Below are 115,343 nucleotides of genomic sequence, written 5' to 3' on the forward strand. Positions count from 1 at the left end.
GATCTGTGAGGGGTAAGGGGCACAATCCTCGAAGGAAAGGCCCCGCCTACTCGACCTCGTCTTTGCGACGTCCTTACCTACCCGGACGCGAAGAGTGGCTTTCCCTTGCTCGTCTTTACGACGTCCTCCTACCCGGACGCGAAGAGTGGCTTTCCCTTGCTCGTCTTTGCGACGTCCTTATCTACCCGGACGCGAAAAGTGGCTTTCCCTTGCTCATCATTTGCTTCCCGCAAAGTATCGTAGCAAATTCATGAAGAGCGACCGCGATTAGAGGAAGGTTTAGACGCCGACTCCGTTGGTGTGCGGACGGAATACGCTTCGAAGGCAACGCGTCACTATGCGGGAATTTTACAGGGCTCCGTTAGGAGCTTTTTTATTGAATGGATTGGCAAACACTCTGCATCACACTGCCTTTTAATCGCCCAGCCCGAACGCTTCGGCAAGCAATTGGTACGAGCGCACGCGTGCCGCGAAATCGTGGGTAGGGGTAATCACGACCACTTCATCGGTCCGATATTGTTCGCTGACCGCGAGCAAGCGTTTCTTGACCTGCTCCGGGGACCCGACAATCCGGCGCTCGCGCCCATGGCGGATTCTCTCCCTGTCGAATTCCGTGTACGGGTAACTAAGGGCGGTCTCTACCGACGGAAAAAAGGACAGCTCCATGCCGAGCTCGAGACGCAGGAAAAACAAATCGGTGCTGGAGGCCAGCCGGTCCGCTTCCTCTTCCGTATCGGCACATATAACCAGCACGGCTACGATCGATCTCGGCTTCTCGTTCAGAAAGGAAGGGCGAAACTGCTCCTGATAAATCCGCATCGCATTCTCTCCGCCCGGCACGCCGAAAAACTGCGCATAGGCATAGGCCGTTCCCAGTTGAGCGGCTATCCGCGCGCTTTCACTGCTGGAGCCCAGCAGCCATATTTCGGGTGCCGTAGAGATCAGAGGAGCAGCCTGCAGTGCCGCAAAAGGATGCTCCTCGGGCAAATTTTGGTGCAAATAGCCGGTCAGATCGGCCACCTGCTGAGGGTAGCGGTCTATGCCGGTATATTTCCCCTCCTGAAGAGCCCTTGTCGCCAGGGGCAAGCCTCCCGGGGCGCGTCCCAGCCCGAGATCGATCCTTCCGGGATGAAGCGCTTCGAGCAGGCGGAAGTTCTCCGCAACTTTATACGGGCTGTAATGAGGCAGCATAATTCCTCCCGAGCCGACACGGATGCGGGAGGTCGCCGCCGCCAGATGCGCGATCAGCACTTCAGGGCTAGAGGAGGCCAGCGCCTTAGAGGCATGATGCTCGGATACCCAATAGCGGGTGTAGCCAAGTTTCTCCGTTTCTTGCGCTAGTCGTGTCGTTTCCTTCAACGCATCTGCGGCCGTTCGGTTTTCGCCTATATGAGATTGGTCAAGAACGCCCAATTTTAACATTAAGATCACCTCTATACCGACTGTACCAAATAGTCCTGCGCGGGTCAAAAGTCTGTAGATTCTTATCATTCCGCTCCATCGCGAAGGAAATGCATGGGAGCTGAAACAGGCGACGGCTCCCTTTCTATTTGTAAAGCTCCTTCCCGGGAAGCATCGTTGCTGTAATACATAGCAGGCAATCAGGCCCTTGATCGGACATCCTCCGCGTTTAATGAGGAAAGTTTAATGGCTTGAAGAATAGAATGGGGGATAGGCGGCGAGTTTATACTGAATCCTGGAAGGGGGGAGCGATGTCGGGAAGACGGCCCGGAGGCGCGGTACGGATTTGCTTTGGTATGCCTATTCCAGGGCCTGTAAAGACTACGAAGGACTTTAGCTATGCCGCTGAGCAGGGAAGATCTGCTTCTTCTAACCAATTGTGTAAAGGAGATGTTCGATGAACCGGGTCAGAATTCTGTTAGCTTTCATGTTGATCGGCCTGCTGAGTGCCAGCACCGTCTTTGCAAGTCAGGGAGTTATTCCCGTATCCGAATTGAAGCCGGCTGTGCCTCTGGAGAAGCCTCAGCTTACCGGAGTTGGAGGCAAGCTGATTCTCAGCGATTCCCCGGAATCATTCACCAATCAGGGAGCGTTCTACAGGGATTCGGTTAGCGATTCCTTCCGCGTGTTCTGGCACCATCAGAATGCAGGGAATGAGACGGTGACGGTGGCGGTGGCCGTCACGAATGAGTCGGAGGAAGCGGTGCAGCTGTTTACGGAAGGCAGCGGGGTCGGAACGAGCTATTATGTCGACGTTGCCGGACAGGATGCCCTGGCCGATTTCATGGCAAGTAACTTCAACAAACAGTTTCTTACGACGCTTGCCCCCGGAGAAAGCTATTATATCGAATCTCCTACGGCGCCCACATACACGAACAGCGGAATCGCCCAATTCCTGGCCAAAACCAAGAAGGGTAACCGGCCTGCAGCAGTGACGGTAACCGTGCTGAATTATAAAGACCGTCCGGATAATCCGGTCACCGTTCCCGTGCTGCCTGGCGATTCGCATACGCGGGGAACCTTCCCGCATTATGACCGCGTAGGGACTCTGAAATACAACACCGCCATGGGAAATGCGCTGATCCGCATCTCCAGCGCCGAATCCGGTCAATGGAGCGATAAAATGCCCGGGGAATACGAGACAGGATATAACGCGGTAGATGGCGGCAGCGTGGTTAATAACGGAAACTACGGAGTCATGTACCGGCTTCAAGTGGTCATCGAGAACGGTCACCATCATCCCCGCGCGGTAACGCTCTATCACAATCCTTCGGGAGGATTTGGGCATTATGTGGTGAAGTGGGGGAACCGGTTGAAGCTGTCTGATTTTATTACTTATGAGCAAGCCTGGCCGTTTGCCGACTTCATACTGGGGGCCAACGGAAATACTTATAAATCCGAGATCAGCCTGACCGGCGGAGCGCCCGGTCCGCATGTCATTTATTTCACCAACCGGGATAAATAGAAAAAACTCCACCGCTGTCGTTCAAGGAAGAGCGGCAGCGGCTTGAGATATTTTTTATCGGCAATAGTAAAACCGCTGCGGCTTTATAGGCTGCAGCGGTTTTCATCTTGGCAATGGCTCCGTCAGGAGCTTTTTTCACGATAGCTGGTAGCGGGTAGCGGCTGGGGCGGCAAAAATCTGCAAAAGTATATCATTTTGATCACTATCGATAGCTGTCGAGTTAAAGCCCGCAATCCAGTTCGAATAAAGATTTGGCTGATTTTCATAAAAATTCATGTATTGTTGTTGCAGGCTTTTCTTTCGAACATCTCCATTCGCTTCATAATTGATGTATTATCGCAGGAATTTATGTTGGCCCACGGAATGAATTCGCGGCAAGGATGTTTTCCTTCACTGCCCCGGGAGTTAGCCCCCCTCCGAATCCATTTCAGCATGCGCCGGTCACTGATTCTTTGTTGTATGAAGCTTCAGGGCGTGTACCTTCGGAACGGAATGGACGCTTATCTTAGTTACTGGGAAAGTCAGGAACTCTTTTCCATAGAATAAACTCCTACGCCTGCTCGGTGACCGTCCGCACCAGGGTCCGGTCCGTGGCCTGCACCAGACGGACTAACAGCTCCTTGGCCGCCGCATAATCGTCGATATGCAGGATGGAAGCGGAAGTGTGGATATACCGGGCGCATACCCCCAGAGCTGCGGTAGGTACGCCCTTGCCGTACAGATGGACCTTCCCCGCATCGGTTGCTCCAGGAGAAACAAAGAATTGATAAGGAATATCATGGGTTTCCGCCGTATCGAGAATAAACTCGATCAATGCCTGGTTCGGGACGATGGAGCTGTCCAGAATTCGGACAAGCGTTCCTTTGCCCAAATGGCCGAAGGCTTGGCGGTCGCCTGTCGTATCGTTGGCCGGGCCCGCATCGAGCGTGTAACAAATGTCGGGTTCAATAAGCGCCGCCGCCGTTTGTGCGCCGCGAAGCCCGACCTCCTCCTGAACCGTTGCGCCGGTATAGAGGACGTTGGGGAAGTGCTGCCCCTTCAGCTCTTTGGCCAGCTCCAGTGCAAGGCCGACGCCGAAGCGATTGTCCCAGGCTTTCGCCATAATTTTCTTGCCGTCCGCCAGCGGGGTGAAAGGACAGACGGGAACGGCAGGCAGGCCCGGACGAACGCCCAGCTCCATTGCGTGCTCCTGGCTGTCGGCCCCGATGTCGATGAACATGGTGCCGATGTCCGCCGGCTTACTGCGCTGCGATTCATCCAACAGATGGGGAGGGGTCGAGCCGATGACTCCGAATAACGTTCCCTGCTTGGTCAAGATCTGAACGCGCTGGGCGAGCAGCACCTGACTCCACCAGCCGCCCAAGGGCTTGAACTTAAGCATGCCATTGTCCTTAATGCCTGTGATCATAAACCCGACCTCGTCCATATGGCCGTTGACCATCACTTTGGGTCCGCTATCGTCGCCCCGCAGGACGCCGAAGATGCTGCCCAAGTGGTCGCTGATCACTTCCGTAGTCACCTTCTCCAATTCAGCGCGGACAAATCGGCGCACCTCATGCTCAAAACCGGGAGGCCCCGGCAGCTCTGTCAAAGTGCGAAACAATTCCAGCGTATCGCGATTCATCTGGTACCTCCTTCCGGACCGCTGCAATGACGGACCGTTCTTTTAATTTTATCTCTTCCTAAGTATAAGATGGTTTCTGCTGGAAAAACAATACAGGATTATAGAGCGAAGGTTGACAGGAAGTTAACGGAAGCTTGCCGCGAAGTGATGCCGCCGCCGTCCCGTCCGGCCGGACTGCTGACAAGCGCGGACAAGCATGGAGGATAATTTATTTGCGGGACAGGGGTTAATTTTCGGCAAAATCTTGTTAGAATGAAGGGGAATAAAAAGAGCTCAGGAGGGCTGTCAATGACAAATTATTCGGAAGCGCCTTCATCCGCCGTTAAGCCGGTCATCCGGTTTCAGGTAATTAGCGACATCCACGTAACAACGGACGAGAACCACGATTTCAATCGGAACTTCGACCGGGTGTTGAAGGATATCCGGGAGCACTGTCCGGACAGCGTAGGGATCATGCTGGTCGGAGATATTACGGATTCAGGAACGGAGCCGGAATATGATGAAATGCTGAGAATATGGAAGGAGAACGGTCGGCCCAAGATGCTGTTTACGATGGGAAACCACGATGTGCGCTGGGCCGATTGGGACGACCGCAGGGAACGTTTTTTGCGCAAGACGGGGATGAGAGGCCTTTATCACGACCACTGGCTGGAAGGGTATCATTTTATTTTCTTGGGAACGGAGCAGGGGTTGAAGGACGATGCTTATTTATCAGACGTTCAATTGAACTGGTTCGAGGAGAAGCTGGCGGAAGGATCGGATTCCCGCAAACCCATATTCGTATTTCTTCATCAACCGCTGAAGGACGGGGTGGCCGGTTCGCGGGATTGGCATGGAGTCGTGCAGGATTCGCAGATGAAGAGCATTCTGGCCAAATACCCGCAAACGATCTTGTTCACCGGGCATTCTCATTGGGAGCTAGGTTCCGCTCGCACCATGTACCTGTCGCGATACGGGACCATGCTGAATACGGCTTCCGTGGCCTACCTGTCGACGGATACGGAGGATTTCAAGAAGGGAAGCCAAGGCTATTATGTAGATGTGTATGTTGACGAAGTGGTGGTTAGAGGCAGGGATTTTGCCTCCGGCTCCTGGCTCGCATCCGCCGAGTATTCGGTTAAGTATCCGGTTGACAGTCCGGATGAGGGGGGGAATCCCTCTGAGCTCCCATAAAAGAAATTACGGCAGGCCGACTTGGGCCTGTCTTTTGTTTTAAACATATTTCTCTAGCTGCCTTCATACTATTCTATAGCGGATCTTGTCCAACATACGACATGCCTGCCAGGAATGGATGAGAGCTTTCTTGCGTCACAACGGTCTTATGGATCGTTTTAAAGCGATAGAGAAAGGAAGAAGCAGATGAAAAGCAACGGGCCGGACATAGCTATATTGGGCATAGGCACTGCCGTGCCTCCATATCGGCTGGAACAAGAGGAAGCCTCAAGCAAGCTCACCGATGCTCTGGTCGAGTCGGGGCATCGGCAGGCGGCTCGCTGGGCGGGTAAAATATTCCGCAACTGCGGCGTAGAAACGCGCTATACCTGTGAGCCCGAGCTGTTAAACCAGGGCGACCGCTGCCGTTATGTAGCCTATTCGCGCCCCCAGGAGGTGCCCTCCACCGAGGAGCGGATGGAGAAATTCCGAATAGAGGCGGCGCGGCTTGGCTACGAGGCGGGAAGCCTGGCATTGAAGGACAGCCGGATAAGTCCGGGCGACATTACCCATTTGATTACGGTCAGCTGTACGGGTTTGTTCCTGCCCGGGCTGGATGCCGTCCTTGTTCGGCAGCTTGGCCTGCCCGCCGACGTCGAGCGGATCCCGCTGACTTTCCTCGGCTGTGCTGCCGGGATGACGGCGCTTCGGCTGTCCCGCCGCATGGTCGAGCACCGCCCGCAGGCGAAGGTGCTGATCGTCTGCGTCGAATTGTGCACGCTGCATATCCAGCCCGCAGCAGACCGGGAAGCGCTGTTCGGCGCAGCGTTCTTCGGCGACGGGGCCTCGGCCTGCGTGGTCGGCAGCGCGTATTCCTCTGAGCGGGGAATGCTGGCCTTGGGCCGCAGCCGAACGGTGCTCTTCCCTGAATCGGCTGACGAGATGATATGGAAGGTCGGAAACTACGGCTTTAACTTGTATTTGTCGCCGCGCATTCCGCAGCGGATCGGTGAGTATGTGCCTCCCGAAGTGGAACGCCTTCTGGAAGGCGGCCCCGCCCCCGAATTTTGGGCGATTCACCCCGGCGGCCGCGGCATTATCGATACGCTGCAAACGATATATGGCTTAAGCGAAGAACAGACGGCCGCCAGCCGAACGATTCTCCGGCGATATGGAAATCTGTCGTCGGCGACGATTCTGTTCGTGTTGGAAGCCATAAGAAGTTCTATGGAAACGGCCGAATCCGCCCGGAAAGAAGGAATCGCCTTGGCCTTCGGCCCCGGCCTTGCAGCGGAAATTATGCAAATGGCTTATATACCGCCTGCAATCCGCAGATAAGCGGAAGGGCGGAGTGAAGGAGGGACTCCATTGATTCCATCGTTGAAGCGGAGAGCGGCGGAGCCGGAGCTGATGGATGATTTGGCTGCCGGAGGCCCGGATTTGAGTGAAGCGCTGCGCCATTTGCGCCGGTTGAACCGGATTTTTGCCGCTGCCGGGCCGACGCTCTATGGAGTCCGTCAGATCTGGTCGGCGGCGGGACAGCCGGAGCGGTTCTCGATTTTGGACATCGGTGCGGGCTCGGGGGATGTCAATCGGCGGCTTCTGCGCTGGGCGGATCGTGAGCGGATCGATCTGACCATCACGATCTCCGATATTACGGAGGAGGCGTGTGCGGAAGCACGGCAATTATTCAGCCGGGAACCGAGGGTGAGTGTCGTCCGCCAGGATTTGTTCCAGCTGCCGGAAGGCTGCGCGGATATTGTGACCGCTACCCAGTTTGTCCACCATTTCGCATCCGAACAATTGCCGGGGGTTGTCCGGCAGATGCTGAAGGCTTCAAGAATGGGCATTGTCATTCAGGATATTCACCGGCATTGGCTCGCCTGGCTGGCTGTCTGGTTGGTCACCCGGTCGATTTCACGCAACCGCTATATCCGCAACGACGGCCCGCTATCCGTGGCCAAAGGGTTCCGGGCCGAAGAGTGGCAGCGTCTGAGGGACACCTTGCCGGTCCCCAGCCTGTCCATAACCTGGCGGCCGTTATTCCGATACGTGGTGACCGCTCTAAAGCCGGTCAACTAAGCAATGGCCGGCTCCGGCCGTCGGGAAGGAGGGGGGACGATGCGAAGGTACGATGCGGCTGTAATCGGCGGAGGAGTCGCCGGGAGCAGCATGGCGGCGGCACTGGCCGGAATGGGTTGGAGCACCGTCTTAATTGATCAGGATACCTGTCCCCGGCATAAGGTGTGCGGGGAATTTCTATCTCCGGAATCGCTGGACAGCTTGTCCGCCCTTGGTCTGCTGCCGCTGCTCCAGCCGCTGCAGCCCAGCGCGATGAGAACGGTCAGGCTGACTGCGGCCAACGAATGGATACTGGACATTCCGTTGCCGGGGACGGCGCTCGGGATCAGCCGTTTCGCTCTGGATCATGTGCTGCAGCAAGCTGCACAGGAGCGGGGGGCGGAGCTCATAAGCGGCACCGCTGTTATTTCGATAGGTAGGAACGGGGAGGGGCACCGGTTAGAGCTTCGCGGCCGGAGCGTGCGGCAAATCGTCGAAGCCCGTGCGGTGATTGGTGCCTGGGGGCGCCGCCCCCGTTCCGGACTGGCTCCGGCCGCATCCGTTCTTCACCGATCGTATGTCGGGGTGAAAGCCCACTATTCCGGCATGGAGCGAGGAGACCGGGTCGAGCTGTATCTGTTTCCGGGGGGCTATTTGGGCATAGCCCCGATTGAAGGAAATCGTCATAACGTGGCCGCGCTGATGACCAGGGAAGCCTTCCATCACGCGGGAAAATCCGTGCAAAACGCTATAAAATGGGCGTCCGCACGCAATCCCGCCTTGCAGCGAAGGCTCGCTGGCGGAATGCCGCTTGCAGAGACACAAGCGGCCGTATACCCTGTAGCCATCAGCCGAAAGCCAACCGCCTGGGGGCAGGTGCCCCTCATCGGAGACGCTGCTGTGATGATTCCTCCCCTATGCGGGGACGGAATGGCGGTAGCTCTGCGCACGGTCGTATTATGTTCGCGGTGGGTGGACGAATTTCTGCGGGGGAGCCTCGGGCTGGAAGATTGGAAGCAGCAGTATACCCGGGCCTTGCGGCAGGAATGCATGCCTCTGCTGCGATGGGGCAGATGGCTGCAAAGGATGCTTGACAGCCGGGTAACGTCTCCTCTGTTGTTCCGCTTAGGAAATCGGCTTCCCGGTTTGGCCGGCCGGATGGTCGAGAGGACCCGGCTAACCTGTGCGAACCCGAGGAAACGGTAGATGAGGCGGCATGCGCGGCTGTGCGGTTAAAATACGGGGCTTGTGAGATTAACTTTTTTGCGTCTGGGGGAGAAGGTTGTGCTGCAATGGTTTGCCACACTGGCGGTCCGATATTCTCGTGCGATTGTAGCCGCGTGGCTTGTCTTTCTTGCGGTTTGCGGAAGCTCCGCCGTCAAGCTCCCTGCCGTACTGCAGGATCACGGGCTAAGGGTAGGAGGGGACTATGCCCGGACGCAGCAAATATTAGCTGCGGATTTTCATCTACCGGACGAGCCGGTGATCCTGCTCTTTGAGAACAAGAATCCGTTCTCTTCGCAGCGATTTCATCTGGAAATCGCCAGTATGCTTCGGCGGGTGGAGCAGGTGAACGGCATCCGGGAGGTGATCTCCCCGTGGGCCAGGGAAGGAATGCTGCAGGAAAAGGCCGCCTATGCTTTGCTGGTGCTGGATACCCCTGCCCGCGAGACTCAAAAGGTTCTAGACGACATTAGAAGTCTCTTCCCCGATAACGATCGGTTGGCGGTTTCAATGACCGGGAAGCCGGTCGTTCAGGAGGATGTCAACCGGACCAGCCATGCCGATTTGACCCAGGCGGAGATGATAGGGGTACCGCTGGCGTTCATCATCCTCTGGATCGCTTTCGGAGGCTTCATCAGCGCCATGATCCCCGTTGTTGTAGGATTGATCGGGGTGATAGGGACCATGGGCATTATGTATGGGCTGGGAACCCGATTGGAGCTGTCCATCTTCGTATTGAACGTCATTCCTATGGTGGGGCTGGCGTTAAGCATCGATTTCGCCCTGATGCTGGTCAGCCGCTTTCGCGAGGAGCTGCGAATGCATCCGCTCCCGAAGGCGGTGAGCATCGCCATGTCCACAGCCGGCCGGGCTGTATTTTTTTCCGCTTTATGCGTATACCTGGGACTGGCGGGCACTTTGTTCATCCGGATGCCCATTTTTAACTCGGTCGCGATCGGCGCCATGATCGTGCTTACCATTTCGCTAATGCTGACGTTCACTTTGGTCCCGGCTCTGCTGGTGCTGGCAGGAGGACGGCTGCGGGCGGAAGGCCGAGGGCGCCGGAATGTCCGGAGCAGCTTATGGGCCGCTCTATCCGCTTATGTCATGCGGCGGCCGGTTCTAATGGGCACGCTGGCCTCTGTGGCTCTTCTTGTCTGTCTCCTGCCCCTCGCTCGAATGGAAATGACCGTTCCCGACGCCGCCTCTTTGCCCCGTCATTACGAATCCCGTCAAACTGCGGAGCGGTTCGCGGCATATTTTTCCCCTCCCGCTGTCTCGCAAGTGTATGTGGTTGCGGAGGCCGGACAAATTCACCCGGACCGAAACGCTTGGCTGGCCGTCTATGATCTGGCGGAGCGATTGCGGCGCAGCCACGGTGTATTAAGAGTCGAAACGGTCTTCGACCGGCTTTCCTTGACCCCTGGGCAGCTTCATATGATTACTCAGAACGCCGATTTGAAGAAAAGGTTTGACCCCCTATTAGAGCCCTTCGTTCAAGGAAACCGCATGCTCATTGCCGTGACGTTGAATGGCGGCCCTTCCTCTAAGACGGCCATCGATTGGGTCCGGAAATGGGGGGCTGAGGAGGATGTGTCATCCCGTCTCTCCATCCGGGTTGGCGGGGAGCCGAAATATCAGCAGGAGGTCTATGATGAAATCAGGACCAAGCTAAAATATGTTTTCTTATTTGTATTCGGGTCCAACTTTCTTGTTCTGTTTCTCGCTTTCCGCTCCTTGTGGATACCGGTCAAAACGATTCTGATGAATCTGTTAAGCCTCGGAGCTTCCTTCGGCATTCTTGTATGGATATTCCAAGACGGCAGATTCGGGATGGAGCCGACCAGCATCGCTATCATGATACCGGTGTTTATTTTCGGCTTGACGTTCGGTATCAGCATGGATTACGGGGTGTTTCTGCTGTCGAGAATTTATGAAATCTATCTCCGGACTAAAGACAATGAACGTTCCGTACTGGAAGGATTGACAATCACCAGTAAAATCATTACCTCCGCGGCGGCGATTATGATCGCAGTGACCGCTCCTTTCGCTTGGGGAGGGGTAGCGGGGGTTAAGCAGCTTGGCATAGGAATCGCTGCGGCCATCCTAATCGATGCCACTATTGTTCGCATGATGCTCGTCCCGTCTTTGATGAAGCTGCTCGGAAGATGGAACTGGTGGGCTCCCTAACGATAATTTTCGTGTATATTTGAATAAGAATCCGTAATTGGGCAGGTATAAATAGTTGACTTATATAGTTAAGTTTAATAAACTAAACTGCATAAACCTCTGGGAGGTGACAGGGTGGACGAGTATTTGAAAGTAATGGATCAAATTAATCAGTCCTTCGAACAGTTTCAGTCCTTGGTTTGGCAGAATACGAAGCAAGCGGAGCGTCTGAAGAGCTATCACTTGACGCCGCAGCAGGAGCTGTTCATGTATTATATTATCCGCAATCAGCCGGTTACGGCGAATCAGATTGCCGCACATTTTCAAATTTCCAAAAGCGCGGTCAGTCAGGTGCTGCCGAAGCTGGAGGAAGGGCGGATGATTACGCGCCGGACGAATCCCGACAACCGGAGGGAGTCGTTCATCCGGCTGGGGGAGCGTGGAGAGGAATATGCCGAGCTGCTTCAATCGATTGACGAATGGCTCGTGCGCCGGTTTTATTCCAAGGTCCCGCTCGAGGATCTCCGGCAGGTGCTGGACGTTCTGCAGCGTCTGGTGGCAGCGTCCGGAGAGGACGAGGGAACGACGAAATCCGGCAATGAAGCGGATAGCTAGCGATTAAGTCTAAGAGAGGGGAACTATTCTAATGAAGGAAAAGAAGCTCGAGCGCCTAACGGATGCCGTCTATTTTATGCCGCCGGAGGAGGAAACCGACCGGCCTATCCTAGCCGCAATTTGCGGCCATGAGCGGACATTGATTATGGATGCGGGAAATTCTGCGTCGCATGCCTCGCTTTTTTTGGAGGTGCTGGCGGAGCGGCAAATCACGAAGCTTCACGCGGTTGTGCTGACCCATTGCCATTGGGATCATGTTTTCGGTGCGGATCGGCTTAATCTGCCGGTCATTGCCCATCTGCAGACGAAGCAGGCACTGGAGAATATGGCGAAGCTTTCATGGACGGACGAAGCTCTGGATGAGAGGGTGCGGGAAGGAAGTGAATTTCTCTTCTGCGCGGACATGATTAAGAAGGAATTCGCCCACAACCGCGATATCCTTATCCGGCTGCCGGATCAAACCTTCACCGATAAGCTGGACATCGATCTGGGCGGCGTCCGCTGTACCGTTGAACATGTGGGGGGAGATCACTCATCGGATTCCACCGTTATATATGTGGCGGAGGAAGGCCGGGCAGGAGGAGTTCTTCTTGGGAGACTGTATGTACCCCGATCTTGGCGGAAAATATACGGTCCAGGCTGTTCTTGATCTATTGGAAAAGCTGGATCGGTATGACGCCGATTATTATGTGCTGTCGCATGAAATGCCCTTATCCCGCAACGAGTACCTGGAATATAACGGTTTGTTAAAGCTGCTGTGTTCTATTACGGTGGAAGCGGAAGGGGAGCTTCATCGAATCCTCCAAGAGAATATACCCGTCGGGTGGGGAAAGAGCCCGGGGAAATCGAGCTTGAAGCGATTCACTGCTTTGTTAACGGCTGGACTGCAAAATAATTGAAACTAAAAAGGGTTTAAGTATTGCATTGGCCACAAATATATGCTATTTTAGTAAAAACATATATAACCAATCAACTTAGTATGAATTAGTTTTTCTTTTGTTATGATGTGAAGCAAAATTTACCACGTTTTACTGCGTATGGATGAATCATGGCGATTTAGGAAAGAGGATTGACGAACGAAACCGGGATGGGGTATACTGAGGCTTGTATTTCTCAGGAACAACTAAACTGAATACGGCATTTTCTTATCCAGAGAGGCGGAGGGACAGGCCCTATGAAGCCCGGCAACCGATCGTGCGCGAGCAGCGTGCGGTGACAATGGTGCCAATTCCTTCAGAATCGAATGATTCTGGCAGATGAGAAAGGACGGTTTCGATTAGATCGGAAAGCCCTTTTTGCTCTGCATAAGGGCTTTTTCTTATATTGAGGTGAATCCATGATTGACTTGCGCCATGTGCAAAAACAATACCAAAGCGGTTCCCATACGACGTACGCTTTGCATGACATCGATTTGAGCATTGAGCAAGGGGAAATTTTCGGAATCATCGGGCATTCCGGTGCCGGGAAGAGCACCCTTCTCAGAAGTATAAATTTGCTGGAGCGTCCGACAGCCGGCTCCGTTGTCGTCGACGGAGTGGAGCTTACGGCACTTTCCACGAAGCAGCTGCAGGAGCAGCGGAGGCGGATCGGAATGATATTCCAGCATTTCAATCTCCTGTCCTCGGCGACCGTAGAGGAGAATGTCGCTTTCCCGCTTAGGCTGATCAAGACGCCCAAGGCGGAAGTGAACCAACGCGTGCGGGAGCTGTTGGAGCTGGTCGGCCTGACGGAGCAGAGCCGGAAATATCCGGCCCAATTGTCCGGAGGACAGAAGCAGAGAGTCGGCATCGCCCGGGCTCTGGCCACTAACCCGCATGTTCTGCTTTGCGATGAGGCAACTTCCGCCCTGGACCCGCAGACGACGAATTCGATCCTCAGCCTGCTGCTGGATATCAATCGTAAGCTAAGGATCACGATTGTCTTGATTACCCATGAGATGCATGTTATCCGTTCGATCTGCGACCGGGTGGCGGTCATCCATCAGGGCCGGATCATCGAACAGGGCCCTGTGGCAGAGGTCTTCCTGAAGCCTCGGCATGAAGTGACCAAACAGTTCATTGAGCAAGTAGCGGATAGCGTTGATTTCCGGGACGAGAATCTCTCTCCGGACTCCACGATTTTAAAGATCAATTTTCTTGGCGAATCTACTTACGAGCCAATTTTATCCCGCGTAGTGCAGGAAACGGGCGTAACTTTCTCGATCCTGCAGGGAACGATTTCCCGGATAAAAAGTACCCCGTACGGGCAATTGGTTGTTAAGATTGAGGGGCCACGGCAGGCCGCGGATGATACCGTAAGCTTGCTTATAGAACGCGGGCTGGATGTGGAGGTGTACGAGCATGGATTGGGCTAGTATCGATTGGGCCGAAATTGCCCGGGAGACGAAGCAGACGCTGATCATGCTGGGTCTCTCCACTCTGTTCACGTTTATCATCGGCTTGCCGATGGGTATTCTGCTCTATTTGACAACCAAGGGAAATTTGCTGCAGAACCGGGCTGTCAATCTGATCATTTCCTTCATCGTTAACGTGCTGCGTTCCGTGCCATTTGTTGTCCTGATGGTTGCACTTATTCCGTTAACGAAACTGATGGTCGGGACCTCTATGGGTGTCAAGGGAACGATACCTCCGCTTGTCATTGCGGCCGCTCCGTTCTTCGCCCGCCTCGTAGAGACCGCTCTGCGGGAAGTGGACCGCGGCGTTATAGAAGCCGCCCAATCCATGGGGGCGGGACGCGCCCAGATCGTCTTGCGGGTGCTGCTGCCGGAGTCGCTCCCGGGCCTGATTGCAGGGATCACCATCACCACCGTCACGCTGGTCTCTTATACCGCCATGTCGGGCATGATCGGCGGTGGGGGGCTGGGGGATCTTGCCATCCGATATGGATATCAGCGCTTCCAGACGGAAGTCATGATCGCCACCGTACTTATATTAATTATTTTGGTGCAAGTTTTGCAGATGGTCGGGGATCGTCTCGTTCTCCGATTCATCCGCAAATAATGCAATAGATAAATTAAAGAAAAGGGGAGAAACCTAATGAAAAAACAGGTAGTACTTGCATTTCTTCTTATTATCGCTTTAGTCGCCCTTGCAGGCTGCGGACAGAAGAACGCGGCTCCTACGCCGTCGTCTTCTCCTTCGGCTTCGCCATCCGGCTCCCAAGGCTCCGATGGTGCCGCCAAGGAGGTTACCTTGAAGGTGGGAGCATCTGCCGTGCCGCATGCCGAGCTTCTGAAGCTGGTTCAGGATAAGTTGAAAGAAGAAGGCGTCATTCTGGAAATTAAAGAGTTTACCGATTACGTTCAACCGAACGTGCAGGTAGATGAGAAACAGTTGGATGTAAACTTTTTCCAACACCTTCCCTATATGGAGCAGTTCAATAAAGATAAAGGAACGAAGCTGGTGAGTGTAGGAAGCATTCATGTGGAGCCGTTCGGCGCCTACTCTCACAAGATTAAGTCCATTGACGAATTGCAGGATGGGGCCACGGTCGCCATTCCTAACGACCCTTCCAATGGAGGACGCGCTCTTGTCCTTCTCGAGGAGAACGGCTTGATCAAGCTGAAGGATGGGGTAGGCATCGCAGCAACCGCCAAGGATATCGTGGAGAACCCCAAGGGGCTGAAAATTAATGAACTTGAAGCTGCCATGCTCCCTCGTGTATTGGATGAAGTGGATTTGGCGCTGATTAATACGAATTACGCTTTGGAAGCGAAGCTTGTTCCGACCAAGGATGCTCTCTTCATGGAAGATAAGGATTCCCCGTTTCCTAACATCATTGCCGCAAGGGAAGACAATAAAGATTCCGAAGCCGTTCAGAAGCTGGTGAAAGCTCTGCAATCACCGGAGGTCAAAGCATTTATCGAGGAAAAATACGAAGGATCGATCATTCCGGCTTTCTAAGTCTCGATGAATAGAAATAAAGCAATTGGAAACTGTCTGTATTTGCAGGCAGTTTTCGTTTTTATATACGAGAATAATTCTTCCTTGGAATGGGTATTTAAACCAGGTGAGAATGACACGCACGGCTGCAACGCAGCAAATGAACCGGAGCGTAACTCTTCTCGCTTGATTTGTATATTTGATGGTTTTTTCATTTTCTGCGCTAATATTCACTGTCATTGATAGTAACGCACCCGGCGGGTGCTTTTTTACCACATAGGAATCTTTAAGTTCTTTACAGCGTTAATACGAAGAAAATCTAGATTCCTATTGGCATAAAAAAGCTACCTTTAAAACCGGGTTATTCTTCTTTGAAAAGGCTTCGCATAGAAGCTTTTTTATATAAACTCAAACTTTGCAGCTTGAAATAGACAAGTAAGCCTTGTTATAGCTGGGGAAACCGGCAATCCAATCAGAGAAGTAGACGAATAACTTCTGGTTTGTTCCGCTTGGTTTTGGCCGCGGCAATCTCCATGAAAAATGCCATCAGTTGGCGCAGTGCTGTAACTAAATCGAGATCACGTACTTCATCGGAAAAGAGGAAGAACAGACCGTCAAGTGATTACTCATAGTTATCTTGAGTCGCTCCCACTCCATGACCAAATAACGACTACCTTGAAATCCGTCTGTTTCACCGTCTGCTGGTGCCTGTCGGCACCGTTGCAAGCGAAATAGCGCGTCTAACTGTATTTTGTACAGTTAAATTCAAGCGAATGAGCGAAAATAATCAAGCTAACTGGAACTACAGTTAAAATGGGCAACTTTGGGCGAAACGACCGTTTTGGCGCAAACTAACTGTAGTTTTCCATTTAATATTACTATTTCTCCCGAATGTAGAAATCTAACTGGATGAAATCCATTTAGACCCCATGCCGCTGACTGCGACACCATCAGATGATGAAAAATAGACGGATTTTCAAGGTAGGATGTGGCGGGGTAATATTACAAAACCTGAAAACGTTATTCGGGCAAAACATAACTAATCCATTTTCTTATGAAACTGTATATCGCTAATTCATCAAAATTGAAGATCACAGAGCCGGATTTCAGCCATATAACGATCGAGAGTTTCGTTATATTTGTTAATGGCATCGTTTTTAAGGCAATAACGTTACCCAGATTCGTTAGCGAGATTAAAACCGGAGGGGAGCCGGGCAGATGACCATCCATGCGTCTCGCCGCGGCACCATCAGATGATGAAAATAGATGGTTTTTTCAAGGTATGCGTGCCATTCCGCTTGTAACGATGCCAGCAGACGGTGAATTTGACGGATTCTCAAGGTAGTTATTCCGGAGGTAGAAAATCTGGTATTGATTTCTAGGTTGAGCCTGATTTTTAATTTATTATTGATAGTATAAGTTGTTTTTGCGCTCCTCCATAATTTCATTTATGGCATCTAAGTGACGTTTTTGGAGTTCTTTCTTCAAATGCAAGAAAAATAGATGGCTTGAAATGATAATAAAGACGGTTAGTCCTGACCATAAAATGACATTAGAAGTTGCAGCAACTTTTGTCATAACATTCACGATACCGACTAAATGTTCCGCTGGGTTAAAATTTGAGTCTACAATAATTTTATCGCTGTTATTCAAAAAATCTAAAATAGAAGCCGCCGAAGTAGCCAAGACTGAAATCGCAGCGAGCCCAACTGTAAAAGAAAGTTTTATCAATAAATCAGCTATTTGTAGTATAGGGGTGTCGAAGTAATGTGAATTTACTTCTCTTCTAGCGTACATTAATTCTTCGGGCTTCATTAATTTGTAGGCTCTGTAAAGTTTTTCATGAGTTTTGTGCTTTGATAAATTGAACCTTATAACTCTTTTCTTAACCAATTTGTCGATATTTCTTTTGAAAGTTAGATATGAACTAAAGAGATACAGAAATAGGGCAGCAACCAATATGACAAGCCCCCAGTGATAAAATTCCAAATTCCCATCCTCCAATATTTACTCTAGGATTAGTTTATCGGATAAATCACAAGGTTTATTTATATATTTTCAAATTGATATTCGAGAGGTGGTGTTATGTAGTGGCGAGAAAGAAGCCTGCAGCGGGAAGAAGCCAAGAAGATGTGGATGGACAGCGGCGGAAGAATGAAGTTAAAGGTGGCAGTTAAGGACCGTCGGACCATATTTTCAGTGTGCAAACTTATGAAAAGAAGAATAACTAACCTAAGCAATTTAACAAGACTTCTCAAAAGCCGGCAAATAGTGGATAATGGATAACGACTCATTTTATGAAGGATAAGAGAATGCCGGCGGGCGGGCTGATTTCGAATAAGTGCAGTTAATGGAAGGAGTTGGATAGAATATGCAGCTTGTTGATTTGGAGCCGAAGCTCGGTGAGGAAGAAATCCGCGAGCTTCTGGAGGCCTGCGTTCAATATGACCCTGAGTTATTGGACAGAGCAGTAGAGGAATACCGGTCAGACCCGGAATTGTCGATCCTGGGCCTGGAAGTGGAAGATGAAATCGTGGGGCTGTTGGGAATTAGAAGCCGTCAGGATAATACGGTTCTCATCCGGCATTTATATGTTAAGCCCGAAGTACGCGGGAATGGACTTGGACGGGCGCAGCTGCTTGAATTGATTTCCTTGCGGAATCCGGACCACATTATAGCGGAAGTGGAGGAAGAGTCGGTGGACTTCTTCCGGAATGTAGGATTCACGATTGTCAGCTTCAAGGAAGAAGACGGGCAGGAAAAATTTCGCTGCACCTATTCGGTTCATGAGCAAGCGGAGGACGAAGGATGAAGACAGTCTATAATTTTGTGACCGGCGGGCTTATCGTGTTCTTTGTATTTATTTCATTGGCTACCGTGGGCAAGCTGTCCGGTTATGACGTTGACTTCATTCCAATAGCGGAGTGGGCTACCAAGTATATTCTGCCGTGGATCGCTCTTTATTGGCTGATTCGATTGGTCCGGGCGGTAGAGGCCAAGCAGGGCCCGGATAAAACCGATTCCAAGGTTAGTTCTGAATAGCTACTATAGATACTTGGGGTACGCTTCCCTTATTTCACCCTACAAGGACGCCGAAAGGCGTCTTTTTACAGCTTAGAGTTCTTTATTATGTTAATGCGGTGCAGAAGTGAAGGCGCCTATGGCATAAAAATCTTCGCTAATACCGGTTTTCCTATCCAGTTCCAAGGCTACTCGCAAAGTACTGCATAAACCTTTATCGAAGTAAAGCCATGCAGAGAGACCGCGAATAGCGGAAGGGTTTAGCCGTAAAGCCGTACAAATTCCTGCGATTCTGCAGTTTTTATGAAGTGATTCTGAACACTCGGGTGGAAAGCCTGCGATAATGCAGCCGTGCCTATCTTTACCAATTTTCATTTTTCTTTTTATCGATAAAACTAAGCTTGTCCCTCCCAAAAATATATTTAAAAAATATTGACACAAAGAATGAGTGCCTTTATTATATAGTAATGTAATTTATTTTAATTAGTAAACTATTTAGTTTGCATAATACTTTATCGTTAAAGGAGTGATCCAATGCCTACGAACGATGAGTTGTCTAGATCGGTGGAATTATTCTGGCGGGTATCTAGAGGCTTGTCATCCATTTGGAAAAAAAAGTTTGAACAGCAGTTATCCAATACCCAGGCCTATATTTTAATTCACCTGGATTCGAAAGGTCCGCAGAAGATTACAAACCTGGCGGAAGTATTGGATATCACTCCCGGAGCGATTTCCAGCATCTCGGACAAATTAATAGCCGCCGGCTTAATTGTCCGATGCCGGGATGAAGTTGACCGGCGTGTCGTATACTTGGATATAACTCCAAAAGGTAAGAAAATGCTGAAAGAAATCAAAGAGGAAGCCAGGATTGTAGTTAATAAATGCTTTAACGGATTGCCTGAAGAAGACATACACCATTTAATTCGAATTTACGAAACCATTTTAATTAATATAGATAAATATCGAAGGGAGTAGGAGTATGGAGCATCTTTCAAACAAGAGAAAAGTTTCGATTATGATCGCGATCATGGCGGCCATGTTCTTCTCGGCTATCAACCAGACGATTATCGGAGTAGCCATGCCGCGGATCATTGCCAAGCTTGGAGGAATGGATTACTACACCTGGGCGATAACCATTTACTTATTGACCTCGACCGTAGCCACTGTTCTGGTCGGCAAGCTGTCCGATATTTATGGAAGAAAGCCGTTTGTGCTGGTCGGTATCGGGGTATTCATGCTGGGAGCTTTCTTATCCGGCTTCTCGAAGGATATTATCCAATTGATCATATACCGCGGAATCCAGGGAGTCGGCGCTGGGATCATCATGTCAACCGCGTTTACCGCAGTCGGGGATCTGTACGCTCCTCGTGAGAGGGCCCGCTGGACCGGCTTAATGAGCGGGGTATTCGGTTTATCCAGTGTGCTGGGGCCGCCGCTCGGAGGCTATATTGTAGACCATCTGGATTGGCACTGGGTGTTCTGGCTCTTCCTGCCGCTTGGGATCGTTGCATTTATTATGATCATGACCCTTTTTCCAAAAGTGGAACGCAGACCCGGCGAATCCATCGACTATTTAGGTTCCTTGTTCCTGACGACAACCATCGTTCCGCTGCTGCTGGCTTTCTCGTGGGCAGGGGAAGGTGAAGGCAAATATGCTTGGGGCTCCTGGCAAATTATCGGGTTGTTTGCCGTTACCGCCGTCTCCTTGATCATTTTCCTTCTGGTGGAGATGAAGGCCAAGTCGCCTGTTCTGCCGTTATCCTTGTTCAAGAACAGTGTTGTTACGGTTTCCAATCTGTCCGGCTTCGTGCTGAATGCCGGAATGATGGGCGCGATCATCTACGTTCCCTTCTTCGTTCAAGGGGTTAAAGGAATTTCTCCCACCTATTCGGGGTATGTCACGATGCCGATGTCCATAGCGATGATCGTTACTATGGGCGTGGTCGGGCAAATGATTGCCAGGACGGGAAAATATAAAGCCAAGGCGATTGTAGGATTAATTATTATGGCTGCCGGAATGGTGCTGCTTCATTTCATGGGTGTAGACACGCCAATTTACATCACGATCATCTATATGTGTATTCTGGGCTTCGGCCTCGGGATCAGCATGCCGGTCTTCTCCTTGACGGTTCAGAATGCCGTGGAGCCGAAACAGCTTGGCGTCGCTACCGCTTCTTCGCAGTTGTTCCGGTCTTTGGGAGGAACTATCGGGATTGCTGTAATGGGTACGATAATGGGGCAGAGGATGACTTCCAAAATGACGGAGCTCTTCGCACCCGCAGTCGGAACTGCTCAGCAAGTTCCTATGGACCCGGCGCTGGCCGAGCAAATGCAGGAATTCCTGAACCCGCAGGCTCTGCTGGATCAGCCGAAGCTGGAGGAATTTATGAGCGGATTGCCGGTCGAGATGCAAGCATTGTTCAATGAATTCCTGGAGAAGGTTCGCGAAGCCTTGAGCTACGCCGTAACCAGTACTTTCCTGGCTGGTGCCATCGTCACCGTAGCTGCGGTGGTGCTGACGTTCTTCCTGAAGGAAATTCCGCTCCGTTCGGAGAAAGATGCCAAGCCGGCTGCCAAAGAAGCGGCAGAGGGCAAGAGAGCAGGGTTCAGCAAGCCAAGAACTGATTCTTGATCCGAATATCTGATCTCATTGGCGGATATCGTTAAGCACGTAGAAAAGGACACCACTTTGGTGTCCTTTTTCTCTTGGCGGATTGACCAAGCTATTCTTTTTACGAGCTTCCGGCTTATTGGTTGGTCTGCCATGCCCGGGTTTGGAGAGAGAAGAGAGGAATTTGCTGTTGCTCTTCCGGCCAGATGAATTATAATGGACTTTATCCAGTTTTATGCCATTGACTCGTTAAAGAGATGCAGATAAAAGTAACGAATAGTAAGGGGAGGAATGGAGTTGGAACGTCTAGAAGGTTGGATAGAGGATGTATCCATAGTCACTCCGGAGGAGGTTGTGCAGGGAAGCCTGCGAATGGAAGATGGCAGAATCGCAGAAATCAAGCCGCACGGCGGCCAGGGGGCGGCAAGAGAATCATTTGAAGTGCACGACGGATTGTATCTGCTCCCGGGCATGATCGATCTGCATTGCGATGCGATTGAGAAAGAAGTCCAGCCGAGGCCGAATACTTTGTTTCCCATGGAAATGGCTTTACTCGAGCTGGAGAAGAAGCTGGCGGGCAACGGAATTACAACCATGTACCACTCTTTGTCGTTAGGAACCGGGCTTAGCCTGCGAGGGGATCATCTGATGACGGAGATGATCCGGCTAATCCGGAAGTATAGGGAAGAGCGGGCGATGATCCGCCACCGCATTCATCTGCGCTACGAAGTCATTCATCTGGAAGGGCTGCCTCTGGCTGAAGAGCTGCTTCGCTCCGGCGCGGTAGAGTATCTGTCCTATATGAATCATGCCCCGGGCCAAGGGCAGTACCGGGCTCCCGGATCATTCGAGGCTTATGTGATGAAAAATCAGGGGGTATCCAAAGAGGAGGTCCGCCTCATTGCCCAGAACGCGCTGCAGAAGCAAGCACAAATAAATTGGCCCAGACTGCGGCAACTGTCTGAAGAGGCCAGAGAGCGCGGAATAGCGGTTGCATCCCATGACGACGATACCGAAGAAACGGTCAATACAGCATTAAGCTTCGGGGCTTCAGTCTCTGAGTTTCCGCTCAATTTGCCTACGGCCGAATATGCCAAACGCCAGGGATTGCAAATATGTGTCGGCGCCCCCAATATTGTCCGCGGAGGGTCTCACGATAAAAATATGAAGGCCATGGATGGCATCCAGGCCGGTGTGGTGGATATTCTCTGTTCCGATTATTATCCTTCATCCCTGTTGTCGGCTGTGTTCCTGATTGCGCATGAGGCGGGAATCGGTTTACCCCGAGCAGCGGCCATGGCCAGTCTGCATCCTGCAAGGGCGGTAGGGATTGATGATCGGCTCGGTTCGATTGAGGCCGGCAAACAGGCAGACCTGCTATTGGTCCAGGTTAAGGACGGATACCCGCTCGTTCGCAAAACATGGGTCAACGGAAGCCTGGTTTATGAAGCCAATTATTATCGCGAAAGAGAAAACAGATTTTAGGCGAATGAGTGGCCGGCCCGTTCACTTTGATGGGGAAAGGCGTCCATTCGTAGAAAGGGTTGATAAAACCTGTATCTGGTTCTTCATTAACCGGATCAGGTTTTTTGTTTTCTGCAGAAGGCCCGGGCGTTATGGTCCAAGAAATGCTAACAGATTCGATTTCCTTAGTTATTAACGAAGAAGAATATGAATAATAGCATTCCAAAAAGTTCAGCATAAGTTTAAATTAGGCGTTGAAATTTGACGAAGAGTCGACTACAATAATGATAATGATTATCATTGTTACTTATTGACCATGATTAAGAGGAGCGTTTAGATATGAGTTTATTACTTCCGATCACTACCATCATCCTGGTCCTGCTTGGGAGCGCCTGTTTGTTTATGGCAATAGAGCATGATCGCCGGGTAAGCGCGCAATTCAGCAAGAAGAAGGCAAGTACCGTCAGAGCATACGGATCAGGCCCGGTGGAGGGGCTTCGCAGGCTTTTCCTTAAGGTTCGTAACGCTGAATAAGCTCAAGATGGAGAATGCCGAATGTGACAATGCGAAGCTTGGGCTGCATATGAGCCCGGTCGGACAGAAGCTTCAGTGAGGATCGAATAACGGATCTACGAAATGAACAGCCGGAGGACTGCGCAGAGACGCAGGTTCTTCGGCTGTTTGTCATTTGAGGAGTTGTTCGACAGGTAAATCTCCTCCCCCTGCACTTGTTCCCTGGCTTACAATCCCGGTTGATTTCGGCCTTGTCAAAAATGTGATCATTTAGATGAATAATGGGAAGATTATATAAAGAGTATTGCAGAAGTGAGGTGATACGATGCCGACAACAATGGAGACCGACGTCAATCATGAAGCGGTGGATAAGGTCAAGGAGATGATTAAAGATATCGAAACGGCGATGTTATCCACCATATCGGAGGGGGGCATCAACTCCAGGCCGATGCAGACGCAGGATATTGAATTTGACGGGGACTTGTGGTTTTTGACGAAGAAGGATACGACCAAGTTCCGTGAAATTATGGAGAATCCTAGCGTCAATATCGCGTACGTAGGCCAATCTTATGTGTCTATTCGCGGTACAGCAGAAATTGTGGACGATCTTGAGCGGAAGAAAGAACTGTGGAAAAAAGGATACGAGAAGTTTCTGGATACGACATATGAAGACCCCAATATCGTATTGATCAAAGTTCGGTCGGAAACGGCGGAATATTGGGAAACGGGAAATAAAATGAAAACCGTAAAAGCTTTTTTTAGAAAAATGGCGGGCAAGCCGCCGGAGGATGACGAGGAGATCAATAAAACTATTCATTTGAACCATTAGCCCAAATCATTTGACAGCAATGAGAGAACGCAGGACCTCCCTGGAGATCCTGCGTTTTTGATATTCTTCCAGGGGCTGACCTTAACAGATAAAATCTGCCGGGGATAACCCCTTTTAACGTGTAAATTATACCTTGCCGGACTCGCGATTCATGGCAGAGAGGGCTCACGGCTCCGTCCGGAACCCGCCGATGGAGGGGGAGGTGCGGTGAGCGGCTATTTCATCGTTAGTTGTCCGGATATGCTCTGGATACCCATAGCTTCCGTGCTCGCTGAGATCCAGGCCTTCCATCTCTTCCTGGGGAGTTACCCGCAGCCCGAACGATTTCTTGATAGCATACAGACAGAGGAAGGAGAGGGCGAAGGCATAGCCTCCTGCTGCCACGACCCCGTAAAATTGCACCCATAGCTGCTCCAGGCTCCCGGTGTACAACCATCCTCCTTGGCCGACTCCAACCTTGGAGGCGAGCTCGGGAGAAGCCAGGAAGCCGGTGGACAGCGTTCCCCAGATGCCGGCCGCTCCGTGAACGGATAGCGCGGAGATCGGGTCATCGATCCGTCTTCTTTCGAGCCATCGGGCGCTGACGAAGACGAGCCCTCCGGCAATCCCTCCAATCAAAATTGCGGCCCAAGGCTCCACGAAGGCGCAGGAGGCGGTAATGGCGACAAGCCCGGCCAGATAGCCGTTTAATATGACGGGAATGTCGGCCCTCTTGTGCCGTATCCAGGATACCGCCATAGCGGACAGGGCACTGGCTCCTGCGGCGAGCTGCGTATTCATAGCGACGAAAGCGAAGAACCCGTCTCCGACCGACAGCGTGCTGCCGGCATTAAATCCGAACCAGCCTATCCATAGAAAACATACACCAAGTGTAGTGTAGACCTGGTTATGGCCGGGGATTTCGTTGGCAGACCCGTCGAGGTTATATTTGCCCAGCCGCGGTTTAAGTAAAATGGTGGCGGCCAAAGCGGCCATAGCTCCGGTGAGATGGACAACAGTCGAACCGGCGAAATCCTGCTTGCCGTGCTCGCCTAGCCAACCCCCTCCCCAAATCCAGTGGGCCACTACCGGGTAAACCAAAATCGAGAACAGCAGGGTGAACAGGACGTAAACCGACAGCTTCGCGCGTTCGGCAAAACCTCCCCAGGCGATGGAGAGGGAGACGGCGGCGAAGGCCAGCTGGAACAGGAAGAACACGGCGGGTGGAAGGGAGTCGGAGGCGGCAGGAGCAAACATGAATTGGCCCCAGCCGATGAAGGAATTTCCCGATTCCCCGAAGATCAAGCCGTAGCCGGCAAACCAGAAGACGAGCGAGCACAAGCCTACGGTTATAACGGTTTTGCCCGCGATATGTCCGGCGTTCTTCATTCGGGTCGAGCCCGTCTCCAGCAGGACGAAGCCCGCTTGCATCAACAGAACCAGAACGGCCGCCACCATCACCCATAATGTGTCCAAGCCGACGGCCAATGAGGAAACGCCCTCTGCTTCCTCCGCAGCCATGGCCTTTAACGGAAGCAGCGATCCGAAGCAAACGGTGGACGCTCCCGCTATCGTTTTTCTGACAAGAGAATGACATTGTTTCATCAAGCTTCAGCTCCTTTTGTCACTTTTTCTTACTTCATCCCACTTGTACGCCTAATGATAAAAGGAGATTAGACCATGGTGCAACAAACCTGTAAGGTAATGTGACGAGCTTTTTTAAGTTAGGGGTGATTAAGCGGAGGGCGTTCTATAAAAAGAGGCTGAAAATAAAAAAGGATGAAACCTGACGCCGGTTGACCGGCTAGGGTTCCTCCCCGTTTGGATCTGCAGATGGTCATGGACTGAACAAAGGTCAGCTTGGCGGCCGATGGCGATTAAATTGGACGTTGAGCTGTCCTTTAAGCATTTCCTCGCGCATTTTTTCTTTGCTGATCTGCTTTTTCTCCCGCTCCCGCATTTTATGGATCTCATACGTTTGCATGCCGTCCTCCATTTTATTGGCCACTTCCACCAGCATATCGACATCCTCGAAGGAAAATTTGCGGGTTCCGCCTTTGGAGCGTTCGGGAACGACCAGTTTTCGTTCTTCATAATAGCGGATTTGCCTGACGGACAATCCCGTAAGCTCGCTGACCGTGCCGATCGGGATGACCTTCTTTTCTCTGTACGATACCATGGTTATTCCCTCCTTCTTATACGATCATCACCTTTCATATTCCACTCATGACAGCTTTTGAAGATTTTGTTTATTTGCCGCATTGGACAGTTTGTATTGGGATACAAGCTGCCTTCAAAACCGGCTTATTCATCTTGAGACGGCTCCGGTAAGGAGTTTTTTTCAATTTATCACATGCATTCCCGTGAAAGGAATGAGTTTGTTATATTATTTGACATCAAATGTATGAATAAGGTCTATAACTTATATTAATTGTCGGCAAATCCAGGGTTACATATATAAAAAGGCCGCTGTTTTTTCGTACACTGTCTCGAACCTCAAATTTTATGTCATATAATCTAACACAATTGTGGACCGGACCCCCGAACCTGTGAAAAAATGCCCTTGTAACTAACAACGATGGAGGGTTCGATGATGAAAACCAATCGATTTAGCGCAGAACAGATTCTTCGGATGGCCAAGGAAGAAAATGTCCGGTTCGTCCGCCTGCAATTCACGGATATGCTCGGAACGATCAAGAACGTGGAAATTCCGGTCAGCCAACTGCCGAAGGCGCTGGACAACAAAATGATGTTCGACGGATCCTCGATCGAAGGGTTTGTGAGGATAGAAGAATCCGATATGTACCTGTATCCCGAGCTGGATACGTGGATGATATTCCCATGGACGACAGGGGACGGCAAGGTGGCCCGCTTAATCTGTGACGTCTATAACCCGGATGGCACCCCGTTCGCGGGCGATCCGCGGAGCGTGCTGAAGAAAGTGCTCAAAGAGGCCGAGCAGCTTGGTTTTACCGCGATGAACGTCGGTCCGGAACCGGAATTTTTCCTCTTCAAAACAGATTCCAACGGCGAGCCGACGATGGAAGTGAACGATAAGGGAGGGTACTTTGACTTGGCGCCCAGCGATTTGGGAGAGAACTGCCGCCGGGATATCGTCATTACCCTCGAAAGCATGGGCTTTGAAATCGAAGCCTCCCACCATGAAGTGGCGCCGGGACAGCATGAGATCGATTTTAAATATTCCAACGCGGTAGAGGCGGCGGATAGCATCCAAACGTTCAAGCTGGTGGTCAAGACGATTGCGAGAAATCACGGTCTTCACGCTACCTTTATGCCTAAGCCGCTATATGGGATCAACGGATCCGGCATGCACTGCCATCAATCTCTGTTCCGCGGCAAGGAGAACGCCTTCTATGACGCCAACGACGACTTGGGCTTGAGCCTGACGGCGAAGCAGTATTTGGCGGGGCTGTTAAAGCACGCCAGAGGATTCGCGGCCATTACGAATCCGACTGTCAACTCTTACAAAAGACTGGTACCGGGCTATGAAGCGCCTTGTTATGTCGCCTGGTCGGCCAAGAACCGGAGTCCGTTAGTCCGCATTCCGGCCAGCAGAGGCTTGAGCACCCGGATCGAATTAAGAAACCCGGATCCGGCGGCTAATCCGTACCTGGCTCTCGCTGTCATGCTGGCTGCGGGATTGGACGGCATAAAGAACAACTATACCTTGTGTGCCCCTACGAACCAAAATATATACACAATGGATGACCTGGAGAGAAAGCGCCACAAAATCGACAGCCTTCCTTCTTCGTTAAAGGAAGCGATCGAGGAGCTGCGCGCCAACGAAGTGATCGTGTCCGCTCTGGGTGATCATATCGTCTCTCACTTTATCGAGGCGAAGGAAATCGAATGGAATCTGTTCCGGCTGCAGGTACATCCTTGGGAGCGGGAGCAGTATATGACTGCCTATTAAGCTCAGTCCCTCCTTCCATTATGGTAGGAGGGGCTTATTTTGTCACAAGCCGTGATTCCGGTTGGTCGGAAGCGGCTTTTTTATATGTGTCTCGTTTTGTTCGGGTGTTCCAAAATGTGGGAAAGATGCCGATTGAAGAATGAAACCAATTCATTATTTTAATCATCTCATGATGGATAGATCATTTTTATTTATCTCAATTAAAAATTTGCTTATGGCAAATTATCTGACAAACCAATGGATGCATAACGGCATCCCGTTTACGATTAGTACCATCGTTACAGTAGACAGGAGGAGGATAAAGATGACAGACAGCGCATTTCCAAACAAACAGGGACTATACGATCCTGCATTCGAGCATGATGCGTGCGGGATCGGTGTAATAGCAAATATCAAAGGGGTCCCATCCCACGACATTGTCACACAGGCGCTGGAAACTTTATGCCGCCTCACTCATCGCGGGGGACAGGGGGCAGACCCTGCCAGTGGAGACGGAGCGGGCATCTTGACCCAGATCCCCCACAAGCTGCTGCTAAGAGAGAGCAGCCGGGCCGGATGGAAGCTTCCCGAAGCGGGCAGGTACGGGGCAGGCATGATATTCCTGCCGTCCGAGGACAAGGCCCGCCGCGAATGCGAGCAAGGACTCGAGCGGATTGCAGAGGAGGAAGGCTATCAGGTGCTCGGCTGGAGGACGGTGCCGACGAAGGATGCTGTACTCGGGCCGACAGCGGCGAATTCCAAGCCGTACATCCGGCAGTGGCTCATCACCCCGGAACAGGGGATGGAGATAGGGGAAGGTGCCCTGGAGCGAGGGCTATACGTCATCCGTAAGCGGGCGGAACGGGAAATCGGCCTTGCGCAGGCCAAGGCGGGCCGGACCTTCTACTTCGCCAGCCTGTCCAGCCGGACCATGGTTTACAAGGGCCTGCTGCTTCCGGAGCAATTGCCTGCCTTCTACACGGATTTGCAGGATGCGGACTATGAATCGGCCCTCGCTTTGGTCCATTCCCGCTTCAGCACCAATACGTTTCCAAGCTGGGAGAGGGCCCATCCGAACCGTTACATGATCCACAATGGGGAAATCAATACCATCAAGGGCAACGTCAACTGGATGCTGGCCCGCGAGGCGGCCTGCAGCGGCGGACCTTTCGCGGATCTGTCCCAAATCCGTCCGGTCATCGACCTGTCCGGAAGCGATTCTTCGATGCTGGATAATGCTTTGGAGTTTCTCCACTTATCCGGGCGGTCATTGGTCCACTCGGTCATGATGATGGTTCCGGAACCCTGGTCCAAGGACGCGGGGATGGAGGAAGGCAAGAGGGCGTTCTACGAGTATCATAGCTGCCTGATGGAGCCCTGGGACGGCCCCGCCGCTTTGGCCTTCACCGACGGTAAGCAGATAGGCGCCTGTCTGGACCGCAACGGTTTGCGTCCGACCCGCTATTATGTGACCCGGGACGACCGGATCATTCTATCCTCCGAGGTGGGAGTCGTCGATGTGCCGCCGGATAACATCCTGTACAAGGAAAGGCTCCATCCCGGACAAATGCTGCTGGTCGACCTGGAGCAGGGACGCATTGTACCCGATGAGGAAATCAAGCGCAGCGTCAGCTCCGAACAGCCTTATCGCCAATGGCTGGATGAGCATTTGCTTGATCTGGGGCAGCTTCCGGATGCAGAGGGCGAGCCGTCGGGGGAATCCGGCCCGGCATCCGATCCAGCCAGGCTGCAGCATGCGTTCGGCTATACCTTCGAGGAAATTGCCAAGGGGCTGCGTCCGCTGCTTCTCAAGGGCGAAGACCCTGTAGGCTCAATGGGCTATGATGCGCCCCTGGCGGCTCTGTCTACGAAACCGCAGCTTCTGTACAGCTATTTCAAGCAAATGTTCGCCCAGGTTACGAATCCGCCGATCGATGCTTTTCTTGAAGAGATGATTACCTCGGTAGAGGTCACTATAGGGGCCGAGGGAGATTTGCTTCAGCCGGGCCCGGATAGCTGCCGGCGCATCCGGCTGAAGGCTCCGGTATTGTCCAATGAAGAGCTTGGACGCATTCGGAGCAGCAAGCTTCCGGGCTTGCGGGCCGATACTCTGTCCATGACATTCGTTGTCGGGGAAGGGGAACGCGGCCTGGAGGAAGCGCTGAAGACCTTGTTCCAATCTGCAGAAGCGGCGATAGACGAAGGGGCATCGCTGCTTATCCTGTCCGATCGGGGAATTGGCCGCGGACAGGCACCGATCCCGGCGCTGCTGGCCGTCTCCGGGTTGCATCATCACCTGATTCGCAGCGGTAAACGGACGAAAGCCAGCCTGCTGGTGGAATCCGGGGAGCCGCGGGATGTGCACCATATCGCCTTGCTGTTGGGCTATGGAGCCAGCGCGGTTAATCCCTATCTGGTATTTGACACCGCAGCGCAGCTGATCTCGCGGGGACAACTGGAGGAGCTTTCGTTAGAGCAGGCGGTTCGGAATTATATTGCCGGGATCAAGAAGGGGCTCCTGAAGGTGATGGCCAAGATGGGCATTTCCACCGTTCAGAGCTACATTGGGGCGCAAATATTTGAAGCGCTCGGTATTCACGGAGACGTGATCGATACCTACTTCCCGCGGACACCGTCGCGAATCGGCGGTATCGGCCTGGCAGAGATTGTGGAAGAAGCGCTGATGCGGCACCGCCGGGCCTATCGTTCGGAGCGTCCTGAGCCGCTTCAGCCAGGAGATGAATTCCAATGGAGGCCGGGCGGCGAGGAGCATCTCTTCTCTCCGCAGACCATTCACGCTCTGCAGCAGGCCTGCCGCAGCAACGATTACGACCTGTTCAGAAAATATAGCGCCGGAATCGATCAACATGCCAAAGCTCACTGCACTTTGCGCGGTCTGCTTGAGCTTGTTCCCGGGCGGAAGCCGGTTCCGATCGAGGAGGTCGAACCGGTCGAAGCGATCGTTGCCCGCTTCAAGACCGGAGCGATGTCGCTCGGCTCCATCAGCAAGGAAGCCCATGAGGCGATGGCCATTGCGATGAACCGGATAGGCGGCCGGAGTAATTCCGGTGAAGGCGGCGAGGATCCGGGACGGTATGTAACGGATGAGAATGGCGACCATCGCGTCAGCGCAATCAAGCAGGTAGCCTCCGGACGGTTCGGGGTCACCAGCCATTACCTGATTCACGCGGACGAAATTCAGATCAAGATGGCTCAGGGAGCCAAGCCGGGAGAGGGAGGGCAGCTTCCTGCCCATAAAGTGTACCCGTGGATCGCCGAAGCCCGGGGCTCGACGCCCGGAGTGGAGCTGATCTCGCCGCCGCCGCATCATGACATATACTCCATTGAGGATTTGGCCGAGCTGATTCACGATCTGAAGGAAGCCAATCCGCGCGCGAGGATCAATGTGAAGCTCGTGTCCGAAGCGGGAGTGGGTACGATAGCTGCGGGAGTGGCCAAGGCCGGTGCCGATGTGATTCTGATCAGCGGATATGACGGGGGGACCGGTGCCGCCTCGCGCAACAGCATCAAGCATGCGGGTATGCCGTGGGAAATCGGCTTGGCCGAGGCGCATCAGACGCTGCAGCTGAACGGGCTGCGCAGTCGCGTCAGGCTGGAGACGGACGGCAAGATGATGAACGGCCGCGATGTGGTCATCGCCTCGCTTCTTGGGGCGCAGGAATTCGGCTTTGCCACAGTACCGCTCGTCGTGATGGGCTGCGTAATGATGCGAGTCTGCCACCTGGACACCTGTCCGGTTGGCATTGCTACGCAAAATCCGGAGCTGCGCCGCACCTTCGCGGGCGATCCCGGCCATCTGGTCAACTTCATGTATTTTGTCGCCCGTGAAGTGAGGGAATGGATGGCCCGGCTCGGTTTCCGGACGATGGAAGAGATGGTCGGTCGGACGGATTGCCTGCGGATCAACCTGCCGCAGGATCATTGGAAAGTCTCCGGCCTCGACCTGTCCCCGCTTCTGTACAGAGTTCCGGGAGAACCGGAGGATCAGCACCGGCCAGATGGAGGAGAAACGCAACCGGCGGAGGAAACGGCGGTGAAAGGGGACTCGCCCTCGCAGCTTCTCCAATCGGATGACGCTGCCGATCCGATGCGGCTTTTGTCCTTGTGTGCAGCCGCCCTGGATCGTCGGGAACGAATACAGGCGATCCTTCCCATCCGCAATACCGACCGCGCGGCCGGAACCCGGCTGGGCAGCGAAGTGACCCGCAGATATGGGGCGGAGGGGCTGCCGGACGGCACGATCCAGCTGCACTTTCACGGTAGTGCCGGACAAAGCTTCGGCGCCTTTATCCCACGGGGAATCACGCTTACACTCGAAGGCGATGCCAACGATTATGTCGGCAAAGGGCTGTCCGGCGGCAAGCTGGCGGTCTATCCGCCGGTGCAGTCCGGATTCGCGGCGGAAGACAATATCATTATCGGCAACGTGGCCCTGTACGGTGCGACATCCGGCGAGGCATATATTCGGGGAATCGCCGGCGAGCGCTTCTGTGTCCGCAACAGCGGAGCCGAGGTTGTTGTGGAAGGAGTCGGCAACCACGGCTGCGAGTATATGACCGGCGGGCGGGTCGTTGTTCTCGGAAGGGTCGGGCACAATTTCGCCGCCGGCATGTCGGGAGGCGTCGCTTATGTATGGAGCCGGCAAATGGCGGAAGTCGAGGCGAGGTGCAACCTGAAGCTGGTTGAGCTGGAGATGCTCGCGGATACGGAGGATGAAGGCCGAGTCAGGGCAATGCTGGAGAAGCATCTTCGCTATACGGACAGTGCTGTTGCACGGCGTATTCTGGAGGATTGGGAGAGGGAGGCGAAGCGGTTCGTGCGCATCATTCCGAAGGAATACAGGCGGATGATCCGGACGATTGAGCGCTTCCGGGCTTCCGGGGTTTCCCATGAGGAGGCGGCCTTGGCGGCGTTTCAGGAAAGAAGGAAGGCTCAATAAGGAGGAGCCCGCTGAACCAAGCTGAACTTGGATCAACCCGGCGAGCATCTGCTCCAATCTATTCGGAGCTCGCTTACAGACGGAAATTATAGAACGTTAAGCCATAACGGTTTAATAGAGGCTGTCGATTCGTTGCGGGAAAGGCGTTAAACAGGATGTTGTACAAGTGAAAAGTCCAACAGCGAAAACGTAACGGACCTGGGAGACTCTATTTCGTCAAAACAGGCGGTTTTTTTAGACTAACGGACACCGTTGCTCTTATTGCTTGGAATTCTCCTGCTTTCGCATGCATTTCTTGAGAATAAGGTCATCCAAGTCCGTTAAAATGACCGAAAGGCCCTTCTGGAGTGAATAAGGTCTCTGAGGTCCGTTAAAACCAAACCGTGCACCATTTTCGCATGATCTTTGGTTGTATACCATTAATCGACAGTCTCCAATAGAAGGATAGGAGGGGCAATGGATGGGTAAGCCGACAGGATTTATGGACTACCGCCGGGCGAAGCAGCCAGAACGCGAGCCGGCGGCAAGATTGCAGGACTGGAACGATCTGTACCGGTCTCTGCCTGAAACAGCGCTGCGGGAGCAAGGAGCCCGCTGTATGGACTGCGCCGTCCCTTTCTGTCAGACGGGGGGAGCGATAGAAGGGATGGTCACGGGATGTCCCGTCCATAATCTCATTCCCGAATGGAATGATCTGGTGTTCCGGGGGCATTGGCGGGAGGCCTTGGAACGGCTGCATATGACGAATAACTTTCCGGAATTTACGGGAAGGGCCTGCCCCGCCCCCTGCGAAGGCTCATGCGTCGCCGCCTTGTACGATTCCCCGGTGGCCATCAAATCGATAGAAAGGGCCATTATCGACAGAGGCTTCGAGGAAGGATGGGTCGTCCCCCGTCCCCCCGGAACGCGAACCGGGAAGAAGGTGGCTGTCGTCGGTTCGGGCCCGGCGGGACTCGCTTGCGCGGATCAACTGAATCAGGCGGGACACGACGTTACCGTATTCGAACGCCATGACCGGATCGGCGGGCTGCTGACGTATGGAATTCCCAAGATGAAAATAGAGCAATCCGTCATTGACCGGCGGGTGAAGCTGTTGATGGAGGAAGGAATCCGTTTTGTCACAGACTTTGAGGTAGGCAAGGATCATCCGCTGGAGGAATTGAGACGGGGGTTTGACGCGGTGGTGCTTTGTATCGGAGCGACCGCCCCGAGAGATTTGCCGGTCGAAGGCCGGGAGCTTGCGGGCATTCACTTCGCCATGGATTTCCTGCACGCGAATACGAAGAGCCTGCTGGATTCCGGGCATCGGGATAATCAATATATTTCTGCCAAAGGGAAGGATGTGCTCGTGATCGGCGGAGGGGATACCGCTACGGACTGCATCTCGACCGCCATGAGGCACGGCTGCAGAAGCATAACGCAATTTGATATCTATCCCCGCAAGTCATCGGCAAGGGAAGCGGACAATCCTTGGCCGCAGTGGCCGCTTGTGCACAGACGCGATTCCGGCCAAGTGGAGGCCGAAGCGGTATTTGGCGACGATCCTCGCGAATTTGCGGTTCTGACGAAGGAGTTCATCGGCGATTCGGAGGGCCGGGTATCCGGAGTGAGAAGCGTCCGTCTGCGTACGGTGGAAGGAACGTCGGGGAGCCGGGTTCGGGAGGAAGTACCGGGAAGCGATCAGATTTGGCCGGCACAGCTCGTTCTGCTTGCTATCGGCTTCAGCGGACCGGAGCAGGATGTTCTGCAGCGAATGGGCATCCGTACGAATGAGCGTTCCTGCATTGACGCTAAGTTCGGAGAATACGCGACGAACCTGGATGGAGTCTTTGCTGCAGGGGATGCGCGCCGGGGGCAGAGCTTGATCGTCTGGGCCATTCGTGAAGGCCGGGAGGCCGCAGCCGCCTGTGACCGGTATTTGCAGGCTCGTTGAGTAAGATGGCGGAGTGAGCCGGCTTAACTCGAAGATTCTCTGTCATTTTCTGGAACTGAAACGCCTGAAGCTTTATATTATCGAAACTTATCTTTGTCAGGAGGGGAGCGCATGGAGTCATCAGGAGGGTTCATTCCCAAATTATTAGCCGACAGGATTGGCGGCAAGAGGTTCGGCCAGGAGACTGAAATTTATAAATTCGAAAAAATAAAACGCGCCAAGCAATGGGCGCTGCGGCAGCATCCCGGGAAAGAATTGATCGATCTGGGAGTTGGAGAGCCGGACGAGATGGCCGATCTGCGGGTCGTCCGCCTGCTCGCCGAGGAAGCCGCCAAGCCGGAAAACCGGTTCTATGCCGATAACGGCGTCTTCGAATTCAAGCAGGCAGCCAGCGACTATATGGAGCAGGTATTCGGCGTGGCCGGAATCGATCCGCACAGCGAGATCAACCACGTGATTGGTTCCAAGCCGGCCTTGGCGATGCTCCCGTACGCTTTTATCAATCCGGGGGATGTCGCTCTTATGCCCTCGCCATGTTATCCGGTTCTCGGCACACATACCGAATATTTGGGCGGGCACGTCGTATCTTTGCCCTTGACGGAGGACAACCGGTTCTTACCGGACTTGGATGCCCTGCCGGACGATCTATTGCGCAAGGCCAAGCTGTTATATTTGAACTATCCGAACAATCCAACGGGTGCTTCCGCCACACCGGAATTTTTCGAGAAGGTCGTGCGCTTCGCGAAGCATAACGGGATTGCTGTCGTACACGACGCTGCTTATTCGGCTCTGGTGTTCGACGGGGAGAAGCCCCTCAGCTTTCTGTCCTTACCGGGTGCCAAGGAGGTGGGGGTGGAGCTTCATTCCTTGTCGAAGTCGTACAATATGACGGGCTGGAGAATCGGATTTATCGCCGGCAACCCGTTAATGGTGAAGGCTTTCGCCACCATCAAGGACAACTGCGATTCGGGCCAGTTCATCCCGATTCAGAAAGCGGCCGCTTTCGCTCTCAACAACCCGGATATCACGCGCAGAATCAGCGAGAAGTATTCGCGGCGGCATGATATGCTGGTGCAGGTTTTGCGCGAAGCGGGGTTTCGGGCGCACAAGCCGAAAGGCTCCTTCTTCCTGTATACCGAAGCACCCAAAGCGGTCAAAGGCGGACCGGAATTTGGCAGTGCCGAGCAATTCAGTGATTATTTAATCCGTCATCACTTGATCTCTACCGTTCCCTGGGACAATAACGGAGAATGCTATGTCCGCTTTTCCGTTACTTTCCAGGCCGGCAGCGAGCAGGAGGAACGGCGGATTATAGATGAAATCAGACGAAGATTGGCTGAGGCCGACTTCCTATTTTGACGGGGGAGGGAGAACAGCTATGAAGTTTGCCAAGATGCATGGTCTGGGAAACTGTTACGTTTACGTAAATCAATGGCAGGAGCTCATTCCGGAGGAGAGGCTGGAGCTGCTGGCAAGGGTTGTATCCGATGTTCATACCGGAGTCGGTTCGGACGGGCTGATTCTCATAGGCCCTTCGGAATGCGCCGATTTTCGCATGCGAATCTTCAATGCTGACGGCTCGGAAGCGAAAAATTGCGGCAATGGGCTAAGATGCGTGGCTAAATACGTGTATGAACGCCGCATGATCGACCGGCGCGAGTTTACGATCGAAACGCTGGGGGGAACAGTATCGGTAGAGGTCGATGCGGACTTCGGCCGCAAGGTGAGGCAGGTTACAGTCGATATGGGAGCGCCCCGCTTAACGAAAGCGGAGGTCCCCATGCTCGGGGACCCAGCAAGCACTACAATCGATGAGGAAGTGGCGATCGTCTCCGAAACTTACCGGCTAACCGCCTTGTCCATGGGAAATCCTCATGCCATTCTGTTCGTCCCCGATGTGAATGAAGTGCCTATTCATGAAATCGGTCCCTCGATTGAGTTTGCCCCCATATTCCCGGAACGGGTTAACGTCGGATTCGTTCAGGTAAGGGGGCCCCGGGAGATCGATTACCGGGTATGGGAGCGGGGCTCGGGAATCACGCAAGCTTGCGGCACCGGAGCCTGTGCGGCGGTTGCTGCCGGAATTTTGAACGGGCTGCTGGAGCGGAACACCCCGATCACTGTCCACCTGCTTGGTGGCGATCTGGAAATTGTGTGGTCTGAAAATTCACATATTTATATGAAGGGACCGGCGGAGTTTATTCTGGACGGCGAATTCTTTCCCGCGCAGAAGACTTGACTGGTTGCAATATGCATGATAGTTTTAATTATTGGGGGAAATTATTTGTTCTGTGCATATCCCTACTTTTACTATTAGAATTCAATGAATTGGGGACGGGATATTCGTTTTCCCGTTTTCCCGTTCTTGCAGATAGCTATGAAAATGACCAACAGGAGGTACGCTAATGAGATCAACCGCCACAGTCAGCTTCCGCAGTTACTTTTTGATCTTAGCATTCGTCCTGTTGACTACTTTTATTTCCTCCTCTTTGTTTGTGGATACCAGCCATCCTTTGGTTGAAGAATCTCCGACACTCGTCTCTTCCATTAAAGAGCATTCGATTATAACCACCCGAAATACCGCCAAGATCGGCCTCATATGGCTTCATAAATGGCTGTCCTGGATTCCGCTATTCCCTCTATTGCTGCTGGTTTTGGCTTTGCCGCCTATAATTTATTTGTTTCGTTTCATTCCCCTTGCTATAAAGGGCATATTTCTAATGCCTATTAAATTTACCTCGACTTACGTTGTTTAATCACGTTAACTATCTACCTCGTTAATTATTTTAACCAAACAAACTTCAGTCAAGCTTTCTTTACCTCCGATTCCGCCTGTAGACGGATATAAGGGGAGGGCTAATTAAGTGCGCCTATTTTCAAAACTAGTTAAGAAATTTGTGAATAATTTATGCAGTTTGGCCTTTATATAAATGAAATAATGAATCTAATTCATATTTTGTCGGACAGACCCATTTTGTGAAATCCGATGGAATCGTGCTGTAAAGTTCGATCGTTATAAAAAATCACCTTACGAAGCCGGGAAACCCGACTTATATTGTGAATAAAGAAAGCGGAGGGACTATCATTTTGAATATCCGTGAATCTGATTTGCCTGGAATTGGCCGCAAGTTTCAACTGGACACGCGCTCCGGTGACAAGTTGGTTGTCATTATTCATGACGATGGGAGAAGAGAACTGTTTCACTTCGACTATAAGGATCCCGAGGAAAGTATCTCTATGGTTACATTGGATGATGAGGAGTCCAGAATGATTGCAGGGATCATAGGAGGAATGACTTATCGCCCCCGTGCGTTGGAAACGATCGATGTCGCACTCGACGATCTGGTCATCGAGTGGTACAAGATCGAGCAAGATGCCCGTTGCGTAGGGTCCAGCATAGGAGACCTCGATGTGCGCAAGAGGACGGGCGCATCCATCCTGGCGGTCGTAGAGAAGAATCATAATAAATATATTAATCCGGGACCAGACTATCCACTAAAGGCAGATTCCACTCTAATTGTCGCGGGAGAAAGACAACATATCAAGAAGCTGAAGAGGTTTTTGCTAAACGGAGACGAATAACAGGGGGGAATTATGGATACGATCATTTTTGAAGTAGGATTGGCTATTTTATTGGTGGCAACAGTAGGTTTGATCGCAACGAAGCTTCGCTTTTCGGTCATTCCCTTCTATATATTGGTCGGGATGGCTGTCGGCCCGCATGCCCCCCACGTATGGATTTTTGATTTCCGGTTTATTGAAAGCTCCGAATTTATTGATTTTATGGGCCGGCTTGGCGTCCTGTTCCTGCTTTTCTATCTGGGGCTGGAGTTTTCGGTGGGGCGGCTGATGAAATCCGGAAAATCGATTGTCATTGGCGGGCTGTTCTATATTATTATTAACTTCCTGTTCGGACTCCTTCTCGGTTGGATGATGGGTATGCCGCTCAAGGAAACCTTGGTCATCGCGGGAATCATGACCAGCTCGTCCACGGCCATTGTAGCCAAAGTATTGGTGGACCTTAAACGGACGGCCAACCGGGAAACGGAAATCATCATGGGAATGATCATGTTCGATGACTTGTTTATTGCCGTTCATATTTCGATTCTGTCGGGGCTGGTGTTAAGCGGAGCGACCTCCTTCCTGGGGGTACTGCTGACATCGTTATCGGCTCTTATCTTCATTCTCTTGTTCCTTATTGTAGGACGCAGAGTCATCAAGTATGTGGATAAAGGGCTGAATATATCATCGCCCGAGTTATTCCTATTGGTTATTCTGGCCGCACTGTTTCTCATTGCGGGATTTTCGGAAACGTTCCATGTGGCCGAAGCTATCGGTGCTCTGATGGTCGGGCTCGTATTGGCTGAATCGGTTCACGTCAAGCGGATCGAGCAGCTCATCTTGCCCTTCCGTGATTTCTTCGGGGCGATGTTCTTCTTCAGCTTCGGATTAACAATCGCCCCTGCGTCCCTGGGCGGAGCGGTCGGCATGGCAATATTGGCGGTGGTGCTGACGATTATCGGGAATCTGGTTGCCGGCATGCTGGCGGGCAAAATCGCCGGAATCTCGCCGCGAGCTTCCGTCAATATCGGTCTGACCCTATCCTCACGCGGAGAGTTCTCCATCATTATGGCCAATATTGGCAAAGCGGGCGGACTGCTTCCGGTTGTCCAATCGTTCGCGGTGCTGTATGTGCTGCTTCTGGCCATACTTGGACCGCTCTTGACGAAGGAATCCAAACGGATTTACAACCTGGCGGTTAAGCTGTTCGGCAGAGGCAATAAAACAGAGCAGCCGGGGCAATAGCAACCCGTTGAATAACACAACTAATAACAAAGGCCATGCGGTCCCCGGGAATGGATAGGGGCATCACATGGCCTTTTGGCGTGGGACAGGGCTATTGCTGCTTCTTGAGCTGCAGCAGGGCTCTAAGTTTCTTTAATTGCTCTCTTTCGCCGGTAGCGACGAGGGTGCAATGAGCGGTTAGCACATGCTCGGGTCCGGGATTGATTACCTTGGTATGTCGTGTCTTATCGATAACCGCTATGATGACGGCACCGGAAGCTTGTCTGATCGTCAGCTCGCCGATCGTTTGGCCGACGCAGGCGGCATCCGGTTCGATTTTAAACCATTCAATAACAAGGTCCTCCAGGGACATCTCGATTTCTTCCAAAGCCTTGGGCTTATAGCTCATGCCGCCGATAATTGCGGCCATTTGCCTCGCTTCGTCGTCTTCTAGGGAGATGTTGGACAAGCATTCTTCCTGCTCATCTTCGCCAAAGTGATATATTTCGCGCAGTCCGTTGTCATGAATGACGACGACCACGGAATCTCCGGTACGGGTTTGCAGTTGAAATTTACGGCCGATTCCCGGCAAATCGACTTCTTTGATATTCAATGGTTGGACCTCCTTTTCTTCCTATTGCTTTACAAATGTGGTTTCTATTATACATGAGCTTGCCGATTCGAGCGATAGCCAGTTGCAAGGCCCGGCAAAATCGATTAGCATAAATCGCGAGAGGGTTAAGGGGGAGAGGCGGAAGAATGAAATTATTGATTATTTATTTGCTGCTGGTCAACGGGCTCGGCTATTGGTCAATGGGACGGGACAAGGCTCTGGCCGGCAAGGGAAAGAGAAGAATTCCCGAAAGAAGGCTGTTCGGTCTGGCTCTGGCGGGAGGTGCGGTCGGGTCGTGGTTGGGGATGAGAAGGTTTCGTCATAAGACGAAGCATTCTTCCTTCGTGATCGGGATTCCTCTGCTGATTGCGGTGAACGCTGTTTGCGTTTATGGAGTCTGGAGGCTAATATTAAGCGTTTGATTAGGCCGGAGCTCCGGTCTCTTCATACACATCAAAACTCCCCTTGCCGCCGAAGCGAGAAGGGGAGTTTTTTTCACCGCTAATCCGTTACCGTCACGATAATTTTCGTCCGTTTGCCTGCGAATTTCACTGTGATCGTCGCTTTGCCCGGCCCGTTCGCCCGAATGATTCCGTCTTTAACATCCGCTACTATTAATTTTGAAGATTGCCATAAAGCTTCGACGGACACATCCTCATCCGTGCCGTCCGCATAAGTAGCGGTGGCCTTGGCAGAGTATGTTTGGCCTTTTTTCAATTCCAGCTGCACTACGTCTGTTTTTAAATATTTCAAAGTATCTACGTCGACTTGAACGGAGATAGATTTGCCGCCGTATGAGGCCGTAATTTTCGCTTTCCCGTATCCGGCAGCGGTGACCTGCCCCGCATGGTCGACGTCAGCAACTTTATAAGAGGAGGTTTTCCAGTCTGCCTCTGCCGTTACGTCTCTTTCGGATCCGTTGGAGAATGTAGCCGTCACGGCGATCTGCTTCTGATCGCCGGATTTCAGAGACAAGGCCCGGGTATCGGCGGTCAGCTTCGTGATGATATCGACATCTACCGCAATGGTGACGGACTGGCCTCCGTACTTGGCGGTTATGATCGTTTTGCCTCTTTCGAAGGCCGTAACCGCACCTTTGCTAACATCGGCATATTTCGGAGAGCTGGATAACCATTCCGCATCGCGGGTAACATCCCGGACATTGCCGGCCTTATCGGTGGACGTCAATTTAATATAACCGGTTTGCCCCTGATTCAGCATCAAGGTTTTCCGGTCTGCGCTCAACTCCTGAACGACGTCCACAAAGACGGGAATGGTAACCGTCCTGCCGCTGTATGTGGCGGTTACTTTGGCTTCTCCGCTGTCCGTCGCGGTGATCAGCCCTCTGCGGACTTCCACGGAGGAGTCGGAGCCGGCCGACCATTCAGCCTGATGGGTAACCTCTTCCATCCGGCCGTCTGCATAAACAGCATGTACCGTAACTTGATGGGTATCTCCTTTTTGCAGGGCGAGGGAATCGATGTCTGTCGTCAGTTTTCTAGGAATATCTACGTCTACGACGATGGATGCCGTTTTATTACCATACTTCGCGGTTATCGTAGCTTCTCCGGAGCGTTTACCGGTAACCACGCCTTTTGCAGCAAATGCGGTTGCTTCCTTATCCGACTTCCATTCCGCTTTGTTCGTTACGTCTTCCCGGGTTCCGTCCTGATAGGTGGCGAACAGCTTTAACGGTTCGGATTGGCCCTTCTGCAAGGAAAGAAACTCCCGGTCTATCTCCAGAAGACGCGGAACTTCCACATCAATCGCGATATCAATCGACTTTGCTTCGAAATGGGCGGTGATGATAACCTCGCCCGGAGCAGAGGCATGGACTTTCCCTTTGCTGACAAAGGCAATCTTTTCGTCGCTGGAGGTCCATTTCGCCGCATTCGTGATATCTTCGACTCGACCGTCGGCATAAGTGGCTTTTAAAGTAAGCTGCTCGGTATTGTTTACCCTCATAAATAAGCTTTGCCGATCCACCTCGAGCTTCTTGGCCGAGTCGACATCGACTTTGACCGATGCCGATTTGCTTCCGTATTTCGCCGTAATAACGGTTTCGCCGGGAGCGTAAGCCGTAATCTCGCCGCGGATGGCGTCGGCCACCGTTTCGTTGCTGCTGGACCATTCCGCCTGTTCGGTCACATCCTCGACCGTGCCGTCGGGGAAGGTGGCCTGCAACGTTATTCTCTCCGTGCCGTCGACAAGCAGGGAGACCTGGGGTTTGTCCGCATCCAGCCGGCGGACCAGCTCAACGCTGACGGGAATCGAGACCGAACGGCTCCCGAACTTGGCTACAACGGTGGCCGTCCCCGAGCCCAGTCCTTCCACCGTACCGTTGACGACTGTCGCGACCTCGTAATTGTCGACGCTCCATTCGGCTTTCTCGGTCACGACCTCCTTCGTCCCGTCACTGTAAAAAGCAGTTAACTCCACCTGCTCTTTAACGCCGGTACGAAGCTGCAGGGAATGACGATCCTTCGTCAAAGCCTTGACCTTCTTGTGAATCGTTACCTTGACGACGACTGTCTTCCCCTGATAGGTCGCCGTCAGGACAGCGGTTCCTTCGCCCTTTGCCGTAATGGTACCGGCGTAGACCGACGCCACTTCCGGATTTTCGCTCTCCCAATCCGTCTTGATCGTCACTTCTTCCGTTTTGCCGTTGACATAGACTGCGGTAGCCGTTAACGATTGGGTGTCGCCGATCTCCATTGTCAGCTCGTTCTTGGACAGAACGAGCCGGGAGATTTCCTCCGCTGCCATTACGCTGCCTGCTCCCATGCAATAGAAAAGCATGGTCATACATAATACAACCTGAACGATTTTTTGCAATCTTCCTTGCCTCAACGTCATTGTCCTCCTTGATAATTAATATGCAGCCGGGATAAGGATTCGGAATTATGGAGCGGGCGGGGGAGCTGAAATCCGAATCATGGTTTATATCGGCAAATGAGAAGGAACAAATTGGGGTTTCCAGATGGGAAATGCATGTAAAAACTGTGTAAAACGCTCCCATATGATTCCGCGGTGACGCTGTGCTCTTTCAGGAAAAAAACATCCGCCTATTTATTTTGCAGGGGGAAGGAGAGACGGAACAAGGCTCCTCCTTCCGGTCGGTTCTCGGCGGTGATGCTTCCCGAGCACCGTTCGACAATGGCGCGGGCAATCGCGAGCCCCAGCCCGTTCTCCCCGTCATGTCCTTTGACAAAACGGTAAAAAAGCTTCGGAACGATATCTTCCGGAATTCCTTCCCCATCGTCGGTCACTTCAATGACGATGCTGCCATCCTTGCAGAAGGAACGGATGACGACAGACGAACGGGCGTGCCGGATCGCATTGGCGATTACGTTCAGCAACGCTTGAATTAGCTTGTCCGGATCGGCATAGATGATAGCATCAAGCGATGTATCATCCTCTCTGTATTCAACCGCAATCCGGTTTTGGATGATAAGAGGATCGAGCTTTTCTATCGTTCGGGCAACGACCTGATGGATCGCTACTTCCGTATGGGCGAAGATTCCGTCCTCGATATCGAGCTTGGCCAGCAGCATGATTTCCGTCACGATTTTCTTAAGTCGTTCGCACTCTTCCGCGATGACGTTCAATCCGTGCTTCGCCTGCTCCTCTTTAAAGACGCCGTCCCGGATTCCTTCCGCATAACCTTGAATATTCATCAATGGAGTTTTCAGTTCATGTGAAGCATTCTGGAAAAATTCCTTCTGCGTCCGATGATACCCGTCCAGCTCGGCAGCCAGCTTATGGACGCTTGCGGCGACCTCCCCGATTTCTCCGCCCGCCTTCACCATCTGAACCTCGGAGAAGCGGCGATTCTGCACTTTGTGCAGTTCATCCCGCAGAGTGGACAGGGGAGTGACCAGCCGCCTTGTAATGAATATGCTGAGCAGCAGCGCGAACAAGGCACCCAACCCGAAGATGAGGACCATTCGTTGGATGAAGCTGAATTGGATCGATTTCAACCGGTCCATTGGAGCAGCGACGACCAGCTTGTCCGAATAATCGTTCGCCTGGATCGTCTCAATCAGGTATGTGTTCTGCTGGCCCTTCCATACATTGCCTTCTCCTAGAGCCAGCTCCCGGGCATTCTGAATAATCTCCGTGTACTCTTCGTTGGAGACGGGCAGGGAAATGGCATTATTGTTGGAATAGAGGAAGGCCATATGGGCATTCGGCGAAACGATCTGCGTGACCAAATCGACGGTTCTATTCGTACCGCTGCTGTGGGAGGACCCGGTCCCCATATACTGCAGCATGACAGCCCGGCCTTGTTCCCTCATTTCTTTCCGTTGGCTGTCGATCAGGATATCCAACAATAACGTGCTCATTAACCAAGCGGTCACGATAAGGAGAAAAAGAAGGAGTAAACCGAATGCTAGATTCAGGCGAGTCAGCAGCCTCATGACGGCTCCTCCTCTGTGGAACGCAGCCTGTATCCGTAACCCCACACGGTATCCAGCGGGAGATTATCCATTTTTTTGCGTATCCGTTTCACCAAATCGTCGACCGCCCGGTCGCTGCCGTAATAATCTGCACCCCAGACTTCATTTAACAGCTCGCTTCGGGAATAAGCATGGTTCGGTCTTTCCGCCAATATGTACAACAGGGTAAACTCCTTCGCTGTCATCTCGAGCTCGGAGCCGTGCCAATATACTCTTCTTTCTTCTGGAATGATTTGCAGAGCCCCAACCACCAGAGTTGTCGGGGAAGCCGCGCATCCCGTGCCGGGATTCGCCTGCTGCATGGACCACCTGAACAGCAGTCGGTTGACCTTGGCCACCAGCTCGCGCGGGCTGAACGGCTTCGTTAAATAATCGTCGCTTCCCAGCTCCAGTCCCATAATTTTGTCCACTTCCTCATCCTTGGCGGAAATCATGATGATGGGCACCTCGTCGTCGTTCCGGATCTGCCGGCAGAATTCATAGCCATCCATGCCGGGCAGCATAATGTCCAGCACCCACAGATCGGGGGGCATTACTTTACGCAGCTGGAGCGCTTCTTCCGCGGATGAAACACCGATCGTGCGATACCCTTCCCGCTGCAAATAGGCTTCAACAATTTGCCGAATATGAAGCTCGTCGTCAACAATTGCAATAAACTGAGACATTCCTATTCAGTCCTCCGTAGTCAGTAAAATCATGTTTATTGTAACAGATGGAAGAATGGGCGGGAGGGATTGGAGGCGAATTCTACACTTTTTCTACATCTGATCGTTCTTCTGCGATTGGGGAGCTTTTCAAAGCCAGGTCACCGTGCCGGAAAAAACAACAGCCACCGGTAGGTTTCTGCCGGTGGCTGCGTATAATATTAACTGCAATCGGATCCGGATTGAAGTTCGACGGGAACTTCCGGAATAATGGTGGACAGGGCCGATTTATACAAGGTTTGCTGCTTGCCGAAGGAGTCGTGGATAACGATGACATATTTGTCAAAAGCGGTGATCGTTCCCTTTAGCTGTACCCCATTCACGGTGATGATGGTGCATTTCGTATTCTTTTTGCGCAAGGTGTTCAGATAAAGATTCTGGTCAAACAGAGGCCTGGTTCTTTGATCAAGTTCCTGCATTGGTTTAATCCCTCTTTCTCTTTAAGGATTTTAATCTAATCATACCATAGAACGGAGGCTGCGGAACAAGAGTCTAACGCCTTATATACAACCTTGGATTGGGACAGGAAGTCCTGTTGTGGTATGATGATAAAAATTATGAACAGCAGGTGATTGACATGAAAAAACGGACATGGTTAATATGCGCGGCCTCCTTAATAATGATCTTGCTCCTGTCGGGATGTGCCCAAGCCGGCCAGGCCCCTTCCGGACCGCCGACACCGTCCTACGAACCATCCTCCGAACCATCCTCGTCCCCGGTACCCGAGCCCAGCTCCGAACCCGTACCCGGCCCTTCTGCTGAGGCAGAAGAGGAGGAGGGGCTTGCCGGCATTGTGAACCGGATGACACTGGACGAAAAAATCGGACAGATGATCATTGCCGGTGTCGATGGGACGGTCCCTTCGGCCCGGGACGAAAGAATGATCAAGCAGCAGCATGTCGGGGGCATTATTTTTTATAAAAACAATTTATCCGACCCGGCTTCAGTCGTTAGCTTCGGCAACCGGCTCAAGCAATGGAATGAGGGCCATCCGGTTCCGCTGCTTCTGTCCGTTGATCAGGAAGGGGGGCGGGTAAGCCGGCTTCCAGGCTTCGATCAACTGCCGACCGCTCAGGAGGTGGGACGATGGGGCCGCCCGGAAGCGGCCGGAGAGCTCGGAAGGATTCTGGGCGAAGAGGTCGGAGCAATGGGGTTGAATATGAATTTTGCCCCGGTGCTGGATATTAACAATAACCCGAAGAATCCGGTTATTGGAGACCGCTCCTTCGGTTCTGACGCTGAGACCGTAACCGGCATGGGGCTCGAGGTAATGAAGAAGATGGCGGAGACCGGGATCATCCCGGTAGTCAAGCACTTTCCGGGGCATGGAGATACAGAGACCGATTCCCATCTCGACCTGCCGGTCATCAGGAAGAGCGAGCAGGATTTGGCCGGTCTGGAATGGAAGCCGTTCGCGGAGGCCATCCGGGAAGGAGCGGACGCCGTCATGGTGGCGCATATTCTGTTTCCCGAGATTGACGGGCAGAATCCGTCTTCTTTGTCAGAGAAGGTAGTGACGGGACAATTGCGCGATAAGCTGGGCTTCGATGGGGTAATTCTGACGGATGACCTCACTATGGGGGCAATCGTCAATCGGTATGGCATCGGGGAAGCCGCCGTTCTCTCTGTCCAGGCAGGGACGGATATATTGCTGGTTGCCCACGAGTATGCCAATGTCGATGCCGTGATCGCCGCCATAAAGCAAAGTGTCGCCGACGGCAAGCTGACCGAGGATCGGATCAACGAGAGCGTGCTGAGAATTGTTCGGTTGAAGGCTAAATACAATCTGGAGGACAAGCCTGCAGAAACGCCGGATGTTAGTGTCCTTAACGGTCAGATCCGGACGATGACCAATCAATTCAGCACGAAGACGGCTAAAGAATAGTGCTTGCTTGCGGCGTATAATTCGACGACACAGATAGAAAAAGACAGTCCGGCGCTAATACTATCGGGTAATCCGTAGAAAGCGTGGACTGTCTTTTCCGTTTACTCTTTCTTCTCCTTATCCGTAGATGCTTGCAGCCGTGCGGGGGACGGGGTGGAGGCGGATCCATCGGACTCCACATAATGCTGCAGCACGGACAGCTTGTTATCCCAAAACCGATCAAAATAAGCAAGCCAGCGCTTCAATTCGAGAAGCGGCTCCGGCTCAAAACGGTATCGTGTCTCCCGCCCGACTTTCCTCTCCTTGACGAGCCCTGCATCGGCCAAAATGCGCAAATGCTTGGAAACGGCCGTCCGGCTTATCGGAAAGTGTCCGCTAATCGCCGTCACGGCCATCTCCCGGTCATCGATCAGTCTGAGGAGCTTGCGCCGGGTGGGATCGGCAATGGCTTGGAAAACATCCACTTTCGGAGAGGTCATGTCAAGCCTCGACATACTCGCCCAGCTTCTTAACCAATCCGGTCCAGCCTCCGCTCATCTGGTCGTGGACCAAGGCGTGGGATTCGCCGAATTCGGTAACGGTTTCGGTATCCCACCCGGAATGGATCAGAGTGAACTCTGTCTTGCCGTCCAGCTCTTTCAGTTCGAAGGTTAGGGTCCAATCCTTGCCCCAGCGGAAGGAAAGGCGATGGGGCGGCTCCGCTTCCGTTACTTTGCAGGGCGACATGCCGAACGGACCCGCGTTGATTTGAAATTTATGGCCGACGACGGGCTGCATATCATTCGGCATAAACCAGGAGGCCATGCCTTCTGCAGTCGCAACGGCCTCCCATACTTTCTGAATAGGCGCGTTAAAAATCTGTGTTTTACGGATATCGGGCAGGGCATTAGAATTTTTGGTCATGTTTAAGTCCTCGCATCATCAAATAAGTATCTTACTTTCTGGTGTTTACCTTGCTCTGCGGGCGAAAACGCAAGGCCGACCAAGTTTCGTCCACCGATACATTGCTGACCGCTCTGTACTCGGAGCTATTCTGTACGATAGCGTTTAATGTATCCCGGTTAATATCGGTCTTGATCTTAGAGCTTTGCTTGGGATAGGCGATCCAGAACAGGGCGTCCTCGTTCAATATCGGAAGAACCCGCGGCAGCCATTCCTCCGTATCCCGGGCGTTGTTCACGAACAGCAGCACGAAATCACAGATGCCGTCCGTGCTGTCGCTCGCTTCATTTCCAAGACTGAATCCTGGCGGGGAATTAAGAACAGCGGCAGCTTGTCCGCTTTTATAACGTAATTTCTTCAGCAGCTCTTCATTCATTTAGCTCAACTCCTGTATTGGCTTAAAAATCATTATATGAAACCTTTTGGTTTCATGTCAAAGGAAAATTCAGGCCCTTACCCTAATGGGCAGGGCACCAATCCATTCAAGCGGGGGAACGCGTATTTCAAAAAAAAGCGTTTATTTTACTGCAATTTGCCAGCGGACTCCGAACGGATCCTCGACGCGGCCCAGCATCGAGCCCCAAGGCATTAACTTCAGAGGGAAAATGACCCTTCCATCCCGGGATAGCCGCTCGAATACGGTTCTCGCTTCGGCTTCCGACTGCAGTTCGAGTGCCAGATCAATCTGATTTCCGGAGCGGATAGGGGAAGAGTCGGCCATAAAAATCTGCAGCTCGCCGACCTTGAGCACGAGGTGCATCACTCTGCTTCTCTCTTCCGGGGAAGCGTCGGGCCAATTTTCGAAGGTTTGTACGCTCACAATTTCCCCGCCCAGTGCTTTTGCATAAAAATCGGCTTGTTTTCTGGCATCCTCGCAATAGATATACGGACTCAATCTGCTCATAGCCAATCCCCTTTTCTCATATAGGCTGCAGCTATTCCTAAGTTTATCATAGCGTTATAATGAAACCAAAGGGAGAAGGCTGAAGGCTTATCTCTGCTTCGGGTGTTAAAGTCTGGCTGCGGCTGTGGCTAGCCGGATGATATCCGGTTAGCCATCCAAGCCCCTGTCGGGAAGGGAGAGTAAATGATGTACAAAATTATGATTGTGGAGGATGATCCCAAAATTTCCGAGCTTCTGCAGTCCTATATTCAAAAATATGGGGACGAGGGGATCGTCGTTAAAGATTTTCAGCGCGTTCTGGAGCAATTTCAAGAGACGGAGCCCCATGTGGTGCTGCTGGACATTAATTTGCCGAGCTTCGACGGGTATTATTGGTGCCGCCAGATCCGAACCGTCTCGACCTGCCCGATCATCTTTATTTCTGCGCGAAACGGGGAGATGGATCAGGTCAGAGCGATAGAGAACGGCGCGGATGATTATATTACCAAACCGTTCCATTATGAGGTCGTCATGGCCAAAATCCGCAGCCAGCTTCGGCGTGTATACGGCGATTATGCGGTCAAGATGAGCGAAAGGACCGTGGACAGGGACGGCCTAGTGCTTTATCCGGAGAGGATGGAGCTGCATCTGAAGGGGCGCATGGTTCCGCTGACGAGAAAGGAGACGGTTCTGGTCGAAACACTGCTGGAGCGCTGTCCGCGTGTCGTTAGCCGGGAAATGATCCTGGACAAGCTCTGGGACGACTATACCTATGTGGACGATAATACGCTCAGCGTCAATATAACGCGCATACGCAAAAAGCTGACGGAGCTCGGCATCGAGGAAGCTCTGGAAACCGTCCGCGGAGTAGGTTATCGTCTGAACAAGACGTGGGAGGCTCAAGAACGGACATGAGATTGTTTTTGCGGGAGCACCTACCTCTGATCGGCTTCACGATCGTTCAATTGTTCGTTGTCCTTCTTGTCTACTGGTTTGACGGTTACGACCATCTGTCCACCGCCTTGTATGCCGTTTTTCTGGGATTGTTTCTGTTAACGGGCTACTTGGTGTTCCGGTACTACAGCCATCGCAGGTTTTATGAACGGTTATCGAGTCCCGAAACATCGCTGAGCGAATCTATTCAAGAACTGGATTCTGCCCCAGTGCCGGAGGCGCTGGGGCAGCTGCTGAATTCCTTGTACCGCAACTACCAGCAGCAATTAAAAACGTGGGAAAGAAAGCAGCAAAACCACCTAACCTTTATGAATCAATGGGTTCACCAGATGAAAACCCCTTTGTCCGTCATTGAGTTGATCATTCAGAATGAGGAGGACCCGCGGCTCGAAAGTATTTCGGAGGAAACGGACCGGATGCGGGCGGGACTGGAGATGGTGCTGTACATGGCCAGGCTTGAAACATTCGAGCAGGATTTTCACGTTGACAAGGTGTCGCTGCGCGAGATCGTCAATGACGTGATCGGCGAAAATAAACGTTTGTTCATCCGCAGCTATGTGTATCCGGAAATCCAGGTCGATTCCCGATTTATCGTGGAAACGGATGCCAAGTGGCTTCGCTTTATTCTGCAGCAGCTGCTGTCCAACGCCATCAAATATTCGGCCGGCAGCCGGGAGAAGATCACCGTCGCCGCTTCCTCCGAGGGGCGGGCGGTCCATCTCGAAATCAGGGATCGCGGAGTCGGCATCCCGGCATCGGATCTGTCGCGCGTGTTCTATCCGTTCTACACCGGAGAGAATGGCCGGCTCTTTAAAGAATCGACCGGTATGGGACTTTATCTCGTGAAGCAGGTGGTAGACAAGCTGAACCATGAGATTGACATCCGGTCCGAGACGGGCCGCGGAACTACGGTCCGAATCACTTTCCCCCATGCTTCCCATTAGGGAGGCCCGGGGTACTGGAGGACAGCCGATCCGTCGGAGAGAATCCCAGTCCATTTTGGAGCCGGGGTTCTTTTTTTGCCGGAGAGAATGGTGCGGATTTGGCCTTCACTGCGCGTAATCTTACAAAGTTGTTAGATTAATGAAAGACAATGCGATAGGAAAGACGGCAAGGCTGGAGTAAACTGTAAGCAGAACGGTAAAAGGTAAGGAGATCTAACAGCTATGGAAATATTAAAAGTGCATGATCTGAGCAAAATTTATCCGGGCAAGGTGCCTTATGAGGCCCTCTCCAACATTAATTTAACGATTGATAAAGGGGAGTTTGTCGGAATTATGGGACCGTCGGGGAGCGGAAAGACGACTTTGCTGAACCTGGTCTCCACGATCGACTTTCCTACGTCGGGGGAGGTGCGGATTGAAGGCAAGAACCCTCACCAATTATCCAAAGAGAAGCTGGCGTATTTCCGCCGCCGTGAACTGGGATTTATTTTCCAATCGTTCAATCTTCTGCACACCTTGACGGTTAAAGAAAATATCGTGCTGCCCCTGACCCTTGACGGGGTAGATGTGAAGGAAATGAACCGGCGAGTGGCCGTGATGGCGGCAAAGCTGGGAATTGAATCCATCTTGGACAAACGAACCTATGAAATCTCGGGAGGACAAGCCCAGCGGACGGCGATTGCCCGGGCCCTCATCCATTCCCCCAAGCTGGTGCTGGCCGACGAACCGACCGGAAATCTCGATTCCAAGGCCGCCCGCGACGTTATGGAGCTGATGGCCAAATTAAACCGGGAGGAGGAAGCGACGATGATGCTGGTGACTCATGATCCGATTGCCGCCAGCTACTGCCATCGCGTCGTCTTCATTAAAGACGGACAGTTCTTCAACGAGATCCATTGCGGGGACAACCGTTCCTCCTTCTATCAGAAAATAATTAACGTTTTATCGCTGCTGGGAGGGGATGCGCATGACTTTTCGCCAATTCGCGTTTAATAACATCATGCGCAACAAGCGCACCTATCTGGCCCATTTTTTGAGCAGCGCCTTTTCGGTCATGATTTTTTTTACGTATGCCCTGCTTCTGTTCCATCCGAATCTGCAGGGTGAGCTGGCTTCCACAAGTAAAACGATGAGCCAATTGGCGACGATGGGAATGAGAGTGTCCCAATACCTGATTTTCATTTTCTCTTTTTTCTTCCTATTGTATTCGGTCAGTGCATTTCTGAAGATCCGCAAGAAGGAATTCGGCATTCTGATGACGCTCGGAATGTCTCCCAAGCAGTTGAACAAGCTTGTTTTCATAGAAAATATGATGATCGGGATGGCCGCGATCATTACGGGAATACTTATTGGTCTCGTCTTTTCCAAGCTTATTTTGTTAATCAGCGCGAGCATTCTGTATATTGAGAAAGGGCTGGCCTTCTATATTCCAATTCAAGCCGTATGGACGACAGCCGGGGCGTTCTTCCTTCTGTTCGTTCTGATTTCGCTGTTCACTTCGCGAACGGGAACGCGGGTGCAACTGACGGAGCTGATTCGATCCGATGAGAAGCCCAAGCCGGAGCCCAAAGCTTCTCTGATCTTGTCGCTGCTCGCTGTTTTACTGATTGGCGCAGGGTATGCAATGGTCTTTTTGTTCGCGGTGCAAAGATTGTTTTCCCTGATCCTATTGGCGGCAGGGGTAGGTTTTGTCGTGCTGGGGACATATTTTCTGTTCACTCAATTGAGTGTTTATGTGATCCGGGCGTTGAAGAAGAAGGAACGGTTGTTCTTTAATAAAATCAATCTGCTGACTCTCTCGGAATTAAGCTATCGGATGAAAGACAATGCGGTCATGTTCTTCATCGTAGCGGTTATTTCAGCTTCCGCATTTACCGGCATCGGCACCAGCCTGGCGATCGCCGATCCGGGGCTGGCCGAGATGACGAACCCGTTCGCCTACAGCTATTCCAGCAGTCCGGATAACCGCTTGAAAGAGAAGCATCTTCAGGAAATCAAGGACCAACTGGAGGGCGCTAATTTGTCCTATCGGGAAGCTAAGGTCGTTCCGGATTATACCGAAAATGGAAAGACCATCTTGAAGCTGAGCGAGTACAATCAGCTGGCGGTCGCTCTCGGTTATCCCGCCGAATCGTTGAATGAAGAGGAAGCCATATTGGTTCCGGGCACGATAGCGGAGAAGGACCGATTCAAGAAAAATGACAGGTTGCCGGTTTCCGCGACATTAATGCAGGGAAAACTGGATATTTCCTTGACCGTCAAGAAAGCAGCGCCCTACATGGTCCTGCCTTCCTTCAGAAATATCGTGGTCGTTGCGGATTCCTTGTATGACCGAATATCCGAATCATCCGGCCTTCAGGAGTATTACTATTTCGCAGTGGATCAGTGGCAGAAGTCCAGAGGGGTTGCCCTAGCTTTGGCAGAACGGATCCCGCCGGACCCGGAAGCGGATTACTATTTATCCTCTCTGGTATTCGAATGGCTGAGCTCCAAGCAATCCAACGGCATTTTGCTCATTGTCAGTGTGCTGGTGGGAGTCGTGTTCTTCACTTTTGCCGCAAGCTTCATCTACTTCCGGCTGTATGCCGATTTGGAAAGAGACGAGCGTCAGTACCAGATGATTTCGAAAATTGGGCTGAGCAAATCCGAGTTAAGAAGAATGGTCACAAGGCAGCTTCTTCTGCTCTTCTTCCTGCCGATTGTGCTGGCTGTGATTCACAGCGGGGTGGCCTTCATGGCTCTGCAGTTTCTGGTCGATTATTCCATTGCTTACAATTCTTTGATCGTTTTTTCCTCCTTCGTCCTGGTTCAGTTGGTTTATTTCTTTGTCATCCGCTGGCGGTATTTGGGGCACTTGTACCAGAAGCTGGTGTGAACGGAAATCTTGTGGTAGGTTGTCGGCAGCTACAGCATCCTGGTAAGGTGTAGAAGGAGCGAAGAAGAACGTTTTGGAACTGGAGAAGGTCCGAGGATAACAGCGATTGGGAGCCCAAACGGTCTCGAGTAACTGGACATTCGCTATGGACCAAAAGTCCAGCAGCGAAAAGTCCACTCTTGTCTTCCAGAAGTCGGGCTTAGAAGAAAAATGGATGAAAAAGGGTTATAATAAGGAAAAGGATGGAAGGAGGACCCGCTATGATAAAAATGGTACTTATTCGTCACGGCCAAAGCATATGGAACCTGGAAAACCGGTTTACCGGTTGGACTGATGTCGATCTATCCGAACAAGGGCTGAGGGAAGCGAGGCAGGCGGGCAGAATCCTGGCGAAGAACGGATTTGTATTCGACAGGGCCTATACATCCGTGCTTAAGAGAGCGATTAGAACCTTATGGATCATCCTGGATGAGATGAATCTCATGTGGATTCCGGTTGCCAAGTCGTGGATGCTGAATGAGCGACATTACGGCGCCCTGCAAGGTCTCAATAAGGCGGAGACGGCTGCTCAATACGGGGAGGAGCAGGTGCAGTTGTGGAGAAGATCGGTCTCCGTCAGACCTCCTCAGTTGGATATGAAGGACGATAGATATGAAGCGGCCGATCCCCGATATAAGGATTTGAAGGAAGGGGAATTCCCCTTGACCGAGAATCTGGAGGATACGGAAGAGCGGGTGCTGAAGTATTGGCACGAAACGATAGTCCCCGTGCTTAGGGAAGGACAGAGAGTCATTATCTCCGCCCATGGGAACACTTTGAGGGCGCTGGTCAAATATCTGGACAATATCCCGGCCGATGGAATTGTCGGGTTGAATATTCCGACAGGGGTTCCGTTAGTGTATGAGCTGGATGAGGACCTTAGGCCGATCAGGCACTATTATCTGGGGATCGACGGGGAGCTCCCGGAAGGGACGGTTTCGGCAAGTCTTTAAAACAATTTCCTATTTACAAAGGTATAGGTTTTAACAGAGAGGGAGAGGCGCGAGCCATCTTCCTCTCTTATTTTGTTGGGAAGGGAGAGCAGGATTTGCTCTGACACCACCTATGCCCCTTTATATTAGACAAATGTAGAAAATATTCGCCAAACGTATTGACTATTATTTTTGACAAGTGTAAAATATGAAAAAAAGACAATTGTCAAAAAAGGAGTTGGAAGACATGAAAAATATAAAGAGGCTGCCCGATGCGGAATTTGAAATTATGAGGGTCGTCTGGGCTAACGAACCGCCTATCACTACCGCGATGATTATGGAACAGCTCGGGAACGAGCGGAAATGGAAAGCCCCCACGGTTATTTCACTTATGATGCGTTTGGTGGAACGGGGGTTTCTGCAAACCGAAAAGGAGGGGAAAGAGCGCACTTATTATCCGCTGATCCGTAAAGAGGAATACCTTGCCTTGGAAACGGAAAATTTTATGAAGCAATACCACGAGAATTCATTCCTGAGCTTTGTCAATACGCTGTACAACGGGAAACAGCTCTCGGACAAAGAGCTGGATGATTTGCTGAAATGGGCCAAGGAACGGAGGGAGTAATTCTTGCAAAATTTATTGATTTCATTACTTGAGAGTTCGCTGGCCATGTCGGCTATTGCTCTTGTGTATATGGCTATTGCGCCTCTGCTCTCCAAGAAATTTACGGCTAAAGGACTCTACTATGCGTGGCTAGTCATTGTTGTCGGACTGATTATTCCATTCCGGTTCCACCCGCAAGCATCGGCTATTAATATAAATACGCTGATCCCCGGGCTGAAGGCGGCGAGCGGTTCCTTCGGGGAACATGCGGTTTCTGCCGCGACGGTTACCTCGCTCGTCATTCCGTGGTCTGTCCTTGCCGGTAGCCTATGGCTTGTAGGAGCGATCGTATTTATCGCCTATCATGCCGTTCGACACAGACGTTTTCTGAGAATGGTCAAGCGCTGGAGCGACGAGATCACTGCTCCGCAAGTCCTGAGCACACTGCAGGATGTTCGAACGAAGCTGGGAATCCGGCGGCAGATTGGGCTGAAGGTCTGTCCCGGCATTTCCAGTCCGATGCTGATGGGCTTTGCCCGTCCGGTCATCTTGCTTCCGGCGGTAAATCTCCCGGCAGATGAGCTTGAGCTCATTTTGCAGCACGAGCTGGTTCATTTCAAACGCGGAGATATTTGGTACAAAACGATTGTGTTTCTGGCGACCGCCCTGCACTGGTTCAATCCGTTCGTCTATATGATGGCAAGAGAAATCTCCGTCCAATGTGAAATCTCCTGCGACGAAGAAGTGGTCAAAAATACGGACAGGAACGGCCGGCAGCGGTATGTCGAAACCATTATCGGGCTGATTAGAAAGCAGTCCCGGATGCAAACCGTGTTCTCAACTAATTTCTACGGAGGTAAACAGGGTATGAAGAACAGAATTTTGTCTATCATGGATTCCCGAAGCAAGAAATGGGGGATATCCATTGTGGCCGTCATCGTTATAGCAACGCTAAGCACGGGGATTGTGCTGAAGCTGAACACGGAGAATTCCGACAACGTGACCCCCCTGACAGCATCCGATGCGGAGGTAGGGGTGGAAAAGGAACGTCCGGATCCTCCGCTTACAGGTTCCACTTCACCGACGGGTTTGGATGGAGAAGTAGAAGGGGAAGGATCGGAGCCCGATCCGTCAGTGAACGGCAGCTTGTCAGGTGCTCCAAAGGAAAGCTTGGAGGAAGGAAGGGCTTCCGGGGATGGCGCATCGGTTCAAGGACCGAAGATGTTTCAATCCACACAGGATAATCTGGTAGCAGGGCCAAGCGGAGCGGCACCTGGACCTGAAGCTTCCATGAATGGCGCCTCGACGCGTTTAATTGAGGGCAAAGGGGAGCCCGCTCCTGTGCGTGACACTTCTGCCGATGATTCAGCGAGTATAGTCGAGGTTAACCCGAATACGGTTAAGCAAGACCCGTCTTCCGAGCCCGGTGTCTTTAATTTAGTAAAGGATTGAGAAAGACTGCGTAGAAGGAAATTCGAAAGGGTTGACAATGTGCAAAAGACATGGATATTTAGGCTGGTAGTAGCTTTAGTCGCCGTTGTCATGCTGGCAGCCGGCTGTTCAACTAAAAATGCCGGGAAGGATGGATCAAGCGACATCAGCAATACCGATCCCAATCCATTTGAACTGGATGACAAGGATACCGTTGTTTTGGGCCATATTGGTCATGGACTGGCCAATCCGGAATTAGATGAAACGGGCGCGAGACTTCCCTTGCGCTATAGCGGCGGCGAATTAAAGATAGATTATACTGTAAATGCAGCCGGAAAGGCGAAAAATGTAGGCTTTCTTGTCTTCGTAGACGGAATCCCGCAGCCTTATAAAATTAATACTGCCGATGCTCCTTATGAGTATATGCACATCTTTGAGCTGGAGGGGGATGACGTGCAGACGCCTTTCTCCTTTATCTTCACCCCGATCATCGGCAAGCAGGGGGAGACCTTGAGCGTCAGCATTGCCAGCGTATATAATCCGGCATTTATACCGGACATGAAAGAAACGAGTTCTTATGGAAGCTATCACGATACGTTGGAATCGATGTTTTCCCTTGTTTTTGACAAAGACGCGGAGGCTCTCGATGTTTCCTCTATCCCGCATAACGAATATTTAAGTGATGTTCGCCTGTCGGCCGAACTGATCACGAAAGAGATGATGGAAACCCAGGGCGGTTTTGTAACGATAGATTCGGAGACTCTGGAGAAAAATGTATTCAGCCGTTTGTATTTTGACGGGGCGGTTCTGTCGAAGGTCGACAATCTCCAGGTGAAGGACAGCGGCACCCTTCATGTCACCTTTCAAATATTCGGCCATCCCGGAGTGAGGTATAGAAATACGTTCTACATCAATCATAAACCTTTAATCGGCAAGGAAGGAAGCACTTTTGAAACGGTACTCGCCAAGGGCGAGGCGGCAGTGATCGACGCGGATATCGATTTAGGGAAACTGGAGGAACTCAATACGTTTTATGTCGTTTCGGTTCCGGTGAATGCCGCCGATTTCCCAGATGATGTCGTTGTCTTGGAAAAAACAGCGTCCATCTTATTATATAAATGAATGGAGACCAAGCGGCCTATGAATAAGAAGCTGTTGATCGTCACATTACTTCTATCCGTATTTTTAGCTGCGGGATGCGCACAAAACAATGCGAATTCAGAACGTTCGATAGATCCGTCTCCCCGTACGGAAAGCCAGGCTAACAATAAAACAGACGCACCCGATATGGCGGCGACTCCCGTCGTTTCCAAATTGAAATTGGAGAAGATCCAAGGCGACATCAAGAGCATTCATTACGCAGATGGCAATAAGGTGCTCATATCGGCCGACAAGCTGTATTTATATGACCTGGGCACGGGGAATGTTGTGGCGGAAGCCCCGCGAGAAGCATTCGAGGGAGAAAATTACTGGGTGATTGACAGCGGGTACGTTGCGGTCGGGGTAAAAATCAATACAGGCAAAAGCAACGGGAGTATGTTGACGACAAACGAAGGGATGGCCTACAGCGCCGTCTTCTATGACCGGGAGCTGAATAAACAATCCGAATTCCATTTCAGTTCATTGCTTGATGGCGATGACGTATTGTCTACCGACTCGTTTTCGTTTTCTTCCGATGGAAACCAGGTAGCTTATGCAACATTATCCGGCCTATATCTATATGATTTCAGCAAGGATAAGAGGACAACGGTCATCGATTTGCTCTCTGAAGATTATAAGGGGCGCTCCGGCCTTGCCACGATTGAGCAAATCGGGTTCACGAACGAGGACAAGACTATTGCTTTCAAGGCGCAGAGCTTGGATGTCCCCGCTATCCCCGGCAAGCCTTCTTTCGATACATGCGGTACAGTCAACACGGATGGCTCCGCACTATCCAATCGGACCTTCGACAATTACATATGCAAGGAACTGACGGCTTACAACAAGGTGCTATTCTTGGCAGAGGATTTTACGGTTCCGTCAGGAAAAATTCTGGTTATGGAGACTCCCGGCGGGACAACGAAGCTTCATACGTTGACGGAGAAGGGCGAAAGCGGATTTGTAACGGGCTCCGATTCGGGACGCTATTTCGCCACTTCGCTTGCAGACAAGAACGGCACCGGATGGAAAATTCGGGTATATCATACGGAAACCGGTAAGCTGGAAGCGGAGCAGCTCGTCTCGAGTGACGGGAAGGAGCTCTATATGGCCAGAGATCCGAAAATCAAGGTGATCGACGATATAAGGACTTGCATTGTGCTATTGGGATCAACAAAGGCGGATATTGAAACCAAAGTGGTGATCAGTCAGTTTTAATTTTGAAAACCGGGCGCTTTCTTCCTTTAAGTCCCAATTGTTCTTAGAAGAAGAAAGCTGCTTTGTTTCATAGGAGGAACGGATGGGTGAAAGTAACCTTCAAAGGAATTTCCAAGCAGTATAAAGGCAAGTATGCGCTGAAAAACTTTACGTCCGAGCTGGAGAACGGGATTTATGGTTTGCTGGGGGCGAACGGTGCGGGAAAAACGACGCTGATTAACATCTTTGTCGGCATTTTGAAAAGCGATGAGGGGCAAATATTGATCAATGGCGAGGATGTGCGGGGCTTGGGAATAGACTTTCTGTCCCATATCGGTTATTTGCCGCAGTATCCGCAGTTTTACAAAAACTTTGAAGTGATGGATTTCTTGCGGTATATGTGTGTGCTTAAAGATATTCCCATGGAAAAGGGCGAGAAGAGGGCCAGGGAATTGCTGGAGATCGTCAATTTGAGCAGTGCCCATAATAAAAAGATCGGAGCGCTGTCCGGCGGAATGCGCCAGCGTGTCGGAATTGCACAGGCAATGCTCGGCGCCCCGGATATTCTGATACTGGACGAGCCGACAGCCGGACTTGACCCACAGGAAAGGATCCGGTTCCGCAACCTGATTGCCAAATTTGCCGAGAACCGAATCGTATTATTGGCTACGCATATTGTCTCCGACATTGAATTTATCGCCAATCAAGTCATCCTGCTCAAGGACGGTCAGCTCGTGAAACAGGATACGCCGCAGGCCCTAATGAGGGGAATGGAGGGGAAGGTTTGGAATGTAACGGCGACGGATGCGACGGTCGATGACAAGCTGAAACGCCTTAAAATCAGCAATATGATGCGGGACCAGGAGAAAATTCTGTTAAGGGTGATTGCCGACGAGCAGCCGGATCCCCATGCTGTCCATGTGCAGGCGAATTTGGAGGATGTTTTCTTATACTATTTCGGTGAGGGCGAGCAATGGTAAAACTAATCGTTTATGAATGCCGCAAGCATTTCCTGAAAACGTCCGTTCTTCTGGCCGTGCTGCTTTTCTCCATCCTGAGCGTTGCCAAAATTTACAGCATCTACAATGGGAACTCGCTGCTTTCCAAAAACTATTCCGGCCCCGAGTGGAAGGGACTCTATTGGGAGATGTACGAGGACTTCGGAGGAAAAATAACGGATGAAAAAATCAGACGGCTCATGGCCATATATGGACCTCTTGAGAAACAAACGGCCGATCGTACGGCAAGCACGCGAACGGATAACCCCGATACCTACACCGGAAATGTCTACAACGACCGCCTTTTCTTCGATTGGTGCTTTGTGAAGCCCATGAAGTATGCCTATATGTACAGAAATCATGCTAACGATATTGTGACTGCGGCCAAGGATAATATGGATTTTTATGAATCGGTCGGCAATGGGTACGAATACCGAAAGAATGCCGCCATTGCGGAGCTTTTTAAAGAACGGGCTATATCCCACTTTTCCTATACGGAAATGTACCAATATTACTTGCATTATGATTTTTCCGCGTTTCTAGTTTTGCTGATTTGTCTGTACGGCTTAATGAGCGTATTTGTAACCGAGAAGGAAACGGAGATGGATACCCTCTTATTGACTACGAAGGCAGGGGGAAGACGAACGGTTATCGCCAAGCTTGCCGCTTCTGCCATCTTCATATGCATCGTCTGCTCCTGGTTCTGGCTGATTGATTTCGCGGCATTTTCCGGGATCTTCGGTTCTCTGGAAGCCGCTTCCTCTCCTCTGTACGCCGTCGAGAATTTCGCAAACTCATCGATTGCTGTGAGCCTGGGCCAATACGCCCTGCTGTCCGGCTTGGTGAAAACGGTGGGAATTCTCGTGCTCGGCCTGACGTTTCTGCTCGTTTCCTGCCTGTTTAAAAATGCCCTGCTGCCTTTTATCATCAGCCTGTTCTCCGCCTTCGGACTGATCTATATGGAGGAAGCGTACATGGGCTCCGGACACGTGCTGTTCAAAGTGATCAACCCGTTTGTGCTGGTCGTCAATCGGGAGCTGTTTCGCAAGACGGAATTTGTCAATCTGTTTGGTTATCCTGTGTACAGCTATCTGTCGGCCCTCTTGTTTGCGGCCGTCTGGGGGACGGTATGTATTGTGGCCATTGCGATGCTGGTCCGCAAGAATGCTCAATCCGGAAAAGGGGGGAAGAAGCGTGTCCTTGTGGATTTATGAGATGAAAAAAATGTTTTTCTATCAGAAGGGCCTGCTGTTCATCGGATTGTATTTCGTTATCAGCACGGCGGCCCTGATTGCTTTCGACACGCCCGTCAACCCGGATGTGGAATTGAATGCTCCGCAGTATTTTTATTACCTGGATCAAGTCCGCGGTCCATCCTCGGAGGAAAGCGAACGGTTCTTGACGGATGAATCCCGTCGAATTTCCGACGCAAACGTCGCCTTGCGAAAAGCATACGACGATCATTATGACAGGAACCTTGCGGAGGATGAACTGGTGGCCATAACCCGTCCGCTGGAGGACATCGTCCGGAATGAAAGAGGCTTTAACCTTGTTTTTGACCAATATTCGTATATTCGCGAGCAGCCGGACAACCGGTATTTTCTGTATACGAACGGCTGGGACGGGCTTCTGTCGCATGACAGCCTGGATTTGTTCTTTCTTTTATTGCTGCTCGTACTCGTGGCTCCGGTGTTTTGCTACGAGTTTGAAAGCAAGATGGATCCGCTCATCCTTACCGTCAAGAAAGGAACAAGGGTTCAGGCTGTCACTAAGATAGGTCTTGTGCTGGCAACCGTTGCCGTGCTCTGTCTATTCACCGAGGGCTTAAGATACGGTTTCTTTCATTTCAAATACGGCTTGGATAATGGAAGTTATACGCTGCAAAGCTTGTCCTATTTTGGAACGTCTTCCAAGGATGTCACGCTGTTCGACACATTTGTATGGTTGGCGGTGTGTAAGCTGTTCGGCTATCTAAGCTTTGCCATGCTCATTATGTTTGCTGCGGTATATATAAAGAAATACGCGCTGACCCTATTCGCCAGCACTGCCGTGGTCCTGCTCCCCTATTTCGGATTCCGCCTGGAATCCTCGAAATACTGGTTGCCGGGGCCGCTCGGGTTTATGATTTCCACGGGATTCTTCCGAGGGAACGAGTATGAGTACAACATCTATACGGAGCAGAAGGACGTCGTATTTCAGGAAGTTTCCGGCGCGGCGTGGATCCTGTTGTTTGCCGTTACGTTGTGCATCGGTATTGGCATGTTTATTGGAATCATGTTTCGGCATAGGAATGTATGGGGAGCCGGCCAACGAAGTCACCGGCTGAGGCCGGTCGGTCTTACGCTCATCCTTAGTTTGGCCGCATCCGCGTTATCCGGCTGCGCCTCTAATGGAGAAGAGGGGAACTATGATATTTATAACTCCTCTTCCAAAAGGTCGTTTGAGAATGAGCGCTATCGGTTTTATGCAGATGAAACGATTATGTTCGAGGATAAGGAAACCGGGGAGCAAGAAAACTTGATCCGAAACCCGCTGCAATCATCCACCAAGGTCAGAGATGTTATTTACGGCAACGGTTCGCTTGTTTACTACATGAAGTATGATTTTGACAAGTCAAAGCTTCGGGAAACGGTTGACCGATTTTCGGTTATAGAAGTAGATACGGCGACCTTTGAGGAGAGAATTGTTTTCGAAAAAAACTTGAACGCAGATAGAGACCATTTTTTGGGGCTGAATAAAACCTCCGTGTCCGATGAAGTTTTCTTCATGACAGTAGACTCTTTTTTTATGGACGAGCGCAGCATCTACCTAATCGGCGAGGGGGAGATCAGGCGGGTAAGTAAACTAACGGGCAACGTGAGTGTTATCGTCCAATCGCGGGTGATGAGAAGTGTCGCTTTTGACGGCCGGAATATTTATTATGTCAATGACAAATCCGAGGTGGCCAAGTACGATACGAAGACCGATTCGGAAACGGTTATTCCTGATCTTATAACGGAATATTTTGTGTTGACCGATACGGAACTGCTTTATATCAATCGCAAAGATAAGCAAAAAATCTATGCCATGAATTTGGGTGATTTTTCAACTCGCAAAATTACGGATAAATCCGTCCTAACCTTCACTTTCGACGGGAACTATATTTACTATGAAAGTAAGGCAGACCTTAAGAAATATCGAATCGACCGGGACGGACAAGAGGAGACGCTTATCCCAACCGATAAAGGAATACGGAACTAAACCAAAATAAGCACCAGGAACGGCAAAATCACGGGAGGAAATAAAGGTCCCGGTTTATTAAACCATCTCAAAACGCTGCAAAGCGTTTTTTTCATATTTAAATTCGGACGTTTTAGCTGATAGTGCCTCTTTTAATCAGAAGGCTTTCCTAATATCCAGTTTGCGATTTTCAGCACCGGAGACTCTCGTATGATGTGAACTCTTTCGGGATAGCCCGGTCATCCGCCGGATCGGGTAAAAGACAAACAAAACTGCAGGTCTTTTAGGGGGAAAAGCCGCGCGATACCTAATTCTAAAGCGATAGTGCAGGTCTTTTTTGGAAAAAGTCGCGAAATGCTTAATTCTAGAGCGATAGTGCAGGTCTTTGGAGCGATTTTTGCGAAATGGCCACATTTGGTCAAAAAGACCTGCACATTTGAGCGTCTTTGGCCCTCTTTTTAGAAAATGGCAGGATTTTAATGCACTTTTGCTCGTCTTTACGACGATCTTACCGACCGGGGATGTAGCGTGTGGTTTCCCTGCTCATCACGCTCCATTGGGCAGAAGTCTAGGGGGGGCCGAAAAATGACTAGAACGGGCTTCGATTTCTTGTAAGCCGGAGATGTCATTTTCATTGACATTGATGGTTGTTCGGTATATAGTTGTTTAGACAACTAATATAAGGGAGCGGCAAAAACATGACTGTGCAAGAAATTGCCCTGGATCATTCCATAGGCTTTATTATGGGCATTACACATCGGAAACTCGCGCTCGTATTGCAGAATCGGCTGAAGAATTTCGATATCACCCCCGAACAATGGTCGGTTCTATACTTGATTAGCCGGGTAGACGGCCTGATTCAGAAAGAGATTGCTCAGCGCTCGGGCAAGGATAAGCCTACCACTACCCGCATTCTCGATCATCTGGAGACGAAGGGTCTGATTTATAAAAAGACGGGCACGGAAGACCGCCGCTCGTTTGTGGTCCACATTACCGATAAAGGAAGAAGCCTGATTCAGGAGACGGAACCGATTGAGAGGCAACTTGTTAATGACATTAAAGAATGTATGTCCGAAGAGGAGTATGAAATTCTTATGAAGCTTATTCTCCGTATACTCAGCTATGCGAATAATGAACTAACCTCCAAAGATCAGGAGAGAGATGGACAATGAATACTGACCAACCTACGAAGCTATGGACGAAATCATTTATATCATTAACTATTTGTTCGTTTCTTGTATTTTTAAACTTGCAAATGCTGCTTTCCTCATTCCCGGCTTATGCAAAGAATGAGTTTCAAGCGGGGGATTTGGCTGTCAGTCTGGTTACCAGTCTGTTTGCCGCTTCGGCGATAGCCACCCGGTTTATGACAGCGGCTCTTATGCGAGTCGTACCCCGCAATGTGATCCTGTATGTCGGGCTGGCTGTAGCCGCCATCACCACCGGAATATACGTCCTGGCCGACTCCATAGGCTCGCTGCTTGTAATGAGGATGGCCTACGGAATCGGATTCGGGATGGCGAGTACAATTATTCCGACGCTGGTTTCGCAAATTATCCCCATCCAAAGAATGGGGGAAGGGATTGGTTATTTCGGACTGTCCACCAGTCTGGCGATGTCTGTTGGGCCGATGATCGGCTTGAACATAATGAATTATTTGGGATTCCCTGCGCTGGCAATGGCCGGTACGGCTGCTGTGCTCCTGATTTTTCCGCTCCTGCTAATTACCCGTTCTCTGCCGCCGGACAAGAAACAGCCTGCCCCCAAATCCGCAGGCAAGAAAGCGGGGAACAAACCGGCCTTCAACCGCAAATTATTGTTTCCGGCAATGCTCAATATCATCCTGGCAGTGACCTATAGCGGGCTGCTAAGCTTTATCGCTTTATATGGGGAATCGGTGCATCTCGAACAGGTCGGGCTGTTTTTTTTGTTTAACGCGATTACCATCATTATTATTCGGCCGGTATCCGGAAGAGTGTTCGATACGAAAGGGCATGCCGCCGTTTTGATCCCAGCGGCATTATGTGTCGTTGCAAGCTTGACGGTTCTGTCCTTTGCCGCATCCTTGCCTCTTTTGATCGTATCCGCGCTGCTGTATGGGCTCGGTTTCGGAGCAATCCAACCGACCATCCAAGCCTGGATGATTCGCGTTTCTCCCCAGGAGCAGCATGGCATGGCCAACAGCATGTTTTATAATGCGACCGATCTGGGGGTGGCCGCGGGAGCATTGATTCTGGGAGCCATTTCGTCAGTGACCGGGTATGCCATGATGTATCGATATTCGGCGGGCTTCATGATTCTGTTCCTTATCGTTTATGTATGGGTTCAAGCAGTGGAAGCGAGGAAGAAAAACCGGGCGCAAGCGGATATTTCCATACCGGGCTGATCCTGACAAGATAGCATTGTCTAAACCGTTCGAGATACAAGGATAAACGGCTATCGCCGTCTTTAGGACGGGCGCGTTTACCGATGAAATATAAGAACAGGTATAGATGAAAACTTATACTTTCTTACATTTAAATAAAGACGGGATATAATCCTGTAACTATAGCGGGCCATGGTTTGATATAATTCAACGTATAACCATTGCTTTCGGCAGGGAAATAGCAGCGCTGCTGCCGTAAAAACCGAAACTCGGCACGGAGGAAGGGAGGGCGCTTATGGGGCAATGGTGGATAGGCTTGGCCGGAAGTCTGCTCATCGCCGGGGCGGCATATTGGAAAAAATCGTTGTCCGCTTCCGGACTGATTGCCGCGGTCTTGCTCGGCACGGCTCTATATTCTGTCGGCAGCTTGCCTTGGTACGGCGCCTTGATCGCTTTCTTCGTCTCCTCCTCACTATTGTCCAAGTGGAAGAGCCGCAGGAAAGAAAACGCTGAAAGCGGATATGCAAAGACGGGGAGAAGAGATGCCGGTCAGGTGATCGCCAACGGAGGGCTCGGCTTGCTGCTTTGCGTCGCTCACGCGATATGGCCCCACCCGGCTTGGTGGGGAGTATACATAGGAGTTATCGCTTCTGTAACCGCCGATACGTGGGCGACGGAGGTAGGAGGATTAAGCAGGAGCCGGCCCCGTTCCATCGTGAATGGGCGCAGGGTTGAGGCAGGGACTTCCGGCGGCGTGACCTTGCTGGGACTCGGAGCTTCGGCAGCCGGCGGTTTGTTCATCGGCGGGATCGCCTGGCTGCTGTTTCAAGTTCAGCCGGCGGCGGGCGGCGTTTTCTTGGCAGATCCATATGGGCTGTATTCGCTGCTTATAGGTTTACTGGGAGGTTTGGCCGGTTCCCTGGCCGATTCCTGGCTGGGAGCCATCGTACAGGTCATGTACCGCTGCCGTATATGCGGCAAGGAGTTGGAGAAGAGCGAGCATTGTCAAGCTGCGGCAGAGCCAATCCGGGGATGGACATTCATGACGAACGATGCGGTCAATGCTCTCAGCTCGGCCATAGGCGGGCTTGTCGGCTTTCTGCTTGTTTGGTTTATTTTCTGAAAAACCGGTAGAGAAGGGGCGAGCGGAAGTGGATGAAAGAAAACAATTTAGCTTTATCCGTCTGGGCCAGTGCACCTTTGAACAAGCATTAAGGCTGCGAAATCGCGGTTTTGAAGGGTATTATTTTGATGTAACCGTAACGATGGATCAATTGCTCCGCTCGTTTGCGGTTAACGGTATACGCCCGGAGCTTTCTCTGGTCGCATGCGCGGACGGCCATCCGGTCGGTTTTGTCTTCCTGGCGGTTAAAATGTTAAATGGGCTGAAAGCCGCCTGGAACGGCGGAACGGGAGTGATTCCCGAGTATCGCGGATACGGGCTTTCTACAGCGTTGATGCAGGAAGTCAAAACTCTTCTCACGGAGCAGGAAGTCGATCGCGCCTATTTGGAAGTGCTCGTTCAGAATTCCCGCGCCCTCTCGGCTTATGAAAAGGGAGGATTCCATATAGCGGACCGGCTGATCGGATTGACCAGGGACGGAGCTTTGGAGCCTGAGGCCTTCAAGGCCGGCGAATGTTCCGGCTTCAAGCTGCAATATGGGGCTCCCCGTACCGTGAAAGATATTCCCTATTACCGGGAAATAGCAGCATGGGAATGCCAGTGGCAGAATATGGCGGAAGGGGAGTCGCTGATCATCAGAGCCGCCGATGGAGAACCTGCGGCCTATGCCCTGTTCAAAAGAAATTACAGCGATGAGGGCATGATCAAGTCGATCGTTCTCTATCAATGTGAGGCCGCCCCCGGCCGCGTGGATCGCACGGAGCTTTTTCGCATGGCGCTAAAGGCGGTGTTTGGACCGAAGGAGCTTGACTGCAGCCGGACCACGGCCAATTTGTCGGGTTCTAATCCGGATTTAATCGATATGCTCAAGGAGGCCGGATTTAAGGAACGGTACCAACAGCATTTAATGGTCATGGACTTGTGAAGGCTTACATGACTTGCTTGCGGACATCATCTCCGTTTCCGGGGTGGCGCAGCAAATATCTGCTTTCGTCCAGGACAAAGCGAGTTCGGTAAGCATCATTGACAGAACAAATGATGGCAAATATGGCTTGTGTTCAGTAAGTACTTAATTAAAAGAAGTGGCCGCAATAAAGGACAGACAAAGGAGAGACCTATGGAAACACGCACTAACCGGCAGCAGAAGGCGCTGGAGACGAAGAATAAATTGATCGATGCCGCCCTTCGGACATTTTCCCGCAAAGGATTCAAGGAGAGCACAACGAAGGACATAGCGAAAGAAGCGGGAGTGACCGACGGATTGATCTATCATTATTTTCAATCCAAGGAAGATTTGCTGTGGGCTATTTTTGACAAATATACGCTTCTTCATTCCCTGGAGGAAACCGTCAGCCGATTGGATTCAAACCAGCCCTTAGAGCATAATCTGACGATTTACTTCCAATCGCTGTTTCGCAGTCTCGACGAATCGCAGGATTTGATTGTCATGTGCTTCGGGGAGGCACAACGGAATGACGATATCCGCCGGAAGATACAGGAGATTATCGGCAGAGGGGCGGAGCTGCTTGTAACGTTTCTGGAGCCGAAGGTTCGGATCGGGCGCCGGGAGCTATCGATCGCTGTCCGCAATCTGCAAACAGCGATGGTTTTTCATTTTCTTACGGTAGACCGATTTATGGAAGGCGGGAAGGCCAGACAAGAGTATATAGAAATCTCCGTCCGGCAGCTTCTGAAGATCATTGCTGAATGAACATATTCAACCGCTTGATTTCAAGCGCGGACATAGAGCTTACATCCCCTGATTTGCCAAACGAAGGGCACTCAGCACATTAATGCTTCGCCCGCTGCGGTCGTCATAGAGGGAGTTTCCTTCTACATGGTCAATGAACAGCACTCCGTCCAGATGATCTGTCTCGTGCTGAATGCATCGGGCAAGATAGCCTTCTCCTTCGAGTACGAACCATTCTCCCTGCCTGTTCTGGCTTCTCACCTTTACATAATTTGCCCTTTTGACGATGCCGGTATAACCCGGATAGGACAAGCAGGCTTCCGGGCCTGTTTGCTCTCCCTCGGCTGCAATAATTTCCGGATTGATCAACTCGATCAAACCGTCCCCGCAATCCATGACGACCACTCTTCTCAAAATGCCGATTTGCGGAGCCGCCAATCCGGCCCGGCCTTCGGCGCCATACAGCGTATCCACCATATCATCCAGCAGTTTGAATAATTTATCGTTGAACTCGGTTACCGGCTTGGCCTTTTTCCTTAATATTTCCTCTCCGAAGGGAAGAATCGTCTTGACAGCCATCGGTTCTTACCATCCTTTCTTAGGCATTAAGCTCCTTTAATAATTGAAGGGGTATGAACCCACAATTCGCCGGGGGTGCAATCCAAGGCGGTGCACAGAGCGTCCAGCGTATCGGCTTTCATTTGTTTAGGCTGGCCGTTCAGCAAGGCGCTTATGGATGGGGGAGATAAACGGTATCCCGCCTTATCCTCCAGCAGCCGGGCCAGTGCCGCTCCGGTCCAAACTCCTCTTGCGGCCATCACTTCTCTTAACATCCACACCAGCATGGCAGAGCTCCTCTCCAAGTAAATTTAGGCAACACCTAATTTATTTAAGTATGACCTAATATATCATGAGATCCATTTATTTGGCAACTAATTTTGCCCCTCAGCCGCCAGATAACGGTTACCCGACAAAAAAAGAAGAATTTCGACAGAATTATGAATTATTTTTTACAATCAGCTTAACAATGGCTCTGTAGTATGGTAAAGTATAGATGTCGAATGAAAACAGGGGTAAAACTGCCCGCTGGTGATTGTCTTGGGCCGGTATGGGACAAGCCGTCGAGCTTGTCGATTATTGTCTTGGACCCAGTGCTTTTCAGACTGGTTTGTTTAACCGGCAATAAGCCGTGGGGGACTGTGGATACCGGATGACGCTATACCGCGAAGGTATGTACTCCTCGATAACCTGTTCTCGTATGACGTTAATTTTTCATCTAGGAAAGAAATTTTCCCTTGGCAAATTAAAAGTATGCCATATAGAGATCGGTCATTATTTTTTTCATCCGGTCTTTTTTGGTATGTCCGAGGGAGAACAGCGGCTCCGCTCAATTATTATTTAAGGATCGCCGATTATTTCTGATTAGGAATAGGGAGGTCGAATCCATCTCAAATTGAGAACGATATAATCCTTAATCAATATTTAATATTTTTGTGAACAAGGTTTATAGTAGTAGGTAGGACTTATGTTACATCTTAGATTATATGACAGCCTTAAACAGGGAATATTACTTAACTACAGGGGAAAAAGGAAGACAGATTTCCCCATAATCAGTCAGAGGCCTCGAAGAGGCAGCGCGTTAACGAACAAATAACTTACCTATGGCCATCATGAACATGCAAGGGGAGGTTACCTTCAATGTCGATTGGGGAAATGACCAAGCTAAATCCTTGGCAAACTTATTACGGCCCTAACCTGGGCTACATCAATGAACAGTATGAGAAATACATCGCCGATCCCGAATCCGTGGAACCGACGTTCAGAGAACTGTTTGCCATCTGGGGCGCTCCTCCGGCTTCGTGGAATGCCGGAACGGAAAATGTGCAGGCCCCGGTTCCTAATGTTGAAATTAATGAAAATATGTTGAAAAAAGTCGTCGCTGCTGAAAAATTGGTATGGAATATCCGAACATATGGGCATCTGGCCGCGGATCTGGATCCGCTTGGGTTAGGGTTCACTGCGGATACCCGGCTTCTTGAGCCGGAAACATATCAATTAAGCAAAGACGACTTGTTGGCGTTTCCCGCTTCTTTAATCTGGGAGAACGCTCCGGGGAATGCCGTCACCGGATGGGATGCCATCAAGCAGCTCCAACAAATTTATACCAAGACTACCGCTTACGAATTCAGCCATGTTCACGAGCAGCGGGAAAGGGATTGGCTCAACAAGCGTGTCGAAACCGAAGCATTGTCGGGAACGCCTCTTTCGATAGAAGAGCGGAAGGAATTGCTAAACCGTCTCACCCAAGTGGAGCAGTTCGAAGCGTTCCTGCACCGGACGTTCGTCGGTCAGAAGCGCTTTTCCGTGGAAGGCAATGATGTTCTGATCCCGATGCTTGATGAAGTTGTCCGCATGGTGGCCCGGGAAGGATGTCAGCACATTCTGATGGGGATGGCTCACCGGGGGCGCTTGAACGTTCTGGCCCACGTATTGGGTAAACCTTACAGCAAGATCTTCTCGGAGTTCCATCATTCTCCTAACAAGGACATGATTCCTTCGGAAGGATCGATGGGAATTAACTTCGGTTGGTCCGGCGATGTTAAATATCATTTGGGTGCCGACCGTTCTGTAGTGGAGGGCGAACTGCCGCCAATCCGCCTAACCTTGGCCAATAACCCAAGCCACTTGGAATTTGTCAATCCGGTAGTGGAGGGCTTCACCCGCGCCGCCCAGGATGACCGCGGAGAAGCCGGTTATCCGAAGCAGGATGAAAGCAAGGCTGCCGCAGTGCTGATGCACGGGGACGCCGCTTTTGCCGGGGAAGGAATCGTGGCGGAAACGCTGAACTTCAATAAGCTTCAAGGCTACCGCAACGGTGGAACTATTCATATTATCGTTAATAACCGTCTTGGATTTACAACGGAAAGCTCTGATTCCCGTTCGACCCATTATGCAAGTGATTTAGCCAAGGGATATGAGATCCCGATCGTGCACGTTAACGCCGATGACCCGGAGGCATGTATCAGAGCGGTGCGCCTGGCTTGCGAATACCGTAATTTGTTTAAGAAGGATTTCTTGATTGATTTGATCGGTTACCGCCGATACGGGCATAACGAATCGGATGATCCGGAAATGACCCAGCCGCTTACCTACCATAAGGTACGGAACCATCCAACCTGCAGCAAGCTGTACGGAGACAAGCTTGTGGAAGAGGGGATCATCCCCAAGGAGCTTCCGGAGCAGATGAGGCAGGAAGCTGCGGCACGGCTGAAGGAAGCTTATGATGAAATGAAGGAAAACAACGGACGGGCTTCCAGCAATCCGCCCAACGGGCTGATTGTTCATACGGATAAACCGGAAATCAATACGGCCGTTCCCATGGATCAGCTGAAGGAAATCAATAGAGACCTGCTCAAATGGCCTGAAAACTTTAACGTTTATCCCAAGCTTAAACGGATTTTGGAAAGACGGGCGAATGCTTTGGAAGAAGGGGAGAAGGTTGACTGGGCTCTTGCCGAAACTTTGGCCTTTGCAACGATTCTAGCCGAAGGAAAGCCAATCCGTATTAGCGGACAGGATTCGGAGCGGGGAACTTTCGCCCATCGCCATCTCGTGTTGCACGATACCGAGACCGGTCAGAAATTCTCGCCTTTGCACCGCCTGCCGCAGGCCAAAGCTTCGTTCGCCATCTATAACAGCCCGCTGTCCGAAGCATCTGTGCTCGGCTTCGAGTATGGCTATAATGTGTTCGCTCCGGAGACGTTCGTGCTTTGGGAGGCGCAATTTGGCGATTTCGCCAACGCCGCTCAAGTCATTATCGACCAGTTTATCGCTGCCGGACGCGAGAAGTGGCTCCAAAGATCGAGCCTGGCGATGCTGCTGCCTCATGGCTACGAAGGACAGGGACCGGAGCATTCGAGCGCGCGTCTGGAACGTTTCCTGCAGCTTGCCGGTGATGAGAACTGGACGGTCGCTTATTTGTCCAGCGCGGCTCAATATTTCCACCTTCTGCGCAAGCAGGCGGCAATAGCCGGAACGGATGCGGCAAGACCGCTGGTTCTGATGGCGCCGAAGAGTCTGATCCGGAATCCTCGGGTAGCTTCTTCCGGTACGGAGTTCAGCGAAGGAGCCTTCCGTCCGATCTTGGAGCAGCCTGGTTTGGGCGCCCAGTCCAAGAAGGTGGAGCGCTTGATTCTGTGCACCGGTAAAGTCGCCATCGACCTGGAAGAGGCATTGGATGCGGAGAAGGAAAATCAAGACTTCGACTGGCTGCATATCGTTCGTGTGGAACAGCTTTATCCGTTTGCCGGGGAAGAAATCGAGGCCGTGATCCAGCGCTTCCCCAAACTGAAGGAAATTGTCTGGGTTCAAGAGGAACCGCGGAATATGGGGGCATGGAGCTACATGGATCCCCGCATCAGAGATGTGGCACCCGATAAAGTAAAGGTTCGTTATATCGGCCGTCCGGATCGCTCCAGTCCTGCGAGCGGTTATCAGGACGTTCATAATATGGAACAGCAGCGGCTGATCTCGAATGCATTGAATCGCAGCTTCTTTGAAAACTAATAAAGCAGGGAGGATACGGCTGTGAGTGAAATCATAGTACCAGAAATTGGAGAATCCATATCTGAAGGAACGATTGCGAAGTGGATCAAGAAAGAGGGAGAAACGGTCAGCCAGGGAGATTTGCTGCTTGAACTGGAAACCGATAAAGTCAATCTGGAAATTACGGCTGAGCAAGACGGAGTGCTTACGGAGATTCGCAGACAAGAAGGGGATACCGTTCAGGTAGGTGAAGTGATCGGAATTATCGGAGCGGCATCTGCTGCAGCCGGTGCCCAGCAGAAGGCACCTGAAGAAGCAGCACCTGCGGCGCCCGCCAAGGAAAGTGCACCGGCCCAAGCGGCCGCTCCGGCTCCTGCGGCAGCTATTAAAGCCGATGCGGACGATGCCGGTTCCTCGGTTACCGCTACTCCGGCAGCTAGAAAGCTGGCCAGAGAGCGCGGTATCGACTTGCGCCAAGTGCAGTCGGCAGACCCGAGCGGAAGAATCTATCCTGGCGATGTGCAATCCCATGTGGCCGGAGCCCCTTCCGCTCCTGCACAGGCTGCAGCCAATCGTCCGCAAGCGGCTCAGCCTGCGGCGCCTATTGACGTGAATCCGGCCAAGCCCGTTGAACGAATTCGGATGTCCCGCCGCCGCGTAACCATCGCTAACCGTCTCGTGGAAGCTCAGAGAACGGCCGCGATGCTGACCACCTTCAACGAAGTGGATATGACGGCAATTCTTGACGTGCGTAAGCGCCGTAAAGATAAGTTCAAGGAGAAGCATGATGTTGGTCTTGGCTTCATGTCCTTCTTCACTAAAGCAGTCGTAGGGGCGCTCAAAGCCTTCCCGCTGTTGAACGCAGAAATTGTCGGCGAAGAAATTTTGGCCAAGAAGTATTATGATATCGGAATTGCCGTAGCCGCCAAGGAAGGTCTGGTCGTTCCGGTAGTGCGGGATGCAGATCGTCTAAGCTTCGCTGAAATAGAGAGAGAGATTGCTGATTTGGCAAGTAAGGCCCGCAACAATGCATTGTCGCTGTCCGATCTGTCGGGCGGAACGTTCACGATAACGAATGGCGGAGTTTTCGGTTCCCTCTTGTCAACACCTATTCTGAATACGCCGCAGGTAGGGATTCTCGGAATGCATAAAATCCAATGGCGTCCGGTTGCCATTGACGAAGAGCGGATGGAAAACCGTCCGATGATGTACATTGCCTTGTCCTACGATCACCGGATTGTAGACGGCAGCGAAGCTGTCCGCTTCCTGGTAACCGTCAAGGAGCTTCTGGAAGATCCGGAATCTCTGCTGCTGGAAGGATAATCTCAACGGCAAAAAATCCTCCGAAGAAAACTTCGGAGGATTTTTCTTTTTCCTCATTGCCTCTTGGCCGCTGTACTTAGTTGCTTAGCTGCTGTTTGTACCCGTTCCCCAGTCATTGTGAAGATGAAGAAGAACGCCAGGCCCGCTGTAATCAGGGCCCACATGAAGGTTTGAGCGATGGAGGAGGACAGCAGCTCCGTTATTTTGTCCAGCAGCTCTGGCGGGATTAGCGCACGCTTATCCGGGGATAGCATATCGCGCGGATCGCCGATGTCGATCGGAGGCGCCCCTCCGGCACCGGCAAATTCCTTGCCAAGCCCGTTGGTAAACAGGTTCCGCTGAATAATGCCGAAAATAGTGATGCCGAGCGTCATCCCGAGAGAACGCATGAAGGTAAGAGTCGAAGTAGCTGAACCCCGCTGCCGCATATCAAAGTTGTGAATGGCTGCCATGCTTAATACCGAGAAGTTAAATCCTACCCCAAACCCCGTAATAATCATATACACCGTTAGAGTAGACCGGGCCACCTCGGTTGATAAAGTAGACAGCAGGAAAATTCCGAGGAGGAAGCAAATTCCCGAGAAAATCATAATGTTCCGGTAGCTGGTTCGCGTCGTTAGAAACCCTCCGATTTGGCTGCCGAAAACCGATCCGATCATCATCGGCATCAGAATGAGCCCGGAATGGGTCGCCGATCCGCCGAAGACGCCCTGTACGAAGATCGGGATATAGATGGTGGCCACGATAAAAGTAGCCCCATAGAATAGCGCTACCGCGTTACTTGCGGCGAACAGCCTTTTACGAAACATGCTGCACGAAAGGATCGGCTCCGCGGCTTTCGTCTCAACATATAGAAAAACGGCAAACAGGATGGCAAAGGCGGAAAAAAGACCGATGATGACGGCGGAATTCCATGCATAGTGCTGACCGCCCAGCTCGAGCGCGAACATTAGGCTGACAACGGCTGTCACTAGTGTAGCAGCGCCCCACCAGTCAATTTTTTGTTTCGATTTTGCCAAGGACTCATGATAAAAGAAGGAAATAAAAGCAAGTGCCACAACGCCTATAGGCAGGTTGATATAGAAAATCCAGTGCCAGTTTATGTATTCAGTGATGTATGCTCCCAACAGAGGGCCGAATATACTGGATATTCCGAATACGGCGCCGAACAGGCCGCTGATTTTCCCTCTTTTTTCCGGAGGAAAAATATCAAATACGACGGTAAAGGCGATGGGCATCAGCGCTCCTCCGCCGATTCCTTGAATGGCACGGTAAATGCTGAGCTGCTCGATCGTTTGCGCTGTCCCGCATAGTACGGAACCGAGCAGAAAAACGAGCATACCGAACATGAAGAAGCGTTTGCGGCCATACATGTCGGACAACTTTCCGAAGATGGGGGTGCCCGCCATCATCGCTACCATATAAGAGGAAGTCACCCAGACGATTTTATCGAATCCGCCTAGATCGGAGACAATGGTCCCCATGGCAGCGGCCACAATGGTATTATCCATCGCCGCCATCAGAATACCGAGCAGAAGCCCGGCCACTACAAAGCCAATTTTACTATTCTTAGCAATCATGAAAGTGCTCCTTTGTCATAAGCTGGTCTTGCCCTGTCGATCTGTCTCCGCGCAGAGCGAAGCTGATCTATATTGGGTCCTTCTTGATGAGCAAAGATTTATGTCCCACCACTCCTTCCTCATATCGTTCCCCGCTAATTTATTATAATAAATCATTATTTCAGCCTGCGCTTTATTTTTGTAATCTTAAATTTCTTTACAGCGTGAATAGGGGGCAAAGAAAGAATCTAACGGACATAAAACCTTACTTTAATACATAGGTATTCATCTGCGAAAATAATCCTCAGGAGCTTTTAATAAAAACGGGACAACCGAGGTGGAAAAAGGAGGATTTCAGCGATATACTGGGGGGTGTGGCAGCATTACTTTACTATTGTCCGGTTCGAATGAAAAGTATGGACATATTCTCTGCTGATTTATAGAAATACAAGATATCAATAGTTCTGACATTCAGTTAACATAACATTTATTATGTAAACCAAAGGATCGAAATCGTTTGATTCCATATAAGGAGCACCAAATGCGAATTGAAGAAATGATAATTAAACAGGCTGCACTTACGCCGGATCGTTGGGCAGTGGCCGATTCGAAGCAGCGGTTTACTTACAAGGAATTTATGGAACAGGTACTGTATAGAGTGGACGAGCTGAAGGCAATGGGGGCGGGGACCGGGGAAACGGAAATATTTGCGCTGCAGATGCCCAACAGCATCGCTTGGCTGACAGACGTGCTGGCTGTCATGATGCTTGGCGGTATCGTGCTGCCGCTTCATCCGGAGACGACTGTGGAGGAGCGGACCAGGCTGTTCGACAAGATCGGGCCGCAGTGGCTGTTGGGGATGGACGAGGAGCTTCGTTGGCCGGGGAACAAGCCAAGCCCCCGTCTGCCCCTGCGGCAGGCCGCTTCTGTCAGAGACCTGTTCCTCATCGGGTACACATCAGGTTCTACCGGTGAGCCCAAAGGCTATGTGAAAAGCCATCGTTCCTGGACCTGCAGTCTGGAAGGCTGGACAGAAGCGTTCGGATTGACCGGCAGCGAGCGGATTGCCGTGCCTCTCCCGATGTCTTATTCCGCACAGCTGTATCCGGCCATTCATGGGCTGGCAACCGGCGCGGAGGTCATCCTGATGGAGAGCTATTCGCCCGGAGGGCTTCTAGCTCATAATGCGACCTGCGTAACCATTATCCCGGCGTTACTCGATTCACTAATCCGCTATGCGGATAGCCGGATACCGGAATCGCTGTCGGGGAGGATGCCGAGAACGGTCATATCCGTAGGAACCAAGCTCTCCGCTGCCCAGAGAGCAAGCTTCCGGCGGTGCTTTGGCGAGAGCTCTTTGTACGAATATTACGGTTCATCCGAAATGGGGTATGTGACCTATCTCCGTCCGGAAGAGGCGGAGCGGGCTCCTGATTCGGTAGGGGCTCCCTTCCCGGGGGTGGAGATCGCCTTTATGGACGCCGGCGGTCACCGCATCGAGGCTGAGGAAGGCCGGCCGGGCAAGCTCTATGTCCGCACTGACCAAGCGTTCGAAGGCTATGCCGGGGAAGAAGCTTTGACAGAAGATTGCTGGATAGGGGAATGGGTAACTTCCCATGATCTCGGGTATTGCCGGAAGGATGGAAATATCGTGTTGACCGGACGGGAGCGGGATGTGATCAAAACCGGGGGAAGCCTGGTCTATGCCGCGGAGGTAGAAGCCGCTCTAATGGATATAGAAGGGGTGGCGGAGGCGGCTGTTATACCGGAAGAAGACGGGCAGAGAGGCGAAATCATCCACGCTGTGATCGTACTGCGGCCGGAAGGTGACCTCGCGCTTGTCAGGCGGCACTGCGCTTCCAAGCTCGCACCATACAAACGCCCAAGAAAGTGGAGCGTTGTAGACAAGCTGCCGAGGAACCGGAACGGGAAAGTGGTCAAGAGCCGGATTTTTGTGTCCGATTGAATGTCATAGGATAGTTTTTTCAAGGCAATTTCTGCTATAGTAGTGAAGAAAGCGTTTTTATTCTATATTGTGCCAAGCAGGGGGAGCAAGATTATGAGCTTACCAACCGGGAACAGACAGGAGGACCGGAGCCTCTGGCTGGAATGGATGAGAAGGATTGCCGATCCGGTCCTTACCTCCTTGGCCGCGCGCCGGCTGAGAGCGGACATGCCTGTGGAGAGCAGGGGGACGGATCGGGCGGACTATACTTATCTGGAAGCATTCGGGAGACTGCTGGTCGGCATGGCTCCATGGCTGGAGAGCGGACCGGATGACGATAGTCCGGAAGCGCGATGGCGAGAGCAATATGGTGAACTGGCAAGGCTTGGGATCGATGCCGGCACGGATCCCGAGTCTCCGGACTGCTTTAACTTTACCCAAGGATATCAACCGATCGTGGACGCCGCTTTCCTGGCTCATGCTCTACTGCGTGCGCCGACCGAGCTTTATGGCCGGTTAAGCGGACAGGTTCAGCGCCGGCTTGTTAAGTCGCTGCAGGCGACGCGGTCTCGCAAACCCCATTTTAACAATTGGCTGCTGTTTGCGGCGATGATTGAAGCCGCTTTATACAGGATGGACGAATGCTGGGACCCGATGAGGATCGATTACGCCCTCAAGCAGCACGAGCAATGGTATAAAGGCGACGGAATTTATGGGGATGGCCCGGACTTCCATTGGGATTATTACAACAGCTTCGTCATTCAGCCGATGCTCATCGATATCGTCGGAACGGTCGCACAGGAATCGGACGATTGGAAACGCCTGCAGGAGAAAGTGGAGGCCAGGGCGGTCCGCTATGCCGCCATTCAGGAAAGAAGCATCTCTCCCGAAGGCACTTTCCCGGTCGTCGGCCGGTCCCTGGCCTATCGTTGCGGGGCGTTCCAGCATCTTGCGCAGATGGCGCTGCAGCATAAGCTGCCTCCGGACCTTCATCCGGCTCAAGTGAGGTGCGCCTTGACGGCAGTGATACGGCGGACATTGACGGTGCCGGGAACATTCGACGACAAAGGCTGGCTGCAAATCGGACTATGCGGCCATCAGCCGGAATTGGGCGAATCGTATATTTCTACCGGAAGTCTGTATCTTTGTTCAACGGTCTTCCTTCCGCTGGGCCTGCCGCCTTCCGATCCTTTCTGGCAAGGAGAGGCGGACTGGACGGCGAAGAAAGCCTGGTCCGGGCAGAGTGTGCCTATAGATCAGGCTTTAAGCCGGTAACTGCGCAAGCTCTAGAAGTAGTTTGGGTATGAACAGACGAAGGATTTAGAGGAGGAGAAATCGAATGAAAACAGGCAGTTATAAGCTTGAAACCCGTTGTCTAAGCTCGTTGGTGAAAGTATTTCCGGATGAGGAACTGAACGCCCGGGCCTATACCAAGGGATCCGCTCTATCTAACGAGATGTATTCTTTTCAGATCGCTTATCGCTCCGATTTGTTATTGAAGTGGCTCGAAGTCAAGGTGGAGTCGGAGCTGAACGAGGTGTTGTCGGTCCGCTCCGTAGGGCTCGTACCGGCCGAGATGGTTGCCTATCACGATCATGACGAGCACATTCTTCGTTCGACTCCGGGATTATATCCCGACCCTCTGTATAACATTGCGGAGGAGGGCCTGGCAGGCCTGCCCGGCAATTGGCGCTCCCTATGGGTCGAGGCGGATCTTCAGGGCAAGGTGAAGCCGGGCCATTACCCGATTCGCGTTTTGTTCATGCACGCAGGGGAATGTCTGGCCGAAGAGACCTTCGAGCTGGAGGTCATTGGAGCCGAACTGCCGGAGCAGCAGTTGAAATATACGAACTGGTTCCATACGGACTGTCTGGCGACTTACTACTCCTATGAGATTTTCAGCGAAGAGCATTGGCGGGCGATAGACAATTTTGTACAAACTGCGGTTAAGCACGGCATGAATATGATTCTGACGCCTCTGTTCACCCCTCCGTTGGATACCCGGGTGGGCGGGGAGCGACCGACGGTCCAACTGGTCGATGTGGAGAAATCCGGAGATACCTACCGCTTCGGCTTCGACAAGCTGAAAAGATGGGTGGAGCTCTGCTCGAGGAACGGGGTCCGGTATTTTGAATTCTCTCATCTATTTACCCAGTGGGGAGTCAAGCATGCGCCGAAAATTATGGCTGTCGAGAATGGAACCGAGAAGCGCATTTTTGGCTGGGAGACCGATGCGACCGGGGACGATTATCGGGGATTTCTCTCGCAGTTCTTGCCCGAGCTTGTCCGCTTTATTCAGACCAACGGCCTGGAGGAGCGAAGCTTCTTCCACGTTTCTGACGAGCCTCACAAGGAGCATTTGGAAAACTACCAGAAAGCGAGCGATTTGTTGAAGCAATATTTGGCTGATTTTCCGATGATCGATGCTCTGTCGGACTACGAATTTTATGATAAAGGCTATGTCAAGAACCCGATTCCTGCTACTAATCATATTGAGCCGTTCCTGGAGAATAAGGTTCCGAACCTGTGGACTTATTATTGCTGCTCGCAATACAAGGAAGTGTCGAACCGGTTCCTGAATATGCCGTCCGCACGCAACCGGATTCTGGGCTATCAACTGTATAAATTTGATATTGCCGGGTTCCTGCATTGGGGCTATAACTTCTGGTATGCCCAATATTCGATCCGGCCGATCGATCCATACACCAACACGGATTCCAACTACGGGTTTCCGGCCGGCGATGCATTCGTGGTCTATCCGGGTCCGGATGGACAGGCCATAGAATCGCTGCGGCTTAAGGTGTTCTATGATGCGTTCCAGGATTTGCGGGCGTTGAAGCTGCTCGAAAGCCTGATAGGCAGGGAGCAGGTGCTTGAGCTGATCGAGGAAGAGCTGGAGGAAGAGATTACGTTCCGTACATACCCTCGGGAAGAGGAATGGCTGCTCAACAAACGGGAGCAAATCAACCGCATGATCAAGGACAGCTTGTCCCAATAGCCCGGCGCATGAAGCCTGTCGAAGAACGCCCTCGGATGAGGGCGTTCTTTCTTTACTGTTTTATATGGCTTTATTTGACCCAGTACTTCAGATTTCGAAACTTCGTTTCTGAACGTCCTTCCACTCCATAAACACCGTTCTTAAAGTGACGTGTCGCCGGCCCGCGATCTTCTACGGTCAGAACCAATTCGTCATCTGCATAAACTCGAATGATTCCCTCATCAGCATTATGAGCCACCTTTAGGTTCCACCAATTGTTGTACACATTAGATTTGATAAGCGCACCATTAGGATCGCTAAAATATCGCCTCACCGTGTTATCTGGGTGAACTACCAGCATGATGTCGGTTGCGGGCGTACCCGCCGGCCTGTTAATCCGCAAAATTTGCATCACTGACGATCCGACCGACCCTTCTTCGATATAGACATCTGCTTCCCACATGTGCTCACCAGACGAATACTCGTTATACCAGCGCATCTCGGTACGGGGGTCCGTTGTATTGCCTTGTTTAAAAGGTTTGTCCGTATTATATACCCACATGGTATGTGTATCGGTCGCTGCATCGTAATGGTATCGCTCGCTCAAATCAAGATCCCATGGCTTCTGGATGTAATAACTGAAGGGAACTTGAGTCCATCCGATCGTTGGCGGATCTTGTGCAGCGCCGGCATTTGCCACAGCGCCATTCACTGTCGGCCCGAACTGAAATAGTAGGCAGGCAAGAGATAGAATAAGGATCAGGCTAACCATTTTTTTGGTTTTAAACCCGGCTTGAGCCAATTGATATCATCTCCTAAACGATAAATTTTCCTTCTATTCTAAGATGCCGATCTTTGAAGATGTTGTATCAGGCAAGATAAAGGACCTCCATTTCACCCCCAATCACTCTTACATTTATTTCCTGATACAAACTTTAATACGGTATTCTTGAATTCGCCTTTCCATAATGTGTTATTTTACTTTTGGATTGTGCTTTTTAACGATTTTGTGAAGAACAAGCTGGGCTTGTCGGGAGAGCGGATTTTTTGTCAATGCGAAAGACGGGCTGATTTACGCGAAGAAGGGGAGAGCATGATCCTATAGCGAAGCTGGAAATTGCCCAAGAAGATATCGTGACGTTGAAGATTCAATGCGCAGAGCCGGAAGAGTACAGGGGGGCAATGGGTGGCGGAGGATAAAAATCGATTCATAACGAAGGAAGAATCCGCGCGGATTCATGGAAGTCCTTCAATGCCTATCGTGAACAGTATGGTCTTTCGATTTGGATGCAATAACAGCAATAACAGAAAGAAGGAGTCCGGGAAGGTCGTGGAGAATCGGCCTAACTTGCCCTTCGGGCATTGTCGAAAGCAGCAAACGGCCGCATTGGGTTCGGAACCGCAAAGGTTCCAAAACTCAACCTTCCTGGACTTACATACGTCGTTTTGGGCTCTGCCCCGGCCTATTCCCGGTCGGAGAACACCCGGGTCATCAGAACGGCCATTTGGGCGCGGGTGACCGGTTCTTCAGGCCGAAAGGTGCCGTCGGGATATCCGTCCACAACGCCGTATTCGGACATCGTCTGAATGGCGGCATGGGACCAGCGGTCGGGGGCGACATCGGCATAAGGCCTCTTGGTGTTCGCGGATACCGGCGGGTAGTTTAACAGCCGGGCGAGCATGGCCGTCATCTGCTCCCGGGTGAGCGGTTCATCCGGAGCAAAGCTGCCGTCAGCTATTCCGTCCACAATGCCGTTAGCGTACGCCCAGGCAATAGCTCCGGCCGCCCAATGATCCGGCGTCACATCCGCGAAGCCGATTCCGGACGGGCTTCCGCCGGACAAGGCGGCGTCTCCGGCTGCTCCGCCGGCTCCCGAGACGGGGGCTTCTGGCCCCTCCATCATGATCCGCGACAGAACAGTGACGGCCTGTGCTCTGGTCAGCGGTCCGTCCGGAGAGAATATGCCGGCTGCCTCTCCATTTATCCAGCCATGATCATAAGCATCCGCAATTTCGTTATGCGCCCAGTGGCCCATGCTGTCCGGGAAGGCCGCCCCGTTCAGCCAGAGGCGGAAGAAGTCCCAGGTTCGCGCATCTTCCTGGGCAAGGCTCCAGCTTCCGGCACCTTTCAAATGATATTTTCCCACCAATTCCAGTTTGAGCTTCATAGCGGCTTCATTCTCATACCACAGCTCGTAATCTCCCGGGCTAAGCTTGCGCCCATTAACAGTTAATGCCGGATCGGTGGGCAGGACCGTGAAGGTCGCCCTGGCCGAACGGCTAGACGGATCGAGTGTAACGGTTCCCCGGTAAGTCTTGATCAGCTCGTCCGCCATCCGGTTCTGAACGGAGATTCCCAGAATCGTTCCGTCCGATTTCCAGAGTCGACCGTAGAAAGGAAAACCGAGCACGATCTTATCCGCCGGCACCTGGGACAGGGCGAACTCTATCGATTTCTCGATGAACCTCCAACTGGCGACAGAGCCGGGGGCCAGATCCCCTTCATAATGCTCGTCATAAGCCATGATCATCAAATGATCGCTGTACTCGGCCAGTGCCTCGTAATCGTATAGCCCCAGCCACCCTTGATCCGAACCGTACGGATTGGCAGCGACGGCTACGGACACTTCTTTATCCGCAGGCAGTCGGGCTCTCAGAAGCTGCACGAGCGCTGTGAAATCCTCACGGTACAGCTTCGGTATGTTCTCCAAATCTATGTTGATTCCGTCCAATTGATAAGTATGTATAGCTTCGGCCAATTGATCCGCCAGATGCTCTTTATTTTGCAAGGCCAGGATTCCCAAATCGCGATTCCAATCATTGCTTAAGTAGGGGACTACACGAATATTCCGCTTATGCATTTCCTGGATAAAACCGGGATCGAGAGACGGGGAAAGCTGCAGAGAGCCGTCCGGATTAAGCTTGAAATAAGAGGGGGAAATGACATCCAGCGAACCCCGGGTAGTTTCGACATAATCGATATATTTTCCGGGAGAGCCATGAAAGACGTAGGACATATTATATTTGCCCGCTTCCGCCGGGGCCGACCCGGCGAATAAAGAGAGGGCGACAACGGTGCTGAGGAGCGTTTTTCTATAGTTGCTGGACAAGGATGATTCTCCTTCTAGTCAAAGTATTCTAATAGATTCTCTATTTTAACTATAAAGGAGAATGCAGGAAACTCAACGGGCCAAATGCTGGATAAACCTATACCATCTATTTCCTACGAGGGGGTTGCGGCCCCGGATTCCCGGAGCCGTAAGTGTTGGGCTTCTGCCTGCCGAGCATGCTCTTATCCTTCGGTCCCGAGAATAAGCTCCAGGTGGGGATGAGTATGAAGCGGGACACAAATGCCGTGGTTTTTGTCCGGATTGGCCATCCACAGATGAACGAGCGGCGTGCAATCCCATTGTACCGTACCTCTCTGGCCTCTAGCGGAAAAGATAGGCTTTCTGTATACCAGAGGCTTTCTCAGCCGGGCGCTGCGCTCGCTCCAGCTTCTGCGTATCCGGTGAACGGCAACTCTTCTGGCCGGCCGTGCCAAGGGGAGCGTCAACACCGCCCGATCAATCCGCGTTTCTTGCGGCAACGCCGGCAGTTCAAAAGAACAGTAGGTCACTGTTCTTCTCCTCAGCCTTCGCTGCTTCATGCGGTTAGGAGACAGGCGGATGGTGGAAGCGGGCGGGTCTGCCGCTTCTGCCGGCGCTTCGGGCGGAACCGTCTCTGTTTGAACAGGAACAGGGGGCTGGGGCTCACTGAATGCCGGCTCCTCCTCATCAACGAACTCTTCCTCCAACGGCCATAGAATCGTGGGAATATCCCGCAATCTTTGCTTGGCGGTATTCTCGATCGCCTCTCCCAACTGGCGGATATATTCCTCCGCAGAGTGATGCTGTGCTACGTATACGCGGGCATGCTGCGACAGCTTTGCCCGCAGTGCCTCATCCTTGTACAGGCGAAGCATCGCTTCGGCCAAGGTTGTATCGTCGTCCGGGACGGGCGGCAGCTTCACGGCCGTTTCTTCCGGAAATTCACTGAAGGCCCCGATGTTCGAGATGATGGCCGGGATTCCGGAAGACAGAATATCCAGGAGAGAAGCCGAAGATTCGCCATATGTGGGATAACGGAGATTAATGGCTGCATCGGTTTCCGATAAATGCCGCTGATAAGCAGCATCATCCACATGTCCCAGCACCTTAACGTATGATTCCAGCCGTTCCTCCCGGATAAGGGAACGAACCTGGCGCAGGAATTGCGGGTCAATCGGTCCTACTAACCGGTATTCTATATTCGTAATTCCCTGGCAGACCAGCCTTCCAAAGGCGCGAATGGCCGTCTCAATCTGTTTATGCGGCGTTGCATATCCGAAGCTGGCGAACACAAACTTATTTCCGCCGGCGCATGAAGTCCGGTCGGGAACGGCGGCGGCCTTGGCCGGCAGTCTGGTCACTCTCACATTTCGCACTCCGTCGGAGTTAAGAGAATCCTTGCAGTAACGGCTGTGAACGATAACTTCTTTAGCCTTGTTCAGAAAATATTTATTAATCACGATTTGCTCGTGAGGCCTTTCAATTTGACCGTTCCGGATGGCGGCCGCTACATGCTTGGCACTCTGGCCGTAATGGCTGGACAGAACGAGAGTATAGGTTTCGACATCGTCTTTGGACAAGGTCCACTCGATACTCATCGCATGCAGGTTCAAATCATGCAACACAACAATGCCGCTATAAACTCTCAAATACGGAATCATGTAGATGTGAAAGCCACTGTTGCCCATTTGATAGATGACGGCATCGTAATCCTGGGCCCGGTCATGAAACAGCCGGTGATTGTAAATCCGTACCGTCGGGCCGGGGGGGATGTTGGGAGCATAATCGTCATCCACATAGAAGTCGCAATCGTAATTTCGGGCAAGGAGAGGCAGAATAGACTCCATGTAATCGGCAATTCCGGAACGAATCGGCGGCAAGGGAGTAAAGATAGCGATCTTCCTGCGTATCAACTGCTTATAGCTGGCGATGACCTTGCCCGCTACGGTTTCCCAGCGAAAGCCGGCAGCCTGCCGGAATCCCCGTTGCTGCAGCTCTGCTCTCATGGCCGGCTGGGTAAACAGTTCATACAGTCCGGCTCCGATATCGCTCGAATAATGGGGGTTGACCAGCCTGGCGGCGTCTCCCGCAATTTCCGCAAGCGAGGAGCAGTTGGAGGTCAGTACCGGTGCACCGCAGGCCATTGCCTCGAGGACCGGAAATCCGAGTCCTTCGTATAACGATGGGAAGGCGAATACTTCCGCGGCATTATACAGGTCGGTTATTTCATTATCGGGGACGAATCCGGTTATAACGATATCCTCCGCCACACCGCTCCGTTGGGCAATCTCCATTAGCTGTTGGCGATCTTCGGGAGTAACGCTGCAGCACAGTACCAGTTGATAGGCATGGTTAAGCTGGCGGTTGGCTATGGAGAAGCCTTCGATCAGCCGGGACATATTCTTGCGGAAATCCATGCCGCCGGTGCACATGACATAAGGCTTCACAATTCCGTAGCGGGCAAGCAGCTCCGCCCGGTTCACGGCAGGGAGCACCTTGAACCTGGAATCGATGCCGCCCATGATCGTTACTATCTTGTTCGGGTCCATCCCGAGATGTTGTACGGCATCCTGTTTGGTCGTTTCCGAGATGGCCAGAATCACATCACAAGATTTGATAAACTCGATAACCCGATAATAGAAAGCCTCGAATCCCTCGTTATGCAAATATTGATCTTTGTAAAGGTGTGGGATGATATCGTATAACGTTACCGCCAACTTCGTCTTTCCGTACCACTCCCGATTCATCATGGCCTGATTTTTATATTCGAAAGGACTCAGGATATGGAACAGCTCGATTTGATTATGGCGCAGAAATTTCTGCAGTTGACTCTTGAGAGCATCCGGACCGTTGTTGATATCGGGATAAAAGTAAAAAAAGGAGAGGTCCTTGCCGAGGATGGAAACATGCTCGATCAGATTTTTGGAATATCTTCCGATGCCCCGATAATTGGACACCCCCTGAACGAAAGACATATCGAAGGCTATGTTCACTATGTTCACCTCTTCTAAAGATATCGACATTAACTGAACAGTCTGGAAATGATCATCCCGATGGACGCGGGAGAAAAGTTAAGGTGAATATCCGAAGCCGCTTTTCTCGCCAACGCCTCCCGTTTGCTTTTGTTCTCGTAGGCTTCCCGCATCGTTTTGCGCACGTTCGCTATGCTAACGTCCGCCCAGCGATGGTTAAGGTAATAATCGGGCCGCTCCCGCTGCAATTTCTCGTCGACGGGAACGAGATTTTTCTCCGTCTCGATCAGGAAGCTGTTCGATTCGTTCATAAATTCGGTTGCCCCTCCCCAATTTATGGAGATGACGGGTTTCCCCAGGCTCATCATTTCCATCGCCGGCATTCCCCAGCCGCTGGCCCGGTCCATTGAAATATAGACATCCGAGCTTTGATAGAGATTGATTAAATTCTCTTCCGAGAAAGGCGTCGTAATTAGCACGATCTGATTCTTGTAACGGCCCGGCGGAATCAGGGACAGTATTTCTTTAGCCGCAAACCCTCTTTTGTACCCGCTGTGCAGATATACCTTCAAGATCAGGCTTACATCCTCGGCGGGAGAGAATTCTTCACAGAAAGCTTGTATAAGCATTTGATACCCTTTGCGGTAATCGAAGCCGAATACGTACAAAAACACGAATGACCGGATCGGCGGGGAGAAAATTAATTGCTGATACGGTTTCCCTGGATAATATTTCGTTACATCAATAGGGTACGGGACGATTTTGAGCTTCGAGGGGTTGACCCCGCTGCGGGAGAAAGTTTCGTAATTAAAGCGGGAGGGGACCCAGATTTCGTCCATTAAGTTGGCCTCCGCCGCCCAGCCGCTCGGCAGCCGGTCCGTTTCGAACAATGTAACGCCAATCTGGCGGGCTACGTTCGGTACATGAAAATGCTCCCGAAACAGGGGAGGTAATCCGTGGCGGATGAAGACGACTCTGTCTCCAATCTTGGGAGTGGATAACCGCTGCAGCCATTGTTTCGTCTGTTCGCCGATTTCCGCGTGATCCGGCCCTATAGGATGGATTTGCACGGGGATATTCATCGTTTCCAACGTTTTTATGAAATTTCGGGATACGTTGCCGTATCCTCCCATGTCCAGGACGGGCCCCATCCAATACACCCCGGTATACTTCATCGAAGGCTTCCCCCTTTAATCGGCCGATAAAACTGCGGATTAGTAACCAGTATATGGCGCTACGGAAGGGGGGAATTAGGTGTTTGAATCAAAAACAAGGAAAATTGGGTAGATGCTCTTACCATCGATCGGGGATGTCTTCATTCGTCCATACCCCGATTTTCCTCTCCGCATATATTAGATCACACGCTTGCTTGCCGCTCTCTCTTTGAGTTCAGTTCTTCAGTAGAAACCAAAGGATGGATGAATATGGGAATTTTCGGGCATCAGATGGGAGCTCATTTTCTCTATAATAACAAGATGCTGCCATACAACAGAATTCCTAAGAACAACTGGTCCGAAAGAACGGTTGAAATTCCGATCGTGATTGATTTTTTGCAGGAGCATGGGCAAGAAGGCTCTATTCTCGAGGTAGGAAACGTGCTCTCCCATTATCCGGATCTGATCGAGCATCTTCCCGGTCTGGCCGGCCGGCATATTATCGATAAATTCGAAAAGTGGCCGGGAGTAATCAACATCGATTTAATGGACGTTCAGACTCGATACGATGTCATCGTATGCGCATCGACCGTAGAGCATATCGGGCAGAAGGCGTATGGAGAGTTCCAATCGGGTGACCGGGAGGCCCCGCTGAAGGCCATTCGCAAAATCTACGATTTGCTGAAGCCCGGAGGCAAGGCGATCATTACCGTTCCGTTCGGGCGTCTAACGGACGTAGGGTGGCTTATTCAATTCAATTCGGAGTATCTCCGGCTCCTGACCGCTAAATATGATATTCCGGATACCGCCGTCTCCTTTTCCTTCATGAGGAAACTGGACACGGACATAAGCTTCGAAGCTCCGAGCCAATTATGGGTTCAATGTGAAGAGCGGGATTTGGCGGACTGCCGGTTCAACCATCCGTTCTTCCTGGCCAACGGGCTCGCCGTTATCCGTTTGAACAAAACCGACGAGCTTCCTGCGCTTGCCGAACTCCCTCCTGCCGAACTGCGCTATGAGACTCCACCGGGGATCGGCAACCTGTATTATTCTTCATTTATTCTGCCTAGGCCTTCCGATAAGGACGGTTGGATCCGAAGCAATCAGCCCGGATTCATTTTCTTTGGCCCGTATATCAAATTGCCCGTCCAGGTATACCGCTTCGAAGTGCGGATAGAAATAGTCGGCGCAGGCCACTTTACGTTGGATATCACGTCCAATGCCGCTAATAAATTGTTGTGGCAAAAAACACTTGTTCCTAACGTCTCAGCTGCAGGAAGTCATCTATTTGCATGAGGATGAAAAAGATGTCGAAGTGCGTTTATATAAGCACGATATGAACGCTTGCGCGGTGCGTGTGCCGTCGATTTACTTGGCGCCGTTATAGCGGAAGGGGAGATTCAGTTGAGCAGACCTCATTATTACTTGGGTGACAACACCGTATTAACAAATATAAATCATGGCCCTTATATGTTTCTGGATACACGGGATCCGGTTAACTTAGCCATTCTATTAACGGGCGATTGGGAGAAATGGATTACAAACATTATGTTGTCGATCGTCAAACCCGGTATGACCGTGCTCGATATCGGAGCCCATACCGGATTTTTCTCGATTTTATCCGGAATGCTTGTAGGGCCTACCGGCCAGGTGCATGCATTCGAGCCGAATCCTTTTCACCATAGAAATCTGTTAAAAAGCATTTCCTTCAACGGGATGTACGGGCGTGTCCATCTGCACCGGGTCGCGCTGTCCAATCAAAGAGGGGAAACCGAATTTCAGACGATAGGGGATGGCGGGACAAGCATCCAATTTTTAGGAATTGAAGCTATCAACGAGCCGACAAAGTTCAAAGTCAAGCAAGGATTGCTCACCGACTTCCTTCCCAGCCTTAAAGCGGACGTGATTAAAATCGATGTAGACGGGGCGGAGCCGTTGATTATGGATAGCGTCTTTGAAGTGATCGACCACAATCCTTCCATCATCATTCTAATGGAGTATTTGCCGGTTATATGGCGCGGAGGCACCCCGGGTCCGATTCTGCAGAAATTTGTCCAACGCGGATTCCGGTTTCATATTTTGTTCAGAGATGGACAGGTGGTGCCTACCGATGCAGCGGGATTGGAGGCGCATCAAGACCCTGATCAACTGGACTTGCTGATTGTCCGCTGAAGCTGCGCCTGTATCCAGGAGCAGTGACCACATTTTAAGAGATGGGAACGGAGCAAGCGGCAAGCAAGTGTCATCGTTTTACTTATCAGCTCCCTGCAGTGCACACTTGCATAGCTGGGCCCAAACCATAAATTAAGCCGAAACTAATAAAAATCGTAAGAAGGTATCCTTCTTACGATTTTTTGCGCTTATGGACAGAAGAACGGTCATTTCGCTTTCTCAATGATAAGCCCTATCGAGGTAGTGACATATTGCGCCAACAGCAGTCTTAAGTGCGGATTTGAATGGGGGGGAACATCAATATGGCGGTCTATCGGGCCGGTGCCTACCGAATAATCGACTTCTATGGAATGTCCTTGTGCGCGCAGCGTATGGACCATCCATTCGATGTCCTTAAGGCGGAAGAGGACCGTAGGGCCTTCTTCCAGCGTCTGGTCGTTGGAGGAAAGGTTGAATTCGGTCGTATGAATGGCAACTCCCCCGGGCTTCAGGCAGTTCATTTGGTTCAAGATAAACTGCTTGCCCAGCGCAATCGATCCACAGTGCTCGAAGGAGCAGGAGGACCAGGTAAAATCGAATTGGTTAAATAAATGCGGAGGAATCGCATTCATATTGACCACTTCAAAGGTAACCCGCTGACGAAATAATTCAGGATCGCATAACCCTCTTTCATTCAAATCCTGAATACCAACGGCATGCATGTTGGATTGCGCCCAGCCCTGTACGGAGGCGGAGGGAGCATCCAGATCGGTGGCCGTGATATAGCAGCCTCTGGAAGCAAATAAGGAGGCGAGCGGCTCTTTGCCGACACCAAATCCCAATCCTCTTCTGCCGGGGCCTAGCATTCCCCGTTCCAACAACCCTTGATAGATATAACAGTATTCCCACAGCTTTCGATGATACTGCAGAGGCTCCTTCAAGGCGAGGCAAGCTTCCTGTAGCCAGACGGACTCGAAGTCCTGTTGTTTGCACACCTGTGAAATCAACATTGAACGGATCGCTCCTTCTGCGAAGAGGATTTGAAAATAGTCCAAATGCAGTGATGTTTCTATGGTATGCGTATCTTCGGAAGGAAGGCACGGCACAGGGCCAGAGCAGCAGAGTCTTCCATATTTTACTCGTTTAACCGGCTACTAAAATATGCTAGACTTTAACCGCCGAAACTTCAATAAATTTTCTTGAAGTGCGGGGGACGGTATGTGCCGACAATTGGGCTTGCTCGGCACTTGGGGTGAGTCGCTTATATTAGCGTAGGGATACTTCCTTTTCTCCCGAATCCGACAACTAACTCCGCAGGCAGCGAAAAGGAGTTCAGTATGAAACGATTGGTTAAAACAACAGTAATAGCGTTTACATTAAGTGTGTCTTTGGCCAGTTTGTCTTCTCCGGCTTTCGCCGCATCCTATCAGGTTCAGGATAATGATAGTTTATGGACAATCTCCGAGAAGAATCAGCTATCCTTGGAGGCCGTTATCAATGCCAACATGGGAGTGGATATGTATAACCTGCAAAGCGGCCAGACGATTACGCTTCCAGTATCTACGGAGCATTCTTATGCCGTGCAGAAGGGGGATTCCTTCTGGACAATAGCGCAGAAATTAAATATTCCTCTAGACTTGTTAATGGCGGCCAATTCTCAATATGATCCCTATAATTTATATCCGGGGCTTGTGCTGGAATTGCCGGAAGGCTACACGAATTCGAACCACTCGGTAGCTGCTTTAAGTGCGAGTCCGGAGTCTGCTCCGGCGCCTGCGAGCAATGCGCAAACGATAACGACGCCGACGGGCGAAACCTATACTTACAGCAAAGTTATACAGGCTTCCGCTACCGCTTATTCCGCCTCGCATGAAGAGAACGGATGGGGGCCTGTCGATTACTACGGTAATCCTCTGAAACTGGGAACGATAGCCGTAGATCCGGCAGTCATTCCTATGAATTCTACCGTTTATATTACCGGTTATAACAGTCAGGGGCTTCCTGTCGGAGGAATGATCGGCAAGGCAACCGACCAGGGCGGAGCGATTAAGGGCGACCGGATTGACATCTTTATGCCGGGCAGCCGTTCAACTGCAAGCCAATTCGGCATTCAGAACGTAACCGTTTATGTATTGAACTAAAGATACGGCATCCTAATGATTTGCATAAACGATCAGTCTCGTAATAGGCGAGGCTGATTTTTTTTTTTTCAATGAACATGGGCGGGATCAAACCAACCTGCGGGCTCAAGCATACTTTGTAATTATCCGGGTGTAAGCCTGCAGGGAGGTGCAAGATGGGGATAGAGCTGATCGGAATCCATTGGGTGTATGTAGGGTTTGTCGTCATTATTATCGGCTGCATGATCATGAGAAGGGATACATCGCTTGTATGTATAGCCGGAATCTTTCTGCTCGGCTGGTTGGCTACATCGTCCTTAAGCCAATCTGTAAGCGGAATCTTCAACAGCTTTATCTATGCGATCACAGAGCTGTTGAATACGATACTGATTATTTCGATTATCGTGTCCATGGGCCGGGTGTTAACGAGAACGGGAATTAATGAAACGATGGTGTCCCCCTTTATCCGACTGATGAGAAGTCCCGGCCTAGCCTATTGGACAGTCGGATTGGTCATGCTGGTTATTTCCTTCTTCTTCTGGCCGTCTCCCGCCGTGGCGCTCATCGGGGCCGTGCTGCTGCCGGCCGCGGTTCGGGTCGGTCTGCCGCCGCTCGGTGTTGCCATCGCAATGAATTTGTTCGGCCACGGCATAGCCTTATCGGGTGACTTCGTCATTCAGGGGGCTCCCAAGCTGACGGCCGACGCTGCGGGTATACCGGTCTCCGAGGTTGTCCAGGCCAGCATTCCGTTAGTTCTGGTCATGGGAACGGTGACGACTGTAGCTGCTTTCTGGCTGATGCGCCGGGAGATGGCGGCCGGGAAGCTTACTCTCGCTACCGGAGCGGTCCGCAAGGGGGAAGCCAGAGCGGAAGGAGGAGAGGACCCCCTGGCCGCTGCCCTGCCGGACAAAGCCAAAAAAATTATGGCCGTCATCATTCCACTGTTATTTGTTGGCGACTTGGCAGCCATGTATTTCTTCAAGCTGCAGGGAGGGGAGGCAACGGCTCTGGTCGGGGGAACCTCAGTGGTCATTCTGATCACCATCACCCTGCTTGCTCATCGCAACCGGGGACTGGAGAGAACGACACAGTATCTGGTGGAAGGCCTGCAGTTCGGCTTCAGGGTATTCGGGCCCGTCATTCCGATCGCCGCCTTCTTCTATCTGGGGGATTCGGCCTTCTTCAATTTATTCGGCAGTGTTCTGCCTGAGGGGTCTCAAGGCATCGTCAATGATTTGGGGCTCGCTCTCGCCAATACGGTTCCGGTTAACAAGGAGGTGGGCGCCGTTACCCTTACGACCGTCGGCGCCATTACCGGATTGGATGGCTCCGGATTTTCGGGAATCTCGTTGGCCGGCTCCATCGCCCAATTATTCGGTACGGCCATCGGCTCCGGGATCGCTACATTGACTGCGCTGGGTCAAATTGCCGGAATTTGGGTCGGAGGAGGAACCTTGATTCCTTGGGCATTGATTCCCGCCGCGGCGATCTGCGGGGTAGATCCTTTCGAGATGGTTCGCCGCAATGTACGGCCGGTTGTGATCGGCTTGGTCGTGACGACCATTGTCGCTATGTTCCTGATCTAAATTTTCCCGAACGCCAAAGATGGCACTCCTTATGTCTAAACGTGAACGGCTAACGCTGCACGCCCGGTTCACACCTGGTTCATCGTGCTGTAGCCGACTTTTCACATGAAGCTTGCCGAGCCGATCGTTCCAAGCAGCCTCTGGCGCAAAGCATGCCAAGACTAACGCAAATCCAAACCGGGCGCAACGTATCCGTTCGCCCGGTTTTTAAGGAAGTGCCTTCTATAGATCGGCCCCGTTCTGATGATTCGTTGCCGAACAATGATTAATTATATTTAGGCAGCCAGTCGCCATGGGCTTCGATCAAGTCATCGCACAAGGAGACAATATCATCGATGGAGAGCTCTGCCGATGTATGCGGGTCCAGCATGGCGGCGTGATAAATATGCTCTCTCTTGCGGGTGATCGCCGCTTCGATGGTCAATAACTGGGTGTTTATGTTCGTCCGGTTCAGTGCGGCTAGCTGCGGAGGCAAATCTCCTACATAGGTCGGCGTGACGCCGCTTGCGTCTACGAGGCAAGGAACCTCAACGCAGGCCTCCTTGGGAAGATTGGTGATCAGTCCGGTGTTCATCACGTTCCCACCGATTTTGAACGGGCGGTTCGTCTCCATCGCATCGAAAATATAGGAGGCGTATTCATTGGAGCGTTTATGCTCAAGGCTGCGGTTGTTCACCAGTTCATCGCGCATGGTCTGCCATCTTTCGATTTGCCGGATGCAGCGCCGCGGATATTCGTCCAACGGAATATTATAACGGTCGATTAATTCGGGATAGTTCTTCTTGATGAAATACGGGTGGTACTCCGCATTATGCTCCGATGATTCCGTTACGTAGTAGCCAAAGCGGAACATCAGTTCGAAACGGACCATATCATTATGCTTTTCCTTCTGCTTCTCCTTCGCTCTGCGCTTGATTTCCGGATACAGGTCAATCCCGTCTTTCGTACATTCCAGAAGCCAGGCCATGTGGTTGATTCCGGCGATTTTGGTTTGAACTCCTTCCGTATCCATTTCCAGCTGGCGGAACAAATGCGGCATGCAAACCTGGACGCTGTGGCACAGCCCGACCGTACGGACACCGCCGTATGTAATCATCGTGTTGGTCAATACGGCCATCGGATTCGTATAGTTCAGGAACCAGGCGTCCGGGCATACCTCGCGGATGTCCTTGGCAAAATCGAGCATGACGGGAATCGTCCGCAAGTTTCGGAAAATACCGCCGATGCCGATCGTATCCCCGATGGTCTGGCGCAAGCCGTACTTCTTCGGAATTTCAAAGTCCGTGATCGTACAAGGGTCGTATCCTCCGACCTGGATTGCATTCACTACATATTTGGCTCCCCGCAGCGCCTCCTTGCGATCCGAATACGCAACGATTCGGCAACGGCTTCCCGTCGTCTGTTTCAGGTTGTTGAGCATGTTTTCGGAATCCTTTAGCCTGACGGGATCGATGTCAAACAAAGCGAGCTCGAATCCTTGCAGTGATTCGGTCAGCATGCAGTCTCCCAGCACATTTTTGGCAAAGACCGTGCTTCCGGCCCCGAGGAAAGTAATTTTGGACATGGTTAGAAGGCCTCCTTGAGTAAATTGATGTTGTCATCCATCTCCAGGCACTGCCTTTGTACTTGGGGATGGCTAAGCCGTTACTTATGACTATACGGTTCGGGGAGGCGCTTGCATATGGAATCATTTCACTTTCGTATGGAGAAATGTTGTTTTTTGTATGAGATGGAGGGATAAGCTTCCTTATTCTGAATTCATGCCGGGACCAGTGGGCGACCAAACCAATCTAACACCAAAGCTCATCCCCCGAATGATTTGGTGAGGTGATTTTGACCCGGACTCTTGCAATGCGTCTGCAGTTGTTTTACTTTGAATAATATAGCCGTCCGGGCTGTAAGCGGATCGAAAAGGTTCCGGACGGAATATGGATGGACGTGGCCTATCCGCAGGAATGGCCTGATAACATAGAGAAAGGAGCGGGAAGGTGATGGGTAAACCGACTCATACGGTGTCTCTAAATCTTTACCCGGGTAACGGGGAATTGGTCGTCTTGTTTGCCGGCCAGGCGCAAACGCCGCCATCGCATAAAGTGGGGCCGCAGGTGCTGGATTATCATCTGGTTCATTACGTCCTCTCCGGTAAAGGAAGATTCCGCTGCAGGGGTAGAGATTACGAGCTGTCGGAGGGAGGGCATTTTTTCATCTTTCCGGGGGAGCTGTCCAGCTACGAATCGGATGAACAGGACCCTTGGCGGTATATATGGATCGGCTTTAAGGGAACCCGGGCAGATGAGCTGCTGACGCAATTGTCCATCACCCCTTACCAGCCGACGGTGAGCACGAAGGGAAACCGTAAAATTCCCGTCCTGTTTCATAAGATGGCCCATGTTCTCGGGGAGGGACATCCGTCCTGCGATCTGCAGGCCGGCGCTTTGTTGCGCCTGCTGTTAGCGGAATATGCGAGACAGCTGGATGTGCTGCCTTCCCGTTCCTCCAGCGCGGATCCGGTGCAGCTGCAGGTCGAGCAGGCGATCCGGTGGTTGAATCTGCAGTATTCACAGCCGGTTTCTATCGAACAGATGGCCCATACCCTCGGCTATCACCGCTCTTATTTATCGAAAATATTCAAGCAGCATACCGGAGTGTCTCCGATGCAATTTTTGCTGAAAATCCGTATGGAACGGGCGCGCTTATTACTGCGGGAGCCGCTGACGATCGAACAGGTTGCGTCCAGTGTCGGTTTCCCCGATGCGCTCTATTTTTCCAAGCAGTTCAAGAAATGGTTCGGCAGCTCGCCCACCCGTTACCGGGAGCTTCAGGGAGGATCTGTCTACGACTGCCAATACTAAAGGCCGAAGAGCCGGGAAACCGGACAGAGGGGAAGAAGCAATGCGACTGCTTCGGGATATATTTTTCAGACAAATTAAAGACAAAGGGAAATTGAATTTGCCCCCAGAAAAGGCTTGTCAATCCGTTCTTCCGTTGCTATGGTAGAAGATAGGTAAAAATCCAATCCAGTAAAGGAAGGTTGCACCTAATGAAACGATTAAGAGTGGGGATCATAGGTCAGGGCAGAAGCGGACGCGATATTCATGCTTATATTATTAAAAAGCTTCCGGAACTGTATCAGATCGTCGCCGTATCCGACCCTATGGAAGATCGCAGACAAAGAGCGGAGGCTGAGTTGAACTGCGATGCTTACGCCGACTATCGTGACTTGTTCCAACGGAAGGATCTGGATCTGATCATCAATGCAACGCCGAGCCAGCTTCATGTTCCGGTATCGTTGGAGTGTCTGAACAGCGGTTTCAACGTGCTCTGCGAAAAGCCTCTCGCCAGAAGAGTGGCCGATGTGGACAAGCTGATCGAAGCTTCGAAGGATTCGGGCAAGCTGTTGGCCATATACCAGCAATCCCGTTATTCTCCCGCCTTCGAGAAAATTCGTCAAATTATCGACTCCGGGGTGATTGGCCGGATCGTTCAAGTAAGCATCTCTTATAATGGTTTTGCCAGAAGATGGGATTGGCAGACGCTTCAGGAGAAGAACGGGGGCAATCTGCTCAATACGGGGCCGCATCCGGTCGACCAGGCTCTTCAGCTGTACGGAAACGATGTCATGCCGAAGGTCACCTGCATGATGGACCGGGCGAACTCTTTCGGGGATGCGGAGGATTATGTCAAGCTGATCCTGCATGGAAACGGAAGACCTACGATCGATGTAGAGATTTCCTCCTGCTGCGTTTATCCGGAAGGAACCTATAACGTTCAAGGGACACTCGGCGGGATTAAAGGGTCGATCCAGCATCTGGATTGGAAGTATTACAAGCCTGAGGAAGCGCCGGAGCAAAGCCTGGTCAGCGAGCCGCTGAGCAATGCCGACGGCACGCCCGCATATTGCGGAGAAGAGCTTAAGTGGTACGAGGAAAGCTGGGATCTGTCCCAGGAGGACGGGGGATTCTTTGACCAGATGGGCAAGAAGTTCTACACGATGCTCTATAATTCGTTAGCCAACGGGCAACCGCTGGAGATTACACCTGAGCAGGTCCGCCAGCAAATTGCCGTCATGGAAGAATGCTTCAGGCAGAATCCCGAGTTCGCCAATCATAGCTTCTGACGCCATTTTATCTATATATGTAAAAAAACCGCTGATGACGCCGTTAGGGTCTGAAGGCGGTTTTTTTTGTGCGGGTTTCGCACGGTCTTGTCTCTCTGCTACTTACGGTTTCTCCAAGGCCGCTCCTCATCCTCCGATGCCGGGAACAGGTTGTCCTCGATATTGTCCAAGATGGCTTCCACAACCTCGCTGATTCCATCGGTGGCCCCCATGTCTTCCTGGTCGGGAGGAGTCGGGATGCCGGCAGTTTCAAAAGCGGTTTGGCCGGTTATTTTTTGCTCGTCTGTCAGATCAGGTTTTCTTTCGTCAGACATAGATTTCAAGCTCCTTTAGTAAAAATTGGCGGAAATCACCTATACCATCCCCGCACAAGCGGACTTCTATACATCCCGCGGGAAGATGAAGGGGCGACTGGATTAAATTTTTATAAAGACAATGCCGCGAATTCTCGGAATGTTCAAAAAACGATTGAGCTTCCGCACAGCCGAACAGGTAATATAGAGTATGGATGACTATTGGGAGGTGACGAACATGGAAAACTCCGGCCAACGGATAAAAATCAGCCGCCGCCGATTTCTGGGGACGGCCGGCAAGCTGGTGCTCGGGATCACCGGTTATGCGGCGCTGTCCGGCACCGTATTCTATCTGGGGGCTAAGAGCAGCAGCGCTGCGCGGAAGCCGAAGCAGGAGATGAAACCGGCCAACCTGGCACTCCTTGGGGAGGAGTCCGATTTTTCCGATATAAAGGATACGGTGAAGGTCGAATACGACGTCGAGATAGAGGATGGGTGGGTTAAACAGAAGCGTCACGGCTTCGTCTATGTCACCCGTTCGGAGGACGGCGAACTTCTCATTATGTCGCCGATTTGCACGCATCTTGGCTGTAATGTGACGACCGCCTCGGATAAAGACAGATTAGAGAAACCGGGGTTGGCTTTCATATGTCCATGCCATGGGGGAGAATATGATAACACAGGACGCCACATTGGAGGACCTCCTCCCCGGCCGCTCGATGTCTTCGAACCGATTGTGCGGGAGGGTAAAGTATATATTGCCGTACTTCATCCCGGGCAGAGAAAATAATTTGCTTGGCGGGATCTCATTCCCGGCAACAAAACAAACCGCCTCGTGAGGCGGTTTTTCTCAAAATATAAGAAAGTATAAGCTTCACCTTATACCTGTTCTTATATTTCGCCTGTCCAACGGACGGTGGCAGCCGTTTATGCTTGTATCGATCGTCAGCGGAAGTTGATACGAATTTATTCCTCGCCGTCGGTAAATTCCCGATATTCGTCGGCATTCATAAGTCCGGCAAGCGAGTCCTCGCTGTTCAGCTCCACTTCAAACATCCAGCCCTTGCCGTAAGGATCGGAGTTAACCAGCTCCGGGGAGTCATCCAGTTCACTATTTACGGCGATCACTATGCCCGAGACGGGAGAGTAGATGTCCGATACGGTCTTGACCGATTCTACGCTGCCCGTACTGTCCCCGGCATGAATCTCATCTCCTTCGGACGGCAGCTCCACGAATACGATGTCGCCCAATTGATTCTGGGCGAAGTGGGTGATGCCGATTCTCACCTTGTTTCCGTCGAGCTTCTCGACCCATTCATGTTCTTTGCTGTAGTATAAACCGGATTTGATCTCGCTCATCGAAAATCCCTCGCTTTACGCATATTCGTACAACATCATTATAGTGCGCGGAAACACCAGGCGCACTTCTAACGGATTCGCTACTAGCTTATTATACTTAAAGAACCGGTGTCAAGGACGGCAGAGAGGGTTGACAAAAAAGCAGGATGTGGAATAATAATGGTATAAATCCCCATTCAGGGGCATTTTCGTAAGCGACGACACATATGGGCGAATGAAGGTGCAAGGGAGAGATTACTGCCGGCGGAGCCGGAATCAGTAACGCCGAAGGAGTAAGCCCGCGGGTGAATCTCTCAGGCAAAAGGACCTGCACCGGACGCATCTCTGGAGAGAGCCTGCGCGCAAGTTGCTGCAGGTCACCCAAGGGGAAACCCCAGCTTCATGATCTAGGAGCCCGGGGGTAACTCTCAGGTAAAAGGACAGAGCGGAGGAACGCAGCCGTCGGGTTGTGTTCTTTCCGCTCTGTTTTTTTATGTATGGAAAGAATGCGCTATCTTGGCCAAACAGATTTCATATGATTTGGAATCCGTCTTGAACAAGAGCGCGGCGGGAGCGATCAAGCGATTGGAGGTCAAAGTTTATGCTGAAACGAACACCGCTGCACCCTATTTATGAAAAATACGGGGCACGGGTCATTGATTTCGGAGGCTGGGAGCTTCCCGTGCAATTTGCCGGGATCCAATCAGAGCACCATGCGGTGCGCCGGCAGGCGGGATTATTCGATGTTTCTCATATGGGAGAGGTCCTGGTGACCGGACCGGATGCGTTCCGCTTTCTCCAGCGGATAACGACCAATGATCTGTCGAAGCTGGAGGATGGCCAAGTGCAGTACAGCTTCATGTGCTATCCGGATGGCGGGGTCGTCGATGATTTGATCGTTTACCGGTTTCACGGGGAAGAGTACATGCTGGTGATCAACGCTGCCAATATCGACAAGGATATAGCGTGGATAGATTCACAGCTCTCGGGCGATGTCCGGTGGAAGGATATATCGCCGGAAACCGCGCTGCTCGCTCTGCAGGGGCCGAAGGCCGAGCCCATTTTACAGAAGGTGACGGAGGCCCCCCTTTCCGGGTTAAAGCCTTTTCATTTCCGGAAGGATATTCGCATCGCCGGAATCCAGGCGCTTCTGTCCAGAACCGGGTATACGGGGGAAGACGGCTTCGAGCTGTATGTGCGCAGCAGCGATGCCATTACGCTCTGGGAGGAGCTGTTGAAGGCCGGCGGAGATGACGGCCTCGTTCCGGCCGGCTTGGGAGCCCGGGACACGCTCCGTTTCGAAGCGAGGCTTCCTCTGTACGGCCAGGAGCTGTCCCCGGAGACTACTCCGGTAGAAGCCGGTCTCGGAATGTTCGTTAAACCGGAGAAGGGAGAATTTATCGGACGCGATGTTCTGGCGGAGCAGAAGGCGAACGGTGCCCCGCGCAAGCTCGTCGGCATAGAAATGATAGACCGGGGAATTCCAAGAAGCCACTACCCGGTTTATTGCGGAGATGTCCGGATAGGAGAGGTGACGACCGGCACCCAGTCTCCGACCTTAAAGAAGAATGTCGGCCTGGCATTGATCGACCGCAAGTATGCGGCTATCGGAACAGAGGTTGCCGTTGAAGTGAGAGGGAAACGGCTTCAAGCGGTCATCGTGCCGACGCCGTTTTATAAGAGAAGCAGGTAACTGCCAGTGGGCTGCGAACAATTTGCTGGAAGGTAACTGCCGACGGGCTGTGAAGAGATGACTGTGGAGGGTCGCTACTCGGGGTGGGAAGAGATACTGTGGAAGGTCGCTGCTCAGGTTGGGAGAAGAGAATCCTGTGGAGGGTCCTTGCTCAGGCTGAGAAGAGGTAACTGTGGAAGGTCGATGCTCGGGCTGAGAAGAGATAATTGTGGAAGTTCACTACCCAGGCTAAGAAGAGATACTGTGGAAGGTCGTTACTCAGGTTAGGAGAAGAGAATCCTGTGGAGGGTCCTTGCTCAGGCTGAGAAGAGGTAACTGTGGAAGTTCACTACCCAGGCTAAGAAGAGATGACTGTGGAAGGTCGCTACTCGGGGTGGGAAGAGATACTGTGGAAGGTCGCTGCTCAGGTTGCGAGAAAGACGTGCAGAAATGCAGGTCTTTTTGGGGAAAATCTGCACAAGGCCTGATTCTAAAGCAAAAGTGCACGTCTTTTTTGGGGAAATCCGCGTAAGGCTGATTCTAGAGCAAAAGTGCACGTCTTTTTGGGGGAAATCCGCGTAAGGCTGATTCTAGAACAAAAGTGCACGTCTTTTTGGGGAAAATCTGCGAAAGGCCTGATTCTAAAGCGATTGTGCAGGTCTTTTGGCCGATTTTAGGGGAATCGCCTCATTTTGTCCGAAAAGACATGCAGATTTGAGCGTCTTTCGCTCAATTTAGGAAAAAAGGCGAGATTCCAATGCACTTTTGCTCGTCTTTGGGCCATGCGTCCCCTTCTGTTGCAGTATTTTGAATAAATAAAACAAGGCGACAAGAAGCCGAAAAATAGCCCAAGCTTATTCAAATTAATGATAAAAGGAGCTTGAATGGATGATGCACCGTTATTTGCCTTTGACGGAACAGGATCGCCAAGAGATGCTGAGCGAAATCGGAATTGCTTCCGTTGACGAGCTGTTTGCCGATATTCCCGCCGGTATCCGATACCAGGGGAAGCTGAAGGTTTCCGAAGCGTTAAGCGAACCGCAACTGCTGCGGTACATGCGCGGGCTGGCCGCCAAGAATGCGGATTTCGACCGGTATCCCTGTTTTCTGGGGGCGGGAATTTATGATCACCATATTCCGGTCGTGATTCAGCATGTCATTTCCCGGTCGGAATTTTATACCGCCTATACTCCTTATCAGCCGGAGATCAGCCAGGGCGAGCTGCAGGCGATCTTCGAGTTTCAGTCCTATATTTGCGAGCTGACCGGGATGGCTGTAGCCAATGCATCGATGTATGACGGAGCGACGGCTCTCGCCGAAGCCGGTGCCCTGGCCGTCGGGGCGACCCGGCGCAAGCGTATCGTCGTCTCCAGCACAGTGCATCCCGAAGCCAAGCAAATTCTGAGAACGACAGCCAAGGGCTTGAACGTGGAGGTCGTTGAGGCCGGTTACCGGGATGGGATCACCGATATAGAGCAGTTGGCTTCGCTTATCAATGAGGAGACGGCCGCCGTACTTGTGCAATCGCCCAACTTCTTCGGCTGCGTGGAAGATATTCGGGCGATCGAGCCGCTTATTCATCAAGTGAAAGGGCTGCTGGTCGTAAGCAGCAATCCGCTGGCGCTCGGTCTGCTGGAAGCGCCGGGCCATCTGGGGGCGGATCTGGTAGTGGGAGACGCCCAGCCGCTGGGCATACCTGCTGCACTCGGCGGCCCTACCTGCGGATACTTTGCCGCATCCGCCCAGTGGATGCGAAGGATGCCCGGAAGGATCGTCGGGCAGACCGTAGACCGCCAGGGCCGAAGGGGCTATGTGCTGACACTGCAGGCGCGGGAGCAGCATATCCGCAGGGAAAAAGCGACCAGCAACATTTGTTCGAACCAGGCTCTGCTGGCTCTTTGCTCATCCGTCTATTTATCGACGATGGGCAAGCAGGGCATTCGCGAGGTAGCCCGGCTTAATTTGCAGAAGGCGCACTATGCCGCGCAGACGATCGGTTCCTCCGGCCGGATGAAGCTGGCCTTCTCCGCTCCGTTCTTTAACGAGTTCGTCATCCGGCTGCCGAGGGGCTGTGATGTCCGGCGGATCAATCGGGAACTGCTTGAGGCGGGAATGATCGGCGGCTACGATCTGGGGCGGGATTACCCGGAGCTGGCGGATCATATGCTGGTGGCTGTTACGGAGCAGAGGAGCCGGGAGGAAATCGAAACATTCACATCTGCATTGGAGGGATTGCTATGAGCGGCAGTGGAGAAAAGCATGACAAGGCTACGATTTTCGAGCTGAGCCGACCGGGGCGGATCGGTTATTCCCTGCCTCCGTGCGATGTGCCGGAAGCCGATCCGGCTTCCCTGATTCCGGCCTCTCTGTTAAGGAAGCAGCCGGCAGAGCTGCCGGAAGTCTATGAAGTCGATGTCATCCGGCATTATACGGAATTATCGCGGCGCAATTTCGGGATCGACAACGGATTTTATCCGCTGGGCTCCTGCACCATGAAATATAATCCGAAAATCAACGAGGATGCGGCAAGAATGACGGGATTTGCGAAAATTCATCCTTACCAGCCGGAGGAGTCCATTCAGGGCGCCCTGGAAGTGTTATACCGGCTGCAGAAGGATTTGCAGGAAATTACCGGCATGGATCAGGTAACGCTGCAGCCTGCGGCCGGAGCACATGGAGAATGGACCGGGCTGATGATGATCCGCGCCTACCATGAAAGCCGAGGAGAGAGGCGGACCAAGGTGCTCGTTCCCGATTCGGCCCATGGGACCAACCCGGCAAGCGCTGCCGTGGCCGGCTTCGAAGCGGTCACCATCCCTTCCGATTCGAGGGGGCTGGTGGACCTGGATGCCCTGCGGAAAGAGGCGGGCCCGGATACGGCAGCGCTGATGCTGACGAATCCGAACACGCTCGGCTTATTCGAGGAGCACATTGCCGAAATAGCCGACATTGTGCATCAGGCTGGAGGGCTGCTTTATTATGACGGCGCTAATGCAAACGCCATTATGGGAATAACCCGGCCCGGAGATATGGGGTTTGATGTGGTGCATCTCAACCTCCACAAGACTATGAGCACCCCTCACGGGGGCGGAGGTCCGGGAGCCGGGCCGGTCGGGGTGAAGGAGAAGCTGATCCCGTACCTGCCGACGCCGATCGTAGCCCGCAGAGAAGACGGGAGCTACTTCCTGGATTACAATTTCCCGCATTCCATCGGCAGGGTCAAAAGCTTCTACGGCAACTTCGGCATTTTATTGCGGGCTTATGTCTATATATTGAGCTATGGCGGGGAAGGATTGCGTCAGGTATCGGAAAATGCCGTATTGAATGCCAATTATATGCTGAAGAAGCTTGCTCCCTATTTCGATGTGCCGTACGACCGGAAGTGCAAGCATGAATTTGTACTGTCCGGCAACCGCCAGAAGAAGCATGGAGTGCGTACATTGGATATGGCCAAGAGGCTGCTGGATTTCGGCTATCATCCGCCGACGATTTACTTCCCGCTCAACGTCGAGGAATGCATCATGATCGAGCCGACGGAAACGGAAAGCAAGGAGACGCTGGACGGCTTTATCGAGGCAATGATTCAGATTGCTCAGGAGGCGGAGCACGATCCCGAAAGGGTCAAGAATGCTCCGTATACGACGGTAGTACAGAGGCTGGACGAAGCCTTGGCCGCCCGCAAGCCTGTGCTCAACTGCAGCTGCGCCCCGTAAGAGTTTGCCCGACGAACCAAATTTAAGCTGTAATACACGGCGGCATCTGAAGAGTAATAGTCCATAGGCGTAGACAGGCAATCTGTTTATAGAAGGTAATAATGGAAGAGGAAATATGCAGGAACCTTGCAACTGGAACGGCGTTGCTGCCCATATGGTCGGGAGATGGTCCAATAGGATCTATCTCCCCTTAATGGGACTTTAGGATTGATAATCGGCAGCGGCATAAAGCCTGAGAGTATTTCTTTTATGAGCCTGTTCTGGGGCAGTTGGATTGAGGCCAGCAAAAGTACTTCTTTCTGCTTATTGGAGTGGCGATCGGGGCTATCTAGAGCAAAAATTCCTGTATTTTCGCAATTTATATGACTCAAGGCATGAAGCTTCATAATCACTCGACTTAACTGAACTGCCGCGACCTAATCGGGGAAGAGGGAGGATACATGGTTAGTACTGTTTAATATTAATGACATTAATAATTAATTATGATAATTAAATTCGTAAGCCGCAGCTTAACCGCACATTTTCTCCCAATCGGGCTTGTTTTTTAGATTCCTGTAACAAATAATGGTTGATTAAAGAGAATTAACTGCTAATATAAAAATATAGCAAATATTCGAAATATTTAGATAACCTTGTCCTGCGAAAGGAGCAATGCAATGGTTACTCTGCCAAAAGTGAATGAGCTCGGATTTTTCGAAATCCGGCTGGAATCGATTGGCGGCCTCGGGGCCAACCTGGCTGGCAAAATGCTTGCGGAAGCAGGCGTGATCGGCTCCGGATTGAACGGCGTCAGCTTTTCCTCCTACGGCTCAGAAAAGAAAGGCTCCCCTGTCAAGGCACACATCCGTTTCTGCGATAATTCCACCAATATCCGCGACACCACACCTATTGAACGGCCTCACATCGTCGGCATCTTCCACGAATCCTTGTCCAAAACCATCAATGTCATCAGCGGCATATATGAAGACAGTCTGGTCCTGGTGAATTCAGCTAAAACTCCCGAACAGCTCAAGCAAAAAATGAACTTGAAGGCCGGAACGATTGCGGTTCTCGATGCGATTACAATTGCATTGGAGGAGAAGAACCGGGTCAACATGGCCATGCTCGGCGGCCTGTTCAAGCTCTGCCCTTTCCTGGACCCGGAACAGATGAAGCAGGTGATCCGCAAGTCGCTGGAAAAGAAATACCCGCAAGCGGTTCAACCAGCGCTCCGCACGTTTGAAAGGGGTTTCAACGAAGTGAAATCACAAACCTTCGAGCTGCCTCCGGGTGAGGCGATGCCTTCCTATATTCGTCAGGACACGCCGCTTCTGGGGTACGCCACCCAGCCGCTGGGAGGGACGATCACGAACCCGGGCAACAGTATTTTGAAGGATTTAAGCATTTCGCGGGCGGGAATGATGCCTCACTTTGATCTGGAGAAATGCATTCATTGCGCCGCCTGTGACAATGTGTGTCCGGATTTCTGCTTTGTATGGGAAGAGCAGGAGGACCGGAGGGGACGGCCGCAAATGTTTTTGCAGGGAATCGATTATCAGTATTGCAAAGGCTGCCTGAAATGTGTTCAAGCTTGTCCGACGGAGGCGCTGGCCAGCGCAAGAGAAGAGGAGGGCTATGCGGAACAGAACCGGGTGCCTCATCGTTTTAACCTGGCTTTGTGAGGAAATTACGCTAAGGAAAGATCAACGAATAGTTACTAAGTAAGCGATTGGAAGCCCAAGCTTGGCGAGTGATGCGCGTAATGTTCAATGATTCACGGGCTTCTATAGAGACCTGGATCATTCATGGAGAGAAGGGTGGAACAACCAATGGCTATGGATTTGAAGAAGGAATTGGGTCAGGGGAAGGTCGAGCAAAGGATTGTATACGAATCCGGAAACGAAATGGCTGCCTATGCGGCCCATCAGATTAATTATCATATAATGGGTTATTTTCCGATTTCCCCTTCGACGGAGGTGGCCCAGTTTCTTGATTTGATGAAAGCAAACGGTCAGCATGATATCGTACTGATTCCGGCTGACGGAGAGCACGGGTCCGCCGGAGTCTGCTACGGGGCTTCGACGGCCGGTGGGCGGGTGTTCAACGCGACAAGCGCCAACGGTTATTTGTATATGCTGGAGCAAATGCCGGTGCAGTCGGGCACCCGCTTTCCGATGGTGATGAATCTCGTCTGCCGATCCGTGTCGGGTCCGCTGGATATTCACGGCGATCATTCCGACTTATACTATGCCCTTAATACCGGATGGCCGATATTGATGTGCCGTGATCCGCAGGCGGTCTATGATATGAACATCATGGCGATCAAGCTTGCGGAGGATCCGGAGGTTCGCCTGCCTGTTCTGGTTGCTTTCGACGGCTATTTTACCTCTCATCAGAAGCGCAAGGTACAGACTTTCGCCCATCGCGAGGATGTTCATAAATTTATCGGGGAGGAGCCGGTACGCGGCTTTCCGGATACGCTGGATCGGCACAACCCGATAACGGTAGGTCCCTATATGAACGAGCCGGACTATATCAATAACTGCTATCAGCAATCGGTAGCCATGTATAACGCGGAGAAGGTCTATGACCGGATTCGCAAGGAGTATTATGAGCTGACCGGAAGGGATTATCCGCTGCTTGATCTGTATCGGATGGAAGATGCGGAGGTCGCGGTGTTCCTGCTTAACTCATCCGCCGAAATCATTAAGGACGTGGTCGATCAACTGCGGGCCAAGGGTGTGAAGGCCGGCTCCATCTCGCCCAACATGATCCGTCCGTTCCCGGCCAAGGCGATTGCCGAAGCGCTGCAGAACGTCAAGGCGGTGACGGTCGGGGACCGGGCCGATTCCTACGGTGGGCATGGCGGTAATATGGTGAACGAAGTGAAGGCGGCGCTGTTTACCTACGGCAACCGGAATACGCTGGTCATCAGCCGCATTTATGGTCTGGGCGGCAAAGATTTCTACGCCGAGGACGGCCACCATTTCTTCCAATTGGCTATGGATGCCGCTGCCAAAGGCAAGGTGGAGGTGCCGTTCGATTATTTCGGGCATACTCCCGGAGACCCGGCCAAAGCCCCGAAGAGGGTTCTGCAGCCGATGAAATTCGAGGAGCTGAAGACCGGTCTCATCACGGTTAAGCCGGATGAACAAAGCGGCAAGCTGACGGTCAAGATGCCGCCGCTGCGCTCATTGACCCGCAAACCGAAGCGGATTGCCCCGGGTCACGGCGCTTGTCCGGGCTGCGGAATTTTCTCGGGTCTGGAGCTGTTTTTTAAAGGAATCGAGGGCGATATTGTAGCTCTGTTCCATACCGGATGCGCGATGGTCGTTACGACCGGTTACCCGTATTCCTCACATAAAGCGACGTACATTCACAACCTGTTTCAGAATGGGGCCGCTACCCTTTCCGGAGTCGTGGAGATGTTCTGGGAGAGGAAGCGTAGAGGCGAGCTGAAGCATCTGAATCTGCCGGATGATTTCACGTTCGTCATGATTACCGGCGACGGCGGAATGGATATTGGCATGGGGCCGGCTATCGGGGCGGCGCTTCGCAATCATAAGATGATTATTCTGGAATACGATAACGAGGGCTATATGAATACCGGAGCTCAATTGTCCTATTCGACCCCGATGGGCCATCGCACCTCGACGTCCAATGTAGGTTCTTTCCAGGGCGGAAAGCTGTTCCATCACAAGGATACGGCGCAAATTATGGCGGCAACTCATATTCCTTACGTGTTTACGGGCTCCGAGGCCTATCCCCAGGACCTGGTGCGCAAAGCGGCCAAGGCCCAGTGGTATGCGCAAAATGAAGGATTGGTCTACGGCAAAATTCTGATCGCCTGTCCGCTCAACTGGCTGTCGGATGACGGAGAAGGCTCGAATATTGTCGGAGCGGCCGTCGACTCCTGCTTCTTCCCGCTATATGAAGTCGAGCGCGGAATAACGAATATTACGTACAATCCGGAGGAGAAGAAGAAGCGGATTCCGGTGGCCGATTGGCTGAAAACTATGGGCAAAACGAAGCATATGGCAAAGGAAGAATATGCGGAGGCATTGAAGGCTTTTGAAGAGGAAGTGGAGAGACGCTGGTCTATTCTGAAAGCGAAGCATGAGCATCCCGCTTTATAGGCGCATAGAAGGGCACTCATTTCCCGGATCGCGATTTTCTCAAGTGTATAGTTTTTTATAGAAATCTTATAGTTGGAAGGCACTCTCTTTTGCTGTCGGGGTGCCTTTCTTTGCACTTGCATACTCATTGGAAGGCGAGGAGGGGACGTATGCTTTATGTATGTTGGAATAGCGAAACGAACGAGATATTCAGCTGCTTGCAGCTTAATAAGTACGAATTAGAGTATTACGGGGCTTGGCATACCGAGGTGGAGCGGGAGATTCATCCCGAAGAGGCAGCCGGAATGCTGGCCGGGCTTGGGCTACAGGAAAAGAATAATTGGCGGCTATTGAATGTGGACGAGCATGCATTGAAGCGGTTTAATGTAAAAATAAATAATAATCCGCAAGCCCGTCTTTATTTCGATGGGAAAGGACGTTCCTGGGTAGTAAAAGAGCAATAAGCCGGGATGGCCTGCGGTACGAAGATCGGCAAAAAATTAACCTAAGCCATCTGTTATTTAGAATAATTATTAAATTAGAATAATTATTGAAAGTAAACTCCTTATATGTTAAGATAAATATGTAGTTGATAATCGTTATCATCTGATCAGAGAGCTCATGATTATCTATTGCAATTATCCATAAGGAGGAGTGAACAAATGAACATAATCGAACAATTAAACCGGCAGATTGCAAATTTTCAGGTGTTGAACTTCAAGCTGCATCATTATCATTGGAGAGTCAGCGGGCCTCATTTCTTTACTCTTCATGCGAAATTTGAAGAATGGTATGATCGCGCGGCAGCTTATACCGATGATTTGGCCGAGAGAGTGCTGGCTCTCCAGGGAGAACCGCCGGTAACCCTTCAGCAATGCCTGGGACTGGCATCCCTGAAGGAGGCCGCAGGTGGAGAAACTGCGGAGCAAATGGTCCGGACGCTGGCCGAGGATGTTTCCATATTGATAAGCGAACTGAAAGAGACTGCCGCTGCGGCAGATGAGGCTGGAGACCGGCCGACGGCTGATATGCTGACCGATTTCCAGACGGAGCTGGAAAAGGATGCATGGATGCTGCGGGCTTTCCTTGCCTGATCCTGATTTACCATTAACCGGGATGATTCTCCCGGTTTTTTTGTGTTTTCGGGAACCCATGAATCTGTCAAGGCGATAGAATGTTTATAAGAAGAAGGTTTAGATTTTAGAAAAGCAATGAGGCTTCAGGGGAAGATTGCAGGAATGTGCGATTTGCTTGAAAAGCTGCCGGTAAATCAGGTATATTTTACATATCCAAGGTATGGCGGTGGAGTGAAGCCCCAGCCGAAGTAAGGGTAAGGGGGGACCTCGTGCTAAAATACAGAAGAACTATTTATTTTTTTATCGTTTTTATCATCTCTTTGCTTTTGTTCAAACTAGTCAATAACCTGGGTTCGGTAATGGAATGGTTTTCTTCCATCCTTAAGCTGATGAACCCTTTCTTCATCGCCTTTTTTATTGCTTATCTGCTAAGGCCTGTTGTTAATTTCATAGAATCCAAGCTGGCGAAGGTCCGGTTCAAAAGGCTGATCAGTATTTCGATCGTGTATGCCAGCGTCTTCGGCTTTATCATTATTTCCATTACTTATGTCTCTCCGGGAGTTATTGAGAGCGTCACCGGATTGCTGTCCAGCTTGCCGTTTTATATACAGAAAACCAATGTATGGGTCACGGAAACGGTTCTGACACACGAATGGGCGCAGAGATACAATATTGCCGAGCATGCACAGGAAATCATCAATTCACTATCGAATCAGATTAGCGATATTATTCGCCTGATTCTGAACAACATCGCTTCCGGGTTATTTATGCTAACCTCCACGTTAATCAGTTTAGTGCTTGGACTGATCATCTCTATTTATATGCTGAAGGATAAGGAGAAGCTTGCTATCGGGGCGAGGAGGCTGCTTCAGGCTCTGCTGACGGAGGATAAGGCGGACCAGGTCATTCAATCCGTCAAACGAATTGATCAAACCTTCTCCAGATATTTCGCCGGGGTGATCTTCGACTCGTTAATCGTAGGCATGATAAGCTTCTTGGGACTGTTACTGCTGCAAGCGCCTCATGCGCTTCTGGCAGCGGTCGTCATAACCATTACGAACGTCATTCCTTACTTCGGGCCTTTGGTCGGCATGATCTTTGTAACGGTCATTACTTTGTTTGTATCGCCCATGCAAGCTTTGTGGGTAGCGCTGTTTGTATTTCTGGTTCAGCAATTCGACGGTTATTATCTGGGACCCAAAATATTGGGAAGCAAGGTCGGTATCAGTCCGCTCTGGGTTATTCTGGCCATTCTGATAGGCGGCGGTACCTTCGGCGTTATCGGAATGTTCGTTGCCGTCCCGGTCTTCTCCGTCATTAAAACCGCAGTTGACGCTTTCGTAAATCGCAAGCTGGAAGCTAAACGGGAGATCTAAATGAGGCTCACACCATGAAGGAATTTCATGGTGTGAGTTTTTTTGTATCTACAGAGCTTCGTTAGGAGCTTTTTGGTCGAAGCTACACCACATTAACGGCTTACCCAAAATGTAACTCTAGTCCCCTTCGGAACTTCCTCATCCGCTGCCGGTTCCTGATTAAACACGGTTCCCTGAGGATGATCGTCATTTTCGATAAAAAATTTATACTTTAGCTGTTTCGACAGCAGAAGCTGCTCCGCCTCTTGCTGTGTAAGGCCGAACAAGTCAGGCACCGCAACCTCTGCTTGCTCCGGATCGCTGCCTGTCTGGTCCGGTTGTTGATCTTCATCGGCCGGCTGATCTGAATCCGGGTTTGGCTGCTCGTTTGCCCCTTTATCCTCTTCTTTAGGCTTAGGGGTTGGTGTGACTGCCGGCTTCTCTTGCTGCTCGCCTCCGCTGTTATTCGGAGGGTTCTGATCCTTCCCTGCTGTAGAGGTAGGGGAAGGGCGAACGTGGGCATGATCAATCCCCCGCGTCTTCTGGATCATGATTCCTGCAATCAGGACAAGACAAATAAAGGACAGCCCGGTTATAAAGATCACTTTCCGGGAAGTCTTGTTGCGTGTTCTGCCGGCCGGTTTTTCATCCGCCTCTTCTTCCGGCTCTTCATCGACTTCCTCAGTCAATACCGGCTCCTGCTTCTCCATCGGGCCGGCTTCTTTCGGAGGAAGGCCAGAGTGGGGCAGGGCTTCCTGCCCGATCAGAAGCTCGTGCAAATTAAACAGAAATGCGGACAGCGATTCCTCACCGTTCATGGCGCGCCGGACGATAGCGAGCAGTTTCTGCAGATGGGCCGCCGGCAAATCCTTCATGCTGGTTCGAATTTGCTGCTCGAGATCGTAAATGTCGGCAGGGATTTCCGAAGAACGGGCGCACAGCTGATAAAGAAGAAAGCACAGCCCTCTGACACCCTGCCGGTTCTTGGCGTCTTCCGACCAATATTGAATAAATTTGTAGGTACCGTTGTGAGACCATATATTCTCGGCCGTAACGGAAAAGAAAGCGGCATGATTCTCCTTGGCCTCCTGCAATCCCCGGCCCAGATCGAAAATAATGGCAAGGATATCCTGCGAAGTCCGGACAGTCTGATCCAATACGCTGATGAGCGGCTGCCCTTCACAGGCATGCAGGGATACAAATACATATTCTTTATCTATTCCGGCGTCAAGAATGGGGATGAACCGGTTGTCATCTATCCGTGCGGCTTCCCCAATCGATTTGAAATAGGCATCGGCCGCCGATTCCCAAGGTTTCTTCGCTATAAACAGAAGAACCTCCCGTCTAAGCGACATATCTTTAGCGCTGTATATAAATCCTTCAGTCAAGGATACCAGTTGCTTTATCAGAACATATCGGTTTCCGATAATTAACTCCATAATTTTCTGTTCCTCCTCATATCCACTCCTATCATATTATCATAGAGCGGTTGAATATGGACAGAGGCCTGTTAGAATGAAGTCCCGATTCATTAAGATTTGATGAAGCGGGAGGAATTCCGGCGGTCATCTCGGGTATACTGGGGATATCCTGCAATTTGTGTTTACAGCTTCCGCTGGTTGCTCAAGCTCAACCGGTTATGGAAAGGAGTGCTGCTAGAGATGATTGCAATCCCTAAGGCTGGAAGGTCCATTCTTACCCTGGCTGTCGTTTTGTTTTGTACGGAATTTGTCCGCAGTGCCTTTTTGTTTTCTTTTCTGCCCAATTATGCCGTCCGTTCACTTGGCCATTCGGTAGCCATAGTCGGTCTTGCGGTTTCGGTTCATTATATCGCAGATACGGTCGTTAAAGGCTTGGCAGGTTATTTGCTGGACCGCTTTCCGCTTCGCTGGCTGCTGCCGGCCACTTTTGTCATAATGCTGTCCGGATTTTTAATCTTTTTCTATAGCACGCATGTATCGCTCTTGCTTGCCGGTTCGGCCTTGCTCGGAATCGGCGCTTCTCCCGTCTGGCTGATTTGCCTCGGCCAAGTCAAAGAGAATCAGCGGGCGGAACAGATGGGGACCATCTACACTATATGGATGGCAAGTCTCGGCCTCGGGCCGATCCTTGTCAATTTTACACTGGACCAAGGATATGCTGCATCCTTCTTTCTGTTTATCCTTCTGCTTGCGGCCGGTTTTGTCTGTTCGCTATGGACGATGAAGGAGAACAGGGCTTCAATGGAGAGGGCGGACGTTTCCTTACACCAACTATGGAGCCGTCTGGCCAGACTGAAATGGCTGCTCCCGGGAATGATCCTGCAGATGATGGCCGCAGGTCTGCTTCTGCCGATTCTGCCCAGCTTCGTATCCGAGCATCTGGGAATGAGCCAGGCGGAATATTCGTTCATGCTGCTGCTGGGAGGAGCGGGGGCCATTCTGTTCCTGATTCCGATGGGTAAGCTGGCTGACCGGTGGGGGCATAAGAGAATGCTGGGAATCGGCTTTCTTTCGCTAACGGTTATCTTGTACCTGGTGATTGGTTCCCGGTCTGTCTATCTGACCATGCTGCTGGCGTTATTGCTCGGTCTGGCCTATTCGGCGGTCCTTCCGGCCTGGAATGCGGTTCTCTCTTATGCCGTGCCCAAAGAGCAGAAGGGCATGGGCTGGGGCATTCTCTCCGGCATTGAAGGGATCGGCATTATGATCGGCCCGGCCATAGGCGGATGGGTCGCCAGCCGGTATACGGGGACGACAACGGTAATGCTCAGTGCCGGAATGTTAATGATCATCGCCATCTTTTATTTGCTGCTGCCCGAAAGCAGGCTTATTTCTTCACATGAAAACAAACAAAACAAGAATAAGAACTGACTGTAGCGATAGCCATTTTTTAAGAAATGATTAAGAATTTGTTAAGCTGCAATTAATGCCTCCTTTTTATACTGAACTAGTCTAGCTTAAAAAAAGGAGGAGCTGCAGCATGATTTCCCAATTTCATTCGGATGTTTTTCGCTGGATTAATGACTTGGGCAAGCAGTATTCGGTTCTTAATCCCGCCGTCGTTTTCTTGGCCGAATACATGGTGTATATTCTGGCGGTAAGCATGATGATCTACTGGATTACTCGCTCGGTACAAAATAGAATGATGGTTCTTCAAGGGGGCATCTCCTTCATCATTGCTGAAATTCTGGGGAAAACGGCCGGTCTGCTCTATTACCATAATCAACCGTTCGCCGTGCTGCCCGAAGTGAACCAGCTTATCGAACACGAAATCGATAATTCCTTTCCGAGCGATCACACGATTTTGTTTTTCTCGATTTGCATGTCCTATTGGCTATTTCGCAAGAAGTCGGGCTGGTTGTGGCTCGTGCTTGCCTGCTGTGTGGCTGTTTCCCGAGTATGGGTTGGTGTACATTACCCGGTTGATATCGCTGTAGGTGCATGCTTAGGTATCCTTTCGGCTGTATTGGTTTATTGGATAGAGTCCAAGTCGGCTTTGTTGGCGAAATGTCTTGGATGGTACGTGCAAATAGAGCAGCGTATCCTGCCTTCGAGAAGCAAATCGAAAGACGTATAGGAAATGCCCCTATGAGGCTCGGTAATGTACCGGGTTCGAATAGGGGCATTG

The 115,343-nt window shown here is 51.5% G+C and carries 96 protein-coding genes and 3 riboswitches; of the genes, 69 read left to right on the forward strand and 27 right to left on the reverse strand.

Annotation, left to right across the window (positions count from 1 at the left end; all coding sequences use genetic code 11):
• Positions 1 to 414 precede the first annotated feature (414 nt).
• Positions 415 to 1,422, reverse strand: coding sequence for an LLM class flavin-dependent oxidoreductase (locus FS806_RS06040; protein ID WP_144933686.1), 1,008 nt, complete (start codon positions 1,420 to 1,422; stop codon positions 415 to 417).
• Between the two features lie 436 nt (positions 1,423 to 1,858).
• On the opposite strand from FS806_RS06040, the gene FS806_RS06045 reads away from it, so the two are divergent.
• A complete protein-coding gene (locus tag FS806_RS06045; RefSeq protein ID WP_144933687.1) occupies positions 1,859 to 2,926 on the forward strand; it encodes a hypothetical protein in 1,068 nt (355 codons plus the stop codon).
• A 135-nt stretch (positions 2,927 to 3,061) separates the two neighbouring features.
• Here the strand turns inward: FS806_RS06045 and FS806_RS26070 are convergent, their stop codons facing one another.
• Positions 3,062 to 3,202 carry a hypothetical protein gene (locus tag FS806_RS26070; protein WP_222126594.1) on the reverse strand — a complete coding sequence of 47 codons (141 nt, stop codon included), beginning with the start codon at positions 3,200 to 3,202 and terminating at the stop codon, positions 3,062 to 3,064.
• 274 nt (positions 3,203 to 3,476) lie between these two features.
• A complete protein-coding gene (locus FS806_RS06050) occupies positions 3,477 to 4,550 on the reverse strand; it encodes a M42 family metallopeptidase (protein ID WP_144933688.1) in 1,074 nt (357 codons plus the stop codon).
• 69 nt (positions 4,551 to 4,619) lie between these two features.
• On the opposite strand from FS806_RS06050, the gene FS806_RS26075 reads away from it, so the two are divergent.
• The 12 genes from FS806_RS26075 to FS806_RS06105 all read left to right on the forward strand — a co-directional run bounded on the left by FS806_RS26075 (position 4,620) and on the right by FS806_RS06105 (position 15,673).
• Positions 4,620 to 4,757, forward strand: coding sequence for a hypothetical protein (locus tag FS806_RS26075; protein ID WP_222126595.1), 138 nt, complete (start codon positions 4,620 to 4,622; stop codon positions 4,755 to 4,757).
• Between the two features lie 81 nt (positions 4,758 to 4,838).
• Positions 4,839 to 5,723 carry a metallophosphoesterase family protein gene (locus FS806_RS06055; RefSeq protein ID WP_144933689.1) on the forward strand — a complete coding sequence of 295 codons (885 nt, stop codon included), beginning with the start codon at positions 4,839 to 4,841 and terminating at the stop codon, positions 5,721 to 5,723.
• Positions 5,724 to 5,909: 186 nt separating this feature from the next.
• Positions 5,910 to 7,040 (forward strand): type III polyketide synthase, encoded by a 1,131-nt coding sequence (locus tag FS806_RS06060; protein WP_144933690.1) that lies wholly within the window; start codon positions 5,910 to 5,912, stop codon positions 7,038 to 7,040.
• Between the two features lie 30 nt (positions 7,041 to 7,070).
• Complete coding sequence (locus tag FS806_RS06065) at positions 7,071 to 7,784, forward strand: methyltransferase domain-containing protein (protein WP_260981997.1); 714 nt, start codon at positions 7,071 to 7,073, stop codon at positions 7,782 to 7,784.
• 39 nt (positions 7,785 to 7,823) lie between these two features.
• Positions 7,824 to 8,969, forward strand: a complete 1,146-nt coding sequence (locus FS806_RS06070) for an NAD(P)/FAD-dependent oxidoreductase (protein WP_144933691.1) — start codon at positions 7,824 to 7,826, stop codon at positions 8,967 to 8,969.
• 42 nt (positions 8,970 to 9,011) lie between these two features.
• Positions 9,012 to 11,177 (forward strand): MMPL family transporter, encoded by a 2,166-nt coding sequence (locus tag FS806_RS06075; RefSeq protein WP_260981998.1) that lies wholly within the window; start codon positions 9,012 to 9,014, stop codon positions 11,175 to 11,177.
• Positions 11,178 to 11,291: 114 nt separating this feature from the next.
• Entirely contained in the window at positions 11,292 to 11,771 is a 480-nt protein-coding gene (locus tag FS806_RS06080; RefSeq protein WP_144933693.1) for a MarR family winged helix-turn-helix transcriptional regulator, read from the forward strand.
• 31 nt (positions 11,772 to 11,802) lie between these two features.
• A complete protein-coding gene (locus FS806_RS06085; RefSeq protein ID WP_144933694.1) occupies positions 11,803 to 12,420 on the forward strand; it encodes an MBL fold metallo-hydrolase in 618 nt (205 codons plus the stop codon).
• A gap of 4 nt (positions 12,421 to 12,424) precedes the next feature.
• On the forward strand, positions 12,425 to 12,670 hold the full coding sequence (locus FS806_RS06090) for a hypothetical protein (RefSeq protein ID WP_222126596.1): 246 nt from the start codon (positions 12,425 to 12,427) through the stop codon (positions 12,668 to 12,670).
• Between the two features lie 243 nt (positions 12,671 to 12,913).
• A riboswitch (SAM riboswitch) is annotated at positions 12,914 to 13,034 on the forward strand.
• 73 nt (positions 13,035 to 13,107) lie between these two features.
• Positions 13,108 to 14,124 carry a methionine ABC transporter ATP-binding protein gene (locus FS806_RS06095; RefSeq protein ID WP_144933696.1) on the forward strand — a complete coding sequence of 339 codons (1,017 nt, stop codon included), beginning with the start codon at positions 13,108 to 13,110 and terminating at the stop codon, positions 14,122 to 14,124.
• Positions 14,111 to 14,770 carry a methionine ABC transporter permease gene (locus FS806_RS06100; RefSeq protein ID WP_144933697.1) on the forward strand — a complete coding sequence of 220 codons (660 nt, stop codon included), beginning with the start codon at positions 14,111 to 14,113 and terminating at the stop codon, positions 14,768 to 14,770. The genes FS806_RS06095 and FS806_RS06100 overlap by 14 nt, the downstream gene beginning before the upstream one ends.
• A gap of 36 nt (positions 14,771 to 14,806) precedes the next feature.
• Positions 14,807 to 15,673 (forward strand): MetQ/NlpA family ABC transporter substrate-binding protein, encoded by an 867-nt coding sequence (locus FS806_RS06105; protein WP_144933698.1) that lies wholly within the window; start codon positions 14,807 to 14,809, stop codon positions 15,671 to 15,673.
• Between the two features lie 1,383 nt (positions 15,674 to 17,056).
• Here FS806_RS06105 and FS806_RS06110 read toward each other — a convergent pair.
• The gene (locus FS806_RS06110) at positions 17,057 to 17,467 is read right to left on the reverse strand and encodes a hypothetical protein (RefSeq protein WP_222126597.1); all 411 of its coding nucleotides are present in this window, start codon (positions 17,465 to 17,467) and stop codon (positions 17,057 to 17,059) included.
• Positions 17,468 to 18,023: 556 nt separating this feature from the next.
• On the opposite strand from FS806_RS06110, the gene FS806_RS06115 reads away from it, so the two are divergent.
• From FS806_RS06115 to FS806_RS06145, 7 genes are all read left to right on the forward strand, one after another.
• A complete protein-coding gene (locus FS806_RS06115; RefSeq protein ID WP_144933700.1) occupies positions 18,024 to 18,464 on the forward strand; it encodes a GNAT family N-acetyltransferase in 441 nt (146 codons plus the stop codon).
• The gene (locus FS806_RS06120) at positions 18,461 to 18,694 is read left to right on the forward strand and encodes a hypothetical protein (protein ID WP_144933701.1); all 234 of its coding nucleotides are present in this window, start codon (positions 18,461 to 18,463) and stop codon (positions 18,692 to 18,694) included. The genes FS806_RS06115 and FS806_RS06120 overlap by 4 nt, the downstream gene beginning before the upstream one ends.
• 513 nt (positions 18,695 to 19,207) lie before the next feature.
• A complete protein-coding gene (locus FS806_RS06125; RefSeq protein ID WP_144933702.1) occupies positions 19,208 to 19,648 on the forward strand; it encodes a MarR family winged helix-turn-helix transcriptional regulator in 441 nt (146 codons plus the stop codon).
• Between the two features lie 4 nt (positions 19,649 to 19,652).
• Positions 19,653 to 21,305: an MDR family MFS transporter gene (locus FS806_RS06130; protein ID WP_144933703.1), complete on the forward strand. Its 1,653-nt coding sequence runs from the start codon at positions 19,653 to 19,655 to the stop codon at positions 21,303 to 21,305.
• Between the two features lie 276 nt (positions 21,306 to 21,581).
• Complete coding sequence (gene phnM / locus FS806_RS06135) at positions 21,582 to 22,769, forward strand: phosphonate metabolism protein PhnM (protein WP_260981999.1); 1,188 nt, start codon at positions 21,582 to 21,584, stop codon at positions 22,767 to 22,769.
• A gap of 318 nt (positions 22,770 to 23,087) precedes the next feature.
• A complete protein-coding gene (locus tag FS806_RS06140) occupies positions 23,088 to 23,282 on the forward strand; it encodes a hypothetical protein (protein ID WP_144933705.1) in 195 nt (64 codons plus the stop codon).
• 304 nt (positions 23,283 to 23,586) lie between these two features.
• Entirely contained in the window at positions 23,587 to 24,090 is a 504-nt protein-coding gene (locus FS806_RS06145) for a pyridoxamine 5'-phosphate oxidase family protein (protein ID WP_260982000.1), read from the forward strand.
• Positions 24,091 to 24,255: 165 nt separating this feature from the next.
• Here the strand turns inward: FS806_RS06145 and FS806_RS06150 are convergent, their stop codons facing one another.
• Together FS806_RS06150 and FS806_RS06155 are read right to left on the reverse strand one after the other, a co-directional pair.
• Positions 24,256 to 25,674: an ammonium transporter gene (locus FS806_RS06150; protein WP_186328230.1), complete on the reverse strand. Its 1,419-nt coding sequence runs from the start codon at positions 25,672 to 25,674 to the stop codon at positions 24,256 to 24,258.
• Between the two features lie 250 nt (positions 25,675 to 25,924).
• Positions 25,925 to 26,248, reverse strand: a complete 324-nt coding sequence (locus FS806_RS06155) for a MerR family transcriptional regulator (protein ID WP_144933706.1) — start codon at positions 26,246 to 26,248, stop codon at positions 25,925 to 25,927.
• 414 nt (positions 26,249 to 26,662) lie between these two features.
• Between FS806_RS06155 and glnA the strand changes: the two genes are divergently transcribed.
• From glnA to FS806_RS06195, 8 genes are all read left to right on the forward strand, one after another.
• Positions 26,663 to 28,003, forward strand: a complete 1,341-nt coding sequence (glnA, locus tag FS806_RS06160) for a type I glutamate--ammonia ligase (protein WP_144933707.1) — start codon at positions 26,663 to 26,665, stop codon at positions 28,001 to 28,003.
• A 304-nt stretch (positions 28,004 to 28,307) separates the two neighbouring features.
• Positions 28,308 to 32,942 carry a glutamate synthase large subunit gene (gene gltB, locus FS806_RS06165; protein ID WP_144933708.1) on the forward strand — a complete coding sequence of 1,545 codons (4,635 nt, stop codon included), beginning with the start codon at positions 28,308 to 28,310 and terminating at the stop codon, positions 32,940 to 32,942.
• A gap of 460 nt (positions 32,943 to 33,402) precedes the next feature.
• On the forward strand, positions 33,403 to 34,875 hold the full coding sequence (locus FS806_RS06170; protein ID WP_144933709.1) for a glutamate synthase subunit beta: 1,473 nt from the start codon (positions 33,403 to 33,405) through the stop codon (positions 34,873 to 34,875).
• 111 nt (positions 34,876 to 34,986) lie between these two features.
• Positions 34,987 to 36,234: an LL-diaminopimelate aminotransferase gene (locus FS806_RS06175; protein WP_144933710.1), complete on the forward strand. Its 1,248-nt coding sequence runs from the start codon at positions 34,987 to 34,989 to the stop codon at positions 36,232 to 36,234.
• A 19-nt stretch (positions 36,235 to 36,253) separates the two neighbouring features.
• Entirely contained in the window at positions 36,254 to 37,114 is an 861-nt protein-coding gene (gene dapF, locus FS806_RS06180; RefSeq protein ID WP_144933711.1) for a diaminopimelate epimerase, read from the forward strand.
• A gap of 166 nt (positions 37,115 to 37,280) precedes the next feature.
• Positions 37,281 to 37,631 carry a hypothetical protein gene (locus FS806_RS06185; RefSeq protein WP_144933712.1) on the forward strand — a complete coding sequence of 117 codons (351 nt, stop codon included), beginning with the start codon at positions 37,281 to 37,283 and terminating at the stop codon, positions 37,629 to 37,631.
• A 331-nt stretch (positions 37,632 to 37,962) separates the two neighbouring features.
• Positions 37,963 to 38,457, forward strand: coding sequence for a cation:proton antiporter regulatory subunit (locus FS806_RS06190; RefSeq protein ID WP_144933713.1), 495 nt, complete (start codon positions 37,963 to 37,965; stop codon positions 38,455 to 38,457).
• A gap of 12 nt (positions 38,458 to 38,469) precedes the next feature.
• The gene (locus FS806_RS06195; RefSeq protein ID WP_144933714.1) at positions 38,470 to 39,681 is read left to right on the forward strand and encodes a cation:proton antiporter; all 1,212 of its coding nucleotides are present in this window, start codon (positions 38,470 to 38,472) and stop codon (positions 39,679 to 39,681) included.
• Between the two features lie 91 nt (positions 39,682 to 39,772).
• Here FS806_RS06195 and FS806_RS06200 read toward each other — a convergent pair whose 3' ends face one another.
• Positions 39,773 to 40,273, reverse strand: a complete 501-nt coding sequence (locus tag FS806_RS06200; RefSeq protein ID WP_144933715.1) for a cation:proton antiporter regulatory subunit — start codon at positions 40,271 to 40,273, stop codon at positions 39,773 to 39,775.
• Positions 40,274 to 40,419: 146 nt separating this feature from the next.
• Here FS806_RS06200 and FS806_RS06205 point away from each other — a divergent pair, with 146 nt between their 5' ends.
• Complete coding sequence (locus FS806_RS06205) at positions 40,420 to 40,695, forward strand: DUF1294 domain-containing protein (RefSeq protein WP_144933716.1); 276 nt, start codon at positions 40,420 to 40,422, stop codon at positions 40,693 to 40,695.
• A 79-nt stretch (positions 40,696 to 40,774) separates the two neighbouring features.
• Here FS806_RS06205 and FS806_RS06210 read toward each other — a convergent pair whose 3' ends face one another.
• From FS806_RS06210 to hfq, 4 genes are all read right to left on the reverse strand, one after another.
• Entirely contained in the window at positions 40,775 to 43,123 is a 2,349-nt protein-coding gene (locus tag FS806_RS06210) for an Ig-like domain-containing protein (RefSeq protein WP_260982001.1), read from the reverse strand.
• Between the two features lie 215 nt (positions 43,124 to 43,338).
• Positions 43,339 to 44,694 carry a sensor histidine kinase gene (locus FS806_RS06215; protein WP_144933718.1) on the reverse strand — a complete coding sequence of 452 codons (1,356 nt, stop codon included), beginning with the start codon at positions 44,692 to 44,694 and terminating at the stop codon, positions 43,339 to 43,341.
• Entirely contained in the window at positions 44,691 to 45,398 is a 708-nt protein-coding gene (locus tag FS806_RS06220; protein ID WP_144933719.1) for a response regulator transcription factor, read from the reverse strand. The genes FS806_RS06215 and FS806_RS06220 overlap by 4 nt, the downstream gene beginning before the upstream one ends.
• A gap of 200 nt (positions 45,399 to 45,598) precedes the next feature.
• Positions 45,599 to 45,856, reverse strand: coding sequence for an RNA chaperone Hfq (gene hfq, locus FS806_RS06225; protein WP_144933720.1), 258 nt, complete (start codon positions 45,854 to 45,856; stop codon positions 45,599 to 45,601).
• A 158-nt stretch (positions 45,857 to 46,014) separates the two neighbouring features.
• On the opposite strand from hfq, the gene nagZ reads away from it, so the two are divergent.
• On the forward strand, positions 46,015 to 47,322 hold the full coding sequence (gene nagZ / locus FS806_RS06230; RefSeq protein WP_144933721.1) for a beta-N-acetylhexosaminidase: 1,308 nt from the start codon (positions 46,015 to 46,017) through the stop codon (positions 47,320 to 47,322).
• A 101-nt stretch (positions 47,323 to 47,423) separates the two neighbouring features.
• On the opposite strand, the gene FS806_RS06235 is transcribed toward nagZ, so the two are convergent.
• The 4 genes from FS806_RS06235 to FS806_RS06250 all read right to left on the reverse strand — a co-directional run bounded on the left by FS806_RS06235 (position 47,424) and on the right by FS806_RS06250 (position 49,168).
• Entirely contained in the window at positions 47,424 to 47,801 is a 378-nt protein-coding gene (locus FS806_RS06235; RefSeq protein WP_144933778.1) for an ArsR/SmtB family transcription factor, read from the reverse strand.
• Position 47,802: 1 nt separating this feature from the next.
• Positions 47,803 to 48,225 (reverse strand): SRPBCC family protein, encoded by a 423-nt coding sequence (locus tag FS806_RS06240; RefSeq protein ID WP_144933722.1) that lies wholly within the window; start codon positions 48,223 to 48,225, stop codon positions 47,803 to 47,805.
• 31 nt (positions 48,226 to 48,256) lie between these two features.
• Positions 48,257 to 48,640, reverse strand: a complete 384-nt coding sequence (locus FS806_RS06245) for a hypothetical protein (RefSeq protein ID WP_144933723.1) — start codon at positions 48,638 to 48,640, stop codon at positions 48,257 to 48,259.
• Positions 48,641 to 48,781: 141 nt separating this feature from the next.
• Positions 48,782 to 49,168, reverse strand: a complete 387-nt coding sequence (locus FS806_RS06250; RefSeq protein ID WP_144933724.1) for a VOC family protein — start codon at positions 49,166 to 49,168, stop codon at positions 48,782 to 48,784.
• A gap of 186 nt (positions 49,169 to 49,354) precedes the next feature.
• On the opposite strand from FS806_RS06250, the gene FS806_RS06255 reads away from it, so the two are divergent.
• From FS806_RS06255 to FS806_RS06335, 17 genes are all read left to right on the forward strand, one after another.
• Positions 49,355 to 50,062 carry a response regulator transcription factor gene (locus FS806_RS06255; RefSeq protein ID WP_144933779.1) on the forward strand — a complete coding sequence of 236 codons (708 nt, stop codon included), beginning with the start codon at positions 49,355 to 49,357 and terminating at the stop codon, positions 50,060 to 50,062.
• Positions 50,059 to 51,045 carry a sensor histidine kinase gene (locus FS806_RS06260; RefSeq protein WP_144933725.1) on the forward strand — a complete coding sequence of 329 codons (987 nt, stop codon included), beginning with the start codon at positions 50,059 to 50,061 and terminating at the stop codon, positions 51,043 to 51,045. Before FS806_RS06255 ends, FS806_RS06260 begins: the two co-directional genes overlap by 4 nt.
• Positions 51,046 to 51,267: 222 nt before the next feature.
• Complete coding sequence (locus tag FS806_RS06265; protein WP_144933726.1) at positions 51,268 to 52,038, forward strand: ABC transporter ATP-binding protein; 771 nt, start codon at positions 51,268 to 51,270, stop codon at positions 52,036 to 52,038.
• Entirely contained in the window at positions 52,013 to 53,920 is a 1,908-nt protein-coding gene (locus FS806_RS06270; RefSeq protein ID WP_144933727.1) for an ABC transporter permease, read from the forward strand. Before FS806_RS06265 ends, FS806_RS06270 begins: the two co-directional genes overlap by 26 nt.
• A 260-nt stretch (positions 53,921 to 54,180) precedes the next feature.
• On the forward strand, positions 54,181 to 54,912 hold the full coding sequence (gpmA, locus tag FS806_RS06275) for a 2,3-diphosphoglycerate-dependent phosphoglycerate mutase (protein WP_144933728.1): 732 nt from the start codon (positions 54,181 to 54,183) through the stop codon (positions 54,910 to 54,912).
• A gap of 226 nt (positions 54,913 to 55,138) precedes the next feature.
• Positions 55,139 to 55,516, forward strand: a complete 378-nt coding sequence (locus tag FS806_RS06280; protein WP_144933729.1) for a BlaI/MecI/CopY family transcriptional regulator — start codon at positions 55,139 to 55,141, stop codon at positions 55,514 to 55,516.
• A 3-nt stretch (positions 55,517 to 55,519) separates the two neighbouring features.
• Complete coding sequence (locus tag FS806_RS06285; RefSeq protein ID WP_144933730.1) at positions 55,520 to 56,947, forward strand: M56 family metallopeptidase; 1,428 nt, start codon at positions 55,520 to 55,522, stop codon at positions 56,945 to 56,947.
• A 39-nt stretch (positions 56,948 to 56,986) separates the two neighbouring features.
• A complete protein-coding gene (locus FS806_RS06290) occupies positions 56,987 to 58,048 on the forward strand; it encodes a beta-glucanase/beta-glucan synthetase (RefSeq protein WP_144933731.1) in 1,062 nt (353 codons plus the stop codon).
• 18 nt (positions 58,049 to 58,066) lie between these two features.
• Positions 58,067 to 59,281, forward strand: a complete 1,215-nt coding sequence (locus FS806_RS06295; protein WP_144933732.1) for a transcriptional regulator — start codon at positions 58,067 to 58,069, stop codon at positions 59,279 to 59,281.
• 86 nt (positions 59,282 to 59,367) lie between these two features.
• Positions 59,368 to 60,240, forward strand: coding sequence for an ABC transporter ATP-binding protein (locus FS806_RS06300; RefSeq protein ID WP_144933733.1), 873 nt, complete (start codon positions 59,368 to 59,370; stop codon positions 60,238 to 60,240).
• The gene (locus FS806_RS06305) at positions 60,234 to 61,472 is read left to right on the forward strand and encodes an ABC-2 transporter permease (protein ID WP_144933734.1); all 1,239 of its coding nucleotides are present in this window, start codon (positions 60,234 to 60,236) and stop codon (positions 61,470 to 61,472) included. The genes FS806_RS06300 and FS806_RS06305 overlap by 7 nt, the downstream gene beginning before the upstream one ends.
• Positions 61,453 to 63,498 carry a DUF5050 domain-containing protein gene (locus FS806_RS06310; RefSeq protein WP_260982002.1) on the forward strand — a complete coding sequence of 682 codons (2,046 nt, stop codon included), beginning with the start codon at positions 61,453 to 61,455 and terminating at the stop codon, positions 63,496 to 63,498. Before FS806_RS06305 ends, FS806_RS06310 begins: the two co-directional genes overlap by 20 nt.
• Positions 63,499 to 64,175: 677 nt before the next feature.
• The gene (locus tag FS806_RS06315) at positions 64,176 to 64,649 is read left to right on the forward strand and encodes a MarR family winged helix-turn-helix transcriptional regulator (protein WP_144933735.1); all 474 of its coding nucleotides are present in this window, start codon (positions 64,176 to 64,178) and stop codon (positions 64,647 to 64,649) included.
• Entirely contained in the window at positions 64,646 to 65,863 is a 1,218-nt protein-coding gene (locus tag FS806_RS06320) for an MFS transporter (protein ID WP_144933736.1), read from the forward strand. Before FS806_RS06315 ends, FS806_RS06320 begins: the two co-directional genes overlap by 4 nt.
• Positions 65,864 to 66,137: 274 nt before the next feature.
• On the forward strand, positions 66,138 to 66,965 hold the full coding sequence (locus FS806_RS06325) for a DUF92 domain-containing protein (RefSeq protein ID WP_144933737.1): 828 nt from the start codon (positions 66,138 to 66,140) through the stop codon (positions 66,963 to 66,965).
• Between the two features lie 28 nt (positions 66,966 to 66,993).
• Positions 66,994 to 67,890 (forward strand): GNAT family N-acetyltransferase, encoded by an 897-nt coding sequence (locus FS806_RS06330; protein ID WP_144933738.1) that lies wholly within the window; start codon positions 66,994 to 66,996, stop codon positions 67,888 to 67,890.
• Positions 67,891 to 68,082: 192 nt separating this feature from the next.
• The gene (locus FS806_RS06335) at positions 68,083 to 68,676 is read left to right on the forward strand and encodes a TetR/AcrR family transcriptional regulator (protein ID WP_144933739.1); all 594 of its coding nucleotides are present in this window, start codon (positions 68,083 to 68,085) and stop codon (positions 68,674 to 68,676) included.
• 39 nt (positions 68,677 to 68,715) lie between these two features.
• Here the strand turns inward: FS806_RS06335 and def are convergent, their stop codons facing one another.
• Positions 68,716 to 69,234 carry a peptide deformylase gene (def, locus tag FS806_RS06340; RefSeq protein WP_144933740.1) on the reverse strand — a complete coding sequence of 173 codons (519 nt, stop codon included), beginning with the start codon at positions 69,232 to 69,234 and terminating at the stop codon, positions 68,716 to 68,718.
• A gap of 26 nt (positions 69,235 to 69,260) precedes the next feature.
• Positions 69,261 to 69,500: a helix-turn-helix domain-containing protein gene (locus FS806_RS06345; protein WP_144933741.1), complete on the reverse strand. Its 240-nt coding sequence runs from the start codon at positions 69,498 to 69,500 to the stop codon at positions 69,261 to 69,263.
• A gap of 853 nt (positions 69,501 to 70,353) precedes the next feature.
• Between FS806_RS06345 and FS806_RS06350 the strand changes: the two genes are divergently transcribed.
• Complete coding sequence (locus FS806_RS06350) at positions 70,354 to 73,221, forward strand: 2-oxoglutarate dehydrogenase E1 component (protein WP_144933742.1); 2,868 nt, start codon at positions 70,354 to 70,356, stop codon at positions 73,219 to 73,221.
• A gap of 21 nt (positions 73,222 to 73,242) precedes the next feature.
• Positions 73,243 to 74,523, forward strand: a complete 1,281-nt coding sequence (gene odhB / locus FS806_RS06355; protein ID WP_144933743.1) for a 2-oxoglutarate dehydrogenase complex dihydrolipoyllysine-residue succinyltransferase — start codon at positions 73,243 to 73,245, stop codon at positions 74,521 to 74,523.
• A 53-nt stretch (positions 74,524 to 74,576) separates the two neighbouring features.
• Here the strand turns inward: odhB and FS806_RS06360 are convergent, their stop codons facing one another.
• Positions 74,577 to 76,103, reverse strand: coding sequence for an MDR family MFS transporter (locus FS806_RS06360; RefSeq protein WP_144933744.1), 1,527 nt, complete (start codon positions 76,101 to 76,103; stop codon positions 74,577 to 74,579).
• A gap of 520 nt (positions 76,104 to 76,623) precedes the next feature.
• Here FS806_RS06360 and FS806_RS06365 point away from each other — a divergent pair.
• The 3 genes from FS806_RS06365 (at position 76,624) to FS806_RS06375 (ending at position 81,025) form a co-directional block, all read left to right on the forward strand.
• Positions 76,624 to 78,048 (forward strand): class I adenylate-forming enzyme family protein, encoded by a 1,425-nt coding sequence (locus FS806_RS06365; RefSeq protein WP_144933745.1) that lies wholly within the window; start codon positions 76,624 to 76,626, stop codon positions 78,046 to 78,048.
• A gap of 93 nt (positions 78,049 to 78,141) precedes the next feature.
• Positions 78,142 to 79,302, forward strand: a complete 1,161-nt coding sequence (locus FS806_RS06370) for a DUF2264 domain-containing protein (RefSeq protein ID WP_144933746.1) — start codon at positions 78,142 to 78,144, stop codon at positions 79,300 to 79,302.
• Positions 79,303 to 79,366: 64 nt separating this feature from the next.
• Positions 79,367 to 81,025 (forward strand): DUF4091 domain-containing protein, encoded by a 1,659-nt coding sequence (locus FS806_RS06375; RefSeq protein WP_144933747.1) that lies wholly within the window; start codon positions 79,367 to 79,369, stop codon positions 81,023 to 81,025.
• 70 nt (positions 81,026 to 81,095) lie between these two features.
• Here FS806_RS06375 and FS806_RS06380 read toward each other — a convergent pair whose 3' ends face one another.
• From FS806_RS06380 to FS806_RS06395, 4 genes are all read right to left on the reverse strand, one after another.
• Positions 81,096 to 81,806: a polysaccharide lyase family 7 protein gene (locus FS806_RS06380; protein ID WP_222126598.1), complete on the reverse strand. Its 711-nt coding sequence runs from the start codon at positions 81,804 to 81,806 to the stop codon at positions 81,096 to 81,098.
• A 661-nt stretch (positions 81,807 to 82,467) separates the two neighbouring features.
• Positions 82,468 to 84,114 carry an S-layer homology domain-containing protein gene (locus FS806_RS06385; RefSeq protein WP_144933748.1) on the reverse strand — a complete coding sequence of 549 codons (1,647 nt, stop codon included), beginning with the start codon at positions 84,112 to 84,114 and terminating at the stop codon, positions 82,468 to 82,470.
• A 182-nt stretch (positions 84,115 to 84,296) separates the two neighbouring features.
• On the reverse strand, positions 84,297 to 87,116 hold the full coding sequence (locus FS806_RS06390) for a glycosyltransferase (RefSeq protein WP_260982003.1): 2,820 nt from the start codon (positions 87,114 to 87,116) through the stop codon (positions 84,297 to 84,299).
• Positions 87,116 to 88,240, reverse strand: coding sequence for a glycosyltransferase family 4 protein (locus FS806_RS06395; protein ID WP_144933750.1), 1,125 nt, complete (start codon positions 88,238 to 88,240; stop codon positions 87,116 to 87,118). Before FS806_RS06395 ends, FS806_RS06390 begins: the two co-directional genes overlap by 1 nt.
• A gap of 249 nt (positions 88,241 to 88,489) precedes the next feature.
• Here FS806_RS06395 and FS806_RS06400 point away from each other — a divergent pair, with 249 nt between their 5' ends.
• Both FS806_RS06400 and FS806_RS06405 read left to right on the forward strand, forming a co-directional pair.
• The gene (locus tag FS806_RS06400; RefSeq protein WP_144933751.1) at positions 88,490 to 89,515 is read left to right on the forward strand and encodes an SAM-dependent methyltransferase; all 1,026 of its coding nucleotides are present in this window, start codon (positions 88,490 to 88,492) and stop codon (positions 89,513 to 89,515) included.
• A gap of 108 nt (positions 89,516 to 89,623) precedes the next feature.
• The gene (locus FS806_RS06405; protein WP_144933752.1) at positions 89,624 to 90,391 is read left to right on the forward strand and encodes an FkbM family methyltransferase; all 768 of its coding nucleotides are present in this window, start codon (positions 89,624 to 89,626) and stop codon (positions 90,389 to 90,391) included.
• 206 nt (positions 90,392 to 90,597) lie between these two features.
• Here FS806_RS06405 and FS806_RS06410 read toward each other — a convergent pair whose 3' ends face one another.
• Positions 90,598 to 91,380 carry an SAM-dependent methyltransferase gene (locus tag FS806_RS06410; protein ID WP_144933753.1) on the reverse strand — a complete coding sequence of 261 codons (783 nt, stop codon included), beginning with the start codon at positions 91,378 to 91,380 and terminating at the stop codon, positions 90,598 to 90,600.
• Positions 91,381 to 91,536: 156 nt separating this feature from the next.
• Positions 91,537 to 91,705: riboswitch (cyclic di-AMP (ydaO/yuaA leader) on the forward strand.
• Between the two features lie 2 nt (positions 91,706 to 91,707).
• Between FS806_RS06410 and FS806_RS06415 the strand changes: the two genes are divergently transcribed.
• Together FS806_RS06415 and FS806_RS06420 are read left to right on the forward strand one after the other, a co-directional pair.
• Positions 91,708 to 92,511 (forward strand): LysM peptidoglycan-binding domain-containing protein, encoded by an 804-nt coding sequence (locus FS806_RS06415; RefSeq protein WP_144933754.1) that lies wholly within the window; start codon positions 91,708 to 91,710, stop codon positions 92,509 to 92,511.
• A gap of 155 nt (positions 92,512 to 92,666) precedes the next feature.
• Entirely contained in the window at positions 92,667 to 94,076 is a 1,410-nt protein-coding gene (locus FS806_RS06420) for a hypothetical protein (RefSeq protein ID WP_144933755.1), read from the forward strand.
• Between the two features lie 265 nt (positions 94,077 to 94,341).
• Here FS806_RS06420 and melA read toward each other — a convergent pair whose 3' ends face one another.
• Positions 94,342 to 95,640, reverse strand: a complete 1,299-nt coding sequence (melA, locus tag FS806_RS06425; protein ID WP_144933756.1) for an alpha-glucosidase/alpha-galactosidase — start codon at positions 95,638 to 95,640, stop codon at positions 94,342 to 94,344.
• Between the two features lie 427 nt (positions 95,641 to 96,067).
• On the opposite strand from melA, the gene FS806_RS06430 reads away from it, so the two are divergent.
• Both FS806_RS06430 and FS806_RS06435 read left to right on the forward strand, forming a co-directional pair.
• A complete protein-coding gene (locus FS806_RS06430; RefSeq protein ID WP_144933757.1) occupies positions 96,068 to 96,928 on the forward strand; it encodes an AraC family transcriptional regulator in 861 nt (286 codons plus the stop codon).
• A 188-nt stretch (positions 96,929 to 97,116) separates the two neighbouring features.
• A complete protein-coding gene (locus FS806_RS06435) occupies positions 97,117 to 98,193 on the forward strand; it encodes a Gfo/Idh/MocA family protein (protein ID WP_144933758.1) in 1,077 nt (358 codons plus the stop codon).
• A 98-nt stretch (positions 98,194 to 98,291) separates the two neighbouring features.
• Here FS806_RS06435 and FS806_RS06440 read toward each other — a convergent pair whose 3' ends face one another.
• Complete coding sequence (locus FS806_RS06440; RefSeq protein WP_144933759.1) at positions 98,292 to 98,507, reverse strand: hypothetical protein; 216 nt, start codon at positions 98,505 to 98,507, stop codon at positions 98,292 to 98,294.
• A gap of 217 nt (positions 98,508 to 98,724) precedes the next feature.
• On the opposite strand from FS806_RS06440, the gene FS806_RS06445 reads away from it, so the two are divergent.
• The gene (locus FS806_RS06445; RefSeq protein WP_186328229.1) at positions 98,725 to 99,276 is read left to right on the forward strand and encodes a QcrA and Rieske domain-containing protein; all 552 of its coding nucleotides are present in this window, start codon (positions 98,725 to 98,727) and stop codon (positions 99,274 to 99,276) included.
• Positions 99,277 to 99,452: 176 nt separating this feature from the next.
• On the opposite strand, the gene gcvH is transcribed toward FS806_RS06445, so the two are convergent.
• Positions 99,453 to 99,845 carry a glycine cleavage system protein GcvH gene (gene gcvH, locus FS806_RS06450; protein WP_144933761.1) on the reverse strand — a complete coding sequence of 131 codons (393 nt, stop codon included), beginning with the start codon at positions 99,843 to 99,845 and terminating at the stop codon, positions 99,453 to 99,455.
• A 215-nt stretch (positions 99,846 to 100,060) separates the two neighbouring features.
• Positions 100,061 to 100,163, forward strand: a riboswitch (glycine riboswitch).
• Between the two features lie 262 nt (positions 100,164 to 100,425).
• Here gcvH and gcvT point away from each other — a divergent pair.
• The 8 genes from gcvT to FS806_RS06490 all read left to right on the forward strand — a co-directional run bounded on the left by gcvT (position 100,426) and on the right by FS806_RS06490 (position 111,755).
• The gene (gene gcvT, locus FS806_RS06455; protein WP_144933762.1) at positions 100,426 to 101,517 is read left to right on the forward strand and encodes a glycine cleavage system aminomethyltransferase GcvT; all 1,092 of its coding nucleotides are present in this window, start codon (positions 100,426 to 100,428) and stop codon (positions 101,515 to 101,517) included.
• 867 nt (positions 101,518 to 102,384) lie between these two features.
• Positions 102,385 to 103,737: an aminomethyl-transferring glycine dehydrogenase subunit GcvPA gene (gene gcvPA, locus FS806_RS06460; protein ID WP_144933763.1), complete on the forward strand. Its 1,353-nt coding sequence runs from the start codon at positions 102,385 to 102,387 to the stop codon at positions 103,735 to 103,737.
• Entirely contained in the window at positions 103,734 to 105,209 is a 1,476-nt protein-coding gene (gcvPB, locus tag FS806_RS06465) for an aminomethyl-transferring glycine dehydrogenase subunit GcvPB (RefSeq protein WP_144933764.1), read from the forward strand. Before gcvPA ends, gcvPB begins: the two co-directional genes overlap by 4 nt.
• Before the next feature lie 656 nt (positions 105,210 to 105,865).
• Positions 105,866 to 106,870, forward strand: a complete 1,005-nt coding sequence (locus FS806_RS06470) for a 2-oxoacid:acceptor oxidoreductase family protein (RefSeq protein ID WP_144933765.1) — start codon at positions 105,866 to 105,868, stop codon at positions 106,868 to 106,870.
• 147 nt (positions 106,871 to 107,017) lie between these two features.
• Complete coding sequence (locus FS806_RS06475) at positions 107,018 to 109,324, forward strand: thiamine pyrophosphate-dependent enzyme (protein WP_144933766.1); 2,307 nt, start codon at positions 107,018 to 107,020, stop codon at positions 109,322 to 109,324.
• 149 nt (positions 109,325 to 109,473) lie between these two features.
• Complete coding sequence (locus FS806_RS06480) at positions 109,474 to 109,767, forward strand: hypothetical protein (RefSeq protein ID WP_144933767.1); 294 nt, start codon at positions 109,474 to 109,476, stop codon at positions 109,765 to 109,767.
• A 198-nt stretch (positions 109,768 to 109,965) separates the two neighbouring features.
• Positions 109,966 to 110,397, forward strand: a complete 432-nt coding sequence (locus tag FS806_RS06485) for a Dps family protein (RefSeq protein ID WP_144933768.1) — start codon at positions 109,966 to 109,968, stop codon at positions 110,395 to 110,397.
• A 251-nt stretch (positions 110,398 to 110,648) separates the two neighbouring features.
• Positions 110,649 to 111,755: an AI-2E family transporter gene (locus FS806_RS06490; RefSeq protein ID WP_144933769.1), complete on the forward strand. Its 1,107-nt coding sequence runs from the start codon at positions 110,649 to 110,651 to the stop codon at positions 111,753 to 111,755.
• A gap of 92 nt (positions 111,756 to 111,847) precedes the next feature.
• On the opposite strand, the gene FS806_RS06495 is transcribed toward FS806_RS06490, so the two are convergent.
• Entirely contained in the window at positions 111,848 to 113,173 is a 1,326-nt protein-coding gene (locus tag FS806_RS06495; RefSeq protein ID WP_144933770.1) for a Stk1 family PASTA domain-containing Ser/Thr kinase, read from the reverse strand.
• 102 nt (positions 113,174 to 113,275) lie between these two features.
• Here FS806_RS06495 and FS806_RS06500 point away from each other — a divergent pair, with 102 nt between their 5' ends.
• Together FS806_RS06500 and FS806_RS06505 are read left to right on the forward strand one after the other, a co-directional pair.
• Complete coding sequence (locus FS806_RS06500; protein ID WP_313960563.1) at positions 113,276 to 114,586, forward strand: MFS transporter; 1,311 nt, start codon at positions 113,276 to 113,278, stop codon at positions 114,584 to 114,586.
• Between the two features lie 109 nt (positions 114,587 to 114,695).
• Complete coding sequence (locus FS806_RS06505) at positions 114,696 to 115,292, forward strand: undecaprenyl-diphosphatase (RefSeq protein WP_144933772.1); 597 nt, start codon at positions 114,696 to 114,698, stop codon at positions 115,290 to 115,292.
• Positions 115,293 to 115,343 lie beyond the last annotated feature (51 nt).

This window comes from Paenibacillus sp. 32O-W (assembly GCF_007679495.1).
GTDB lineage: Bacteria > Bacillota > Bacilli > Paenibacillales > NBRC-103111 > Paenibacillus_L > Paenibacillus_L residui.

Bases quoted from the DNA above. Each gene is read 5' to 3' on its own strand.
- FS806_RS06250 (WP_144933724.1), bottom strand. From the start codon at position 49,168: ATGAGCAGATTGAGTCCGTATATCTATTGCGAGGATGCCAGAAAACAA.
- def (WP_144933740.1), bottom strand. From the start codon at position 69,234: ATGGCTGTCAAGACGATTCTTCCCTTCGGAGAGGAAATATTAAGGAAA.
- FS806_RS06125 (WP_144933702.1), top strand. From the start codon at position 19,208: ATGCCTACGAACGATGAGTTGTCTAGATCGGTGGAATTATTCTGGCGG.
- FS806_RS06505 (WP_144933772.1), top strand. From the start codon at position 114,696: ATGATTTCCCAATTTCATTCGGATGTTTTTCGCTGGATTAATGACTTG.
- hfq (WP_144933720.1), bottom strand. From the start codon at position 45,856: ATGCAGGAACTTGATCAAAGAACCAGGCCTCTGTTTGACCAGAATCTT.
- FS806_RS06365 (WP_144933745.1), top strand. From the start codon at position 76,624: ATGCGAATTGAAGAAATGATAATTAAACAGGCTGCACTTACGCCGGAT.
- nagZ (WP_144933721.1), top strand. From the start codon at position 46,015: ATGAAAAAACGGACATGGTTAATATGCGCGGCCTCCTTAATAATGATC.
- glnA (WP_144933707.1), top strand. From the start codon at position 26,663: ATGAAAACCAATCGATTTAGCGCAGAACAGATTCTTCGGATGGCCAAG.
- FS806_RS06100 (WP_144933697.1), top strand. From the start codon at position 14,111: ATGGATTGGGCTAGTATCGATTGGGCCGAAATTGCCCGGGAGACGAAG.
- gcvT (WP_144933762.1), top strand. From the start codon at position 100,426: ATGCTGAAACGAACACCGCTGCACCCTATTTATGAAAAATACGGGGCA.
- FS806_RS06240 (WP_144933722.1), bottom strand. From the start codon at position 48,225: ATGACCAAAAATTCTAATGCCCTGCCCGATATCCGTAAAACACAGATT.
- FS806_RS06270 (WP_144933727.1), top strand. From the start codon at position 52,013: ATGACTTTTCGCCAATTCGCGTTTAATAACATCATGCGCAACAAGCGC.
- FS806_RS06470 (WP_144933765.1), top strand. From the start codon at position 105,866: ATGGTTACTCTGCCAAAAGTGAATGAGCTCGGATTTTTCGAAATCCGG.
- FS806_RS06370 (WP_144933746.1), top strand. From the start codon at position 78,142: ATGAGCTTACCAACCGGGAACAGACAGGAGGACCGGAGCCTCTGGCTG.
- FS806_RS06495 (WP_144933770.1), bottom strand. From the start codon at position 113,173: ATGGAGTTAATTATCGGAAACCGATATGTTCTGATAAAGCAACTGGTA.
- FS806_RS06295 (WP_144933732.1), top strand. From the start codon at position 58,067: ATGAATAAGAAGCTGTTGATCGTCACATTACTTCTATCCGTATTTTTA.
- FS806_RS06315 (WP_144933735.1), top strand. From the start codon at position 64,176: ATGACTGTGCAAGAAATTGCCCTGGATCATTCCATAGGCTTTATTATG.
- FS806_RS06105 (WP_144933698.1), top strand. From the start codon at position 14,807: ATGAAAAAACAGGTAGTACTTGCATTTCTTCTTATTATCGCTTTAGTC.
- FS806_RS06070 (WP_144933691.1), top strand. From the start codon at position 7,824: ATGCGAAGGTACGATGCGGCTGTAATCGGCGGAGGAGTCGCCGGGAGC.
- FS806_RS06245 (WP_144933723.1), bottom strand. From the start codon at position 48,640: ATGAATGAAGAGCTGCTGAAGAAATTACGTTATAAAAGCGGACAAGCT.
- FS806_RS06155 (WP_144933706.1), bottom strand. From the start codon at position 26,248: ATGGTATCGTACAGAGAAAAGAAGGTCATCCCGATCGGCACGGTCAGC.
- FS806_RS06485 (WP_144933768.1), top strand. From the start codon at position 109,966: ATGAACATAATCGAACAATTAAACCGGCAGATTGCAAATTTTCAGGTG.
- FS806_RS06115 (WP_144933700.1), top strand. From the start codon at position 18,024: ATGCAGCTTGTTGATTTGGAGCCGAAGCTCGGTGAGGAAGAAATCCGC.
- FS806_RS06150 (WP_186328230.1), bottom strand. From the start codon at position 25,674: ATGAAACAATGTCATTCTCTTGTCAGAAAAACGATAGCGGGAGCGTCC.
- FS806_RS06400 (WP_144933751.1), top strand. From the start codon at position 88,490: ATGGGAATTTTCGGGCATCAGATGGGAGCTCATTTTCTCTATAATAAC.
- FS806_RS06145 (WP_260982000.1), top strand. From the start codon at position 23,587: ATGCCGACAACAATGGAGACCGACGTCAATCATGAAGCGGTGGATAAG.
- gpmA (WP_144933728.1), top strand. From the start codon at position 54,181: ATGATAAAAATGGTACTTATTCGTCACGGCCAAAGCATATGGAACCTG.
- FS806_RS06185 (WP_144933712.1), top strand. From the start codon at position 37,281: ATGAGATCAACCGCCACAGTCAGCTTCCGCAGTTACTTTTTGATCTTA.
- FS806_RS06235 (WP_144933778.1), bottom strand. From the start codon at position 47,801: ATGACCTCTCCGAAAGTGGATGTTTTCCAAGCCATTGCCGATCCCACC.
- gcvPA (WP_144933763.1), top strand. From the start codon at position 102,385: ATGATGCACCGTTATTTGCCTTTGACGGAACAGGATCGCCAAGAGATG.
- FS806_RS06395 (WP_144933750.1), bottom strand. From the start codon at position 88,240: ATGAAGTATACCGGGGTGTATTGGATGGGGCCCGTCCTGGACATGGGA.
- FS806_RS06445 (WP_186328229.1), top strand. From the start codon at position 98,725: ATGGAAAACTCCGGCCAACGGATAAAAATCAGCCGCCGCCGATTTCTG.
- FS806_RS06195 (WP_144933714.1), top strand. From the start codon at position 38,470: ATGGATACGATCATTTTTGAAGTAGGATTGGCTATTTTATTGGTGGCA.
- FS806_RS06205 (WP_144933716.1), top strand. From the start codon at position 40,420: ATGAAATTATTGATTATTTATTTGCTGCTGGTCAACGGGCTCGGCTAT.
- FS806_RS06390 (WP_260982003.1), bottom strand. From the start codon at position 87,116: ATGTCGATATCTTTAGAAGAGGTGAACATAGTGAACATAGCCTTCGAT.
- FS806_RS06280 (WP_144933729.1), top strand. From the start codon at position 55,139: ATGAAAAATATAAAGAGGCTGCCCGATGCGGAATTTGAAATTATGAGG.
- FS806_RS06140 (WP_144933705.1), top strand. From the start codon at position 23,088: ATGAGTTTATTACTTCCGATCACTACCATCATCCTGGTCCTGCTTGGG.
- FS806_RS06265 (WP_144933726.1), top strand. From the start codon at position 51,268: ATGGAAATATTAAAAGTGCATGATCTGAGCAAAATTTATCCGGGCAAG.
- FS806_RS06325 (WP_144933737.1), top strand. From the start codon at position 66,138: ATGGGGCAATGGTGGATAGGCTTGGCCGGAAGTCTGCTCATCGCCGGG.
- FS806_RS26075 (WP_222126595.1), top strand. From the start codon at position 4,620: ATGGTTTCTGCTGGAAAAACAATACAGGATTATAGAGCGAAGGTTGAC.
- FS806_RS06305 (WP_144933734.1), top strand. From the start codon at position 60,234: ATGGTAAAACTAATCGTTTATGAATGCCGCAAGCATTTCCTGAAAACG.
- FS806_RS06350 (WP_144933742.1), top strand. From the start codon at position 70,354: ATGTCGATTGGGGAAATGACCAAGCTAAATCCTTGGCAAACTTATTAC.
- FS806_RS06375 (WP_144933747.1), top strand. From the start codon at position 79,367: ATGAAAACAGGCAGTTATAAGCTTGAAACCCGTTGTCTAAGCTCGTTG.
- melA (WP_144933756.1), bottom strand. From the start codon at position 95,640: ATGTCCAAAATTACTTTCCTCGGGGCCGGAAGCACGGTCTTTGCCAAA.
- FS806_RS06345 (WP_144933741.1), bottom strand. From the start codon at position 69,500: ATGCTGGTGTGGATGTTAAGAGAAGTGATGGCCGCAAGAGGAGTTTGG.
- FS806_RS06415 (WP_144933754.1), top strand. From the start codon at position 91,708: ATGAAACGATTGGTTAAAACAACAGTAATAGCGTTTACATTAAGTGTG.
- FS806_RS06480 (WP_144933767.1), top strand. From the start codon at position 109,474: ATGCTTTATGTATGTTGGAATAGCGAAACGAACGAGATATTCAGCTGC.
- FS806_RS06440 (WP_144933759.1), bottom strand. From the start codon at position 98,507: ATGTCTGACGAAAGAAAACCTGATCTGACAGACGAGCAAAAAATAACC.
- gcvPB (WP_144933764.1), top strand. From the start codon at position 103,734: ATGAGCGGCAGTGGAGAAAAGCATGACAAGGCTACGATTTTCGAGCTG.
- FS806_RS06360 (WP_144933744.1), bottom strand. From the start codon at position 76,103: ATGATTGCTAAGAATAGTAAAATTGGCTTTGTAGTGGCCGGGCTTCTG.
- FS806_RS06410 (WP_144933753.1), bottom strand. From the start codon at position 91,380: ATGTTGATTTCACAGGTGTGCAAACAACAGGACTTCGAGTCCGTCTGG.
- FS806_RS06335 (WP_144933739.1), top strand. From the start codon at position 68,083: ATGGAAACACGCACTAACCGGCAGCAGAAGGCGCTGGAGACGAAGAAT.
- FS806_RS06500 (WP_313960563.1), top strand. From the start codon at position 113,276: ATGAAGCGGGAGGAATTCCGGCGGTCATCTCGGGTATACTGGGGATAT.
- FS806_RS06170 (WP_144933709.1), top strand. From the start codon at position 33,403: ATGGGTAAGCCGACAGGATTTATGGACTACCGCCGGGCGAAGCAGCCA.
- FS806_RS06120 (WP_144933701.1), top strand. From the start codon at position 18,461: ATGAAGACAGTCTATAATTTTGTGACCGGCGGGCTTATCGTGTTCTTT.
- FS806_RS06255 (WP_144933779.1), top strand. From the start codon at position 49,355: ATGTACAAAATTATGATTGTGGAGGATGATCCCAAAATTTCCGAGCTT.
- FS806_RS06220 (WP_144933719.1), bottom strand. From the start codon at position 45,398: ATGTCTCAGTTTATTGCAATTGTTGACGACGAGCTTCATATTCGGCAA.
- FS806_RS06060 (WP_144933690.1), top strand. From the start codon at position 5,910: ATGAAAAGCAACGGGCCGGACATAGCTATATTGGGCATAGGCACTGCC.
- FS806_RS06320 (WP_144933736.1), top strand. From the start codon at position 64,646: ATGAATACTGACCAACCTACGAAGCTATGGACGAAATCATTTATATCA.
- FS806_RS06045 (WP_144933687.1), top strand. From the start codon at position 1,859: ATGAACCGGGTCAGAATTCTGTTAGCTTTCATGTTGATCGGCCTGCTG.
- FS806_RS26070 (WP_222126594.1), bottom strand. From the start codon at position 3,202: ATGAATTTTTATGAAAATCAGCCAAATCTTTATTCGAACTGGATTGCG.
- FS806_RS06110 (WP_222126597.1), bottom strand. From the start codon at position 17,467: ATGAAGCCCGAAGAATTAATGTACGCTAGAAGAGAAGTAAATTCACAT.
- FS806_RS06055 (WP_144933689.1), top strand. From the start codon at position 4,839: ATGACAAATTATTCGGAAGCGCCTTCATCCGCCGTTAAGCCGGTCATC.
- gcvH (WP_144933761.1), bottom strand. From the start codon at position 99,845: ATGAGCGAGATCAAATCCGGTTTATACTACAGCAAAGAACATGAATGG.
- FS806_RS06130 (WP_144933703.1), top strand. From the start codon at position 19,653: ATGGAGCATCTTTCAAACAAGAGAAAAGTTTCGATTATGATCGCGATC.
- FS806_RS06435 (WP_144933758.1), top strand. From the start codon at position 97,117: ATGAAACGATTAAGAGTGGGGATCATAGGTCAGGGCAGAAGCGGACGC.
- FS806_RS06475 (WP_144933766.1), top strand. From the start codon at position 107,018: ATGGCTATGGATTTGAAGAAGGAATTGGGTCAGGGGAAGGTCGAGCAA.
- FS806_RS06085 (WP_144933694.1), top strand. From the start codon at position 11,803: ATGAAGGAAAAGAAGCTCGAGCGCCTAACGGATGCCGTCTATTTTATG.
- gltB (WP_144933708.1), top strand. From the start codon at position 28,308: ATGACAGACAGCGCATTTCCAAACAAACAGGGACTATACGATCCTGCA.
- FS806_RS06420 (WP_144933755.1), top strand. From the start codon at position 92,667: ATGGGGATAGAGCTGATCGGAATCCATTGGGTGTATGTAGGGTTTGTC.
- FS806_RS06050 (WP_144933688.1), bottom strand. From the start codon at position 4,550: ATGAATCGCGATACGCTGGAATTGTTTCGCACTTTGACAGAGCTGCCG.
- FS806_RS06260 (WP_144933725.1), top strand. From the start codon at position 50,059: ATGAGATTGTTTTTGCGGGAGCACCTACCTCTGATCGGCTTCACGATC.
- FS806_RS06175 (WP_144933710.1), top strand. From the start codon at position 34,987: ATGGAGTCATCAGGAGGGTTCATTCCCAAATTATTAGCCGACAGGATT.
- dapF (WP_144933711.1), top strand. From the start codon at position 36,254: ATGAAGTTTGCCAAGATGCATGGTCTGGGAAACTGTTACGTTTACGTA.
- FS806_RS06095 (WP_144933696.1), top strand. From the start codon at position 13,108: ATGATTGACTTGCGCCATGTGCAAAAACAATACCAAAGCGGTTCCCAT.
- FS806_RS06430 (WP_144933757.1), top strand. From the start codon at position 96,068: ATGGGTAAACCGACTCATACGGTGTCTCTAAATCTTTACCCGGGTAAC.
- FS806_RS06215 (WP_144933718.1), bottom strand. From the start codon at position 44,694: ATGAGGCTGCTGACTCGCCTGAATCTAGCATTCGGTTTACTCCTTCTT.
- FS806_RS06040 (WP_144933686.1), bottom strand. From the start codon at position 1,422: ATGTTAAAATTGGGCGTTCTTGACCAATCTCATATAGGCGAAAACCGA.